General features: G+C 70.4%; 115 protein-coding genes and 1 tRNA gene (1 of these 116 cut by a window edge). 79 read left to right on the top strand and 37 right to left on the bottom strand.

All coding sequences use genetic code 11. From position 1 onward, the window contains the following. Positions 1–1,219, bottom strand: the 5' portion of a protein-coding gene (cycA, locus tag DW296_RS11415; protein ID WP_446724142.1) for a D-serine/D-alanine/glycine transporter. The gene continues 251 nt to the left of window position 1, outside the view; only the first 1,219 of its 1,470 coding nucleotides appear in the window; the start codon lies at positions 1,217–1,219; the stop codon falls past the left edge of the window. 170 nt (positions 1,220–1,389) lie between these two features. Here cycA and DW296_RS11410 point away from each other — a divergent pair, with 170 nt between their 5' ends. Then, positions 1,390–2,862, top strand: coding sequence for an MATE family efflux transporter (locus tag DW296_RS11410; protein ID WP_136052321.1), 1,473 nt, complete (start codon positions 1,390–1,392; stop codon positions 2,860–2,862). A 113-nt stretch (positions 2,863–2,975) separates the two neighbouring features. Continuing rightward, a complete protein-coding gene (locus DW296_RS11405) occupies positions 2,976–3,377 on the top strand; it encodes a hypothetical protein (RefSeq protein ID WP_136052320.1) in 402 nt (133 codons plus the stop codon). 3 nt (positions 3,378–3,380) lie between these two features. Here the strand turns inward: DW296_RS11405 and DW296_RS11400 are convergent, their stop codons facing one another. Both DW296_RS11400 and DW296_RS11395 read right to left on the bottom strand, forming a co-directional pair. Beyond that, entirely contained in the window at positions 3,381–5,090 is a 1,710-nt protein-coding gene (locus DW296_RS11400) for an AMP-binding protein (RefSeq protein ID WP_136052319.1), read from the bottom strand. Positions 5,091–5,132: 42 nt separating this feature from the next. Then, positions 5,133–5,600: an Lrp/AsnC family transcriptional regulator gene (locus DW296_RS11395; RefSeq protein ID WP_025102769.1), complete on the bottom strand. Its 468-nt coding sequence runs from the start codon at positions 5,598–5,600 to the stop codon at positions 5,133–5,135. Positions 5,601–5,712: 112 nt separating this feature from the next. On the opposite strand from DW296_RS11395, the gene DW296_RS11390 reads away from it, so the two are divergent. Continuing rightward, the gene (locus DW296_RS11390) at positions 5,713–6,951 is read left to right on the top strand and encodes a trans-sulfuration enzyme family protein (RefSeq protein WP_136052318.1); all 1,239 of its coding nucleotides are present in this window, start codon (positions 5,713–5,715) and stop codon (positions 6,949–6,951) included. Between the two features lie 150 nt (positions 6,952–7,101). Then, complete coding sequence (locus DW296_RS11385) at positions 7,102–8,529, top strand: hypothetical protein (protein ID WP_136052317.1); 1,428 nt, start codon at positions 7,102–7,104, stop codon at positions 8,527–8,529. A 94-nt stretch (positions 8,530–8,623) separates the two neighbouring features. Here DW296_RS11385 and DW296_RS11380 read toward each other — a convergent pair whose 3' ends face one another. Then, positions 8,624–9,094 carry an acyl-CoA thioesterase gene (locus DW296_RS11380; RefSeq protein ID WP_081811533.1) on the bottom strand — a complete coding sequence of 157 codons (471 nt, stop codon included), beginning with the start codon at positions 9,092–9,094 and terminating at the stop codon, positions 8,624–8,626. A gap of 136 nt (positions 9,095–9,230) precedes the next feature. Here DW296_RS11380 and DW296_RS11375 point away from each other — a divergent pair, with 136 nt between their 5' ends. Further along, positions 9,231–9,845: a ClpP family protease gene (locus DW296_RS11375; RefSeq protein ID WP_136052316.1), complete on the top strand. Its 615-nt coding sequence runs from the start codon at positions 9,231–9,233 to the stop codon at positions 9,843–9,845. Continuing rightward, positions 9,842–10,444: a ClpP family protease gene (locus DW296_RS11370; protein WP_136052315.1), complete on the top strand. Its 603-nt coding sequence runs from the start codon at positions 9,842–9,844 to the stop codon at positions 10,442–10,444. Before DW296_RS11375 ends, DW296_RS11370 begins: the two co-directional genes overlap by 4 nt. 70 nt (positions 10,445–10,514) lie before the next feature. On the opposite strand, the gene DW296_RS11365 is transcribed toward DW296_RS11370, so the two are convergent. From DW296_RS11365 to DW296_RS11355, 3 genes are all read right to left on the bottom strand, one after another. Next, positions 10,515–10,865, bottom strand: coding sequence for a helix-turn-helix domain-containing protein (locus tag DW296_RS11365; protein ID WP_136052314.1), 351 nt, complete (start codon positions 10,863–10,865; stop codon positions 10,515–10,517). 62 nt (positions 10,866–10,927) lie between these two features. Beyond that, positions 10,928–11,398: a MarR family winged helix-turn-helix transcriptional regulator gene (locus DW296_RS11360; protein ID WP_136052313.1), complete on the bottom strand. Its 471-nt coding sequence runs from the start codon at positions 11,396–11,398 to the stop codon at positions 10,928–10,930. Positions 11,399–11,415: 17 nt separating this feature from the next. Then, a complete protein-coding gene (locus tag DW296_RS11355; RefSeq protein ID WP_136052312.1) occupies positions 11,416–12,066 on the bottom strand; it encodes a GTP cyclohydrolase II in 651 nt (216 codons plus the stop codon). Between the two features lie 106 nt (positions 12,067–12,172). On the opposite strand from DW296_RS11355, the gene DW296_RS11350 reads away from it, so the two are divergent. Beyond that, a complete protein-coding gene (locus DW296_RS11350; RefSeq protein ID WP_136052311.1) occupies positions 12,173–13,012 on the top strand; it encodes a sulfurtransferase in 840 nt (279 codons plus the stop codon). Here DW296_RS11350 and DW296_RS11345 read toward each other — a convergent pair. Beyond that, positions 13,000–13,926, bottom strand: a complete 927-nt coding sequence (locus DW296_RS11345) for a hypothetical protein (protein WP_136052310.1) — start codon at positions 13,924–13,926, stop codon at positions 13,000–13,002. The two genes, DW296_RS11350 and DW296_RS11345, sit on opposite strands and share 13 nt — an antisense overlap. 291 nt (positions 13,927–14,217) lie before the next feature. Here DW296_RS11345 and DW296_RS11340 point away from each other — a divergent pair, with 291 nt between their 5' ends. The 3 genes from DW296_RS11340 to DW296_RS11330 are packed head-to-tail and all read left to right on the top strand — an operon-like array spanning position 14,218 to position 16,707. Continuing rightward, positions 14,218–14,868, top strand: coding sequence for an acyl-CoA synthetase (locus DW296_RS11340; RefSeq protein ID WP_136052309.1), 651 nt, complete (start codon positions 14,218–14,220; stop codon positions 14,866–14,868). Beyond that, a complete protein-coding gene (locus tag DW296_RS11335; RefSeq protein WP_136052308.1) occupies positions 14,865–15,224 on the top strand; it encodes a hypothetical protein in 360 nt (119 codons plus the stop codon). Before DW296_RS11340 ends, DW296_RS11335 begins: the two co-directional genes overlap by 4 nt. A 49-nt stretch (positions 15,225–15,273) precedes the next feature. Next, a complete protein-coding gene (locus tag DW296_RS11330) occupies positions 15,274–16,707 on the top strand; it encodes an MFS transporter (protein WP_136052307.1) in 1,434 nt (477 codons plus the stop codon). Positions 16,708–16,719: 12 nt separating this feature from the next. On the opposite strand, the gene purB is transcribed toward DW296_RS11330, so the two are convergent. Together purB and DW296_RS11320 are read right to left on the bottom strand one after the other, a co-directional pair. Beyond that, on the bottom strand, positions 16,720–18,102 hold the full coding sequence (gene purB, locus DW296_RS11325; protein WP_136052354.1) for an adenylosuccinate lyase: 1,383 nt from the start codon (positions 18,100–18,102) through the stop codon (positions 16,720–16,722). A 14-nt stretch (positions 18,103–18,116) separates the two neighbouring features. After that, the gene (locus DW296_RS11320) at positions 18,117–18,638 is read right to left on the bottom strand and encodes a low molecular weight protein-tyrosine-phosphatase (protein ID WP_205807956.1); all 522 of its coding nucleotides are present in this window, start codon (positions 18,636–18,638) and stop codon (positions 18,117–18,119) included. 163 nt (positions 18,639–18,801) lie between these two features. Here DW296_RS11320 and DW296_RS11315 point away from each other — a divergent pair, with 163 nt between their 5' ends. Continuing rightward, the gene (locus DW296_RS11315) at positions 18,802–19,056 is read left to right on the top strand and encodes a hypothetical protein (protein ID WP_062765730.1); all 255 of its coding nucleotides are present in this window, start codon (positions 18,802–18,804) and stop codon (positions 19,054–19,056) included. Further along, positions 19,053–20,348, top strand: coding sequence for a hypothetical protein (locus DW296_RS11310; RefSeq protein ID WP_062765727.1), 1,296 nt, complete (start codon positions 19,053–19,055; stop codon positions 20,346–20,348). The genes DW296_RS11315 and DW296_RS11310 overlap by 4 nt, the downstream gene beginning before the upstream one ends. A 25-nt stretch (positions 20,349–20,373) precedes the next feature. On the opposite strand, the gene DW296_RS11305 is transcribed toward DW296_RS11310, so the two are convergent. Genes DW296_RS11305 through DW296_RS11295 form a run of 3 tightly spaced genes read right to left on the bottom strand, consistent with a single transcriptional unit; the run spans position 20,374 to position 21,406 of the window. After that, positions 20,374–20,778 carry a phage holin family protein gene (locus DW296_RS11305; RefSeq protein ID WP_025102751.1) on the bottom strand — a complete coding sequence of 135 codons (405 nt, stop codon included), beginning with the start codon at positions 20,776–20,778 and terminating at the stop codon, positions 20,374–20,376. 34 nt (positions 20,779–20,812) lie between these two features. Then, complete coding sequence (locus tag DW296_RS11300; RefSeq protein WP_136052306.1) at positions 20,813–21,196, bottom strand: type II toxin-antitoxin system death-on-curing family toxin; 384 nt, start codon at positions 21,194–21,196, stop codon at positions 20,813–20,815. Positions 21,197–21,199: 3 nt separating this feature from the next. Next, a complete protein-coding gene (locus DW296_RS11295) occupies positions 21,200–21,406 on the bottom strand; it encodes a ribbon-helix-helix protein, CopG family (RefSeq protein ID WP_029989149.1) in 207 nt (68 codons plus the stop codon). A gap of 67 nt (positions 21,407–21,473) precedes the next feature. On the opposite strand from DW296_RS11295, the gene DW296_RS11290 reads away from it, so the two are divergent. The 6 genes from DW296_RS11290 (at position 21,474) to DW296_RS11265 (ending at position 27,603) form a co-directional block, all read left to right on the top strand. Next, entirely contained in the window at positions 21,474–22,541 is a 1,068-nt protein-coding gene (locus DW296_RS11290; RefSeq protein WP_062765724.1) for a histidinol-phosphate transaminase, read from the top strand. A 105-nt stretch (positions 22,542–22,646) separates the two neighbouring features. Then, positions 22,647–23,774: a thiamine pyrophosphate-dependent dehydrogenase E1 component subunit alpha gene (locus DW296_RS11285; protein WP_136052305.1), complete on the top strand. Its 1,128-nt coding sequence runs from the start codon at positions 22,647–22,649 to the stop codon at positions 23,772–23,774. Positions 23,775–23,785: 11 nt separating this feature from the next. Continuing rightward, positions 23,786–24,751 (top strand): alpha-ketoacid dehydrogenase subunit beta, encoded by a 966-nt coding sequence (locus DW296_RS11280; RefSeq protein ID WP_029989147.1) that lies wholly within the window; start codon positions 23,786–23,788, stop codon positions 24,749–24,751. Between the two features lie 122 nt (positions 24,752–24,873). After that, complete coding sequence (locus tag DW296_RS11275; RefSeq protein ID WP_136052304.1) at positions 24,874–26,238, top strand: dihydrolipoamide acetyltransferase family protein; 1,365 nt, start codon at positions 24,874–24,876, stop codon at positions 26,236–26,238. Between the two features lie 52 nt (positions 26,239–26,290). After that, positions 26,291–26,914, top strand: a complete 624-nt coding sequence (locus DW296_RS11270; protein WP_136052303.1) for a flavin reductase family protein — start codon at positions 26,291–26,293, stop codon at positions 26,912–26,914. Positions 26,915–26,931: 17 nt separating this feature from the next. Continuing rightward, on the top strand, positions 26,932–27,603 hold the full coding sequence (locus tag DW296_RS11265; protein WP_205807954.1) for an ArsR/SmtB family transcription factor: 672 nt from the start codon (positions 26,932–26,934) through the stop codon (positions 27,601–27,603). Positions 27,604–27,725: 122 nt separating this feature from the next. Here DW296_RS11265 and DW296_RS11260 read toward each other — a convergent pair whose 3' ends face one another. Beyond that, positions 27,726–28,940: an ROK family protein gene (locus DW296_RS11260; protein WP_136052302.1), complete on the bottom strand. Its 1,215-nt coding sequence runs from the start codon at positions 28,938–28,940 to the stop codon at positions 27,726–27,728. A 93-nt stretch (positions 28,941–29,033) separates the two neighbouring features. Between DW296_RS11260 and DW296_RS11255 the strand changes: the two genes are divergently transcribed. The 17 genes from DW296_RS11255 to DW296_RS11175 all read left to right on the top strand — a co-directional run bounded on the left by DW296_RS11255 (position 29,034) and on the right by DW296_RS11175 (position 45,282). After that, positions 29,034–30,362, top strand: coding sequence for an ABC transporter substrate-binding protein (locus DW296_RS11255; protein WP_205807952.1), 1,329 nt, complete (start codon positions 29,034–29,036; stop codon positions 30,360–30,362). Continuing rightward, on the top strand, positions 30,359–31,303 hold the full coding sequence (locus DW296_RS11250; RefSeq protein WP_205807950.1) for a carbohydrate ABC transporter permease: 945 nt from the start codon (positions 30,359–30,361) through the stop codon (positions 31,301–31,303). Before DW296_RS11255 ends, DW296_RS11250 begins: the two co-directional genes overlap by 4 nt. Continuing rightward, positions 31,303–32,181, top strand: a complete 879-nt coding sequence (locus DW296_RS11245) for a carbohydrate ABC transporter permease (RefSeq protein ID WP_085605188.1) — start codon at positions 31,303–31,305, stop codon at positions 32,179–32,181. Before DW296_RS11250 ends, DW296_RS11245 begins: the two co-directional genes overlap by 1 nt. Before the next feature lie 37 nt (positions 32,182–32,218). Then, positions 32,219–33,910 carry a glycoside hydrolase family 13 protein gene (locus tag DW296_RS11240; RefSeq protein ID WP_136052301.1) on the top strand — a complete coding sequence of 564 codons (1,692 nt, stop codon included), beginning with the start codon at positions 32,219–32,221 and terminating at the stop codon, positions 33,908–33,910. A 65-nt stretch (positions 33,911–33,975) separates the two neighbouring features. Further along, a complete protein-coding gene (locus DW296_RS11235; RefSeq protein WP_136052300.1) occupies positions 33,976–34,983 on the top strand; it encodes a metal ABC transporter substrate-binding protein in 1,008 nt (335 codons plus the stop codon). Then, entirely contained in the window at positions 34,980–35,831 is an 852-nt protein-coding gene (locus DW296_RS11230) for a metal ABC transporter ATP-binding protein (protein WP_446724141.1), read from the top strand. The genes DW296_RS11235 and DW296_RS11230 overlap by 4 nt, the downstream gene beginning before the upstream one ends. After that, a complete protein-coding gene (locus DW296_RS11225) occupies positions 35,828–36,700 on the top strand; it encodes a metal ABC transporter permease (RefSeq protein WP_446724140.1) in 873 nt (290 codons plus the stop codon). The genes DW296_RS11230 and DW296_RS11225 overlap by 4 nt, the downstream gene beginning before the upstream one ends. Positions 36,701–36,819: 119 nt before the next feature. Then, entirely contained in the window at positions 36,820–37,236 is a 417-nt protein-coding gene (locus DW296_RS11220; RefSeq protein WP_025102734.1) for a Fur family transcriptional regulator, read from the top strand. Continuing rightward, complete coding sequence (locus tag DW296_RS11215; protein ID WP_136052299.1) at positions 37,233–38,273, top strand: permease; 1,041 nt, start codon at positions 37,233–37,235, stop codon at positions 38,271–38,273. The genes DW296_RS11220 and DW296_RS11215 overlap by 4 nt, the downstream gene beginning before the upstream one ends. Continuing rightward, positions 38,266–39,078, top strand: coding sequence for a TIGR03943 family putative permease subunit (locus tag DW296_RS11210; RefSeq protein WP_136052298.1), 813 nt, complete (start codon positions 38,266–38,268; stop codon positions 39,076–39,078). The genes DW296_RS11215 and DW296_RS11210 overlap by 8 nt, the downstream gene beginning before the upstream one ends. Beyond that, positions 39,068–40,948, top strand: coding sequence for a hypothetical protein (locus tag DW296_RS11205; RefSeq protein ID WP_136052297.1), 1,881 nt, complete (start codon positions 39,068–39,070; stop codon positions 40,946–40,948). The genes DW296_RS11210 and DW296_RS11205 overlap by 11 nt, the downstream gene beginning before the upstream one ends. A 13-nt stretch (positions 40,949–40,961) precedes the next feature. Further along, a complete protein-coding gene (locus DW296_RS11200; protein ID WP_136052348.1) occupies positions 40,962–41,672 on the top strand; it encodes a DNA-3-methyladenine glycosylase in 711 nt (236 codons plus the stop codon). A gap of 191 nt (positions 41,673–41,863) precedes the next feature. Further along, on the top strand, positions 41,864–42,100 hold the full coding sequence (rpmB, locus tag DW296_RS11195; protein WP_017203559.1) for a 50S ribosomal protein L28: 237 nt from the start codon (positions 41,864–41,866) through the stop codon (positions 42,098–42,100). Then, positions 42,100–42,270 carry a 50S ribosomal protein L33 gene (gene rpmG / locus DW296_RS11190; protein ID WP_017203558.1) on the top strand — a complete coding sequence of 57 codons (171 nt, stop codon included), beginning with the start codon at positions 42,100–42,102 and terminating at the stop codon, positions 42,268–42,270. The genes rpmB and rpmG overlap by 1 nt, the downstream gene beginning before the upstream one ends. A gap of 3 nt (positions 42,271–42,273) precedes the next feature. Then, positions 42,274–42,579: a 30S ribosomal protein S14 gene (rpsN, locus tag DW296_RS11185; RefSeq protein WP_017829734.1), complete on the top strand. Its 306-nt coding sequence runs from the start codon at positions 42,274–42,276 to the stop codon at positions 42,577–42,579. 321 nt (positions 42,580–42,900) lie between these two features. After that, complete coding sequence (locus DW296_RS11180) at positions 42,901–43,188, top strand: HU family DNA-binding protein (protein ID WP_017203554.1); 288 nt, start codon at positions 42,901–42,903, stop codon at positions 43,186–43,188. 81 nt (positions 43,189–43,269) lie between these two features. After that, the gene (locus DW296_RS11175; RefSeq protein WP_136052296.1) at positions 43,270–45,282 is read left to right on the top strand and encodes a cytochrome c oxidase assembly protein; all 2,013 of its coding nucleotides are present in this window, start codon (positions 43,270–43,272) and stop codon (positions 45,280–45,282) included. A gap of 13 nt (positions 45,283–45,295) precedes the next feature. On the opposite strand, the gene DW296_RS11170 is transcribed toward DW296_RS11175, so the two are convergent. Further along, on the bottom strand, positions 45,296–46,366 hold the full coding sequence (locus DW296_RS11170) for a hypothetical protein (RefSeq protein ID WP_136052295.1): 1,071 nt from the start codon (positions 46,364–46,366) through the stop codon (positions 45,296–45,298). Between the two features lie 117 nt (positions 46,367–46,483). On the opposite strand from DW296_RS11170, the gene DW296_RS11165 reads away from it, so the two are divergent. Further along, entirely contained in the window at positions 46,484–47,893 is a 1,410-nt protein-coding gene (locus DW296_RS11165) for an ATP-dependent DNA helicase (protein ID WP_168429024.1), read from the top strand. Between the two features lie 13 nt (positions 47,894–47,906). Here DW296_RS11165 and DW296_RS11160 read toward each other — a convergent pair whose 3' ends face one another. Next, positions 47,907–48,554, bottom strand: a complete 648-nt coding sequence (locus DW296_RS11160) for a biliverdin-producing heme oxygenase (protein WP_136052293.1) — start codon at positions 48,552–48,554, stop codon at positions 47,907–47,909. Between the two features lie 57 nt (positions 48,555–48,611). Next, positions 48,612–48,926, bottom strand: a complete 315-nt coding sequence (locus DW296_RS11155; RefSeq protein WP_136052292.1) for a DUF2470 domain-containing protein — start codon at positions 48,924–48,926, stop codon at positions 48,612–48,614. Between the two features lie 85 nt (positions 48,927–49,011). On the opposite strand from DW296_RS11155, the gene DW296_RS11150 reads away from it, so the two are divergent. The 3 genes from DW296_RS11150 (at position 49,012) to DW296_RS11140 (ending at position 52,727) form a co-directional block, all read left to right on the top strand. Further along, entirely contained in the window at positions 49,012–50,292 is a 1,281-nt protein-coding gene (locus DW296_RS11150; RefSeq protein ID WP_136052291.1) for a serine hydrolase domain-containing protein, read from the top strand. 28 nt (positions 50,293–50,320) lie between these two features. After that, positions 50,321–51,337 carry a magnesium/cobalt transporter CorA gene (corA, locus tag DW296_RS11145; protein ID WP_136052290.1) on the top strand — a complete coding sequence of 339 codons (1,017 nt, stop codon included), beginning with the start codon at positions 50,321–50,323 and terminating at the stop codon, positions 51,335–51,337. A 79-nt stretch (positions 51,338–51,416) separates the two neighbouring features. Continuing rightward, entirely contained in the window at positions 51,417–52,727 is a 1,311-nt protein-coding gene (locus DW296_RS11140) for an FGGY family carbohydrate kinase (RefSeq protein WP_136052289.1), read from the top strand. Between the two features lie 6 nt (positions 52,728–52,733). Here DW296_RS11140 and DW296_RS11135 read toward each other — a convergent pair whose 3' ends face one another. Both DW296_RS11135 and DW296_RS11130 read right to left on the bottom strand, forming a co-directional pair. Next, positions 52,734–53,342, bottom strand: coding sequence for a hypothetical protein (locus tag DW296_RS11135; RefSeq protein WP_136052288.1), 609 nt, complete (start codon positions 53,340–53,342; stop codon positions 52,734–52,736). Next, a complete protein-coding gene (locus DW296_RS11130; protein ID WP_136052287.1) occupies positions 53,339–54,319 on the bottom strand; it encodes a sugar-binding transcriptional regulator in 981 nt (326 codons plus the stop codon). The genes DW296_RS11135 and DW296_RS11130 overlap by 4 nt, the downstream gene beginning before the upstream one ends. A gap of 105 nt (positions 54,320–54,424) precedes the next feature. Between DW296_RS11130 and DW296_RS11125 the strand changes: the two genes are divergently transcribed. The 8 genes from DW296_RS11125 to DW296_RS11090 all read left to right on the top strand — a co-directional run bounded on the left by DW296_RS11125 (position 54,425) and on the right by DW296_RS11090 (position 62,679). Then, on the top strand, positions 54,425–55,078 hold the full coding sequence (locus DW296_RS11125; protein WP_168429023.1) for an SIS domain-containing protein: 654 nt from the start codon (positions 54,425–54,427) through the stop codon (positions 55,076–55,078). Further along, on the top strand, positions 55,075–56,532 hold the full coding sequence (locus DW296_RS11120; RefSeq protein WP_136052285.1) for a xylulokinase: 1,458 nt from the start codon (positions 55,075–55,077) through the stop codon (positions 56,530–56,532). Before DW296_RS11125 ends, DW296_RS11120 begins: the two co-directional genes overlap by 4 nt. Before the next feature lie 40 nt (positions 56,533–56,572). Further along, on the top strand, positions 56,573–57,628 hold the full coding sequence (locus DW296_RS11115; RefSeq protein WP_136052284.1) for an NAD(P)-dependent alcohol dehydrogenase: 1,056 nt from the start codon (positions 56,573–56,575) through the stop codon (positions 57,626–57,628). Then, on the top strand, positions 57,625–59,124 hold the full coding sequence (locus tag DW296_RS11110; RefSeq protein ID WP_136052283.1) for a sugar ABC transporter ATP-binding protein: 1,500 nt from the start codon (positions 57,625–57,627) through the stop codon (positions 59,122–59,124). The genes DW296_RS11115 and DW296_RS11110 overlap by 4 nt, the downstream gene beginning before the upstream one ends. A 2-nt stretch (positions 59,125–59,126) precedes the next feature. After that, positions 59,127–60,170, top strand: a complete 1,044-nt coding sequence (locus DW296_RS11105; protein ID WP_136052282.1) for an ABC transporter permease — start codon at positions 59,127–59,129, stop codon at positions 60,168–60,170. Between the two features lie 49 nt (positions 60,171–60,219). Then, positions 60,220–61,230: a sugar ABC transporter substrate-binding protein gene (locus DW296_RS11100; protein WP_136052281.1), complete on the top strand. Its 1,011-nt coding sequence runs from the start codon at positions 60,220–60,222 to the stop codon at positions 61,228–61,230. Between the two features lie 67 nt (positions 61,231–61,297). Continuing rightward, positions 61,298–61,912 (top strand): nucleoside/nucleotide kinase family protein, encoded by a 615-nt coding sequence (locus tag DW296_RS11095; protein WP_136052280.1) that lies wholly within the window; start codon positions 61,298–61,300, stop codon positions 61,910–61,912. After that, the gene (locus DW296_RS11090) at positions 61,909–62,679 is read left to right on the top strand and encodes an SDR family NAD(P)-dependent oxidoreductase (protein WP_136052279.1); all 771 of its coding nucleotides are present in this window, start codon (positions 61,909–61,911) and stop codon (positions 62,677–62,679) included. Before DW296_RS11095 ends, DW296_RS11090 begins: the two co-directional genes overlap by 4 nt. A 63-nt stretch (positions 62,680–62,742) precedes the next feature. On the opposite strand, the gene DW296_RS11085 is transcribed toward DW296_RS11090, so the two are convergent. Together DW296_RS11085 and DW296_RS11080 are read right to left on the bottom strand one after the other, a co-directional pair. Continuing rightward, positions 62,743–62,952, bottom strand: coding sequence for a hypothetical protein (locus tag DW296_RS11085; protein ID WP_062637928.1), 210 nt, complete (start codon positions 62,950–62,952; stop codon positions 62,743–62,745). Then, entirely contained in the window at positions 62,939–64,294 is a 1,356-nt protein-coding gene (locus tag DW296_RS11080) for an APC family permease (protein WP_136052278.1), read from the bottom strand. Before DW296_RS11080 ends, DW296_RS11085 begins: the two co-directional genes overlap by 14 nt. A gap of 171 nt (positions 64,295–64,465) precedes the next feature. Between DW296_RS11080 and DW296_RS11075 the strand changes: the two genes are divergently transcribed. Beyond that, a complete protein-coding gene (locus DW296_RS11075; protein ID WP_136052277.1) occupies positions 64,466–65,119 on the top strand; it encodes an MIP/aquaporin family protein in 654 nt (217 codons plus the stop codon). A 57-nt stretch (positions 65,120–65,176) separates the two neighbouring features. Here the strand turns inward: DW296_RS11075 and DW296_RS11070 are convergent, their stop codons facing one another. Then, on the bottom strand, positions 65,177–66,205 hold the full coding sequence (locus DW296_RS11070; protein ID WP_136052276.1) for an FUSC family protein: 1,029 nt from the start codon (positions 66,203–66,205) through the stop codon (positions 65,177–65,179). A gap of 50 nt (positions 66,206–66,255) precedes the next feature. Here DW296_RS11070 and DW296_RS11065 point away from each other — a divergent pair, with 50 nt between their 5' ends. From DW296_RS11065 to DW296_RS11050, 4 genes are all read left to right on the top strand, one after another. Next, entirely contained in the window at positions 66,256–67,065 is an 810-nt protein-coding gene (locus DW296_RS11065) for a sugar nucleotide-binding protein (RefSeq protein ID WP_136052275.1), read from the top strand. 86 nt (positions 67,066–67,151) lie between these two features. Then, positions 67,152–67,784, top strand: a complete 633-nt coding sequence (locus DW296_RS11060; protein WP_136052274.1) for a phosphatase PAP2 family protein — start codon at positions 67,152–67,154, stop codon at positions 67,782–67,784. Between the two features lie 40 nt (positions 67,785–67,824). Continuing rightward, a complete protein-coding gene (locus tag DW296_RS11055; protein ID WP_136052273.1) occupies positions 67,825–68,439 on the top strand; it encodes a DUF1684 domain-containing protein in 615 nt (204 codons plus the stop codon). Further along, positions 68,436–68,996 (top strand): dihydrofolate reductase family protein, encoded by a 561-nt coding sequence (locus DW296_RS11050; protein WP_136052272.1) that lies wholly within the window; start codon positions 68,436–68,438, stop codon positions 68,994–68,996. Before DW296_RS11055 ends, DW296_RS11050 begins: the two co-directional genes overlap by 4 nt. A gap of 22 nt (positions 68,997–69,018) precedes the next feature. On the opposite strand, the gene DW296_RS11045 is transcribed toward DW296_RS11050, so the two are convergent. Next, positions 69,019–71,088 (bottom strand): MMPL family transporter, encoded by a 2,070-nt coding sequence (locus DW296_RS11045; RefSeq protein ID WP_205807948.1) that lies wholly within the window; start codon positions 71,086–71,088, stop codon positions 69,019–69,021. Positions 71,089–71,233: 145 nt separating this feature from the next. Further along, positions 71,234–71,605 carry an ArsR/SmtB family transcription factor gene (locus tag DW296_RS11040; RefSeq protein ID WP_205807946.1) on the bottom strand — a complete coding sequence of 124 codons (372 nt, stop codon included), beginning with the start codon at positions 71,603–71,605 and terminating at the stop codon, positions 71,234–71,236. 53 nt (positions 71,606–71,658) lie between these two features. Between DW296_RS11040 and DW296_RS11035 the strand changes: the two genes are divergently transcribed. The 7 genes from DW296_RS11035 (at position 71,659) to DW296_RS11005 (ending at position 77,626) form a co-directional block, all read left to right on the top strand. Continuing rightward, a complete protein-coding gene (locus tag DW296_RS11035; protein WP_136052269.1) occupies positions 71,659–72,963 on the top strand; it encodes an FAD-dependent oxidoreductase in 1,305 nt (434 codons plus the stop codon). A gap of 96 nt (positions 72,964–73,059) precedes the next feature. Beyond that, a complete protein-coding gene (gene cmtR, locus DW296_RS11030; RefSeq protein WP_136052268.1) occupies positions 73,060–73,419 on the top strand; it encodes a Cd(II)/Pb(II)-sensing metalloregulatory transcriptional regulator CmtR in 360 nt (119 codons plus the stop codon). Beyond that, positions 73,416–74,078 carry a cation diffusion facilitator family transporter gene (locus DW296_RS11025; RefSeq protein WP_240743067.1) on the top strand — a complete coding sequence of 221 codons (663 nt, stop codon included), beginning with the start codon at positions 73,416–73,418 and terminating at the stop codon, positions 74,076–74,078. The genes cmtR and DW296_RS11025 overlap by 4 nt, the downstream gene beginning before the upstream one ends. A gap of 46 nt (positions 74,079–74,124) precedes the next feature. Then, positions 74,125–75,108: a thioredoxin-disulfide reductase gene (gene trxB / locus DW296_RS11020; protein WP_136052266.1), complete on the top strand. Its 984-nt coding sequence runs from the start codon at positions 74,125–74,127 to the stop codon at positions 75,106–75,108. Beyond that, complete coding sequence (gene arsB, locus DW296_RS11015) at positions 75,105–76,202, top strand: ACR3 family arsenite efflux transporter (protein WP_136052265.1); 1,098 nt, start codon at positions 75,105–75,107, stop codon at positions 76,200–76,202. Before trxB ends, arsB begins: the two co-directional genes overlap by 4 nt. After that, the gene (locus tag DW296_RS11010; RefSeq protein WP_136052264.1) at positions 76,199–77,188 is read left to right on the top strand and encodes a metalloregulator ArsR/SmtB family transcription factor; all 990 of its coding nucleotides are present in this window, start codon (positions 76,199–76,201) and stop codon (positions 77,186–77,188) included. Before arsB ends, DW296_RS11010 begins: the two co-directional genes overlap by 4 nt. A gap of 24 nt (positions 77,189–77,212) precedes the next feature. Continuing rightward, entirely contained in the window at positions 77,213–77,626 is a 414-nt protein-coding gene (locus DW296_RS11005) for an arsenate reductase ArsC (RefSeq protein WP_136052263.1), read from the top strand. 480 nt (positions 77,627–78,106) lie between these two features. Here the strand turns inward: DW296_RS11005 and DW296_RS11000 are convergent. Continuing rightward, a tRNA-Gly gene (locus tag DW296_RS11000) sits at positions 78,107–78,180 on the bottom strand. Between the two features lie 86 nt (positions 78,181–78,266). Here DW296_RS11000 and dcd point away from each other — a divergent pair. Both dcd and DW296_RS10990 read left to right on the top strand, forming a co-directional pair. Next, a complete protein-coding gene (dcd, locus tag DW296_RS10995; RefSeq protein WP_136052262.1) occupies positions 78,267–78,872 on the top strand; it encodes a dCTP deaminase in 606 nt (201 codons plus the stop codon). A 1-nt stretch (position 78,873) separates the two neighbouring features. Next, positions 78,874–79,347 (top strand): hypothetical protein, encoded by a 474-nt coding sequence (locus tag DW296_RS10990; protein WP_136052261.1) that lies wholly within the window; start codon positions 78,874–78,876, stop codon positions 79,345–79,347. On the opposite strand, the gene DW296_RS10985 is transcribed toward DW296_RS10990, so the two are convergent. Continuing rightward, positions 79,280–80,281, bottom strand: coding sequence for an alpha/beta fold hydrolase (locus tag DW296_RS10985; protein ID WP_136052260.1), 1,002 nt, complete (start codon positions 80,279–80,281; stop codon positions 79,280–79,282). The two genes, DW296_RS10990 and DW296_RS10985, sit on opposite strands and share 68 nt — an antisense overlap. Before the next feature lie 72 nt (positions 80,282–80,353). Between DW296_RS10985 and DW296_RS10980 the strand changes: the two genes are divergently transcribed. Continuing rightward, the gene (locus tag DW296_RS10980; protein WP_136052259.1) at positions 80,354–81,001 is read left to right on the top strand and encodes a TetR/AcrR family transcriptional regulator; all 648 of its coding nucleotides are present in this window, start codon (positions 80,354–80,356) and stop codon (positions 80,999–81,001) included. A gap of 695 nt (positions 81,002–81,696) precedes the next feature. Here the strand turns inward: DW296_RS10980 and DW296_RS10975 are convergent. Then, positions 81,697–82,470, bottom strand: coding sequence for a MarR family winged helix-turn-helix transcriptional regulator (locus tag DW296_RS10975; protein WP_136052258.1), 774 nt, complete (start codon positions 82,468–82,470; stop codon positions 81,697–81,699). A 126-nt stretch (positions 82,471–82,596) separates the two neighbouring features. On the opposite strand from DW296_RS10975, the gene DW296_RS10970 reads away from it, so the two are divergent. Continuing rightward, positions 82,597–83,154, top strand: a complete 558-nt coding sequence (locus DW296_RS10970; protein WP_240743066.1) for a MarR family winged helix-turn-helix transcriptional regulator — start codon at positions 82,597–82,599, stop codon at positions 83,152–83,154. A 6-nt stretch (positions 83,155–83,160) separates the two neighbouring features. Here the strand turns inward: DW296_RS10970 and DW296_RS10965 are convergent, their stop codons facing one another. From DW296_RS10965 to DW296_RS10945, 5 genes are all read right to left on the bottom strand, one after another. Next, on the bottom strand, positions 83,161–84,078 hold the full coding sequence (locus DW296_RS10965; protein WP_071329309.1) for a cation diffusion facilitator family transporter: 918 nt from the start codon (positions 84,076–84,078) through the stop codon (positions 83,161–83,163). 41 nt (positions 84,079–84,119) lie between these two features. Further along, positions 84,120–85,526 carry an MFS transporter gene (locus DW296_RS10960; protein ID WP_025102689.1) on the bottom strand — a complete coding sequence of 469 codons (1,407 nt, stop codon included), beginning with the start codon at positions 85,524–85,526 and terminating at the stop codon, positions 84,120–84,122. Between the two features lie 70 nt (positions 85,527–85,596). Beyond that, positions 85,597–86,085 (bottom strand): DUF3253 domain-containing protein, encoded by a 489-nt coding sequence (locus tag DW296_RS10955; RefSeq protein ID WP_240743065.1) that lies wholly within the window; start codon positions 86,083–86,085, stop codon positions 85,597–85,599. Between the two features lie 63 nt (positions 86,086–86,148). Continuing rightward, a complete protein-coding gene (locus DW296_RS10950; RefSeq protein ID WP_136052256.1) occupies positions 86,149–87,324 on the bottom strand; it encodes an exo-beta-N-acetylmuramidase NamZ family protein in 1,176 nt (391 codons plus the stop codon). 2 nt (positions 87,325–87,326) lie between these two features. Further along, the gene (locus DW296_RS10945) at positions 87,327–88,193 is read right to left on the bottom strand and encodes a MurR/RpiR family transcriptional regulator (protein WP_062765617.1); all 867 of its coding nucleotides are present in this window, start codon (positions 88,191–88,193) and stop codon (positions 87,327–87,329) included. Between the two features lie 137 nt (positions 88,194–88,330). Here DW296_RS10945 and DW296_RS10940 point away from each other — a divergent pair, with 137 nt between their 5' ends. Genes DW296_RS10940 through DW296_RS10925 form a run of 4 tightly spaced genes read left to right on the top strand, consistent with a single transcriptional unit; the run spans position 88,331 to position 92,542 of the window. Next, positions 88,331–89,614, top strand: coding sequence for an ABC transporter substrate-binding protein (locus tag DW296_RS10940; protein ID WP_025102685.1), 1,284 nt, complete (start codon positions 88,331–88,333; stop codon positions 89,612–89,614). Between the two features lie 57 nt (positions 89,615–89,671). Then, entirely contained in the window at positions 89,672–90,628 is a 957-nt protein-coding gene (locus DW296_RS10935; RefSeq protein WP_025102684.1) for a carbohydrate ABC transporter permease, read from the top strand. Next, complete coding sequence (locus DW296_RS10930) at positions 90,628–91,545, top strand: carbohydrate ABC transporter permease (RefSeq protein ID WP_062765614.1); 918 nt, start codon at positions 90,628–90,630, stop codon at positions 91,543–91,545. The genes DW296_RS10935 and DW296_RS10930 overlap by 1 nt, the downstream gene beginning before the upstream one ends. Before the next feature lie 16 nt (positions 91,546–91,561). Beyond that, a complete protein-coding gene (locus DW296_RS10925) occupies positions 91,562–92,542 on the top strand; it encodes a serine hydrolase domain-containing protein (protein ID WP_136052255.1) in 981 nt (326 codons plus the stop codon). 296 nt (positions 92,543–92,838) lie between these two features. Here DW296_RS10925 and DW296_RS10920 read toward each other — a convergent pair whose 3' ends face one another. After that, complete coding sequence (locus tag DW296_RS10920; protein WP_136052254.1) at positions 92,839–93,735, bottom strand: Lrp/AsnC family transcriptional regulator; 897 nt, start codon at positions 93,733–93,735, stop codon at positions 92,839–92,841. A 218-nt stretch (positions 93,736–93,953) separates the two neighbouring features. On the opposite strand from DW296_RS10920, the gene DW296_RS10915 reads away from it, so the two are divergent. Genes DW296_RS10915 through speB form a run of 4 tightly spaced genes read left to right on the top strand, consistent with a single transcriptional unit; the run spans position 93,954 to position 99,614 of the window. Next, on the top strand, positions 93,954–95,297 hold the full coding sequence (locus tag DW296_RS10915) for an MFS transporter (RefSeq protein ID WP_136052253.1): 1,344 nt from the start codon (positions 93,954–93,956) through the stop codon (positions 95,295–95,297). Between the two features lie 42 nt (positions 95,298–95,339). Beyond that, on the top strand, positions 95,340–97,007 hold the full coding sequence (locus tag DW296_RS10910; protein WP_136052252.1) for an amidohydrolase: 1,668 nt from the start codon (positions 95,340–95,342) through the stop codon (positions 97,005–97,007). A 10-nt stretch (positions 97,008–97,017) separates the two neighbouring features. Beyond that, positions 97,018–98,634, top strand: a complete 1,617-nt coding sequence (locus DW296_RS10905; RefSeq protein WP_136052251.1) for a thiamine pyrophosphate-binding protein — start codon at positions 97,018–97,020, stop codon at positions 98,632–98,634. Positions 98,635–98,666: 32 nt separating this feature from the next. After that, positions 98,667–99,614 carry an agmatinase gene (gene speB / locus DW296_RS10900; protein WP_025102677.1) on the top strand — a complete coding sequence of 316 codons (948 nt, stop codon included), beginning with the start codon at positions 98,667–98,669 and terminating at the stop codon, positions 99,612–99,614. Between the two features lie 9 nt (positions 99,615–99,623). Here speB and DW296_RS10895 read toward each other — a convergent pair whose 3' ends face one another. Then, a complete protein-coding gene (locus DW296_RS10895) occupies positions 99,624–100,496 on the bottom strand; it encodes a serine protein kinase RIO (RefSeq protein ID WP_136052250.1) in 873 nt (290 codons plus the stop codon). 249 nt (positions 100,497–100,745) lie between these two features. Between DW296_RS10895 and DW296_RS10890 the strand changes: the two genes are divergently transcribed. Continuing rightward, complete coding sequence (locus tag DW296_RS10890; protein ID WP_136052249.1) at positions 100,746–101,942, top strand: MFS transporter; 1,197 nt, start codon at positions 100,746–100,748, stop codon at positions 101,940–101,942. Between the two features lie 125 nt (positions 101,943–102,067). On the opposite strand, the gene DW296_RS10885 is transcribed toward DW296_RS10890, so the two are convergent. Further along, entirely contained in the window at positions 102,068–103,033 is a 966-nt protein-coding gene (locus DW296_RS10885; RefSeq protein ID WP_240743064.1) for a helix-turn-helix transcriptional regulator, read from the bottom strand. Between the two features lie 84 nt (positions 103,034–103,117). On the opposite strand from DW296_RS10885, the gene DW296_RS10880 reads away from it, so the two are divergent. Continuing rightward, positions 103,118–103,579 carry a DUF3817 domain-containing protein gene (locus DW296_RS10880; protein ID WP_085605135.1) on the top strand — a complete coding sequence of 154 codons (462 nt, stop codon included), beginning with the start codon at positions 103,118–103,120 and terminating at the stop codon, positions 103,577–103,579. Positions 103,580–103,603: 24 nt separating this feature from the next. Here the strand turns inward: DW296_RS10880 and DW296_RS10875 are convergent, their stop codons facing one another. Together DW296_RS10875 and DW296_RS10870 are read right to left on the bottom strand one after the other, a co-directional pair. Next, positions 103,604–104,212, bottom strand: coding sequence for an HAD family hydrolase (locus DW296_RS10875; RefSeq protein WP_136052247.1), 609 nt, complete (start codon positions 104,210–104,212; stop codon positions 103,604–103,606). A 32-nt stretch (positions 104,213–104,244) separates the two neighbouring features. Further along, a complete protein-coding gene (locus DW296_RS10870; protein ID WP_136052246.1) occupies positions 104,245–105,048 on the bottom strand; it encodes a MerR family transcriptional regulator in 804 nt (267 codons plus the stop codon). Between the two features lie 211 nt (positions 105,049–105,259). Between DW296_RS10870 and dnaK the strand changes: the two genes are divergently transcribed. The 6 genes from dnaK to DW296_RS10840 all read left to right on the top strand — a co-directional run. Beyond that, positions 105,260–107,122 (top strand): molecular chaperone DnaK, encoded by a 1,863-nt coding sequence (gene dnaK, locus DW296_RS10865; protein ID WP_136052245.1) that lies wholly within the window; start codon positions 105,260–105,262, stop codon positions 107,120–107,122. 2 nt (positions 107,123–107,124) lie between these two features. Then, complete coding sequence (grpE, locus tag DW296_RS10860; protein ID WP_136052244.1) at positions 107,125–107,769, top strand: nucleotide exchange factor GrpE; 645 nt, start codon at positions 107,125–107,127, stop codon at positions 107,767–107,769. Between the two features lie 7 nt (positions 107,770–107,776). Continuing rightward, complete coding sequence (locus DW296_RS10855) at positions 107,777–108,760, top strand: DnaJ C-terminal domain-containing protein (RefSeq protein WP_071329294.1); 984 nt, start codon at positions 107,777–107,779, stop codon at positions 108,758–108,760. A gap of 94 nt (positions 108,761–108,854) precedes the next feature. Then, a complete protein-coding gene (locus DW296_RS10850; RefSeq protein WP_136052243.1) occupies positions 108,855–109,268 on the top strand; it encodes a heat shock protein transcriptional repressor HspR in 414 nt (137 codons plus the stop codon). A gap of 47 nt (positions 109,269–109,315) precedes the next feature. Then, a complete protein-coding gene (locus DW296_RS10845; protein WP_136052242.1) occupies positions 109,316–109,975 on the top strand; it encodes a GntR family transcriptional regulator in 660 nt (219 codons plus the stop codon). Positions 109,976–110,102: 127 nt separating this feature from the next. Then, positions 110,103–110,515, top strand: a 413-nt coding sequence (locus tag DW296_RS10840; protein ID WP_136052241.1) for a DoxX family protein, incomplete at its 3' end; no start/stop codon positions are given.

Here is a 110,515-nt window from a genome sequence, read left to right as displayed (position 1 = left end):
CCGGACGCCGGCGCCGGTACACGAGGTAGCTGCAGAGGAAGATCGTCCACACGAACATGAAGCACACGGCCGACACCGTGGTGACCATCTCGAACGCCGTGCCGATGTCCTTGCCCGCGTAGAGCAGCACGACGCCGGACAGCAGCAGGATGCAGGACAGGAACAGGGCGTTCTGCGGCACGCGGCGCTTCGAGAGCCGGCCGAAGAACCGGGGGGCGTCGCCATCCTGCGCCAGCCCGAAGACCATGCGCGAGGTGGAGTAGATGCCGGAGTTCGCGCTGGACATCGCCGAGGTGAGCACCACGAGGTTGACGACGGTGGCGGCGATGCCGAGCCCGGCGAGGGCGAACATCGCGATGAAGGGGCTCTCGCCGGCGACGTACTCGGTCCACGGCGTGACGGACATGAGGATGATGAGCGCGCCCACGTAGAACAGCAGGACCCGGATCGGGATGGCGTTGATGGCCTTCGGGAGGTTGCGCTTCGGGTCCTTCGTCTCCGCGGCGGCGGTGCCGACGAGCTCGATGCCGACGAACGCGAACACCGCGATCTGGAAGCCGGCGACGAATCCGAGGAAGCCGTGCGGGAACATGCCGCCGTGCTCCCACAGGTTCGAGAAGCTCGCGGTGCCGGCGTCGTGGGAGAACCCGGTGAGGATCATCACCAGGCCGGTCACGATGAGGGCGACGATCGCGACGATCTTGATGAGCGCGAACCAGAACTCCATCTCGCCGAAGGCGGCGACGGTCGGCAGGTTGAGCGCCAGGAGGATCACGACCACGAGCAGACCGGGGATCCACAGCGGCACGCCGGGGATCAGGGCGTCGGTGTACCCGGCGATCGCGATCACGTCGGCCACGCCCGTGACCACCCAGCAGAACCAGTACGTCCAGCCGGTGAAGAAGCCCGCCCACGGGCCGAGGAGGTCGCTCGCGAAGTCGCTGAACGACTTGTACTTGAGGTTCGACAGCAGCAGCTCGCCCATCGCCCGCATGACGAAGAACAGCATGAACCCGATGATCATGTAGACGAAGATCACGGAGGGGCCGGCGACCGAGATCGTCTTGCCGCTGCCCATGAACAGGCCCGTGCCGATCGCCCCGCCGATCGCGAGGAGCTGGATGTGCCGGTTGCTGAGCGCGCGCCGCAGGTGCTCCTCGCCTCCGGCTCCGTTCTGCCCCTGGCGGATGGCCCCCGTGTCTTGCTTCGTCACGCTCATCTCCTCCGGTCGTCGTCGACTGATGCAGAGTAACCACCGCGGCCCGCTCGTCCGAAATCGACGCCCCGGCGACGGCGATCCGGTCCCGGGTGTTCCGTTCGCCCGAAACGATTCGATAAACTGGGCGCACCCCCGATCCATCCCCTCCTTCCCTGCGAGCCCCTTCCTTCATGGCCACCACCCTCACCACGGGCCGTCCGTGGCGCGTCATCCTCGCCTTCTCGATCCCGCTCCTGCTCGGCAACGTCGTGCAGCAGCTCTATCAGTTCGCCGACGCGATCGTCGTCGGACGCCACCTCGGCGTCCAGTCCCTCGCCGCCGTCGGCGCGACGGGCAGTCTGCTCTTCCTGCTCCTCGGCTTCGCCTGGGGTCTGACGAGCGGCTTCGCCATCCCCATCGCCCAGGCCTTCGGTGCGCGCGACGACGCCGCCGTGCGTCGCTCGGTCGCGACGGGTGTGCTCCTCAGCGGCATCACGAGCGTGGTCCTCACGGTGGTCGCGCCGCTCATCGCCGGGCCGATCCTCGCGCTGCTGCAGACGCCGCCCGAGCTCATGGCCGAGGCGACGGTGTTCACGCAGATCAGCTTCCTCGGCGCGGGCGCGACGATGTTCTTCAACTACCTCTCCGCCATCATCCGCGCCATCGGCGACTCGAAGACCCCGCTGGTGTTCCTCACGATCTCCTGCGCGCTCAACGTCGGGCTCGTCGTGCTCATGGTCGGTCCGCTGGAGTGGGGCGTCGGGGGCGCCGCACTCGCCACCGTGGTCGCGCAGGCCGTCTCGGTGATCCTCTGCCTGGAGTTCGTGCGCCGGCGGCTGCCCATGCTGCACCTGCGTCGTTCGGACTGGCGCATCTCCCGCACGGACATCGCCGACCACCTTCGCCTCGGCCTCCCCATGGGCTTCCAGGCTTCGATCATCGCGATCGGGACCCTCACGGTGCAGGTCGCCCTCAACACGCTCGGCGCCGACGCGGTGGCGGCGTACACGACGGCATCCCGGGTCGACAGCCTGGCCGTCGCCCTGCTCTCCTCGCTCGGGCTCGCCGTGTCGATGTACGCGGCCCAGAACCACGGCGGACGCCGCCCCGACCGCATCCGGCGCGGTGTGATCGAGGCCACCTGGATGGCGGTCGCCGCGGCGATCGTCCTGGGCGGCCTGCTCATCGCGTTCGGCGCGCCGATGGTCCGGCTGTTCGTCGGCGACGGCTCGGACGACGTCGTCGACATGGCGCACCGGATGCTCATCATCAACGGCTGCGGCTACTGGGCGCTCGGCATGCTCTTCGTGCTCCGCGGCGCGCTGCAGGGGCTCGGTCACACGCTGGTGCCGACCGTCACCGGCGTGATCGAGCTCGTGATGCGCGTCGTCGCCGCGGTGGTCCTCGGCGCGATGATCGGGTTCGACGGGGTGGCCCTCAGCAACCCGCTCGCCTGGGTAGGCGCGATCGTGCTGCTCGTGCCGGCCTACGTCAAGGCGCATCGCGCGCTCGCGAGGCAGCCGGTGGCCCCGGCCGAGGCCACCGAGACCTCCGCGATCGCGATCGTCGGCCCCACCGACGGCTCGATGGTGGTCGACGCGGTCGTCACCCGCCCGGTCCGCGTCGTGCGCCCCCGCCGGCTGCGGTGGCCGGTCCGGCGCTGATCCGCGATATCCACCGGAAGGATGACCCGGATCGGACTTGAGACGGATGGCCTTCCGGAGAGACACTTCTAGTGTCGAAGGTGCGGAGGGGTTCCGCCGGACGGGGGGTCGTCATGACGACATTGGGAGTGGCCAGAGATCTGGCCGCCATTCTGGTACCGATCGGATACGTGGGTGCGGCGCTGGCCGCGGTCTGCGGGATCGTGGCCGCGATCGCGATCATCCGCGGAGCCGGGGGGCTCGCGGGCGGCGCGGTCGGACTGTGGATCGTGTGCGCGCTGATGAGCTTCACCGCGAGCTTCGCGAACCAGTGGCTTCCGCTGATCGCGGCGGGCGCGTCGCTGGTGGGCATGCTCGTGATCGGCGGGATCGTGCGCGCGATGCTCACGGCCAGCGGGTTCGAGTCGCGGCGCCGGGCCGCGCGCGTGAAGCCGGCGCCGGCGACCACGACGACGGCCACGCTCAAGACCGGCTCGACCGCGACGCCCACGGCGCCGGTCGCCGTCGTCTCCTAGCGCTCAGCGGTAGTCGCGGTCGCGGTGCTGCCGCGCCTCGTCGCCCGCGGCCACGCGGGCGCTCTCGCGTGCCCGCAGCTCGACGCGGCGGATCTTCCCGGAGATCGTCTTCGGCAGCTCGGGCACGAACTCGATGATCCGCACCCACAGGTGCGAGGAGAGCCGTTCGTGCGCGTAGCCGAACACGGCGCGCGCGGCGGCGGCCTCGTCCGCGCCCGCGTCCGGCGTCAGGCACACGTACGCCTTCGGCACCGCGAGGCGCGTGGGGTCGGGGCTGGGGATGACGGCCGCTTCGACGACGAGGTCGTGCTCCAGCAGCACGGACTCGAGCTCGAACGGCGAGATCTTGTAGTCGGAGGCCTTGAACACGTCGTCGGAGCGCCCGATGTAGGTCAGGTAGCCGTCGGCGTCGCGCACGGCGATGTCCCCGGTGTGGTGAAAGCCACCGGCCCGCGACTCCGCAGTCTTCTCCGGATCGTCGTAGTACCCCGCCATGAGGCCGAGGGGCGGCTGCGCGAGGTCGAGCGCGATCTCGCCCTCGTCCTCCACGACATCGCCCGTCGACGGGTCGAGCAGCACGACCGGGTAGCCGGGCAGCGGACGGCCCATCGACCCTACCTTGACCGTCTGCCCGGGGGAGTTGCCGATGCAGGCGGTCATCTCCGTCTGCCCGAAGCCGTCGCGGATCGTGCCGCCCCACGCCTCGCGCACCCGGTCGATGACCTCGGGGTTCAGCGGCTCGCCGGCGCCGACGAGCTCCCGCGGAGGGTGCGCGAGCCGGGAGAGGTCGGCCTGGATGAGCATGCGCCAGACCGTGGGCGGGGCGCAGAACGTCGAGACGTGGTGGGTGTCCATGACCGCCATCAGCGTGTTCGCGTCGAAGCGGTCGTAGTTGTAGACGAACACCGTCGCCTCGGCCAGGAACGGCGAGTAGAAGCTCGACCAGGCGTGCTTGGCCCACCCGGGGGAGGAGATGTTGAGGTGCACGTCGTCCGGGCGTACGCCGAGCCACCACATCGTGGAGAGGTGGCCGACCGGGTAGGAGACGTGGGTGTGCTGCACGAGCTTCGGGCGGTTCGTCGTGCCGGACGTGAAGTACAGCAGGGCCGTGTCGCCGGCGGGTGTCGGCCCGTCCGGGACGAACTCCTCCGTGGTGGCGGCGGCGTCGGCGAACCGCTTCCACTCCGCAGGCAGTGACGCCCCCACGCCGATGCGCAGGACGTCGGGGCCGATCCCCTCGAGGCGGTCGGCCAGGGCGCCGAGGGTGACGACGGCGCCGGCGCGGCCGTGCTCGATGCGGTAGGCGAGGTCGGAGGCCGACAGCAGGGTCGAGGTCGGGATCGACACCGCGCCCAGCTTCGTGATCGCGAGCATCACCTCCCACAGCTCGATCGTGTTGTTGAGCATGACGATCACGTGGTCGCCGCGGCCGATGCCGAGGCCGCGCAACCAGGCGGCGACCTGGTCGGAGCGGGCGGAGAGCTCGCCGTACGTCCAGGAGCGGAGGCTGAGGTCGGCCTCGACGATCTGCACGGCCGGACGGTCGGGGTTCTCCCCGGCGATGACGTCGAACCACTCGAGCGCGAAGTTGAATTCCGTCAGGTCGGGCCAGGCGAACTCGCGGCGTGCGGCGTCGTAGTCCGTGGCGTGCGTGAAGAGGAGGTCCCTCATCCCGCGGATCGCTTCGGTGGCGGGGGTGGCACGACGGCTCATGGTGCTCCTTTGCAACGGCGTCCCTCCATCCTGCCCCCTCGTTCAGCGGGGGAGGAAACCCGTGCCGTCGCGGAGCTCGAACACGAGCTGGGTCTCGGTGCCGCGGACGACGGGGTGGACGGTGATGTGCTCGAGCACGATGTCGCGTAGAGCGGTCGCGTCCTGGACGGCCACGTGCACGAGGAAGTCGTCGACGCCGGCCACGTGGAACACCTGGAGCACGCGGGGGATCGCGACGAGCGCGTCGAAGAGCGCCGTGACCTTGGGTCCGGTGTGATGCGCGAGGCGGACCTTGATGATCGCCTGCAGGGGGTAGCCGAGCGCGGAGCCGTCGAGGCGGACGCGCGTGTCGCGGATGACTCCCCGCTCTCGCAGGCCGCGGATCCGGTGGGCGCAGGTGGACTCCGCGAGTCCGAGGCGGTGGGCCAGAGCCTTGTTGGTGACGGCAGCGTCGCGGCTCAGGGCCGCGAGCAGCTCCAGGTCGATCTCGTCGAGTTGCGCTTTCGCCAACGTGTCCTCCTTGGTGCGGCCGGATGTTGCAGAGAGTAGCGGGGATCCTCGACTTCATGACGTGTTCTGTCGATGATCTGCGGAAACGTCGCGATTCGGCCAGCGTAGAGGGATGACTGCACCGCTGCATCCCGACACCGTCGCCGTCCACAGCGGCCGCGCCGACCTCGAGGCACTCGGGGTCCACGCCCTGCCGATCGACCTCTCCACGACGAATCCGCTGCCCGACGTCGAGCGCGGCGGCGACTCGTACGAGGCGATGGCGACCGGAGGCCGCCCGCCGCAGGACGGCAGCATGGTCTACGCCCGCCTCTGGAATCCGACGGTCGCGCGCTTCGAGGACGCCCTCGCCGAGCTCGAGCACGCCGAGGCCGCCGTCGCCTTCGGCTCCGGGATGGCGGCCATGACCGCCGTGATCCTCGCGCACACCGGTGCCACGGGGGCGCGGCACGTCGTCGCGGTGCGTCCGCTCTACGGAGGGACCGACCACCTGCTGGGGTCCGGTCTGCTCGGCGTGGAGACGACGTACTGCCGTCCCGACGAGGTCTCCGCCGCACTGCGCGCCGACACCGGACTCGTCGTCGTGGAGACGCCGGCGAACCCGACCCTCGAAATCGCGGACATCGCTGAGGTCGTGCGGCAGGCGGGGAGCGTGCCGGTCGTGGTCGACAACACGTTCGCGACTCCCGTGCTGCAGAATCCGATCGACCACGGTGCGGCGATGTCGCTGCACAGCGCCACCAAGTACCTCGGCGGCCACGGTGATGTCATCGCCGGCGTCGTCGCCTGTGACGAGAGGACCGCGGAGGCGCTGCGTCGCGTGCGTGCGGTGACCGGGGGGCTCCTGCACCCGCTCGGCGCGTACCTGCTGCACCGCGGTCTCACGACGCTGCCGGTCCGCGTGCGGCACCAGCAGGAGAGTGCTCGTCGCATCGTGCAGTGGCTGGTCGATCGACCCGAGATCGCCGAGGTCTTCTATCCCGGGCTCGACGGGGATCCGCGCGGCATCCTGGAACGGCAGCTCCGCGGGCCGGGGGCGATGATCGCCCTGCGGCTGCGCGGCGGCTATGCAGCGGCCGCAGCGGTGGCCGGGGCGACCCGCCTCTTCACGCACGCCGTGTCGCTCGGAGGCGTGGACTCCCTCATCCAGCACCCCGCCGCGCTCACGCACCGTCCGGTCCCCGCCGAGGCGCGTCCCGCCGCCGACGTCCTGCGTCTGTCCATCGGCCTCGAGGACGTCGACGATCTCCTCGCCGACCTCGCGAACGCCTTCGCCACTCTCGCCGACCCACCCCTTTCCGCGCGACCCACCCCCGAAAGTGCGTCACATATGGGGGTGGCTCGCACGTAGGGGGCCGGGTCGGCGATTGTGTGAGGACGACAAGAAACTGAGTCCCGGCCGAGCTGGGACTTGGTACCTGACGGCAAAACCGCGGGGTCGCGGAGAGGGCGGGCCTACAGTCGCGGGTGGCAACGACGCCACTGACCTCGGGAGTCCTCAATGACGAGTGAAAAGACCCACGCGCACGGCCTCGGCATGCGCATCGCCGTGACCGTCCTCAGCCTTCTGCTGGCGGCGATGGTGCTGTTGTTCTTCGCCACGATGAGCAAGGTGTCCGCGGGCGCCTCGGAGCTCGCGGACGGCACGACCACCGCGCAGGGGGGATCCTCGGACCTCGCCGCGGGCGCTGCCGACCTCGCCGCGGGAGCCGACGAGCTGGCCGCGGGCACGCAGGATCTCGCGGCAGGCACCGCGACGGCGCAGCAGGGATCGGTGAAGCTCAGTGACGGGGCGACCGCCGCCGCCGCCGGTGCCACCACGCTCGCCGAGGGCGCGGGCACCCTGGCCGCGGGAGCCGCCACCGCTCTCGACGGTGCGGGACGGGTGAGCGGCGGAGCGCAGACGGCGCTCGCCGGATCGCAGGAGCTCGCGGCGAAGATGGCGGCGGCGGATGCCGGAGCCCGGCAGCTCGTCGACGGCGCGACCACTCTCGCCGCCGGTGTCGACGGCGCGCACCGGTACGCGAACGGCGTGCTCGAAGGCGCGACGACCCTGAGTACCACGCTGCGCACCGGAGTGAGTGCCGATGTGCAGAAGCTCGCCCATCCGGAGACGAAGGCCCTGCTGACGGGCGTCGCCACGAGCGCTCCCGGCAACGCGCGGACGCTCGCCGCCGGTCTGCAGGGTCTCCTCGCTGCACACCCTGATGATGTGCAGCTCCAGCAGCTCGCGGCGCTCGCCGCCGGCGTCGAGAAGCAGGTCGGCGCGCTGGTCGCCCCCGCTGCGGCTGCTCCGGGCCTCGCACAGGGACTCATCGGCGCCGCCGACGGCTCCGCACGCGTCACGGCGGGCGTCGGTGCGCTCATCAACGGCGACCCCTCGAAGGGGTGGCCGGGGACCGTGGCGCTGGTCTCCCCGAAGGGCGCGCCCGCCCTTGTGGTCGGAGCGCAGACGCTGCAGGACGGCACGTCCCGGCTCGCGGCGGGCGCGGCGGATCTCTCGTCCGGGCTGCAGACCCTCTCGACCGGAGCATCGTCGCTGTACTCCGGAACCGCGGAGCTGAGCGCCGGCGCGGCGCGGCTCGACGAGGGCGCCGGGTCTCTGGCCACGGGCGTCGGCGCGCTGCAGTCGGGTGCCGGCGACCTCCGGTCCGGCATGACCGAACTCCGTACCGGCGCCGACGCGGTCGCCGAGGGCTCCGGCACCCTCGCGACCGGAAGCGCGAAACTCGACGCGGGTGCCGCCGATCTCGCGGCAGGCAACGGGCGCATCGCCGACGGCTCCGGCACGCTCGCGACGGCCACGGCGGGCGCCGCGCCGTCCCTGCTCCCGTGGATACTCGGGATCGGTCTCGTCGGCCTGATCGCGGTCGGCTTCTGGATCGGCCACCGCGTCACCCACCGTCGCGCGGTCCTCGCCCTCGCCTGACCGTCGACCCACCCCCTTCGGTGCGACCCACCCCCGTAAGTGACGCACTTTCGGGGGTGGGTCGCCCGCAAGGGGGTGGGTCGGCGAGTGAAGGTCAGCGCTTCGGGAGGGGGATCGTGCCGGTGGCGATGCGCTCGGTGGGCATGCGGTCCCGGTCGTAGGTGATCTCGTCGTAGCCGTGCGGGGTGGGCAGGCCGTCCTCGCCGATGCTGACGAACACGATCTCGTCGATGGTGAGGATGCGCTTGCGGGTGATCATGTTGCGCGCGACGGCCCGCATGGTGAGCGACGTGGTGCCGAATCGGGTGGCCTGCAGCCCGATCTCGATGAGGTCGCCCTGCACCGCCGACGCCTCGAACGTGATCGCGGAGATGTGCCGCGTGACGACGCGGTAGTTGCCGAGCTGCACGATCGCGTAGATCGCGGCCTCCTCGTCGATCCACTTCAGCAGGCTTCCGCCGAACAGCGTGCCGTTCGCGTTGAGGTCTTCCGGGCGCACCCACTTGCGGGTGCGGAAGTTCAGGCCGTCCTCGGACTGCCATGCGGGTGCTTTCTGTTTCGCCATGCCCCGAGGCTAGGCGGGTCGTGCGTCGGCGGTGTTACGTCGCGTTTTCCGGCGGGTGCACATGCCGCCGCCCAGAGCGGATCTGCTCCGGGCGGATTCGCTTCCGCGGCCGCAGCCGGAGCCGGAGGCTGGGGACATGAGCGAAGACAAACCTCTCCCGCAGTTCGGCCCCGAGGCCCGGCGCGCCCTGTTCCACGAGCGGGTGCTCGTCCTCGACGGCGCCCTCGACGACGACAACGGCACCCTCCTGATGACGCAGCTCGTCGCCCTCTCCGCCGAGGATCCGGCGGCCGACATCGCCCTCTGGATCCACTCGCCCGGCGGGTCCGTGCCGTCGATGCTGGCGATCCGTGACCTCATGCACCTCATCCCGAACGACGTCTCCACCCTCGCCCTCGGTCTCGCCTGCAGCGCCGGGCAGTTCCTGCTCTCCGCGGGGACGAAGGGCAAGCGGCGCGCTCTCCCGCACGCGCGGATCCTCATGCACCAGGGCTCGGCGGGGATCGGCGGATCGGCGGTGGAGATCGAGGCACAGGCCGATGACCTCCGGCACATGCGCGACACCGTCCTCGGCCTCATCGCCGACGACACCGGTCAGCCCCTCGCGCGGATCTTCGAGGACTCCCTCCACGACCGCTGGTACACCGCCGACGAGGCGCAGGACTACGGGTTCATCGACGAGATCGTGCAGTCGACGGCGGAGATCCTGCCGCGTCGTCGTGCGCGGGTGGGACTGGGGGCGCACGCATGAGCAGCTACACGATCCCGAACGTCATCGCCCAGCATCCGCGGGGTGAGCGGGTCATGGACGTGTACTCGCATCTGCTCGCCGAGCGGGTCATCTACCTCGGCACCGGCATCGACGCGGGGGTGGCCAACGCCCTCATCGCGCAGCTCCTGCACCTCGACGCGGTCAGCCCGGAGACCGGCGTCCAGTTCTACATCAACAGCGAGGGCGGGGATCCCGGTGCCGCGCTGGCGATCTACGACACCATGCAGCACATCCGTCCGCGGATCGCGACGACGTGCGTCGGGCAGGCTATCGGTCCTGCGGCCCTGCTCGTCGCGGCGGGAGCGCCGGGGGAGCGGGCGGCCCTCGCCCACGCGCGCATCGTGCTGCATCAGCCGGCCGGTCAGTCGCGCGGAGCCATCCCGGACCTCATCCTCGCGGCCGACGAGGTCGTGCGGGTGCGCGCGGACATGGAGACGATCCTGGGTCGGCACACCGGCCGCTCCCTCGCGGAGCTCCGCGCCGACACCGACCGGGACCGGGTCTTCACCGCCGCCGCCGCCCTCGACTACGGCCTCATCGACACCGTGCTCGGTCCCCGTGATCCGGAGGCACGATGAGGTGACGGGTGCACGACGGATTCCCGGGTTCCGTCGTGCACCCGGACTCCGGTCGTGCAGGTGAGACGGGTCAGGCGGCCAAGGCGAAGGCCCCACGGGAGGCCGACACCGCAGCCGCGGCGGGGGTGGCCTGACGGAGCTCCTCGGCGACCGCGCTCGTGAGCTCCACGAGAGTGGCGTCCAGGGCCCCGGCGATCGCGGCGATCATCTCGCTGGACGGCTCCTTCCGACCGCGCTCGACCTCGGAGAGGTACTGCGGCGAGACCCCGGCCTTCTCCGCGGTCTCGCTGAGCGTCTCCCCGCGGTCATGACGCCGCCGCCGCAGCTGATCCCCGAGCAGGTCGCGCCACAGCGGCTCGGGGCCGTTCGACGGCGGACGGACGGGATGCGGGGCACGGGGGAACGGGACGATGTCGGCCATGCCTCACGATAAGCCGCCGTCTGTGCGGCGATCGAGACGTTCTGCTCAGAGCAGAACGCGGCTCACAGCGCCGCCGTGACCCCGGGCAGCAGCACCCCCAGGATGTCCTGCAGCCGCTGTCGATCCTCCGCGGACAGCGGGTCGAGGATGAGCTCGCGGATCTGGGCGACGTGGACGGGCGCGGCTGCCCGAAGCATCTCCCGGCCCGCCGGAGTCAGCGTCGCGGAGAGCGTGCGCTTGTCCGTGGAGCACGACGTCCGCTCCACCCAGCCGCGCGCCTCGAGGGAGTCCAGGGCGTGGCTCAGCCGCGACCGGCTGAGTCCGGCGATGCGCGCGAGCTCGGTCATGGTGATGGCGTCCTCCCCCTGACCGGCCAGCGTGACGAGGATCGCGTAGCGGGCGTGGTTCAGGCCCACCTCGTCCTTCAGCGCCCGGTCGAGGACCTGGGGCAGCAGCTGGACGAACCGGATGATCGGCAGCCACGTCGCGAGCTCGTCGTCGTCGAGTCGCCGCGGGTGCCGCGTCTCGCTCATGTCGTGCTCCTCGGAGGTCACGCCGCGGTCAGGTCGATCGTGTGCGCCGTGTGGTCGCGCTTCGCCTGGAGGTAGCGCGAGTTCGCCTCGGACAGGTGCACCTCGGTGCGCACCCGCTCGGTGACATGGATGCCGAGGCCGTCGAGCTGCGCGGCCTTGTCGGGGTTGTTGCTGAGCAGACGGATGCGGTCCACTCCCAGCGCGCGCAGCATCTGCGCCGCGACGGTGTAGTCCCGCTCGTCCTCGCCGCGCCCGAGGGCCACGTTCGCCTCGTAGGTGTCCAGGCCCGCGTCCTGCAGGGCGTACGCGTCGAGCTTGGCGTAGAGCCCGATGCCGCGGCCCTCCTGCCGGAGATAGAGGAGGAAGCCGCCCTCGGCGGCGATCCGCTCGACGGCCTCCCGCAGCTGCGGCCCGCAGTCGCAGCGCTCGGAGCCGAACACGTCTCCCGTGAGGCACTCGCTGTGCGGGCGGACGAGCGGGGCGTCCCCGCCGTCGGCGGAGCGGGCGAGAGCCGCCTGCCAGTCGCCCAGCCCGAGCAGGAGGTGCTCACGTCCGTCCACGAGGCCGTCGAAGGTCACCACGTCGGCCGTCGTGGTGAAGCCGTCCCCGAAGCGCAGGGGCACCCGCACGCGTGTACGCTCCGCGGCGACCGTTGAAGTTTCAATCATGTGAGGGGAAACGCCGCGGGCGCGTGGCTATTCCCGGGCCGCGAGGATCGTGTCCGTCCGTGACGGCGACGGACGCGCCGCGCCGCGCACTCGGTAGCCTCGCACCATGAGTCACTTCGTCTCCGCGACCGAACTCCACGACCTCCTCGAGAACGGCGCCCCGATCCGGGTCGTCGACGTGCGCTGGCGCCTCGACCGCCCCGAGGCGGGCCCGGGCGACTACCGCTCGGGTCACATCCCCGGTGCGGTGTTCGCGTCGTTGGATCAGGAGCTCTCCACACCCGGAGCGCCCACCGAGGGGCGGCATCCGCTCCCGTCGACGGAGACCCTGCAGGCGGCGGCCCGGCGTTGGGGCGTGCGGCAGGGCGACGCCGTCGTGGCCTACGACGACACCAAGGGCCTCGCGGCGGCCCGGGCGTGGTGGCTGCTGCGGCAGGCCGGGGTCGACGTCCGGGTGCTCGACGGCGGGCTGCGCGCCTGGACCGCGGCCGGATACGAGCTGGCGACCGATGACGTCGTGCCGGAGATCGGCGACGTCGTCCTCGCAGATCCCGGCCAGGACGCCCTCTCGATCGACGAGGCGGCGGCGTTCCCGGAGACCGGGGTCCTGCTCGACGTCCGCGCCCCCGAGCGCTACCGCGGCGAGACCGAACCGCTCGACCCGATCGCCGGACACATCCCCGGTGCCCGCAACCTCCCCACCACGCGGCACCTCGACGAGAGCGGGCGGATCCGTGACCGCGACACGGTGCGGGCGACGCTCGCAGAGGTCGGCATCACGGCGGAGACGCCGGTCGCGGCATACTGCGGATCGGGCATCACGGCGGCGCACACAGCTCTGGTCCTGCACGAGGTGGGCATCCCGGCGAAGGTCTTTCCCGGCTCCTGGAGCCAGTGGTCGAACACGCCGGGACGGCCGGTCGCGACGGGCGATCAGCCGGGCTGATCCCCCTCGCGAGGGCCGTAGCCCCAGCGCAGGCCGAGGGCGCCAGGCCCGAACGCCCGACGCACCTGATGCACCGACGTGCCCCGAGGCTGGGGGAGCGCGGTGACGACGGTGCCCCCGGCGGTCTCGACGAGTTCATCGCACCAGTCCGGCACGGCATCGGGGTGGAAGCGCGTCCACACGAGCAGCTCCCGAGCCTGCCGGGAGAGGGCATGCCCGGTCTCCCGATCCGAGGGATGGCCGGGCTCGTACTGCACCGACCACTCGACCACCGCGGTGTCCGGGGCCGCGAGGGGCTCGTCGAGCTCGATCAGGGCACCGTGCGCCTCGCCGTTCGGGTGGGAGTAGCGGGCCGTGACCCGTCCGCCCGCCACGGCCGTCAGGAGCGGCGGAGGTCCGGGGACCCCGGGGGTGAGGTCGAGGACGGGGATGGCCGTGATGACCCCGGTGGTGGACTGCACGATGCTGCGGGTGAGACAGGAGGACACCTCGCCATCGGCGTCCACGTCGGTGACCGAGTGGACGGTGAGCTCCCGCGACGTGTCCGGATAGGTGGCGCCGAGGGCGGCGTAGACCTCACGGACCGCCCGCTCCATGTCGACCTGCTCCAGTGGGAACCCCTGCGGGCCCAGCGGACCTGTGCGGTGCGGGCGCAGGAGCCGGCTCAACGCCCCGGTGTCGAGGCCCAGCAGATCCTCGATGTCGGCGAGAGCGACGAGCGACTGCGGTCCTTCCGGGCGGCGGGCCCCGGACCGCCAGTAGCTCAGTGTGGCCATGGAGACGCGGTTGCCCCGGTCGCGGAGCTGCCGCTGCAACCACGACAGCGTCACGGGTCTCGCGTTGATCGCGTCGCGCAGTGCCGCGGCGAACGCGTCCGGCGTCGCCCCTTTTTTCTCGCCGTCCCCAAAACCCATCACAGCCCCCACCCGGTATGTGAAGAACACATCTCTAGAGTGAGCATACGACCGCACGCGCACACCTCAGGGGACCAGGTGAGCAAGTGGGTCACGGGGCTGCGATGTCGCGGGGAGGGTGCCCGACCCTGCGGCAGTGGCCCGACGCAGTGATGCCCCCCTTGCTGCGTATGTCGTGAAGCCCGGCAATCGATCTGGGGAGATCCGCCGGGCTTCACGAGCATCCCCCGGGCGCTTCCGGCTCCTGGCCCCGCGTAGACTGGTGGGGAAACCCCGGAGGATCTGGCCGTCATGTCTGCCCCTGCTCGCGCGTTCACCATGCGCCACGTGCAATTGCTGCGCGCGCTGTTCGCCGCCGTCGCCGCCCTGATGATCACCTTCTCCTCGGATCACTCCGCGGCGGTCGGTCTCGCCGTCTTCAGCGGTTTCGCGCTGGTGACCGCCCTCGTGCACATCCTCGCCGCGTGGCTCGTCCTCCCGGCGGGGTCGCGCTGGTCGGCGATCCTCCTCGCGGTCGTGAGCGCGATCGCCGGCATGGCCGGCGGCGTGCCGGCCTGGCGCACGGACGACATGTTCTTCATCGTGCTCATCGCCTGGGGCGTGCTCAGCGGCGGCCTCGAGCTGCTCGCCGGGATCCGTGCCCGCCGCGCCGGGGGTGCGCTCGCCACCGACGCGATCACCGTCGGAGTACTGGGTCTGCTCCTCGCGGTCGTCCTGCTGCTGATCCCCTCGGGCTTCGTCCAGGAGTACACGATCGAGAAGGCGGGCACCTTCGAGCTGTCCGGCATCATCCTCGGCGTGGGGATGTTCGGAGGGTATGCGGCCATCGTCGCCGTCTTCCTCGGCATCGCCGGCCTCACCCCGAAGCGCGCGGACGCCGACGACGTCGCTGCCGCCCCCGAGAACGATGCGGCTCCTGTGGAGCACGGAGGAGAGCGATGAGCGACGACAAGCCCACCCGGCGGGACATCCTGCGGCCGCTCCACCTGCTCGGCATCGCGCTCGGCTGCGGCGTGTTCGCCATGGTGGTCACACTCGTCTCCACCGGCGCCTTCACCCTCCGCGTGAACACCGCCATCGCGAACGGCACCTATGAGGGCCTCACCCCCGTGGCGCTGAGCCTCGTCGTGGGCGGCGGCGCCTTCATCGCGACCCTCCTGATCCTCGCGATGCTCATGCTCGCCGTCGATCCCGCCGACGTCACCAAGACCGTCGATCGCCCCGTGCTGTACGACGCGGAGGACGAGGGCGCGGGCGACGGCACCCCCGACGAGCCGGGACGCCCCGCCTCGTCATGACACGGACACCAGGCGGAATATCGGTGGGGTCGTTCCGCTTGTCCCTGGAGTGACTGCCTCCGTCGACCGCGCCTCCATCGGACTCCGGTCGGAGCGGGGACCCATCCTCGGCGCGCTGATGCTCGCCACCGGCCTCATCGCCATCGACGCGACGATCCTCGCCACCGCGGTGCCGAGCATCGTGCGCGACCTCGGCAGCTACCAGCAGTTCCCATGGCTGTTCTCGGTGTATCTCCTGGCGCAGGCCGTCAGCGTGCCGATCTACTCGCGGTTCGCCGACACCGTGGGTCGCAAGCCGATCATCCTGCTCGGCATCGCCCTGTTCCTGCTGGGGTCCATCCTCTGCGGCTTCGCCTGGAGCATGCCGGCACTGATCGTGTTCCGCATCATCCAGGGCATCGGCGCCGGGGCTGTCGCGCCGATGTCGATGACCATCGTCGGCGACATCTACACGGTCGCCGAGCGCGCCAAGGTGCAGGGATACGTCGCGAGCGTCTGGGCCATCTCGTCGGTGGTCGGCCCGGCGCTCGGCGGCATCTTCGCGCAGCTCGACGCCTGGCGGTGGATCTTCTGGATCAACGTGCCCCTGTGTGTGATCGCCGGATGGATGCTGCTGCGCACCTACAAGGAGCAGAAGCAGACCCGGCGCCACAGCATCGACTACGGCGGAGCGGTCCTGCTCACCATCGGGCTGACGGCGCTCATCCTCGGCATGCTGGAGGGTGGGAACGCGTGGGCGTGGCTGTCCGTGCCGAGCGCACTCTGCTTCGGGATCGGGGTGGTCGCGCTGGTGGCCTTCGGGTTCGTCGAGCGCCGGGTGGCGGAGCCGATCGTCGATCTGCGCCTCGTGACGCGTCGGCTCATCCTCACGACCACGATCGTCTCGCTCGGCATCGGTGCGCTCATGCTCGGCGTGACGAGTTTCGCCCCCGCTTACCTCGAGGGTTCCATCGGCATCGCCCCGCTGCTGTCTGGTCTCGCGGTGGCCGCCCTGACCCTCGGCTGGCCGCTCGCCGCCGCCAATGCCGGACGGCTGTACCTGCGCATCGGGTTCCGTCGCACCACGCTCATCGGCATGAGCATCACGACCGTCGCCGCCATCGCGCTCGCCGCCGTCGCCTCCTGGCCGAACCCGTTCGTCGTCGCGGGCATCGCGTTCCTCCTCGGGTTCGGGCTCGGGTGGAGTGCCGCCCCGACCCTGATCGCCGCGCAGGCCTCGGTGGGCTGGGGGGAGCGCGGAGCGGTGACCGGGATGAACGCCTTCGCACGGTCAGCGGGAAGCGCCGTGGGCGTGGCCGTGTTCGGGGCGATCTCGAACGCGGTCATCGCGCAGGGTGCGGGACCCGACGACCCCGACACGATCATCCACGCCTCGGTGTGGGTGTTCGTCGCGGTCGCCGTGACCGCCGTGCTCACCCTCCTGGCGGCGTCGTTCATGCCGAAGGACCGGGTGGAGGAGCACTCCGGGGAGTCGGGCTCCTAGCTCCTGCCGGATTCAGCGGGCGAGGCGCTCCGCGATGCCGGTGTAGGTCGCGGGGGTCAGCGCGAGGAGGCGCTGCTTGGCCGCGTCCCCGATCTCCAGGCCCTCCACGAAGGCGGCGAGGTCGGCGGCGCCGACGCGGTGCCCGCGGGTGAGCTCCTTGAGGAGCGCGTACGGGTCCTGGATGCTCGACCGGCCGGCGACGACCTCGGCGCGGATCACCGTCTGGATCGCCTCGGCCAGCACCTCCCAGTTCACGTCGAGGTCGGCGAGCAGCACGTCGCGTGAGAGCGAGATCGCGTTCAGTCCGCGGCGCAGGTTGTCCAGCGCGAGCAGCGAGTGCCCGAACGCGACGCCGATGTTGCGCTGCGTCGTGGAGTCGGTGAGGTCGCGCTGCAGGCGGCTCGTGACGAGCGTCTGGCCGAGAGAGGCGAGCAGGGCGCCCGAGATCTCGAGGTTGGCCTCGGCGTTCTCGAAGCGGATCGGGTTGATCTTGTGCGGCATCGTCGAGGAGCCGGTGGCTCCGGCGACCGGGATCTGTGCGAAGTAGCCGAGCGAGATGTAGGTCCAGATGTCGGTGGCCAGGTTATGCAGGATGCCGCCGGCGTGACGCACGCGGTCGTAGAGCTCGACCTGCCAGTCGTGCGACTCGATCTGCGTCGTCAGGGGGTTGAACCCGAGACCCAGACCCTCGATGTACTCGCGGGCGATGGTCGGCCAGTCCGCATCGGGGTCGGCTGCGAGGTGGGCGGACCAGGTGCCGGTCGCCCCGGAGAACTTCGCGAGGTACTCGGAGCCGGCGATCTGGCTGCGCACGCGCTCGAGGCGCCAGGCGAAGACCGCGAGCTCCTTGCCCATCGTCGAGGGGGTGGCGGGCTGCCCGTGCGTGCGGGAGAGCATCGCGGCGTCGGCGTGCTCGACCGCGAGCTCACGCAGCTTCGCGATCACGGTGTCGAGGGCCGGGAGCCAGACCTCCTCGACCGCGCGCTTGACGGTGAGCGCGTAGGACGCGGAGTTGATGTCCTCGCTCGTGCAGGCGAAGTGCGTGAGCTCGGCGATGTGGTCGAGGCCGAGCGTGGAGAGCCGGTCGCGCACGAGGTACTCGATCGCCTTCACGTCGTGCTGCGTGACGGCCTCCTTCTCGGCGAGCCAGTCGATCTCGGCCTGCCCGAAGTCGCGGTACAGCGCGCGCAGGCGCTCCTTGTCGCCGTCCGACAGCGGGCCCGTCTCGAACAGCGAGCGGTCGGTGAGGGCGATCAGCCACTCGACCTCCACCTCGACCCTGGCGCGGTTGAGCCCGGCCTCGGAGAGGAAATCGGCGAGCCCGGTGACGGCGGCGCGGTAACGGCCGTCGAGGGGGCTGAGGGGCTGAGGCGGGAGCGAAGGCTGGAAAGTCAGGGGAGTCCTCCTGATCAGGCCCCGAAGGCTCGGGGCGTGCGGGGCAGGCGCAGGGCGGGTTCGAGTTGCCGGAACAAGCCGCGAGTCGCCGTCTCGATCATACCGAGCACCGAATCGAACATCTCCGGGCCGGCGTAGTACGGGTCGGGGACGTCGTGCGTCGAGGCGTCGGGATCGAAAGCGAGGAGGAGGGTCACCTTGCCGTCCTCGTCCTCGTCCCCGGCCCATTCGCGGAGGATGCGCTCGTGCGTGCGGTCCAGGGCCACCACGAGGTCGTTCTCGGCGAAGGAGGCGGCGGTGAACTGGCGGGCGCGGTGCAGCGAGCCGTCATAGCCACGGCGGGCGAGGGCGTCGATGGTGCGGTGGTCGGCGCGCTCTCCGAGGTGCCAGTCCCCGGTGCCCGCGCTGCGCGAGACGATCTGGGAGCCGAGGCCCTGCCGCTCCGCGAGGTCCCGGAACACGACCTCCGCCATGGGGGAGCGGCAGATGTTGCCGGTGCAGACGAAGATCACGCGGAAGGGATCTCGGGCTGTCACGGATCCATTCTGCCGGTCGATGCCGTTCCTGCACAGCGGGCATCGGATCGCGGGGCGGCTCGACCCTCCTGCACGGTCCTGGGGGAGAACCGGCTCTCCACTGGTCGTGGCCGCACGAGGGGCCCTGGCCGCAACGGACGCGGCCCGGCGGAAGGCTGGGTCCATGTCGTCCTTCGCCCTCACCGCGCTCTCTCCCGGCGTCGATCCTGCGCTGCGGGCCGGAGTGCTGTCCGAGCTGGACGCCGCCATCGCGGGGCTCGACGATCTCGCTTCCACGCTGACGGCGCTGCGTGACGCGTGTGCCTGGGAGTCCGACGGCGTCGAGGCGCTGCGGTGGGCCCTCTGGCGGCTGTCGGACGACACGGCGACGGTGCACCGGACGTTGCAGGCGTGCCGCGGGGAGGTCGAGGGTGCATGAGCGGGCTCGACATCGACCACGGCGGCGCGATCGCGGTGGACACGGCGCAGCTCCGCGAGGTCGCGGTGCGCGTGCGGGCCGCCGAGCCGGTGTGCGCGGAGGTGCAGGACGCGGTGGGGCGTGTCGAGGCGCTGCTCGGCTCCGCCGCATGGACTGCGCTCGCCTCGGCGGCGTGGTCCCTGCGGTCCGCAGTGACGGCGCTGGAGGCGCTCGCGGCGCGTGTCCAGCAGACGGCCGCCGATCTCGACCTCATGGCCGAGGTCTACGAGGTGGTCGAGCTGCGGGCGCAGGCGGAGGCGCTGGCGCGGACGGATACGGTTGCGGCCGCTGCGGTGGAGGGGCGCCTGCGGCTGCTCCTCGCCGGCGACGAGCGTCTGGCCGCGCTGGCCGACGCGCGGGAGCGGATGGCGGACGACCGACGCTTCCGTGGCTTGGGCGACCAGTTCGACGCCGGGGGACTGCTTCCGCCGGTGTTCCTGGGCGGCGCTGTCGTCGGCGTGACGTCGGGGCTGGGACGGGTGCGACCAGGGATGGCACTCGGCGCGACGGCGGATCCGGTGCGGGTATCGGTCACCTCGCGCTCCCGTCCGGCCGGGGCTCCGAACGGACTGGCCAGCGCCTTCGGGCGCCTGCCCTCCGCTTCCGGGGCGCAGGTGGCGATCGAGAAGTACACGGTTCCGAGCGAGTCCCCGCGCTACGTCGCCTACGTCTCGGGCAGCCGCTCGATGTCCCTCCGGGAGGGCGGGGGTGTCGAGGCCTGGGACATGAAGTCGAACATCGAGCTCTACACCGGGGGCCGGTCCGCGTCGTATCAGGCGACCCTCGACGCGCTGGCCGCGGCGGGCGCGAGACCCGGGGATCGGGTGGACGTCGTCGCCCACTCGCAGGGTGGCATGATCGCGGCGCACCTGTCGATGGAGAGCGCGTTCACGGTGACGACCCAGATCACCGCCGGGAGCCCGGTCGAGCCGACGCTGCCCGCCGACCAGACGCTCGTGCAGCTCCGGCACACCGACGACGCGGTGTCCGCGCTCGCCGCAGGAGGGGCGAGGGAGGGCACGGGGTCCGCCGACAGCTTCACCGCGAGCCGGGTGGGCGATCCGGATGCCGGTCGCCAGGACCTCGCGCTCGAGACCCACTCCCTGGAGAACTACATCGATACCGCGGCGATGGTGGACGCCTCCGCCGACCCGCGGGCGGTGGCTCTCGACGCCTACTGGGCCGACCTCGACCGCGCCGTCACCGTCGAACGCACCGAGTACCGCGCGGAGCGGGTGCTCCCCGATCCGTGAGCCGTACGCGCCCTGCGCAGACGGGTCAGTCGCGGCGGGAGCGCTTGTTCTGCGGACGCAGGATGAAGCCGAAGATGCCGTTGATGATCGAGATGATCAGCGCGGCGAGCACGCCCCACCAGAACGACTCGACCGACAGACCCCACCCGAAGCTGCTGGTGATCCACGCGGTCAGCCAGAGCAGGAAGCCGTTGATGAGGAAGCCGATGAGGCCGAACGTGAGGATGTACAGCGGGAAGGCGACGATCTTCACGATCGTGCCGATGATGGTGTTCACCAGCGCGAAGAGGGCGCCGACCGCGAGGAGCGTCAGGACGAGCTGCAGCGTCTCGCCCGGCGGGAAGGCGCGCACCGTGACCTGGAGCACGGGGATGAGCGTGACGACCCAGATGGCGAACGCGTTGACGACGACCCGGATGATGAAGCGCATGATGCGTTCAGTCTCCCACGCGGGGCCCGCGGTGTCAGCCGCGGTCGTCCACGGGACGGATGTGGGCGGCGAGAACCTTGGCGATCTCCCCGAGATCCATCCGGCTCTGCGCGACATCGATGACGAACTCGAAGGCTTCGTCGTTCGTGAAGGTGATGTCGTAGCCGTTCAGCCGGATGAAGATGAAGGTGAGATAGAGCGCTGTGCGCTTGTTCCCGTCGAACAGTGCGTGATTCTGGGCGACGGAGCTCATCAGGGCCGCCGCCTTCTCCGCGAACGCCGCATACGCATCGACGCCGAACATGCCGGCGGCGGGTCGCGCCAGAGCGGAGAAGAGCAGCCCCTCGTCGCGCACATGCAGGCCGAGCTTCGCGATCAGCGCGAGGGCCTGCTCGGGCTCGATGTACTCGGTGGCCATCGATCAGGCGTCTTCGAGGCGCGTGATGGCGTCGCCGTAGCGTTCGGTCACCTCGTCCGCGAGCGCCAGAACTCGATCCGTCTTGGACTCGCTGTTCGCGAACCGGGTGGCCGCCTCGATGATCACGGCGTGCTTGGAGACGTGCCGGGCTCGTGCGATGTCTTCGAGCCGCGCGTCGAGTTCCTCAGGGAGTCGCACCGTCATAGCCATACCAGAATGGTATCACCGCACCTTCGGCCTCGAAAGGGTGGCCGGCCGCACGTCCTAGACTCGACGCGTGACCGAGCCGACCCTGCCCCGCATCCGTCCCGCCATCGCCTCCCTCGCGCCGTATCGACAGGGCAAGCAGGCCGGTCCCGAGGCCTTCAAGCTCTCCAGCAACGAGAACCCGTTCGATCCGCTGCCCTCGGTCCTCGACGCGCTGCAGCACACGACGCCGATGAACCGGTATCCCGATGCCACCGCCGGCCGCCTGCGTGCGCGGCTCGGGGCCCGCTACGGGGTCGAGCCCGAGCAGGTCCATGTCGCCTCCGGCAGTGTCGCGATCCTGCATCAGCTCGTCCTCGCCACTGCCTCGGTCGGCGACGAGGTCGTCTACGCCTGGCGGTCGTTCGAGGCGTACCCGAGCCTGCCGCTGGTCGCGGGCGCGACCGGGGTGCAGGTGCCGCTGACGGCCGACTCCCGCCACGACCTCGACGCGATGGCCGACGCCGTGACCGACCGCACACGCGCGATCATCGTCTGCACGCCGAACAACCCGACCGGACCCATCGTCACGTCTGCCGAGTTCGCGGCGTTCGTGGACCGCGTGCCGTCCGACGTGCTCATCATCCTCGACGAGGCCTACGCCGAGTTCGTCACCGCCCCCGATGCCGTCGACGGCCTGGCCGAGCGCGTCTTCGAGGCGCACCCGAACGTGGTCGTCCTCCGCACGTTCTCCAAGGCCTACGGTCTGGCCGGGCTCCGGGTCGGCTATGCGGTCGGCCACGAGAAGGTGCTCGACGCGGCACGGACGACCGGCATCCCGCTGTCTGTCACGTCCGCCGCCGAGAACGCCGCCATCGCGAGCCTCGACGCCGAAGCCGAGCTCCTGGAGCGCGTCGCCGTGATCGTCGAACGCCGCGCCCGTCTCGTCGAGGGGCTCCGCGCGCAGGGCTGGGAGGTGCCGGACGCCCAGGGCAACTTCGTCTGGCTGCCGACCGGCGCGCGCACCGACGAGGTCGCAGCGGCGTTCATCGACGCCGACCTGATCGTGCGTCCGTTCTCCGGCGACGGCATCCGGATCTCCGTCGGCGAGGAGGCGGCCGTCGCCCGCGTGCTCGAGGTCGCGGCGACCCTCCGCTGAGCGCGGCACCGCCCTGCGAACCGCGGAATCTCGGGGTTCCGGGGAGATACGAGGGCGTCCTAGGTATGCGTGACCCGGCATGCCGACGCGGGTAGCGTGGGGGCCGTGAGCACCTCTGAGACCCCCCTCGTGCGCGTTCTGGACGAGACCGGAAAGGTCGCCCCGACGCCGGCCGCGGAGCAGTACCTGCCGCTCATCGAGGCCATCCCCGACGACGAGCTCGCGCAGTTCTACCGCGACATGGTGGGCATCCGCGCGATCGACACCCAGGCCACCAACCTGCAGCGCCAGGGCCAGCTCGCCCTGTGGCCGCCGAGCCGCGGACAGGAGGCGGCGCAGGTCGGCTCCGGTCGGGCGGCGCGCGTGCAGGACACGATCTTCCCCTCGTACCGCGAGCACGCGGTCACCCGGATCCGCGGCGTGGATCCGTTGGACATCATCAAGCTCATGCGCGGCGTCTCCCACGGCGGCTGGGATCCGACCGACCCGAAGAACGGCAACACCCGGCTCTACACGCTCGTCCTCGGCTCCCAGGTGCTGCACGCCGCCGGCTATGCGATGGGCCTCACGTTCGACGGCCGCACCGGCACCGGCGACCCCGAGCGCGACGAGGCGGTCGTCGTCTACTACGGCGACGGCGCCTCCAGCCAGGGCGACGTGCACGAGGCCATGGTGTTCGCGGCCAGCTACCAGGCCCCGACGCTCTTCTTCCTGCAGAACAACCACTGGGCGATCTCGGTCCCCGTCACCACGCAGTCCCGGGTGCCGCTCGTGCAGCGCAGCGCAGGGTACGGCATCCCGAGCGTCCGCGTGGACGGCAACGACGTACTCGCCAGCTACGCGGTGTCCCGCGTGGCCCTCGACGAGGCGCGCGCCGGCAGCGGACCCCGTGCCATCGAGGCCGTGACCTACCGGCTCGGCGCGCACACGACCAGCGACGATCCCACGAAGTACCGCGGCGACGACGAGGAGCTCGCGTGGGCCGGGCGTGACCCGATCGTCCGCATGCGCGCCTTCCTGGAGAACCGCGGTGCCGAGGAGGGCTTCTTCGCCGAGGTCGACGCCGAGGCCGCCGATGCCGCGGAAGACCTCCGCGCCCGCACCGTGCAGCTCGGCCCGCCCCGCGCCGACCTCATGTTCGACCACGTGTACAGCGAGCCGCATCCGCTGATCGAGGAGCAGAAAGCGTGGCGCGCCCGCTACGAGGCGTCGTTCGAAGGAGAGGGCCAGTGACCCGGGAGACCATGCCGCTGGGCAAGGCGCTGAACGCCGGAATGCGCAAGGCGATGGAGGACGACCCCAAGGTGCTCCTCATGGGCGAGGACATCGGCAAGCTCGGCGGCGTCTTCCGCATCACCGAGCACCTCCAGCGCGACTTCGGGGAGCAGCGCGTGCTGGACACCCCGCTCGCGGAGTCGGCCCTCGTGGGAACCGCGATCGGCCTCGCGATGGCCGGGTTCCGTCCCGTCGTCGAGATCCAGTTCGACGGCTTCGTCTTCCCCGCGTTCGACCAGATCACCACCCAGCTCGCCAAGCTCACCAACCGGCACGAGGGGTCGCTGCGGCTGCCCGTCGTGATCCGCATCCCGTACGGCGGGCACATCGGCGCGGTCGAGCACCACCAGGAGAGCCCGGAGGCGTACTTCACGCACACCCCCGGTCTGCGCGTGGTGTCGCCGTCCACCGCGAACGACGCCTACTGGATGATCCAGGAGGCCATCGCGTCGGACGACCCGGTGATCTTCCTGGAGCCGAAGAGCCGGTACTGGCCGAAGGGCGAGGTCGAGCTCGACGCGCCCGCCGTCCCGCTGCACTCCTCGCGGGTGGTGCGGACCGGGACCGACGTGACGCTCGTCGGACACGGCGCCATGGTCACGACGCTGCTGCAGGCCGCTGCGCTCGCCGAAGCCGAGGGCACGAGCTGCGAGGTCGTCGACGTGCGGTCGCTGTCCCCGGTGGACTACGAGCCGATCCTCGGGTCGGTGCGCAAGACCGGACGCATGGTCTACGCGCAGGAGGCTCCGGGATTCACGAGCCTCGGCAGCGAGATCGCCGCGACCGTGATGGAGCGGGCGTTCTATGCCCTCGAGGCTCCCGTGCTGCGGGTCTCGGGTTACGACACCCCGTTCCCGCCCGCGAAGCTCGAGGGCGCCTACCTGCCGGATGCCGACCGCATCCTCGAAGCCGTCGACCGCTCCCTGGCCTACTGACACCGACGTTCCATGTTCACAACTCAGGACAACCGCCCCCTTCACCCGTCCAGCGCGGGCGCAGGGGCGCGCACCGGTTCGAGTCTCCTGAGTTGTGAACGCGGCCCACGAAAGGACTCCGCATGAGCACGCAGAACTTCCCCCTTCCGGACGTCGGCGAAGGGCTGACCGAGGCCGAGATCGTCGCGTGGAAGGTGGCCCCGGGCGACCGGGTCGCCATCAACGACGTCATCTGCGAGATCGAGACCGCGAAGTCCCTGGTCGAGCTGCCCTCCCCGCACGCGGGCGTGGTCGGCGAGCTGCTCGTCAATGAGGGGGCGACGGTCGAGGTCGGCACGCCGATCATCACCTTCGTGACCGACCCCGCGGCCGGCTCGGGGACCGGTTCGGTCGCACCCGGCACCGTCGCGACGGCGGAGGCGCCCGCGCCCGAGGAGGGCGGCGGGTCGGTCCTCGTCGGCTACGGCTCCGGGAGCGGTGCGACCTCGCGGCGGAAGCGCCCGGCCGAGCGCCCCGTCCGGTCGTCGGTCGGCGTGATCGCGAAGCCGCCGATCCGCAAGCTCGCCCGTGACCTCGGCGTCGACCTCACGAGCGTGACGCCCACGGGCGCCGACGGCGAGGTCACCCGCGACGACGTGATGAAGCACGCGTCCCAGGCCAGCGTCTTCCGCAACATCGAGACCCCGGAGTGGGGGAGCGTGCGGGAGGAGACGGTGCCGGCGCCGCAGGCCCCGTCCGGCCTGGCGCGTGGCCTCGCGCCCGTGCGCCCATCGGCGGCGGGGGACGACCGCACCGAGTCCATCCCCGTGAAGGGCGTGCGCAAGGCGACGTCGTCGGCGATGGTGCAGAGCGCGTACTCCGCCCCGCACGTGACGGTGTGGAAGGAGATCGACGCCACCCGCACGATGGAGCTCGTCAAGCGCCTCAAGGCCTCGCCCGACTACGCCGACATCAAGGTCTCGCCGCTGCTCATCATGGCCCGCGCGGTGATCTGGGCGGTGCGCCGGACGCCGATGGTCAACGCGGCCTGGATCGACACCGAAGCCGGGGCCGAGATCGCCGTGCGCCACTATGTGAACCTCGGCATCGCCGCCGCCACGCCCCGCGGCCTGCTCGTGCCGAACATCAAGGACGCGCAGGACCTCAGCATGAAGGACCTCGCCCGCGCCCTGAACCGGCTCACGCTCACGGCGCGCGAGGGCAAGACCCCGCCGGCCGACCAGCAGAACGGGACGATCACCATCACGAACATCGGCGTGTTCGGGATGGACGCGGGCACGCCGATCATCAACCCGGGCGAGGCCGGCATCGTCGCCATGGGCACGATCAGCCAGAAGCCCTGGGTCGTCGACGGCGAGGTGCGTCCGCGCTGGGTGACCACGGTCGCCGGCTCGTTCGACCACCGCGTGATCGACGGCGACGGCATGAGCCGCTTCATCGCCGATGTGGCCTCCATCCTCGAGGAGCCCGCGCTCCTGGTGGACTGAGGGAGTCCACACTTCGGCGCGGCCCGAACGATCGGGTGGCGAGAATGGACGGATGAGAACCACGCGGAGCGTCGACCTGCCGGTGTTGTACTTCGGGACTCCCGTCGCGCTGATCACCACGGTCAACCCGGACGGGTCTTCGAACATCAGCCCGATCTCGTCCGCATGGGCGCTGGGGACGCGGTACATGCTCGGGCTAGGTGCCGAAGGGCAGGCGGCCGCGAATATCGAACGGGTCAGGGACCTCGTCATCAACCTCCCCTCCGCCGACCTCGTGCACGCCGTGGAGGCGATCGCGCCGACCACCGGCCGCTCGCCGGTTCCCGCCGAGAAGGTTCCCGCTTACCGGCATGAACCGGACAAATGGAGTCTCGGGGGCTTCACCCCCATGCCGTCGGACGTGGTCATCCCGTTCCGGATCGCAGAATGTCCGGTGCAGATCGAAGCGCGCGTGGCGCAGATCATCCCGATCGACGGCGGCGACGCACTGGCGGTCGAAGCGGAGGTCCTGCAGGTCCACGTGCACGAGGACATCCTGAAGGCGCACGGACCGGACCGCATCGACACGGACAAGTGGGACCCTCTCTCCTACGCCTTCCGCCACTACTTCGCCCAGGGGCCTCGGGTCGGCTCCAACTTCCGCGCGCCGCTCCTCGACGACCCCGTCGTGGCGTGATCGTCGATCCCTCGTCCGTGTCCCAGCTGGGACACGCGCTCAGCAGCCCGACGCGGGTGCAGATGTGTCTGGCGCTCCTCGACGGCCGGGCATGGACGTCCGGCGAGCTCGCGCGTGCCGCCGGGGTGTCGAGGTCGACGGCGTCGGAGCACCTGACGACGCTCCTCGACGTCCGGCTCGTCGCACTCCGCCGACAGGGGCGGCACTCCTACGTCACTCTCGCGTCTCCCGACGCCGCGCACATCATCGAGGCCGCGACTGCATACGCCGGGAAGGCGGCTCCCGTCTCGAGCCTTCGTTCAGCGACGGCGCGAGACGGCATGGCCCTGGCCCGCACCTGCTACGACCACCTCGCCGGTCGCCTGGGGGTCGCCCTCTTCGACGCGCTCGTCGAGCGGGGGCACCTCACGCCGGACCTCGCGGTGACCGCGACGGGGCGCGACCTGTTCGAGAGCATCGCGGGGCCGGACGCGTTGGTGCCGTCGTCTCGTCGTCCTCTTGTGCGGAGCTGCCTCGACTGGACCGAACGGCGCTCGCATCTCTCGGGTCACCTCGGTGCCGTCCTCCTCCGCGCCTCACGCGACCGGGGCTGGATCCATGCTCAGCAGACCTCGCGCGCCGTGACGATCTCTCCCGCCGGCTCGGCCGCCTTCCACAGCCTCTTCGGTATTCCGCCGACACTGTCCTGACCGCGACCAGCCCGTCCGGGCGACCGCGACACAGGCGTTCGCGCGGGAACAGGCAGCCAGGGGTGGAGGGGCCTGAACTCGCGCGCTTGCCTGTTCTCGCGAGGGAAGGGAGGGAGAGGGGATCAGGCGGTGAGACGCTGTTCCGCGAGGCGGGGAACGGCACGTTCCCGGGCAGCCTTCCGGGCGGTCGCGATCGCGCCGGCCGACACGACCTCCGCGCCGAGGGTCGAGGCGAGGATCTCGGGTGCGGGCAGGTGCAGCTCGTCCGGGAGGATCCGGCGGGCGGCGGCCAGCACGGGTTCGATGCTCTCCGCCACGGCACCGCAGATGATCACGCGGGCGGGGTCGTACATGCTGCCGAGCACGCCGACGACCCGGGCGAGAGTGGCGCCCACACGCTCGGCGACCCGGAGGGCGTCGACGTCTCCGGAGGCCGCGAGCGTCAGCACCAGCCGGGGATCGATCGGCCCGTCCGCCACGAACCGGCCGAGGGTTCCGTCCGCGGCAGCATCTCCGTCCTCGACGGCGCTCCGGGCCTGCTCCTCCAGCGCATACCGAAGCCCCACCGCCGAGCCGACGCCGATGATGTGATCGAACACCACGCCCTCGCCGACGCCACCGTGGGCGCCGTGCAGCACATGCCCGTCGACGACGACGCCCCCGCCGAAGCGCTCGCTGGCGAGCAGGGCCACGTAGTCGCGGCAGTCGACGGCGACTCCGAGCGTCCCCTCGGCGATCGCGGCGAGCTGGGCGTCGTTCTTGACCTCGACCACCGGGGCCCAGTCGCGCAGAGCCTCCGCGAGGCCGGGGTTCGTGCGCTCCCAGAAGCCGTCGGGGTGCGGGGGCGAGATGCCGTCGCGGTTCACGGGGGCGGCGACGCCGGCGCACACCGCGAGCACGCGCTCCGCTGGCACCCCGGCCTCGTCGCGCGCGGCGGCGAGGTGCTGCAGGATCGTCGCCCGACGGTCGTCGGCGCTCTGCGCGGGGTCGACCTCCACGCGATGATGCACGAGCGTGCGATCGAGCAGATCCGCGACGGTCACCGCGAGGTGCGTGTCGCCGGCGTCGATCCCCATCACCACGCCGAGGTCCGCCGCGAGGGCGAAGCGGCGCGCCGGGCGTCCGGAGCGGTAGTCGCCGATGGCGCGGGCGTTCGGCAGCTCACGCAGCACCTCCGCGGTGACGAGCGTGTCGATCGCGTCGATGGTGGTGGAGCGCGTCAACGAGGTCCCGGCCATGGCCTCGGTCGCGGTGAACTCGCCCGCCGTCCAGGCGAAGTCGAGCACCGCGCTCACGCTCGCGCGGCCGGTGCCGAGTCCCGTCGAGACCTCTGTCACTCCCCTTGACCTTTCTGTCGCCCAGATGAGACAGTACCTCTAGACGGACTAAATTCGCTCACTAGATTTACTCCGCGGATCTACGAAAGGACGATGGTGTCTGCCACACGATCACGGGCGGTGCGCTGGACCGCCGGAGCGCTCGGCCTCGTGCTGACCGGCGCCGCGCTCACCAGCTGCGCCGCGGGCGGGGGAGCGGAGACCATCCGCTTCACGTTCAGCAAGCGCGAGGCGATCCCGTTCATGACGGAGCTCGTCGCGGAGTACAACGCGTCGCAGGACGACGTGCGGGTGGAGATCGACACGTCCGGCGTCGACGTCGTCTCCGCGAGCTTCGTCCGGGGCAATCCGCCCGACATCATGCTCGCCAATTACAACTACGAGGTCGCCCGCTTCGTGCAGCGCTGCGCGCTCACCGACCTCTCCGACACGGAGGCCGCCGGCGGGATCCGCGACGACCTGCAGCCGCTCATGGACCAGTACGGCTCCTGCGCAGGGCGCACCAGCGCGCTGCCGTACTCGGTCATGGCCGCCTCCGTCATCTACAACAAGCAGATCTTCGCGGAGCAGGGCCTGGAGGTGCCGCGGACCTGGGACGAGCTTCTCGCCGTCAGCGACAGCCTCCGTGAGGCCGGGATCGACCCGTTCTACGCCACCTTCAAGGACGACTGGACGGTCGGGCAGGGGTGGTACGACTACGCCGTCGGCGGCTCGCTCGACGTGCTGGCGTTCTTCGACGCGCTCGCCGCCGAGGGCACCGACGTCGGTCAGGACTCCGAGGTCTCGTTCGAGAAGGACTTCGCGGAGCCGATGGACAGGATGATGGTGCTCGCTGACGAGTACACGAACGAGGACGCCGCGAGCCGGGCGTACGGAGACGGGAACCTCGCCTTCGCGAAGGGCGAGGCCGCGATGTACCTGCAGGGGCCGTGGGCGTTCAGCGAGATCGCCAAGACCGACCCCGACCTCGACCTCGGGACCTTCCCTCTGCCCATGACGGACGACCCGGACGACCTCGCGGTCCGCGTGAACATGGACCTCGCGGTCATGATCCCGGAGGAGTCAAAGCACCAGGAGGCGGCGCGCGACTTCCTGGAGTATCTCTACCTCCCCGAGCACATCGAGGAGTACAACGCGTCGCAGCTCGGGTTCACCCCGACGACCGACGCGGCGCCGCCGGACGACCCTCGTATCGAGGGCATGATCGAGTACTACGACGAGGGACGGATCTATCAGGGCCCCTCGGTGCTCGTCCCGAAGACCCTCCCGATCTTCAACTACGCGCAGGCCATGGTCCTCGGCGCCGCCCCGTCGTCCATCCTCCGCACCATGGACGCCGACTGGGCCCGCATCGCCTTCCGCGCCCCCATCCCGAGCTCCGAGGATTCCGCATCGGGCGAGACAGAGGAGTCCGCGCCATGAGCACCACCACGACCACCGGCGCCGACGCCGGGACGAGCACCACGGCGATCCTCACCGGCGGGCCGCGGAAGATCCGCCGCCACACCCGCCGCGTCGAGCCGATCTACTACCTGTTCCTCCTGCCGACCCTCGTGATCTTCACGCTCGCGATCACCGTCCCCGGCGTGATCGGCATCTTCTTCAGCTTCACCGACTCCATCGGCATCGGCGAATGGAGCTTCAACGGGCTGACGAACTACATCGCGCTGTTCAGCGACCCGGCGATCCTGCAGAGCTACCTCTTCACGTTCGGCTTCTCGATCGCGACCGTGATCGTCGTCAACGTCATCGCGTTCCTGCTGGCGGTCGGCCTCACGTCCCGGATCCGGTTCAAGACGGGGCTGCGGACGATCTTCGTGATCCCGATGGTGATCTCGGGCATCATCATCGCCTACGTCTTCAACTTCCTGTTCTCGAACTCGATCCCCTCGGCGGGCGCGGCCACCGGCATCCCGTGGCTGGAGACGAGCCTGCTCGCCAACCCCGATCTCGCCTGGGTCGCGATCGTGATCGTCACCGCCTGGCAGGCGGTCCCCGGCACGCTCCTCATCTACATCGCCGGACTCCTGTCGGTGCCGGGCGAGGTGTACGAGGCGGCGAGCATCGACGGCGCCAGCCGCACGCAGCAGCTCACCCGCATCACCATCCCCCTCGTCGCCGGATACGTCGTCATCAACGTGATCCTCGGTTTCAAGGGCTTCCTCAACGCCTACGACATCATCGTCGGCCTCACCAACGGCGGTCCCGGCACCGCCACCCGCAGCGTCGCGATGACGATCATCGCGGGCTTCAACGGCGGCGACTACGCCTACCAGATGGCCAACGCCACGATCTTCTTCATCGTGGCCGTGCTCATCTCCGTCCTCCAGCTCTCGCTGACCCGCGGAAGGAACACGTTCTGATGTCGACGGAGACCCTCACCACCATCCCCGCGGACGGACGCCGGAAGCGGCAGAAGATGGAGCGCGTCAACTGGTCGGGCACCATCATCCTGATCCTGTGCACGGCGACCATCCTCATCCCGCTGTACGTGACGATCTCGATGGCGTTCAAGACCACCGGGCAGGCAGTCGACGGCAACGCGTTCTCGTTGCCGGCGCCGTTCAGCATCGACGGCTTCGTGCAGGCGTGGACGCTGACGAAGTTCCCCGTGGGGGCCGCGATCTCGCTGCTCGTCACGGCGGGCACGGTCATCGCGACCATCGTCCTCGCGGCCTTCGCGTCGTACGCGATCGTGCGTAATTGGGACCGCCGGCTATTCCGCTACTCGTTCTTCTACCTGCTCGCGGCGATGTTCATCCCGTTCCCCGTCGTGGCGCTTCCGCAGATCCAGCTCACCGGACGCGTCGGCCTCGACAACCCGTTCGGCGTGATCATCCTCGCCACCATGTTCCAGCTCAGCTTCAGCGTGCTGCTGTTCACGGCTTTCCTGCGCTCGATCCCCATCGAGCTTGAGGAGAGCGCGCGGATCGACGGCGCCACGACCTGGCAGACGTTCTGGCGACTCATCTTCCCGCTGCTCGCGCCGATGAGCGCCACGGTCGGCATCTTCGCCTTCCTCTACGCCTGGAACGACTTCATGATGCCGTCGCTGATCATCTCCGACCCCGCGCTGCAGACGCTGCCGGTGCGGCAGAACCTCTTCCAGAACCAGTTCAGCAACAACTACAACGTCGCCTTCGCCTCGTACCTGATGGCCATGGCCCCCGCGATCGTCGCCTATCTCTTCACTCAGCGCTGGGTGATGGAGGGTGTCACGCAGGGTGCCGTCAAGGGCTGACCCGACCCCCGCAAGAAACAAGGAGAGCCTCTTCCTCATGACCGATTCGCTGCTCACCGCGACCCGCGAAGACGACAAGACCGCGACCTGGTGGCGTCAGGCCGCCGTGTACCAGATCTATCCGCGGAGCTTCGCGGACGCCGACGGCGACGGCCTCGGCGACATCCCCGGCATCGTGTCGCGCGCCGACTACCTCGCTGAGCTCGGCATCGACGCGGTGTGGCTGAGCCCGTTCTACCCGTCGGAACTCGCCGACGGCGGGTACGACGTGGCGGACTACCGGAACGTCGACCCGCGTCTCGGCACCCTCGACGACTTCGACGCCATGGTCGAGGCGCTGCACGCGCGGGGCATCCGCGTCGTCGTCGACATCGTCCCCAACCACACCTCCGACCAGCACGCCTGGTTCCAGGAGGCGCTCGCCGCAGGCCGTGGTTCGGCCGCCAGAGAGCGCTACATCTTCCGTGAGGGCACCGGCCCCGACGGCGCAGAGCCGCCCACCGACTGGGTCTCGGTCTTCGGCGGCAGCGCCTGGGAGCGTGTCGCGGACGGCCAGTGGTACCTGCACAACTTCGCCGTCGAGCAGCCCGACCTGAACTGGGACCACCCCGAGGTGCGCGAGGACTTCCTGACGACGCTCCGCTTCTGGTCCGACCGCGGCGTGGACGGGTTCCGCATCGATGTGGCCCACATGCTGACCAAGGACCTCACCGAGCCGCTGCCGTCGCGCGCCGAGCTCGACGCGATGGACCGCACCTCGGGCACGCACCCGATGATCGACCGCGACGACGTGCACGAGATCTACGCGCAGTGGCGCGCGGTCTTCAACGAGTACGACCCGCCGCGCACCGCGGTCGCCGAGGCGTGGGTGGAGACCCCCGAGCGCCGCGCGAAGTACGCCTCCGCGGAGGGGCTCGGACAGGCGTTCAACTTCGACCTGCTCGTCGCCGACTTCGACGCGGCCGACTTCCAGCGCATCATCGCCGACAACCTCGCCCAGGCGCAGGCCGCCGGCTCGTCGACCACCTGGGTGCTCTCGAACCACGATGTGACGCGGCATGCCACCCGCTACGGCCTGCCGCCGCTGCGCGGCCGCGCGGTCAAGCAGGGCACCGAGTGGGTGCGCGCCGGCGGCCCGGAGGAGGGTCTCGACCGCGAGGGCGGCCTGCGCCGGGCGCACGCCGCGACGCTGCTGCTGCTCGGGCTGCCCGGCAGCGCCTACCTCTACCAGGGCGAGGAGCTGGGCCTGCACGAGGTCGCCGACATCGCGCCCGACCAGCGGCAGGACCCCGGGTTCTTCCGTGGTGCGGACTTCGACGGGCTCGGCCGCGACGGCTGCCGCGTGCCGCTGCCGTGGACGGCGTCGGGCAGCTCGTACGGCTTCGGCGCGGCCGGCGCGCACCTGCCGCAGCCCGGCTGGTTCGCGGAGCATGCGGTCGAGGTGGAGGACGCCGACCCCGGCTCGACCCTCAACCTGTACCGCGAGGCCCTGCGGCTGCGGCGAGTGCTGCAGACCGGGGAGACGCTCGAGTGGGTCGACACGGGCCGGGAGGACGTGCTCCGGTTCCGGCGCCCGAACGGCTGGGAGGTCGTGACGAACTTCGGCACCGCGCCGTTCGAGCTCGGCGCTGCGGCCGACGACGCCGTGCTGTCGACCGTGGCCCTCGACGGCTCCGTGCTGCCGGGCGAGGCCACGGCGTGGATCGCCCCGGGGGCGCTGGCGCGCTGACCGGGCAGTCGGGGGCGAGGACGCCGGTTTGATAATGGTTCTCATTAGCGATTAGAGTAGGAATCATGAAGAAGCCCGTCCTCGCCCTCACGCTCGCCTCGGTCGCCGCCCTCACGCTGGCCGGATGCTCGTCGACCTCCGGCGCGGCGGAGGACGACGGCACGGTGGCGGTCGTCGCGAGCACGAACGTCTACGGCGACATCGCCGCGCAGGTCGGCGGCGACCGGGTCGACGTCACCTCGATCATCGACTCGGTCACCCAGGACCCGCACTCCTACGAGGCGAGCGCTCGCGACCGCCTCACGCTGCAGAAGGCCGACCTCGTGGTGGAGAACGGCGGCGGCTACGACGCGTTCATCGACAGCCTCCTGCAGGATGCGCAGGACCCGCACGTCGTCACGGCCGTGGAGTTCTCGCACGACTACCCGGGCAACGAGGGTCACGAGGAGGGCGAGGACCACGATCACGCCGACGACGAGTCCGCGACGGACGAGGCGCACGATCACGAGGCCGAGGGGGAGGACCACGCCGGCCACGATCACATCGAGGGCTTCAACGAGCACGTCTGGTTCGACCCGCACACGATGATCCACGTCGTCGAGGCGATCGCCGACGAGCTCACCGAGATCGACCCCGACGGCGCCGACACGTTCCGCGCGAACGCGGACGAGCTCGTCGCGGAGCTGGAGGGCTTCGAGGGCGACCTCGAGGCGATCAAGGCGGATGCCGGCGGTGCGACAGTGTTCCTGACCGAGCCGCTGCCCGGCTACCTGGCCACCGCCGCCGGGCTCACGGACGTCACCCCGGACGGCTTCGCGGAGTCCGTGGAAGAGGGCAGCGACGTCGCGCCCGCCGTGCTGCTCGAGGCGCTCCAGGTCGTGGGCGCCGGCGATGTGACCGCCGTGCTCACCAACGCTCAGACCGGGGGCGCGGAGACGGAGCGCGTGGAGAAGGCCGCGGAGGACGCGGGCGTGCCCATGGTCGCGTTCACGGAGCTGCTCGAGGACGGATCGTCGTACTCTGAGTGGATGAGTGACGCGATCCAGAGCCTCGCCGCCGCCGTCCAGTCGTGAGCGGAGCCGTTCGGCACGCTCAGGGACCCGCCGAGGTCCGCGGTCCGGTCCTCGAGATCGCGGACGGCGCCCTGCAGCGGGGCGACCGCGAGCTCTGGTCGGGGCTCGACCTCACGGTGCAGCCCGGGGAGTTCATCGCCGTGCTCGGCCCGTCGGGCTCCGGGAAGACGACGCTCCTCCGCAGCATCCTGGGACTCCAGCCCCTCTCGCGCGGCAGCATCCGCGTGGCCGGCGAGCCGGTGCACCGTGGCAACGCCCGCATCGGGTACATCCCGCAGCAGCGCTCGCTCGCCCCGGACACGAGCATGCGAGCCCGTGATCTCGTCGCCCTCGGCGTGCAGGGCAGCCGTTTCGGCTTCCCGGTCCCGCACCGCGGCGACCGGGCGAAGGTCGACGCGCTGCTGGCCGCGGTCGGGGCGACCTCGTACGCGGACCGCCGGGTGGGCCTGCTCTCCGGCGGGGAGCAGCAGCGTCTCCGGGTCGGACAGGCGCTGGCCGACGAGCCCGCACTGCTCCTCTGCGACGAGCCGCTGTCGAACCTCGACCTCGCCAACCAGGTCGCCGTCACCGACATCATCGACCGGCAGCGTCGGGAGCGCGGGGCCGCCGTGCTCTTCGTCACGCACGACGTCAACCCGATCCTGAACCGCGTCGACCGCATCCTCTACATCGCCGGGGGCCGGTTCCTCCTCGGGACCCCGGAGGAGGTTCTGCAGACCCGCGTGCTGACGGACCTCTACGGCACCCCGGTGTTCGTGCTCCGCGCCGGCGACCGGCTCGTCGTCGTCGGCGTCCCCGATGCGGAGCCGCACCACGACCACGACCACGAGCATGGGGGCGCCGCATGATCGCCGCGTCCGCCCTCGTCCCGATGGTCGGCTGGGACGACATCTTCTCGTTCCAGGACTACGGCGAGCTCGTCGCCCTGCTCTCGAACTCGATCATCGCGGGTGCCGTGCTCGGCCTCGTCGGCGGCCTCATCGGGGTCTTCGTCATGCAGCGCGATCTCGCCTTCGCGGTGCACGGGGTGAGCGAGCTCTCCTTCGCGGGGGCGGCGGCGGCGCTGCTGTTCGGCGGCAGCGTGGTGCTCGGCTCCCTCGGCGGAGCCCTCGTGGCGGCGATCCTCATCGGGGTCCTCGGCGCCAAGGCCAGGGACCGCAATTCGATCGTCGGCGTGCTCATGCCGTTCGGGCTCGGTCTCGGCATCCTGTTCCTGTCGCTGTACGACGGCCGGAGTGCCAACCGGTTCAGCCTCCTCACGGGGCAGATCGTGTCGGTCTCGAGCCCCGACCTCGGCTGGCTCATCGGCATCAGCCTCGTGGTGCTGCTCGGCCTGCTCGTGATGTGGAATCCGCTGCGCTTCGACTCGCTCGACCCGGAGTCGGCGGCCGCCCGCGGGGTGCCCACCCGCACCGTGAGCCTGCTGTTCATGGTGCTGCTGGGGCTCATCGTCGCGGTGAGCGTGCACATCATCGGCGCGCTGCTCGTGATGGCGCTGCTGGTGACGCCGGCTGCCGCGGCCATGCGGATCACGGCGGGTCCTGTCGCGGTGCCGGTGCTGGCGGCGTTGTTCGGGTTCGTCTCGGCCGTCGGCGGGATCCTGCTCGCTCTCGCCGGAACCCTCCCGGTGAGCCCCTACATCACGACCCTGTCGTTCACGATCTACGTCGTGTGCTGGATCGTGCAGCGCGTCCGTTCCCGGGTCACCCGCGTCTGACCCCGTTCAAGTCGCTCACTTTGCTCTATTTCGGCCGGAGATGCTGCCAATCGGGCGACGTGAAGCGGGGGTGGGCCGCTCCCAGCCCTCGCCAACCGTCCCGGCCTAGAATCGATGGCATGGCTCAGCGGAACACCTGGCAGCGCGAACGCGTGCGCGAAGCGCTCGCCGACGCGCGCGGTTTCGTGAGCGCGCAGAGCCTCCACGCGACACTCCGGGACGACAACACCGGGATCGGCCTGGCCACGGTCTACCGCGCTCTCGCCGGGCTTGCGGCCGCGGGCGACGCCGACTCGCTGCAGAGTCCTGAGGGGGAGGCGCTCTATCGCGCGTGCACCACTCAGGGCCACCACCACCACCTCATCTGCCGATCCTGCGGCCTCACGGTCGAGATCGAGGCGAAGGACGTGGAGCAGTGGGCTCATCGCACGGCCGCTCTGCACGGCTTCACCGAAGCCGCCCACGTGGTCGACATCTTCGGGCTCTGCACCCCCTGCGCCAACAAGCGCGACGCCGAGAGGGCTGCGACAGCGTGACCGCCCCGGCACGAACGGCCACCCGTCCGGGCCACACGCACCGTCGAGCGCCCTCGCCGCGCTCGACGTGGATCGCTGTCAGCATCGGCGCCGTGATCGTCGCGGCGCTGTTCCTCATCGACGCCTTCCTCCCCACCCTCTTCCCCGCCTCGCTTCCCACCCGAGCGCAGGACGGTCTGACGCTCGCCCTCAGCGTGCTCATCGAGGCGCTGCCGTTCGTCGTGCTCGGCGTGCTGCTGTCGATCGTCGTGCAGGTCTGGCTCCCGGCGGACGTCATCCACCGCTGGCTCCCGCGACGGGCGTGGGCTCGCCGGGCCGTGCTCTCCCTGCTCGGCATGCTCATCCCGGTCTGCGAGTGCGGAAACGTCCCGTTCGCCCGCGGGCTCATGATGCGCGGACTCGCCCCCGCGGAGGCGCTGACCTTCCTCATCGCGGCGCCGATCGTCAACCCGATCGTGATCCTCACGACGCACGCCGCCTTCGGATGGGACGGCGGCATCCTCGTCGCCCGCCTCGTCGGCGGCTACCTCATCGCGAACCTCATCGGGTGGATCTACAGCCGCCACCCCTCGCCGGAGTCGCTGCTCACACAGCGCTTCGTCGACACGTGCGAGCGCGTCACGCACGAACCGGGGACCCCCGTGCGCCGCAGTCTCACGCAGTTCCTCGTGGAGCTGCGGGCCGTGATGCCGGCGCTCGTGATCGGCTCCGCGCTCGCCGGGGCCGTCCAGGTGCTCATCCCGCGCGACGTCCTGCTCACGATCGGCGCCAACCCCGTGCTCTCGATCATCGCGATGATGCTGCTCGCGATCGTCGTGGCGATCTGCTCCAACGTCGACGCCTTCTTCGCGCTGTCGTTCGCGTCCACCTTCTCCTCGGGGGCGCTCGTCGCGTTCCTCCTCGTCGGGCCTCTCGTCGACATCAAGATGCTCGCGCTGATGCGCACGACGTTCACCACCAGGACGCTCGTCGGCATCACCGCCGTCGTGCTGGCATCGGCCTTCGCGATCGGGATCGGGGTGAACGTCCTTGCCTGAGTTCTCCGCCCGCTCCCGCGCCCTTGCCACCCGGTGGCTGGGGATCGGTCTCGCCTCGGTCGTCGCCGTCGTCACCCTCGGCCTCGCGGTGACCGACCGTCTCAGCCTCTACATCAGCCCGGAGTCGGTGTGGTTCGCATCCGCCGCCGCCGTCGTGACGCTCGCCGGGGCCGTCTGGTCGTGCATGCTGCCGTTGGGTGCCGAGGAGGACCACGGGCACGACCATGGCCCCGCGGCCTCGCGCTCCGCCGGGCCCGAGGCGCCCTCGTCCGACGAGACCGCGCACCCCTCCGGGCCGTCGCGCCGGAGTCTCGCGGGTGTCGGTGCGCTGGCCGGCGGCGTGGTCGCGACCGGTGTCGTCGTCTCCGCGCTCGTCCTCCCGCCCGCCTCGCTCTCGGTGGAGCTCGCGATGTCCCGCGCCGGGGAGCAGACCGCGCTGTTCGCCGGCGCCGACACCGTCGCCCTCGGGGTCGCTGACACGTCGACCTTCGGTGTGGGCGACTGGGCGAGCGTCTTCGCCGCCGCGACCAACACCACGGCGTACGACGGAGCCGACGTCACGTTGCAGGGCTTCGTCACGCCGGGCGAGGGGGACGACGTCAACCTCACACGCCTCGTGATCACCCATTGCGTCATCGACGCCCAGACGGCGGCGCTGCCGGTGAGTGTGGATGCCGACGCGTACAAGACGGGCCAGTGGGTCGAGGTCACCGGGACGGTGCGGGCGGACGAAGACGGCTCCCTGCACATCGAGCCGACCGACGTCGTGGCGATCGACGAGCCGAAGGACCCGTATGAGTACTGACGACGAGCGGCCGGAGTCGCCCGACGTCCCACGCACCCGCGCCGAGCTGCGTGCTGCCAGGGAGGCAGCGGAGCGCGCTGCGGAGGAGCAGACCGCGGCGGAGCGCGCGGCAGCCGAACAGGCCGACGCGGAGCTGGTCGCAGAGGAGCGAGCGGCCGTGGAGCGCATGGCGGCGGAGGTCGCCGCCGAGCAGGCAGCCGTCGACCGGGAAGCCGCAGCGGAGCGCGAAGCCGCAGCGGAGCGCGAAGCAGCCGAGCGCGAAGCAGCCGAGCGCGAAGCAGCCGAGCGTGCGGCAGCGGAGCGCGGAGCCGCCACACGTGCTCCGGAGGAGCCGGCTCCCGGCATCCCCGCGATCCCGCAGGCGCCCGAACCGGTGTTCACCCCCGCGGGCCCGACGTCCGCTTCCCGAGCAGACGGCGTCGTCGAAGATGCCTCGGAGCCGGGCTGGACGCCCACCACCGACCTCCCCGCCGATGACGAGGCGCCGCGGAGCGCCCCGTGGTCCCGGCGCCGGTTCCTCGTCACGATCGGCGCCGTCGTCGGGGTGCTCGTGCTCGTCGGCACGGGCCTCGGAATCGTGAGCCTGCTCCAGGGCCCCCGGGTCACCGACGTGCAGGTCGACGCCGCGCAGGCCATCGAGTCGTCAGGGAGCCGCGTCATCCTCACGGCGAATCAGCCGCTCTCCGCGATCGATCCCGAACAGGTCACGGTCGAGCCGTCGGTGCCGTTCACGGTCGATGCCGCCGGCCGCGGGGTGGGCGTGCGTTTCACCGTGCCCCTCGACGACGACACGACCTATACCGTGACCGTCGCCGGGGTGACGGGCGCCGGAGGAGGCCCCGCCGCAGACCTGACGACGTCCTTCGAGACGCCGGCGTCGTCGATCTTCCTCCTGCGCCGCGACCCCGACGGCGACGACATCATCTTCCGCACCGACCTGAGCGGCGAGAACGCGCAGCCGGTGTTCTCCCACCCGCGCATCGACGACTTCCGGGCCACGTCCACGCAGCTCGTGGCCGCTGTCGAGGACGACGACCAGTCGCGGCTGCTCGTGATGGACAGGGACGGCTCCGATCAGCGCGAGCTCCCGCTGCCCGGCGAGGGGTACGTGGGCGCGATCCAGGTGTCCGAGCGCGGCAACCTCGTCGGCTACAGCTACTCCGATCGCGAGCTCAGCGACACGGAGGGGCGCGCGAGCGTGCTCGTCACCCAGTCGCTGAGCGGCGACGACGAACCCCGCATCATCGAGGTCGGCGACAAGGAGGTGAGCGTCTTCGTGTGGCAGTTCGTGCCCGACAGCGCCGCCGTCCTGTTCATCGACTTCGACGGGGCGCTCTCGCTCGTCGATCAGTCCGCCGACACGGGCGTGCAGTCCCTCGGGCTCGCGACGACGATCCAGGGCATCTCGCGCGGCACGTACACCGCGATCGTCGAGCGACTGGACGGATCGGTGGTGGAGCTCGACCTCGCGGACGGATCCGAAGAGCCGCTCGCCGCGTCCGAGCCGGATTACGGCACCGCCACCTCCATCACCCCGTTTCCCGGGGGGACCCTGCGCCACGTCGTCGCCCGGGATGAGGGCGGTCTCCCGGTGGGGCAGGCCGTGATCCGGGTCGACGACTCCGGAGCCGCCACGCCGCTCGTCGAAGTGAGTGCCGCCGATTCGATCCTCCAGGCCTGTGCATCGCCGAGCGGGCAGTACGCCGCTGTGGCGATCGCGCCGGACATGGCGGACAACCCGTACGACGGCATGCTGTTGCCGCTGCCGGAGAAGCTCGAGACCCACCTCATCGACATGAAGACCGGGGACGAGATCGTCGCGCTGACCGGCTTCGATGCGTCCTGGTGCCAGACGGCGCCGCGGTTCTGACGTGACGGAGCCCATGACGCTGCGGCGCGCGAACCGTGATGACGTGATGAGCTCCGCCGTCGAGGTCGCGCCGGCCCTCCTCGGCGCGGAGCTGCGGACCGTCGTCGTCGAGGACGGCCTCCCGGTCGAGGTGCGCGTGCGCATCACCGAGGTCGAGGCGTATCACGGGCAGGGTACGGGTGCGGTGGCCGACCCCGGGTCGCACGCCCGCATGGGGCGCACGGCCCGGAACGCGACCATGTGGGGCGAGCCCGGGCATCTGTACGTGTACCTGAGCCACGGCATCCACTCCTGCGTCAACGTGGCCTGCGGCCCCGAGGGGCAGGGCGACGGCGTGCTGCTGCGTGCCGGGGAGATCGTGTCCGGCGTGGAGGCGGCGGCCCGACGACGACGTGCGGTCCCGCCGCTCGGCCGCACCGCCCTCCGGGACCTCGCGCGCGGACCGGGACGGCTCGGACAGGCCGCGGGGCTGCGGCACTCCCTGCACGATGGCCTGGACGCCATCACGGGCGACGAGCAGAACGGCGCGAGGGCGGAGCTGTGGCTCGGCTCTCCCTTGGTGGACGTCGCCCAAGGTCCGCGGGTGGGGGTGGCGGGCATTGCCGGGACGGATGCCTTCCCCTGGCGTTTCTGGATCCCCGGCGACCCGACAGTCTCGGCCTTCCGGTGGGGGCGGGGCGCCGCCGACGCTTCGAGTCGCGCGAATGGCGGCTTCTCCGGCTGAGATGGGGCCATTCAGGCGATTCGAACGGCGGGCCGAGGCCGTGCTAGACTGACTCTTCGTCTGCGCACGCTCCTGTGCGCAGTTCGTGTGCTCCCCCTTCTTCCGCCGAGAGATCGGCATGCGGGGCGGCGTGCAGACAAGGGATCTTGGGTGAGGCCGTCCGGTCTCACGGTAATGAAGGAGTCATCATCATGGCAGCAGTGTGCCAGGTGACCGGAGCTGTTCCCGGCTTCGGTCACAACGTCTCGCACTCGCACCGCCGGACGAAGCGTCGCTTCGACCCGAACGTGCAGAAGAAGACCTATTTCGTGCCCTCGCTCGGTCGTAAGATCACGCTCAACGTGTCCGCCAAGGGCATCAAGGTGATCGACGTGCGCGGCATCGAGAACGTCGTCAAGGACCTCCAGGCGAAGGGTGTGAAGCTCTAATGGCCAAGAAGGCTCAGGACGTCCGTCCGATCATCAAGCTGCGTTCGACGGCGGGTACGGGTTACACGTACGTGACCAAGAAGAACCGCCGCAACACCCCCGACCGCCTCGTGCTCAAGAAGTACGACCCGGTCATCCGTCAGCACGTCGAATTCCGAGAGGAGCGTTGATCCATGGCTAAGAAGAGCAAGATCGCGCGCAACGAGCAGCGCAAGGTCATCGTCGAGCGCTACGCCGAGCGTCGTGCCGAGCTGAAGAAGACCCTGGTCGACCCGAACGCCACCGACGAGGCCCGCGAGGCCGCCCGCGTCGGCCTGCAGAAGCTGCCGCGCAACGCGTCGCCGGCTCGCGTGCGTTCGCGCGACGTCATCGACGGCCGCCCCCGCGGTGTCCTCACGAAGTTCGGCATCTCACGTGTCCGCTTCCGTGACATGGCGCACCGTGGCGAGCTGCCCGGTGTGACCAAGTCGAGCTGGTAAGCACTAGCGAAAAGGGCGAGGATCTTGGATCCTCGCCCTTTTTGCATGCCCGGCGACGCAGGCGATCGCGCGGGATCAGGCGCGTGAGCGGGGGAACGCCTGATCCCGCGCGGGGGCCTGAACCCGCCAGGGGGCCATCGAAAACCTGTGACACGAGTGACCAATGTGACGCGACACGCCGGGAAATAGGTCGAAACCCGCGAAATGACGCGGAAATCCGGGTGGCCGTTGGTACATTCGAGGCGGTCACACGACCAACGGGGAGCACCCGCTCCTCGCACCCACACACGATGCGACGGTCCTTCGTCGCTGGAGGATGACATGGCTGACAAGTCCATCACCAAGACCGAGCTCGTCGCGAGCATCGCTTCCGCCACCGGCCAGAGCCAGGCCACCGTCTCCGGTGTCCTCGACTCGCTGTTCGCCACGGTCTCCGACGCTGTCGCCAAGGGCAGCAAGGTCTCCATCCCGGGCTGGATCTCGTTCGAGCAGGTCGACACGGCCGCCCGCACGGGCCGCAACCCGCAGACCGGCGCCGAGATCAAGATCCCGGCCGGCAAGCGCGTCAAGGTGACCGCCGGTTCCAAGCTCAAGGCTGCCGTCAAGTAAGACCGCACCTTTCGAAGGCCGCCCCCACTTCGGGGGCGGCCTTCGTGCTTCCTCCCTGCTGCGCGCGCCTAGGCTGGAGGGGTGAGTTCCCGCACCGAGACGCCGCGCTCGACGTCGGCGTACCGTCTCGCCGGCATCGTCATCCTCCTCGCCGCTGCCGGCGTCGCCCTCGTCTGGGCGCTGCTCGCCGGGGGAGGGGCGAACCCGCCGCTGCTGCAGGACCCCGGACCCGTGGTGCTGTGGGGCACGCCGCTGGCGAAGCTCGTGATGAACCTCGCCGGCGCGCTCATGCTCGGATCGCTCGTGCTGGCCTTGTTCGGACTGCGAGCGGGAGAGCGCACGTTCGACACGGCCCTGAACATCGCCTCGGTCGGCGCCGCCGTCTTCACCGTCTCCGCGGGTCTCGCCGGCTTCTTCTCCTTCATGGCCGCCTTCAACCCGCAGCTCAGCATCGAGCGCGAGTTCGGCTCGCAGCTCGGGCGCTTCCTGCTCGAGCTTCCGCTGGGGCAGTCCTGGCTGATCACGACGATCCTAGGCGCGGTCATCACGGTGCTCGCGTTCGCCTGGCGCACGTGGACGCCCACATTGATGACGGCGCTGCTTGCCGCGGTGTCGTTCCTGCCGCTCGCGACGCAGGGGCACGCAGGCGACCTCGACGGACACAACATGGCCGTCAACTCCATCCTGCTGCACACGATAGGCGCGGCCGTCTGGCTGGGCGGACTGCTCCTCCTCGTGCTCCTCCGTGGGCAGCAGGGCCTCGATCTGCCCACGCTCGTCCGCCGGTACTCCTCCCTCGCGATCGCCGCCTTCGCGGTCGTCGCGGTCTCCGGCTTCACCCGGTCAATCGTGGCCGTCGGGAGCTGGGAGGCCGTGTGGACCACCCCCTACGGACTCATCGTCGTCGTCAAGGCCATCCTGCTCGTCGGAATGGGGCTGCTCGGCGCCTGGTACCGCACGCGTCTGATCCCGAAGCTGAGCGGGGACCGCGCGTCCCGGTGGTTCTGGGCGCTCGTCCTCGGCGAGGTGACGCTGATGGGACTCGCCTCCGGTGCCGCGGCCGCGCTCGCGCGCACGCCCCCGCCCACCGGCGAGGTCGCGGCGTTCGCGCAGACCCCGGCGCAGATCCTCACAGGATCGCTGCTGCCGCCCGAGCTCACGCTGGAGCGCTGGTTCACGGCCTGGGACATCGACCTGCTGTGGCTCGTCGCGGCGGGCTTCGGACTCTTCTTCTATCTCGCGGGTGTGCGCCGACTCCGGCTGCGCGGCGACCGCTGGCCGATCCACCGCACGGTGTTCTGGGTGCTCGGCCTGCTGCTGCTGGTGTGGGTGACCGGCGGTCCCATCAACGCGTACCAGGAGTACCTCTTCAGCGTGCACATGCTGGGGCACATGATGCTCTCGATGGCGATCCCGCTGCTGCTCGTCTCCGGGGCGCCGATCACCCTCGCCCTGCGCGCCATCCACAAACGCGACGACGGCACGCGCGGCGGGCGCGAATGGATCATGTGGGCCGTCCACTCGCCGTTCGCGCGGGTCGTCACGCATCCGATCGTGGCGGCGGCGATCTTCATCCTCTCGCTCTGGGCGTTCTACTTCACCGACCTCGTGCGCTGGTCGATGTTCGAGCACCTCGGGCACGAGTGGATGGTCGCCCACTTCCTGATCTCGGGGTACCTGTTCGTGATGAGTCTGATCGGTGCCGACCCGGTGCCCTACCGCCTGCCGTACCCCGGCCGGCTCATCACGCTCATCGCCGTGATGGCCATGCACGCGTTCTTCGGCATGGCGATCATGATGCAGGAGGGGCTCATGGTCGCCGACTGGTTCGGCGCGATGGGCCGCGACTGGGGTGCCGACCCGATGACCGACCAGTACGTGGGCGGTGGCATCGCGTGGTCGATCGGAGAGATCCCGACCCTCATCCTCGCGATCACCGTCGCGATCCAGTGGAGCCGGAGCGACACCAAGCTCCAGCGGCGCCGAGACCGGCACGCCGATCGCACCGGCGATGCCGAGCTGGAGGAGTACAACGCGCGGCTCGCCGACCTCGCCGCCCGGGATCAGCGCGCGGCGGAGCGCCAGCGCCGCTGATCCGCCCCCGGCCTCACTGCACCGGGTCGTCCGGGGAGCCGACCCGGATCGAGGCCGAGCCGTCCGGGAGGATGGCGATGGAGCCGTTGACCCGGAAGGGCACGTCTTCGGAGACCGGCTCCACAGACCCGTCGAAGAGAGACTGGATCTCGACCTCGACATGCGCCACGGCTGCGGTGGGCGGGATCTGCCAGTGGCCGTCGTCGGACGGCGCGACCATGATCTCCGGCTGCTGGGCGATGGACCATTTCGGTGGCGCAGCGATCCTGTTCTCGACACGCAGGCCGAACGGACACGCGGTGGGCTGCAGGACCTCCTGCGTGGTGCACGCGGTGAGGAACTCCTCGACCCGCTCCTGGACCACGTCGACGAACTCCTCCGTCGGCTCGGCCTGTACATCGAGAGGGGTCACGGCGAGCGGCTCGTCGGCGAGCACGCCGTGGCCGGAGGATTCCGCGATCGCGGTGTCGACCGTGACGGAGTAGATCCCCGGGGTGAAGACCAGCAGCGGCAGAGGCTCGAGGGGTTGCGCCGCGGCCCCGGCGGCGGAGATCTGGCGGCGGTCGACCTCGAACCCGTTCACGGCGAACTGGTCGGCGCCGCGCACCGTGAGCTCGACGACGGCGAGGGGGCTGGTCGTGAACCGCCAGTTCGGCGTGATGCCGGCCCAGCCGTCCTGCGCGACGTGGAAGGTGCTCGTGCCGGAGTGGCCGCCGGCGCGGTAGCTGACGGTCACCGCTGTGCCGTCGCCGGAGGGCTCCTCCGATTCGACCTCGACGTCGCTGAGCGGACCGAGGGCCGAGCGCCGCAGCATCGCCTCGGACGCGGCGGGGTCGATGCCCGCCTCATCGAGGGTCTCCCGATCGATCGCGACCCCGGGCACGCGGAGGGCGTCGGCGGCCCGTCCCTCGGCGAGCAGATCGAGATAGCGGACCACGAACGCCGACGGGCCGTAGAACTGCCGGTAGAGGGTCGCACCTCCTGCGCCGATCGCGGCCAACAGGAGGATGCCGATGAGCCCGAGGATCGCCAGATCGGCGCCCAGGCGCGATCGCCGGGGCGCGCGCGTCCCGGCCCGCTCCATGCCGGTCAGTCTAGGAGGGCGTCCTGGGGGGACGCCGAGCGTCGGCGGACCCGGGCCGGACGGGGCACGTAGCATGGGGGAGCATCCCGTGTCCGCCCCACCAGCCCTGTGAGAACCGTGTCCCTTCCCGCCCTGTCCGAGGAGCAGCAGGAGCTGTTCCGGCTCATCGAGGACACCGCGGAGCACGTCTTCATCACCGGACGCGCGGGCACCGGCAAGTCCACGCTGCTGCAGCATTTCGCCTGGAACACGAAGAAGCAGATCGCGATCTGCGCCCCTACCGGCGTGGCAGCGCTGAACGTGGAGGGGCAGACGATCCACTCCCTGTTCCGACTCCCGATCGGGCTCATCGGGGACGGCGACATCGATCAGAACGACGCGACGCGACGCATCCTCAATGCCATCGAGACTCTCGTGATCGACGAGATCTCCATGGTCAACGCCGACCTCATGGACGCCATCGACCGGTCGCTGCGCCAGGCGCGCGGGCGGCGGGGCGAGCCGTTCGGCGGCGTGCAGATCGTCATGTTCGGCGACCCGTACCAGCTCGCTCCGGTCCCGCCGCGCGGGGACGAGGCACGGTACGTCAAGGATCACTACCGGTCGTTCTGGTTCTTCGACGCGAAGGTGTGGGCAGGCCCTTCGACAGACCCTTCGACAGACTCAGGAACCCAGGGGTCCCAGGGGGCGCTGTTCGAGGTGGACACCCGGGCCGAGCTGCACGTGCGGGAACTCGTGCAGATCCACCGCCAGTCGGACGACGGCTTCAAGTCCATGCTCAACGCCGTCCGCTACGGACGGGTGACGGCGGAGATCGCCGGGATCCTCAACGCCCAGGGCGCGCGCACCCCTCCGGACCCCGAGCCGGGCGAGGTGCCGATGATCACCCTCGCCACCCGCAACGACATCGTCAACAGCATCAACAGCCGGCATCTCGCGGCGCTTCCGGGCAAGGAGCAGACGGCACGCGCGGAGGTCAACGGCGACTTCGGCCGTGGGGAGGCGTCTCTTCCGGCCGAGTCCGAGCTGAAGCTCAAGGTGGGTGCGCAGGTGATGTTCCTGCGCAACGACACCGCGATGACCGGAGAGCCGCCGCGGTGGGTGAACGGCACCATCGGCACGGTGACCCGCATCCTCGGCGGGACCGTCCGGGTGGAGATCGACGGCGAGGAGGTCGACGTCGAGCCGGCCGTGTGGGAGCGGTTCCGGTACGCCTACGACCCGAACACGAAGAAGCTCTCCCGCGATGTCGTCGCCGAGTTCACCCAGTTCCCGCTGCGGCTCGCATGGGCTGTGACGATCCACAAGTCGCAGGGCAAGACCTACGACCGGGCCGTGATCGACCTGGGTTCCGGGGCGTTCGCGCCAGGCCAGACCTACGTCGCGTTGAGCCGGCTCACCTCGCTGGACGGGTTGTACCTCTCGCGTCCGCTGCGGCCGAGCGACATCCGCGTGGATGAGGACGTGCGGCGGTTCATGCGCGACGCGTGGCTCGCTGCCTCCACGCCGGAGCTGCCGAGGACCTGACGCCCCTCCCCTGTCAGGCGGCTGCGCGGGCGCGGTCGAGGTCTTCGAAGAGCTCGGTGTTGAAGCGGTACGCGAGGAGCACCTCGTCGATGACGCGCTCGCGCTCGGCCTCGTCCCACGGAGCCGCGTCGAGCTGCTCGCGGTAGACGTCCTTGAAGGCGGAGGGGTCGGCGATGTCGTCGAAGAGGTAGAAGCCGATGCCGTTCGTCTCGAAGCCGAACCGCCGTGCCATCACGCGACCGATGAAGATGCCGCCGGAGAGGTCGCCGAGGTAGCGGGTGTAGTGGTGCGCCACGAAGCCGCCCGCCCAGGTCGCGCCGACCTGACGGATGCGGTCGACGTAGCGCTGTGTGGTGGGCAGCGGGGCGATCCGCTCGCGCCACTCGGGCCCGAGGAGGAAGGCGAGGTCGGCCTCGAGTGCAGGCAGGCGCGTGAGCTTGTCGCTCAGGAACACCGACGCCACCGGGTCCTGGCGCATGCGCTCGCCGGCCCCTTCGAGGGCGTCGTAGATGAAGTAGTGCTGCGCGACGAGCGCGACGTAGTCCTCGCGCGACCCCTCGCCCTTGAGGAGATCGGACATGAAGCCCGCCGTCTCGCTGCGGGAATGCGAACCGGAGGAGCGCTCGCGGAGGGCGGCGGAGAAGGACAGGATCTCGGGCATGGCTTCAGTGTAAGGGCAGCCTAACCTTCGATGGAAGCCCGAACTCCGCGGGGCGACTCAGTCGTGCGGCCGCGGTTCGACGCCCAGGCGCCCGCAGGCCGCGTCGTACAGCGCCACGATCTCGCGGCGCACTTCGCGGCGCTCGGTGATCGGGCCGCCGGGCCAGGGGACACGGAGCTCTGACGTCGTCCCGCCCCGGGAGATCTCCCAGACCCCGAGCTCTCCGTCGAAGCCGGTCATCACGGACGCGTCGATCGCCTCGGCGGACGGTTCGGCGAAGGCGCGGGCGATGAGGAGGTTGTCGTCGGTGTGGTCGCCGTTCATGTGGCGGAGGACGGCGGTGATCACGTCGGCATCGAAATCATGGGGCACAGGGACACCCTACGACGACGCGCGGGGCCGACTTTCAGCATCCGCGTTCTAGACTCAGGAGACACGTCTTCGGGGGTTCCCACACATGCAGCTTCTCTCGTCGCGCCGGTGGCGCGCCGCAGCGGCCACGGCGGCCGTTCTCGGTCTCGTCCTCACCGGATGCTCCTCCGAGGGCTCCTTCAGCTTTACGCCGCCCGCGCAGGTCGACGCCACGCTTCCCGACGACACGGTCGCGGCGCTGCAGGGCGCGGTCGACAATGCTCTCGCGGCCTCCGGTGCCAGCGGGGCGATCGTCGGGGTCTGGGTTCCGTGGAGCGGCACCTGGGTCGCCGCCACGGGCACGCAGGACAAGGCGGAGGGTGGCGAGCTCTCGACCGACATGTCCTTCCGCATCGCGGACATCACGCGACTGATGACCTGCGACGTCCTCTACGCGCTCGCGGATGAGGGCACCGTCGAGCTCGACGCGACGGTACCGGAGTACGTCTCGGGTGTCGCCGACATGTCCGACGTCACCCTCGTCGACCTGTGCAACGGCACCAGCGGCGCCGGCTCCTCCGAGGCGACGGTCAAGAGCGCGTGGCTGAACACCCCGGAGCGGGTCTGGGCGCCCCTCGAGCTCGCGGGCTACGGTCTCGGCCGCGCGCGCATCGCTCCGCAGACCACGTTCCGCGACTCCGACGCCGGTTACCTTCTCCTCGGCCTCGCGCTGGAGCGCGCCTCCGGGATGAGTGCGCGCGAGCTGATCGCCGAGTACGTCACCGAGCCGCTGGAGCTCGCCGACACCTCGCTGCCGTCGCCCGCCGCGGCACCACCGTCGGAGGGGTCGTCGCTCAGCGGGCACTACATGGGAGCGGTCGAGGGCGGCTTCAACTGCGCAGCGCCCATCGACATCACGACGATGTCCTCCAGCACCGGGTTCACCGACTCGGGAGCGGTGTCGACGATCACCGACCTCGGCCGGTACATGCAGGCCGAGGCCAAGCAGGTGCTGCGCACCAAGGACGAGCCGGACCGCTTCGGGGCGCCGCTGCCCGCCTACGACAAGGCGCCGTCGTGGTACCAGGCGACCGGTGGCGCCTACATCGTCGGCTCCATGATCGGTCAGCATGGCTGGACTCCCGGCTATGCGACGGCGGCGTACTCGGACCCGACGACCGGCTTCACCGTGGCCGTCGTGCTGAACGATTCCACCGGCGGGGCACGCTTCGCCCAGCAGCTCTCCTGGGAGCTGGCCGCGATCGCCTCCAAGGCTCCCGCGGCATCCGGTGAGACGGCTCCGGAGTTCGGTCTGCCCTACACGGCCGAGCAGTATCACAAGGCCACCACGGACGCCGCGCTCGTGTGCGTCCCTCCGGCCGGCTGAGCGGAGCCCGGACGAGCAGGAGGGCCGTATGGCGATCGTGGACAACGCCGTCTACGTCGACGGTGTGCGCGCCGAGGATCCCGGCAGCCTGAACGACACGTTCGAGCGGATCCGGGAGCGACAGGGCATGGGGTGGATCGGCCTCTACCGGCCGAGCGCCGAGGAGGTCAGGGCCGTGGCCGACGAGTTCGGCATCCACGAGCTCGTCGTGGAGGACGCGCTCTCCGGGCATCAGCGCGCCAAGCTGGAGCGGTACGGCGACATCCTGTTCATGGTCCTCAGGCCCGCCCGCTACCTCGACGAGCGCGAGGAGGTCGAGTTCGGTGAAGTGCACGTGCTGGTCGGGCCGGACTTCGTCGTGACGATCCGTCATGCGGAGTCGCCGGACCTCGGCCGCGTGCGTCGCCGGCTCGAGGCCGATCCCGCTCTGCTCGCCCACGGCCCCGAGGCGGTGCTCTACGCGATCCTCGACGAGGTGGTCGACGAGTACTCCCCGGTCCTGGCCGGCCTCGAGAACGACATCGACGAGATCGAGAGTCAGCTCTTCGAGGAAGATGCGGATGCCACGCAGCGGATCTACGATCTCGGTCGCGAGGTGATCGACTTCCAGCGGGCGACGCAGCCGCTGGCCGGCATGCTGGAGGCGTTGCTGCGCGGGTCGGAGAAGTACCGCGTGAGCGAGGAGCTCCAGCGGTACCTGCGGGATGTCCTCGACCACACGCTGCGCGTGAGCGACAAGGCGACGACCTTCCGTTCGGTGCTCGACAACGCTCTCACGGTCGAGTCGACCATCGTCGCGCGTCGGCAGAACGACGAGATGCGCCGGATGACGGAACTGAGCATCCGCCAGAACGACGAGGTGAAGAAGATCTCCGGCTGGGCGGCGATCCTGTTCGCCCCGACGCTGGTCGGCACGGTCTACGGCATGAACTTCGACCACATGCCCGAGCTGCACTGGGTGCTCGGGTATCCCATGGCGTTGCTGCTCATGGTGGCGATGGGGGTCGGGCTCTACGCGGCCTTCAAACGCAAGGGCTGGCTGTAGCGCGGGAGGGCTCGCGGGAGACCCGGGGCGCGGTCGGCCGTCGCGACGGCGGTGAGGTCGGGCATGGGATGATCGCACCATGGAACTCGTGGCGGGAATCGACTCCTCGACGCAGTCCTGCAAGGTCGTCATCGTCGATGCGGTCTCCGGCCGGGTCATCCGGGAGGGTCGCGCGCCCCACCCGCCGGGGACCGAGGTCGATCCCGAGGAGTGGTGGCGTGCTCTGCAGGCGGCGATCGCGGCCGCAGGCGGCTTCGACGACGTGCAGGCCTGGGCGATCAGCGGTCAGCAGCACGGCATGGTCGCGCTGGACGCACAGGGCCGGGTTGTCCGGCCCGCTCTGCTGTGGAATGACCTGCGCTCCGCCGACGCCGCCGCCGCGCTCGTCGCCGAGCACGGTGCGGCGGTTCTCGCCGAGCGTACGGGCCTCGTGCCCGTGCCCTCGTTCACGCTCACCAAAGTGCGCTGGCTGCGGGAGCACGAGCCCGCGAACGCGCGCCGGGTGGCCTCGGTGGCTCTCCCGCACGACTGGCTCACGTGGCGCCTGCGCGGCTTCGGACCGCGGAGCGAGCGCGGCGCCGTGCTGGAGGAGCTCGTCACCGATCGCTCGGAGGCGTCGGGGACCGGGTACTGGACCGATGCCGGGTACGATCGCGAGCTGTTCTGCGCGGCGCTCGGACAGGATGCGATCCTGCCGCGGGTGCTCGCGCACGATGCAGCCGTCGATGACGCCCGGGGGCGTCCGGTCGGTCCCGGATCCGGGGACAACGCCGGCGCCGCACTCGGTCTGGGCGCGGGCGTGGGCGACGTGGTGCTCTCGCTCGGCACGAGCGGCACCGTCTTCGCCACGAGTGCGCACCGCACGGTGGACCCCACCGGCACCGTGGCGGGCTTCGCGGATGCGGCCGGCGGCCATCTGCCCCTCGTCGCCACGGTGAACGCCGCCCGGGTGCTCGACGTGGTCGCGGCCCTTCTCGGCGTCGACCACGAGGGGCTCGGCCGACTCGCGCTCGCCGCGGAGCCCGGCGCGGGCGGACTGGTGCTCGAACCGTACTTCGAGGGCGAGCGCACGCCGAACCTCCCGGATGCGACCGGGACGCTCTTCGGCATGACACTCGGATCGACGACGCGGGAGAACCTCGCCCGCGCCGCGTTCGAAGGAGTGCTCGGCGGTCTGCGCTACGGCCTCGATGCCATCCGGGACCTCCGGGTGCCGGCGGAGCGCGGGATCCTCATCGGCGGCGGTGCCCGGTCGGCGGCGGTGCGGGCGATCGCGCCGCTGATCCTCGACATCCCGATCGACGCGCCGCCGCCCGGCGAGTACGTGGCGTGGGGCATGGCCCGGCAGGCGGCGCGGACGCTGGGACGGGATCTGCCTCCGGCCGCCTGACCGCGATCAGGAGAGGACGTCGGCCCAGGCCGTGGTCCCATCGCCGACAAGATCGGTGCCGACGACGACCCAGTCCGCCCCCGCCGCCGCGACGGCTGCGGCGTCGGCCCGGCGCACGCCGCCGTCGACGCCGATGCGACGCGATGGTGAGGATTCCCGCAGGGCGGCGACCTTGGCGAGGACGGCGCGGTCGAAGGCACTGCCGGCCTGACCCGGCACGATCGACATGCAGAGCACCGCCATGTCCGCCGGCACGCTCGTCGCCGGCGTCTGCGGTGACACCGCCAGACCGGGGGTGCCGCCGCGACGCGCGATGCGATCGACGGCGGCCTCCCAGTCGTCGCTCTCGACGTGCACGATCACGAGGTCGCAGAAGTCGGTCCACGGGTCGACCTCCACCGCCGAGCGCCGCGCCATGACGTGTGCCTCCGCCGTCAGTCCGGTCTCGGCGGCGAGGCTCGCCGCCTCCTCGGGGCGAAAGCCGCCTGCCGCGGCGAACCGTCCGTCGGTCGAGTCCCAGTGCAGGCGGCGCAGTCCGGCCGCCCGCAGCCGCTCGGCGGTCGCCCGCCGTTCGGTCGCGGGCACCGACCACAGCGACCCGGCGACCTGGATCACGCGTCCTCCGCGAGCACGGCCTGGGCGAGCGCGTGATCGGTGAACAGCTCGGTGATGAGGCCCACCCGGGAGACCGTGCGGATCGCGTCGGCTTTGGCGGCGCCACCCGCCACCGCGACGACGCGGGGCACCTTCTGCAGCTCGGCGTAGGAGATGTTCACGCAGCGGTCCTGGAACTCCTCGTCGACCGGGGTGCCGTCGCTGCCGATGAGGATCCCTGCGATGTCGGCCACGCATCCCTTCCTCAGGGCATTCGCCAGATCGTCGATGGGGAGCACGTCCCGCACCTGCGACACGGGCGGATCCCAGGCGCCGACCGAGAGCAGGGCTGTCGTGACGGAGGGGAACAGGTCCATCGCGGAGCGGATGTCGGGGTGATTGCGCAGGCTCCCCGCGGTCTCGCGATCTCCGACGATGAGCGGCGAGAAGATGGGGTAGACCGCGCCGCCTGCGCGCCGCGACGTCTGTCGGACGACCTCGATGGGGGAGGAGGCGAGATCGCCGGCGACCACGCCGGTGAGCTGCACGATCGACAGGCGCGGCAGATGGGCGAACTGGCTCGCGGTGGCCGTGAGCGTGCGCCCCCAGGTGACGCCCAGCACCTCGTCCTCGTGGAGGGTGTCGCTGAGGGCTCGAGCCGCGGCGGCGCCGATCTGGCGGCGGACGTCGTCGTCGTCGCCATGGGAACGGACGACGAGGCAGTTCTCGAGGCCGAGTTTGTCCTGCAGGCGCTGGCTGAGCTCGACGTCCGGCAGGCCCCAGTCGTGGATCTCGATCGTGACCACGCCCTCCTCCTTGGCGCGGGCGAGCAGCCGGGCCACCTTGAAGCGGGAGATACCGAGGGCATCGGAGATCTCGACCCGGGATCGGTCCTCCAGATAGTGCGCCCTGGCCACCGCGGCCATCAGTGCGCGCTCGTGTTCCAGGCCCTTCGGCACCTCGCTCGTTTGAGCGCTGAAATCACGAAATTGTGACATATGTGATTCTGCCTTCCTCCGGCTCCGGCCGCTTTTCTATGCTCAAACGTACATCCAAGCATCACAGATGAGCGAAGTGAATCTTCACGCGCGATCAAAGGAGACGTGTTGACGGTCAATGACGACATCCTGGCGGTGGCGCGCGAGCGCTTGCGGGCCGAGGCCGATGCCGTGACGGCGCTCATCGACACGATCGACGACACCCTCGTGACCGCCGCGTCGCTGATCCTCGCTGGTACGGGCAAGCTCTTCGTCGGCGGCTCGGGGACGTCCGGCACCGTGGCCCGTCGCATGGCGCACATCCTGTCCGTCACCGGCACTCCCGCACTGCCGTTCTCCCCGATGGACGGCCTTCACGGCGCGTCCGGAGCGATCACGGCCGACGACATCGTCCTGCTCATCTCGAACGGCGGGGCCTCCGACGAGGTCGTGCAGCTCGCCCGCATTACCCGCGGTCGCGGTGCCCGTGTCATCGCGCTCACCCGGAGCCACACGACCCCGCTCGCACAGCTCGCCGACCACAGCGTGGCCGTCGCGGTATCGCCCTCCGCCGACATCGGCGGCATCGTGGCCACCGGCATCACCATCGCCCAGTCCGCCTGGGGCGACGCGCTCGCGGAGGTGCTCATGCGCGGCCGTGGCTACACGTGGGCGGAGTTCATGACCACGCACCCCGCCGGTGCCGTCGGACGCCTCGAGGATCTGCCGTCGGACCCCGCGCGTATCGTCATCCCCGCTCCCGCCGGAGGTGCGCGATGATCGACGTCGTCGCCGGAGTCGACAGCTCCACGCAGTCCTGCACCGTCGAGCTCAGGGACGCCACGACCGGAGCTCTCATCGGGACCGGCCGGGCGCCGCACCCGGTCACCCACCCGCCCGTGAGCACGCAGGACCCGCAGGCGTGGTGGCAGGCGCTCGTCCTCGCGATGGCCGAGGCGCGGGCCGACCACGACGTGCGCATCGTCGGCGTCGGTGTCGGGGCGCAGTGCCACGGACTCGTCGTCTCCGGCGCCGACGGAGACGTGCTGCGCCCTGCGCGCCTGTGGAACGACACGACCTCCGCCGGTCAGGCGGCCGCGCTGGTCCAGGCCCGCCCCGCGTCGTGGTGGGCCGAGCAGATCGGCGTCGTGCCGTCAGCGGCGCTCACCCTGCCCAAGCTCGTCCAGCTCGCCGAGACGGATGCCGAGACGTGGGACCGCACCCGCCACCTCGCCGTCCCGCACGACTGGCTGACCTTCCGCCTCACCGGCCGCCACGTCACGGACCGCTCCGATGCCTCGGGCACCGGCTACTACGCGGCAGCCGAAGGGCGGTGGCGCACCGACATCCTGGACGAGTTCGTGGGTCCCCGCGACTGGGCGGCCCTGCTGCCCGAGGTGCTCGGACCCGACGAGGCCGCCGGACGGATCCTCCCCGAGGCCGCCGCGGCACTGGGCATCGATCCTGCGGCCGTCGTGAGCGCGGGCGGAGGCGACCAGCACCTCGCGGCGCAGGGCATCGGTCTCGGCGCCGGCGACATCGCCTACAGCCTCGGCACCTCGGGCGTCGTGTTCGCCACCACGCCCGACCCGGTCGTCGACCCCCGCGGAGCCGTCGACGGCGTCGCCAACGTCACCGGCGGGTACCTGCCGCTCGTCTGCACGCTCAACGCCACCAAGGTCACCGACACCATGGCGCGGCTGCTCGCCGTCGACCATGCCACGCTGACGGCCCTCGCCCTCGACGCGCCGCTCGACCCCGATCGTCCCGTGCTCGCCGCCTACCTCGACGGGGAGCGCTCGCCGCGGCTCCCCGCCGCGCGGGGCATGCTCGCCGGACTCACCACCGCGACCAGCCGTGAGCAGCTCGCCCTGGCCGCCTTCGAGGGCGTCGTGCTCGGCCTGGTCCGCGGCGAGCGGGCCCTCGCCGACCTCGGCATCCCGGTGACGGGGAACACCATCGCCATCGGCGGCGGCGCGCGGTCGCTCGCCTACCGGCAGGTGATCGCCGACCTCACGGGTCGCCCGGTGCACACCGTCGACGCGCCCGAGGGCACCGCCCGCGGCGCCGCCGTGCAGGCCGCGGCGGTGTGGCGCGGGACCACGGTCGCCGCCGTGACCGCGGAGTGGCGGCCGGAGGTCACCTCCGTCACCGCCCCCGCCGCCGATCGCACCGACATCGCGGACCGCTACCTCGAGCTCGCCGAGCTCCAGGCCGACGGCCGACGGTTCTAGGCGGACGCATGCCCGCTTCCACAGGAGAGAGAGGACACCCATGACGGAGATCCCCACCACCATGACCGCCAGCGTGCTGCGGGGGGTGAAGGACCTGGCGCTCGAGGAGCGCCCCGTCCCGGTCCCCGCGGCCGATGAGGTGCTGATCGAGGTCGCCAGCGTCGGCGTCTGCGGCTCCGACGTGCACTACTACGAGCACGGCCGCATCGGCCCGTACGTCGTCGACAGCCCGCTCATCCTCGGCCACGAGGTGAGCGGACGCATCGTCGCGGTGGGTGCGGACGTCGACCCGGCGCGGATCGGCCGGCGCGTCGCCATCGAGCCGCAGCGGCCCTGCCGTCGCTGCGACTTCTGCCGGGCGGGCGACTACAACCTCTGCCCGCAGATGGCCTTCTACGCCACCCCGCCCGTGGACGGCGCGTTCTGCGACTATGTGCTCATCCAGGACGACTTCGCCTACGACGTCCCCGATTCGATCAGCGATCACGCCGCCGCCCTCATGGAGCCGCTGTCGGTCGGGATCGCGGCCGCGCAGAAGGGCGGCATCAAGGTCGGCGACACCGTGCTGATCGCCGGAGGCGGTCCCATCGGCATCATCACGGCGCAGGTCGCGAAGGCGTTCGGTGCGGTCGACGTCGTGATCGCCGACATCAACCCCGCCCGCCGCGAGCTCGCCGCGTCGTACGGCGCGCGCACGATCGATCCGGCCGCCGACTCCACGGTGGAGCTGGATGCGAACGTGTTCATCGACGCCTCCGGCGCGACGCCGGCCATCGTCAACGGCATCCGCTCCACCCGGGCCGGCGGCACGGTCGTGCTCGTGGGCAGCGCCGACGAGTTCCCGCTGTCGGTGCCCGAGGTCGCCATGCGCGAGCTCAACGTCACCGGCATCTTCCGGTACACCGGCACGTGGCCCATCGCCCGCGCGCTCCTCGAATCCGGTCAGGTGGAGCTCGACTCGCTCGTGACCCACGTGTACGGCATCGAGCAGGTGGAGGAGGCACTGTCGGGCGAGGGATCGATCGACTCCCTCAAGCGCATCGTCCTGCCCCGCGTCCGGCGCGTCGACGAGCCCGCCGTAAAGGCGGCGTCATGACCGAGGCCCTGCTGTCCGTCGAGGGCGTCTCGAAGTCGTTCCCCGGGGTGAAGGCCCTGGACGACGTCTCGTTCGACGTGCGTCCCGGCACCGTCCACGCCCTGTGCGGAGAGAACGGCGCCGGCAAGTCGACGCTGATGAAGATCATCAACGGCATCTACCAGCCCGACGCCGGGACCATCCGGGTGCGCGGCGAGGAGGTGCGGATCAAGAACCCCATCGACGCCCGCGCTCGCGGCATCGCGATGATCTCGCAGGAGCTCAACTACGTGCCCGGCATGACCATCGCCGAGAGCTTCTTCCTGGGCCGACTGCCGATGAAGTTCGGCAAGGTCGACTGGCGGTTCATCCGCAGCGAGGCCCGGCGCATCCTCGCCGAGGAGGGGCTCGACTTCTCCATCAACCGCCGCCTCGGCACCCTCACCGTGTCGGAGATCCAGACGCTCGAGATCCTCCGCGCCGTGTACCACAGCGCGGACGTGCTGATCATGGACGAGCCGACCTCGGCGATCGCGCACAAGGAGGTCGAGTCGCTGTTCGCGAAGATCCGCGACCTGCGCGCCCAGGGCAAGTCGATCATCTACATCTCGCACAAGATGGACGAGGTCTTCGAGCTGGCCGACGACATCAGCGTGCTGCGGGACGGCACGGTGGTGAGCTCGCAGCCTGCCTCCGAGATCACGTCGAGCCAGGTGATCGCGCAGATGGTGGGCCGTGACCTCGACCACCAGTCCTACCCGAAGGAGCACGTCGAGATCGGCGACACGGTCTTCCGGGCCACCGGGCTGTCCGCCGAGCACATGTTCGAGGACATCGACCTGCACATCCGCGCCGGCGAGATCGTCGGGCTTGCCGGGCTCATCGGCGCCGGGCGCAGCGAGGTCATCCGCGCCGTGTTCGGCCTCGACAAGCTGGACGCGGGCGAGATCGAGGTCGACACGCAGACCGTGAAGATCAAGAACCCGACCCAGGCGATCAAGGCGGGCGTCGCGATGCTGTCCGAGGACCGCCGCCTGGTCGGGATCGTCCCGCAGCTGAGCATCATGAAGAACGCCACCCTCGCCAGCCTCCGCAAGGTGATCCACGGCGGCTTCGCCCGGCGACGGGAGGAGGAGGAGCTCGTCACCGAGTACTTCCGGAAGATGAACGTCAAGGCGCCGAGCCTGCAGACGCGCATCGCCAACCTCAGCGGTGGCAACCAGCAGAAGGTGCTCCTGGCCCGCTGGCTGATCGCCGATCCGAAGGTGCTCCTCCTCGACGAGCCCACGCGCGGCATCGACGTGGGCGCGAAGTTCGAGATCTACAAGATCATGACCGAACTCGCCCGCCAGGGGCGCGGCATCCTCATGATCTCGTCCGAGCTCCCCGAGCTCATCGGCATGTGCGACCGCATCTACGTGATGTCGGCCGGACGCCTCACCGCGGAGCTGACGCCCGATCAGTTCTCGCAGGAAACCATCCTCACCTACGCCATGAATGAAATCGAGGTGGCATGACAATGCTCCAGACACTGAAGAGACTCGAGGTGAACCGCTTCTCGATCTACATCATCCTGCTGGTGGTGATCGTCGCGGCGAGCTTCCTGAGCCCGAACTTCCTGAGTTCGGACAATATCTTCAACGTGCTGCGCCAGGTCGCGGTGATCACGATCCTCGCCTTCGGGGCGATGACGCTGATCATCGGCGGCATGATCGACCTGTCCGCCGGCGCCGTCATGGCGTTCGCGGGTGTCGTGTCGGTGCTGGTCTACAAGTCGACGGGCAACCTGCTGCTCGCGATCCTCGCCGGCATCCTCATCGGCATGCTCTGCAACCTCGTCAACGCCTTCCTCGTCGCGACGTTGAAGACCCCCGCGTTCATCGTGACGCTCGGCATGATGCTGATGGCCCGCGGCGCGGTGCTGGAGCTGACCCAGGGGCAGAACGTCCTCCAGCTGGGCGACTTCATCCTCATCGGCCAGGGCAACCTCGGCTGGCTGCCGATCCCGGTGCTCGTGCTGATCGGCGTGACGATCGTGATCTGGTATCTCATGAACCAGACCAGGTACGGCCGCTCGGTCTATGCGGTGGGCGGCAACGAGGAGGCGGCGCGCGCCGCCGGCATCTCCGTGGAGCGCGTGAAGTACCAGGCGTTCCTCGTGAACGGCGCGCTCGTCGGCATCGCCGGTGTCATCTTCATGTCCCGCGTCAACGCCGGTCTCCCCAATGCGGGCGTCGGCTACGAGCTGCAGGCCATCACCGCCCCGATCATCGGCGGCACGAGCTTCTCCGGCGGCGTCGGCACCGTGATGGGCACCCTCGCCGGTGCGCTCATCGTCGGCATCCTCGGCAACATCATGAACCTCATCGGGATCGGCTCGTACATCCAGCAGATCGTGATGGGCGCGATCATCGTCGTCGCCGTCGCCTACGACGTGTTCAGCAAGCGCGGCAAGGCCAAGACCACGATCCTCAAGTCCGACGCGAAGGGCGATCCCTTCCCCGTCGGAGCCTCCGCATCCTCATCCTCATCCGACCCGGGAGGCGGCAGGACGTCGTCCTGACCGCGCCCACCCGACCGCTTCACCCCACCCAGAGAAACAGGAGAAGACAATGAAGAGTCTTACCCGCAGGATCATCGCGTTCGGCGCCGCTGCCGCCGCGGCGATCAGCCTCGCCGGCTGCGCCGTCACCACCGGGAACCCGACCGGGAACGGCGGAGGCGGTGGCTCCGAGGACAAGGACGAGTACCGCGTCGCGTACATCGCCCGTGCGCAGGCCGACTCGTTCGCCGCCTGGCTCGCGAACGAGATGAAGACGGCCGCCGGCGAGTACGACGACATCACCCTCGAGGTCTTCGACGGCCAGGCCGACGACGAGATCGAGAACAAGATGATCGAGAACGCGATCGCGAACAAGTTCGACGCGATCATCGTCCAGGCGAACAACGCCGACGCGCAGCTGCCGTACATCCAGCAGGCCATCGACGCGGGCATCGTGACCATCACGACCAACCCGCGCGTCGAGGGCCTGACCGGTGGCGACTCGGTCGACGCCGACCCCTACAAGCAGGGCGCGGTCGTCGCCGAGCTCGCGGTGGAGCAGATCCCGGACGGGGCCAACGTCGTGGTGCTGAACGGCCCGGCCGGCAACTTCCACAGCACGGCCCGCCGCGACGCCTGGGAGAAGGAGTTCTTCGCCGAGCGTCCCGATGTGACCATCGTCGCCGAGGACATCGCGAACTGGAACAAGGACGAGGCGATGACCCTCATGGAGGACTGGTCGCTGGCCAACTCCGACATCGACGCGATCATCTCGATGAACGACAACATGGCCTCCGGTGCGCTGGAGGCGGTGAAGGGCAAGGGCGGCTTCGACGGCATCCTCGCCTACGGCGTCGACGGCACCCCCGAGGCCGTGCTGCTGATCGAGGCGGGCACCATGACCGCCACCTCCCTGCAGAACGCCCGCGAGCTGGCGGAGCTCAACCTCAAGGCCGTGCACGATCTCCTGACGGGCGCGGAGGACGAGGTGAACGTCGACATCGGCAACCCGCTCATCACGAAGGACGGCGTCCAGGAGTACATCGACCTGTACAAGGACGCCGGACTGCTCGACCAGTGACACCGACCGGGGGAGCGGGCACCCGCCCGTTCCCCCGATCCGTGCCGACCACCGCCGAGGACCCCTGATGCACGCACTCACCACCGCCGATGCCCTGACCCGGGTGCGGGAACTGTCCCGCGACGGGCGGCCGTTCCTGCTGGGCGTCGTCGGGCCGCCCGGGGCCGGCAAGTCCACCCTCGCCGAGCGGCTCGGGATGCCAGTCCTCCCGATGGACGGGTTCCACCTCGCCAACGACGACCTCGATCGCCGCGGACTCCGCGACCGCAAAGGGGCACCGGAGACGTTCGACGTCGCCGGTTTCGCGGCCCTCCTCGGCCGCCTCCGCGCGGGGGAGGACGTCCGCGCCCCACGGTTCGACCGCGACATCGACGCCGCGGTCGCCGAGGTGCTGCCGCTCTCCGCCCGGGACCGCGTGATCGTGGTGGAGGGCAACTACCTGCTGCACGACGCCGACGGGTGGGAGCACGTGCGCCCCCTGCTCGACGAGACCTGGTACCTCGACGTGCCCGAAGACCTGCGGCTGCGTCGTCTCGTCGCCCGCCACGAGGCGTACGGGAGGTCCCATGCCGACGCCGTCGCCTGGGCGACCGACGTCGACGGCCCCAACGCCGTCCTCATCCGCGCGACCCGGCATCGGGCCGACGCCCTCATCACCCTGAACGAAGGAGACGACGCATGAGCGTCATGGATGCATTCGCCCTCACCGGCAAGACCGCGCTGGTCACCGGCGCCACCCGCGGTCTCGGCCGCGAGTTCGCCCGTGCCCTCGCCGAGGCCGGCGCCGACGTGGTCGTCCACGGTCGGGACGAGGCCGCAGCGCAGGAGACCGCGGCCGAGATCGAGGCCGTCGGGCGGCGGGCCTGGGTCGTGCTCGGCGACCTCACCGAGCGTCCCTCCGTTGACCGCATCGCGGCGGAGGCGATCGAGGCCGTGGGCGGACGTCTCGACATCCTCATCAACAACGCGGGCGCCTGCATCCACCGCCCGGCGCTCGAGGTGACGGACGACGAGTGGGCGCACGTCATCGACACGAACCTCACCGCCTTGTGGCGACTGTCGCAGACGGTCGGTGCGCACATGGTGGCGCGCGGCTCCGGATCGATCGTGAACGTCGGCTCCATCTCGGCCCAGATCGTCAACCGCCCGCAGATGCAGCCCGCCTACAACGCCTCCAAGGCCGCGGTGCACCACCTCACCAAGTCGCTGGCGGCCGAGTGGGCGCCGGCGGGGGTGCGCGTGAACGCCGTGGCGCCCGGCTACATCAAGACCGACATGTCGCCGGTGGACGAGCCGCGCTTCCGACGGTTCTGGATCGAGGACTCCGCGCAGCAGCGCTACGCCACGCCGAGCGAGGTCGGCCCGTCGGTGGTCTTCCTCGCGTCGGATGCCGCGAGCTTCATGTCCGGCACCGTCCTGGTGGTCGACGGCGGCTACACGCTGTTCTGACCGCCCTGCACGTGCGAGCGCCCGCTTCCGGGGAGGAGAGCGGGCGCTCGTGCGTGTACGGGGTCAGTCCTCGCCGTCGGCCTCGGGCATTCCAGGCCCGGGCCCCGGACGCACCTCGGCGTCGTCCCGGATGTCGATGCGGGTGTTGCCGTCGTGCTCCGAGACGTCCACGCGCGGCGCGGCGTCGGCCTCCGTGGCGTCGGGGGCCGAGGTCAGCTGGTCGTGACGGTTCTCCTCGAACGTCTCGTCGGCGGTGTCGTCAGGCGTGCTCATGGCTCTCCTTCGTGTCGGTGGTCTGGGAACGGTTGCGGGTCCATCGGGCGAGAGCATAGAGGACGCCCCCGACGGCGAGGAGGATGGCGCCGAACAGCCACACCTGCGGGCGCTGCTGGGTGAGCAGCAGGATGCAGGACGCGATGCCGAGTACCGGGACGAACGTCCACACGCGGAAGTGGTCGTGCTCGACCTTGTCGCGGCGCAGCACCAGCACCGAGATGTTGACGCTGAGGAAGACGACGAGCAGCAGCAGCACGACGGTCTCGGCGAGGGTCGCGAGGTCTCCGACCAGCGTGAGGCCCATCGCCACGAGCGTCGTGGTGAGGATCGCGACCCAGGGGGTCTTCCGCTTCGGCAGGACGCGCCCGAGCGCGGACGGCAGGAGGTTCTGCTCCGCCATGCCGTAGGTGAGGCGGCTGACCATGATCATCGTCAGCAGGGCCCCGTTGGCGACGGCGATGAGCGCGATGAGGCTGAACAGCCAGGACGGGACGCTGACCCCGGTGGCCTCGACGACCGCGAGCAGCGGACCGCTGGACTCCTGCAGCTCGGAGGCCGGCAGGGCGACGGCGCTGGCGATGCCGACGAGCACGTACACGACACCGGCGGTGAGGAGCGCACCGAACAACGCGCGCGGGTAGGTGCGCCGCGGGTCCTTGACCTCTTCGATCATGTTGGCCGAGGTCTCGAAGCCGACGAACGAGTAGTACGCGATCACCGCGCCGGAGAGGACCGCCAACGCGACGTTCGCCCCCTCGGGCACCTGCGTCGCCCGGGACAGGTCGCCGCCCCCGCCGCCGACGAACACCGCCACGACGACGATCACGATCACGAGGCCGCTGAGCTCGATCGCCGTCATTACGAGGTTCGCGCCCATGGACTCGCGGATGCCGCGGGCGTTGAGCAGGCCCACGATCGCGAGGAAGACGATCGCGACCGGGATGGTCGGCAGGTCGATGAAGGTGCTGAGGTAGTCGCCGGCGAAGGCGATGGCCAGCCCGGCCGCACTCGTCACACCGGCCGCGAGCATGCTGAAGCCGACGAGGAAGGACACCAGCGGGCTGTGGAACGCCCGCTCGGCGAACACCGCGGCGCCGCCGGCGCGCGGGTACTTGGTGACCAGCTCGGCATACGACCCTGCGGTGAGCATGGCGAGGAGGAGCGCGAGGACGAGCGGTGCCCAGAGCAGGCCGCCCACGTCCTCCGAGAGCACGCCCATCAGCGCGTAGATCCCGGCCCCGAGGACGTCGCCGAGGATGAACGCGAACAACAGGGGGCCGGTGATGGCGCGGCGCAGCCGGGTGGGTGTCTCGGCGCGCGGCTCGGTCTGGACGGTCATCCTTGCACGGTAGGGTCCGGAACCCCGGCGGGCGACGGGCTTGACAGTTCCGCCGCCAATGAGCCAGCGGGAGAGCACGGCGCGCTATCCTCGGTGCCGCAAGGCGGGTCGTCGCCCGGGCCGTTCCGGGGAGACGGGGGGCCGCCTGCGATCCCACAGAAGGACACCATCATGATCGGTACGCCTCGCAAGGCGCTCGCGGAAGCGGTCGCCACGTTCCTCTTCGTCCTCGCGATCATCGCCGCGGTGAACAGCGGAAGCCCGCTGACCCCGCTCGCGATCGGATTCACACTGATGGTGCTCGTGTACTCCACGGGCCACATCTCGGGCGCCCACCTCAACCCGGCGGTCTCGCTGGGCGTGTTCCTGCGCGGCGGGCTCAGCGTCGCCGACTTCGTCTCCTACCTCGTCGCGCAGTTCGCCGGCGGGGCGCTCGCGGCCCTGGTAGCCCTCGCCGTCTGGCCGGCCGGCGAGAAGGCGATGGTCATCGAGGTCGGCCCGGCTTTCCTCGTCGAGGCGCTGTTCACGCTGATCCTCGTCTGGGTCGTGCTGAACTCCGCCACCTCGAAGGACACGGCGGGCAACTCGTTCTACGGACTCGCGATCGGTGCGACCGTCTTCGTCGGTGCGGCGACGGTCGGCTCCATCTCGGGCGGCGGATTCAACCCGGCGGTGGCCCTCGGCCTCTCGGTCAGCGGGCACTTCGCGTGGGGCTCGCTCTGGCTGTACATCGTGGCTCCCGCGGTCGGTGCCATCATCGCGGCGCTGCTGTTCCGGGTGCTCAACGCCGACGATGCGCGGAAGATCGCGGCGGACGCCGAGTAGGAGCACACCCTTCGGAGCGCCGCATCCCTCCCGGGGTGCGGCGCTTCGTCGTGTCGGTCATCGGCGGCGTCGGCTCCGTCGGCGCAGTGCCGCGGACGTGACGGCCACGACCGTCCCGACCACGACGCCGATGATCGTCTCCAGCACGCGGTCGGTCAGCAGGTCGGCGACCGGGGTGGGGGCGGCCAGGTGCACCATCAGGAGGGCGAGCGGGGTGACGAACACCATCGCGATGCCGTAGTTGCGGCCGATGAACAGCTCGGCCGTCCCCTGCAGGACCACGACGACGGCGATCACGGCGAGCGGCGGCATGTCGAGGGCGAGGATCCCGGCGGCGACCAGCACGCCGAGCAGCGTGCCGACGAGGCGCTGGATGCCGCGGATCACGCGGGCGTTGAGCTGCGCGCCGCTGACCGCCGCCACCGCCCCGACCGCCGCCCAGTACCAGTGGGTGCCGCCGAGGAGCAGGCCGACCACGCCCGCTCCGACGATCGCGGCGGCGACCGAGGCGGCCATCTCGGCCGCGACCGGCCCGACGGACGGGCGTGCCTTCGGTGCCGCCTCCGCCGTGGTCCGGGTGACGACGGCGACGAGGGCGGTGAGGGCGAGGCCGAAGAGCACGCTCGCCCCGCCGACGAGCAGGACCGCGCCGAAGGAGGCGCCGGTGGCGGGGATGGTCGCGCAGGCCCCGGTCGCGAAGACCGTGAACAGCGGACCGGGCGGGTGCCACTGCAGGACGTAGGCGAGCAGCGTCACGGCCGCGGCGACGAGTGCGACGACGACGATGCTCAGCACGGCGGGTGCAGCGAGGACCGACAGGGCCGTGCCGATCAGCATCGCGCCGAGCAGCACCCCGCCGGCACTGGCCTGCATGCGGATCCGGTCGCGGAAGACGTCGTGCCGGCCGTAGAGCGCGGCGAAGGCACCGAAGCTCGCATAGATGCTGAGGTCGAGTCGGCCGACGGCCCACAGCACGAGGAGCGGGACGGCGACACTGACGGCGGCGCGCAGGGCGACCCGGTGATCCCCGCGGTGCGGACCGACGCGCAGGACCCCCGTCCATACCCGTCCCTGCGATTCCGTCACCGATCAAGCCTACGTCCGTCGCTCGGCGGCAATGTGCGAGGGTGGGAGGGATGATCACTCCGCCTCCGCCGCGCCGCACCCTCCTGGTCGGCTTCGGGAAGCTCGGCACCCGGCTCGCTCCGCTGCTCCTCGCGGACGGTGGTGAGGTCCTGGCCGTCCGCCGCAGTGACGGACCCGTGCCGGACGGTGTCGAAGCGATCTCGGCCGACCTGACCGTTCCGCTCACCGGGCCGCTGCCCGAGGTCGACGCCGCCGTGGTGACGCTGCCACCCGGGCCCGACGTATCGTCGTATCGCACGGCGCTCGCGCACCTCGCGGCGGCGCTGCCGGCCCGGCCGGCGCGGACGGTCTTCGTCTCGTCCACCGGGGTGTTCGACGGCGCCGGGAGCGCCGAGCCTGTGACCGAGCGGGTCGAGCCGGCGCCCACCACCGACCGGGGCCGCGGTCTGCGGGACGGCGAGAAGGCGGCCGTCGAGCTCTTCGACGCGGTGGTCGTGCGCCCCGCGGGCATCTACGGTCCCGGGCGCGAGTTCCTCCTCCGGAAGGTCAGGGAGGGGGCTCCCGTCACGCACCGCCGCCGCACGAACCGCATCCACGAGACCGACCTCGTACGCATTCTCGACCTCCTGCTGCGGATGCCGGAGCCCCCGGCGCTCGTGCACGCCGTCGACCAGACCCCCGCGCCGCTGGGAGACGTCGTGACCTTCCTCTCCGACCGTCTCGGCGTGCCCGTGCCTCCGGACGACGGCGGTGCGGCGAGCGGCTTCGTCTACGACGGCTCGCTGGTGCATGCGGTCCTCGGCAGGCTCGACTACCCGACCTACGAGGACGGCTACGCGGAGATGATCGCGCCGCGGTAGGGCGGCGCGGAATACACCCCGAGGCGGACGGCTCTCCGTCCGGCGGCCGATGTCCCGGCGCAGCGGTCCGGCCTAGCGTCGAGAGCATGCCGTCCACGCCCCTGTCCCGTCGCGCCCTCCTCCCGCTCGTCATCGCCCTCGGGCTCGCCGCCGTGCTGCTCCTGCTCCCGATGCCCGGGAGCCTGAGCGTCGTCGGCACCCGGTGGCTGGCGGGCCTCGGCGCGGGGCTCCCGCGCGTCGAGCTCGTCTCCGAGGTGGCGCTGGTCGCGCTCGCCGCCGCGACGGCGGCCGCCATCCTCTTCGCCTGGTTCCGACGGCCGGACCGTCGTCTCCCGGTCGCGGCCGCAGCGTTCGGCGTCGTGGTCGCCTACGTCGCGAGCGAGGGCGCGAAACTCCTGTTCGCACAGCCGCGTCCCTGCCTGCGGTGGCCGAGCGTCGGGGAATGCCCGCCGGCGGGCGACTGGTCGCTCCCCTCGAACCACGCGACCCTCGCGTTCGGCGCGCTCGTCGTGATCGCCGTCGCGGTGGGCCGGGTGTGGATGGTGTGGGCGGCGCTCGCCCTCGCGGGGCTCGTCGCCGTGGGCCGCGTGATGCAGGGCGTGCACTATGTGCACGACGTCGCGCTGGGTGCGACCTTCGGGGTGGTCATCACGGGCGGCGTCGCGCTCGCCGCGGTGGGCCTTGCCGCACGGCGCCAGCGTCGGGTGTCGGGGGACTGAGGCCGTTCCGAGCGTCCGTCGTCCGGCGTACCGTGGGCGCATGACGAATGCGCAGACGGCCGTCGAGGTCGTCGACTGGCGGCGGCGGGTGTTCGCCCTGTACGAAGCTGTGCGACGGGCCGACTCCCCGGAGGAGGCGCACGAGCTGTGGCGGATCGAGCGCGACGAGCTGCTGCTGCGGCACCCGGCGACGCCTCTCCTCCCACAGGACCGGGCGCTGTTCGAGGGGCTGCCGATCGCCTCGTACGACCCGGCCTGGCGGTTCGAGCTCCCGATCCGCGACACGGAGCCGGCCACGTTCGAGTTCGCGACGGGGACGGACGGCATCGTGCCGTTCGAGCGCGTCGGCGTCGTGGAGATCCCTGACATCGGGTCTCTCGACGTGTGGCGGCTCGCCTCCTACGGTGGCGGCCTATTCGTGCCGGTGCGCGATGCCTCCGCCGGGAAGAGCGGGGGGACGTACGGCGGCGGACGGTATCTCATCGACACGATCAAGGGTGCCGACCTCGGGGCCGACCCGCGCCGCGGCACGCTCGTGCTCGACTTCAACTTCGCGTACAACCCGTCCTGCGCCTACGACCCGGCGTGGGCGTGCCCGCTAGCGCCACCCGGCAACGTGCTGACGGTGCCGGTCCCGGTCGGAGAGCTCCGATGAGGCCGCTGCGGTACGCGATCAACGTGACGCTCGACGGCTGCTGCCATCACGAAGCGGGACTCCCGCCCGACGAGGAGTCGATGCGCTTCTGGACCGCGGAGCTGCAGCGCGCCGACGCTCTGCTCTACGGCCGGGTGACGTACGACATGATGCGGGCCGCGTGGCGGCGTCCGGAATCCGGGGTCTGGCCGGGCTGGATGGAGGAATGGGAGACGCCGTTCGCCGAGACCATCGATCGCCTGCCGAAGCACGTGGTGTCGGCGACGCTCGATGCCGTCGACTGGAACGCGGACCTCGTGCGCGGCGACCTCCCGGAGGCGGTGCGGAGGCTGAAGGATCAGCCGGGGGAGGGCCTGTCGGTCGGCGGAGTGGCTCTGCCCGCTGCGCTCGCGGACCTCGGACTGATCGACGAGTACCTGTTCGTGGTCCACCCGGTCGTCGCGGGGCATGGTCCCCGGCTGCTCGACGGCGTGCACGAGCGTCTTCGGCTCGAGCTCGTGGAGCGGCGGGAGTTCCGCTCCGGCGCCGTCGCGCAGCGGTACCGTCCGGTGGCGTGAGCGACGCAGCGGCCCCGACGAATCAGCCGGCGTCAGCGTTGTGTCCGGAGGCCGGTCGCCCCGGCCACCAGATGCGGTCGCCGACGAGGGCGAACAGCGCAGGGACGATCACGGTCCTGACCACCAGGGTGTCGATGATCACGCCGACCCCGACGATCAGCCCGAGCTGCCCGAGGGTGACCAGTGGCAGGACGCCGAGCGCCGCGAACACGGCGGCGAGGACGATCCCCGCGCTCGTGATGACGCCGCCGGTGTGGGCGACCGCTTCCACCATGCCGTCCCGGGTACCCCGCAGCGCCGCTTCGTTCCGGGCGCGGTGGACGAGGAAGATCGTGTAGTCGATGCCGAGGGCGACCAGGAACAGGAAGGCCAGCAGCGGTACCGGGAGATCGAGCGCATGCTGCCCGAACAGCACGCGACTGAGCCAGGCCCCGGCGCCGATGGCGCCCACGGCACTCGCCACGTTGACGGCGAGCAGTAGCAGCGGCGCGACCAACGACCGCAGCAGGAACGCCAGCACCAGGAAGCTCACCGCCAGCACCAGCGGCACCACGACGCCGAGGTCCGCGAGGTTCCCGGCACGGGCGTCGAGATCCGTCGCCACCGCGCCGCCGACGACAGCCCCCGCCCGGGGCACATCGTGCACGGCGTCCCGGAGATCCGTGATCTGAGCCAGGCTCTCGTCGGTACTGGGCGCATACTCGCTGGTCACCAGGATCTTCGTGAGCTTCTCATCGTCCGTCGTCCCGACCGGAGTGGCGCGGACGATGCCCTCCACGTCGCGCGCCGCGGTGAGGACGGCTTCGGCTTCGCCGCTGTCCGTGACGATCAGGATCGGCTGCGCCTCTCCTGCCGGGAAGTGGTTCGAGAGCACCTCGAGGCCCGTCGCGGACTCGGACGGGACCCGGAACTTGTCGACCTGGTCGAGTCCGACGGTCGTCCCGACGAGGCCGACCGTCATCACGGCCAGCAGGGCCGCACCCCCGAGGAGGCTCACGACCGGCCGGCTCACGACGCGCGTCGCGATCGTCCGCCACACCCCGTCGCGTCGTGCGGCAGCTCCGGGACGAGGGACGAACGGCCAGAACACCTTCCGTCCGCACACCGCCAGCAGCGGAGGCAGCAGGAAGAGGGCGGACGCCAGGGCGACCAACAGCCCGATGGCGGACGAGACGCCGAGTCCGTGCGTGCCGGGGATCACCGCCAGGGCGAGTGTCAGGAGGGCGAGGACGACCGTGAGGTTCGAGGCGAGGATCGCCGGAGCGGTCCGGCGCCAGGCCGTGCTGAGCGCGCGGCGGTGGTTCGTCGTGGTGGTGAGCTCCTCCCGATATCTCGAGATCAGGAGCAGGGCGTAGTTGGTCCCGGCGCCGAAGACGAGGACGCTGATGATCCCGGCATCGAACTGCAGGTCCCACGCGGAACCGGCAGCCGCGGTCAGTCGCCCGGCGAGTCCGTCGGCCAGGCCGACGGCGGCGAGCGGCAGCAGCCACAGCACCGGTGACCGGTACGTGACGATGAGGAGCACGGCGACGATCAGGACGGTCACGAGGAGCAGGGTGAAGTCGGCGCCTTCGAAGGAGGCGGCGATATCGGCGCCGAACGCCGGACCGCCGGTCACGAGTAGCGTCATCCCGTCCGGTGCGTGCTCGTCGATGTCGGCGCGGAGCGCCGCGATCACCGAGGCGGTGTCGGTGCTCGTCTGGCCGACCGCGATCGGCGTCACGAGAACCGCGGCCTTCTCGTCCTCGCTCACGAGAGGCCCGGTCGGATCCGCGTCCGCGTGCGCGTCGAGCACCGGGAGGAGACCTTCGAGGGCGGTGACGTCCTCTGCCGAGAGCGTCGCGCCGTCGTCGCGTGACGCGACCACGATCACGGACTGCCGATCCGCGTTCGGGAACTCGGCCAGCAGGTCGCTCGTGTGCGCCGACTCCGACCCCGCGGGGGCCTGCTCGTTGCCGGCGGGTGCCTTCGCCGACCCGAACAGGCCGAAGAGAGTCATCATGATCAGGAGGACCGCTCCGAGCGTGATCCACGCTCCGCCACGGGAGGTCATCCACTCGGGAAAGCGCCGAAGAGCGCGAGAATCTGCCATACCCGTCACTCCACCAGGAGCGCCGGGCGGCGACATCGTCAAGACGATGGAGGGAAGTCTCCCTCTTTCGATGGATGCCGGTCGGGCGCCCGCCCGCTCGGGCGGGCATCACGAAGAGCTGGCTCCGGCCTGCTCGGTGCGCTGGTCACACCGCGCGGAGCGCACTGGCGGCAGCATCCATCGCCTCGGCGTCCAGAGCGAAGTAGGCCCACTTGCCGCGTTGCTCACGCGTGACCAGTCCCGCTTCCACGAGTAGTTTCATGTGATGGGACACCGTGCCCTGTGAGAGTCCCACGGGTTCGGTCAGGTCGCAGATGCACGCTTCCCCGCCGGCTCCGGCGGCGATGAGAGACAAGAGCCGGACCCGCGTCGGATCGCCGAGCGCCTTGAAGACTTTGGCGACGCGTTCAGCGTCCGCGACGGTCATCGACGGCGCTATGGGCGGAACGCAGCAGCTGGTCGCTTCGATTGTCGTTGGCAAGCTCACGGAGCTATTTTGGCACGTATTGACAATCATCGATAGATGTATGACAGTCTTGATATTGATGTTTGTCAATCTGAGGAGATGTGATGTCCGAGCTTCCTGTCGTCGTCATCGGAGCCGGCCCGCAGGGTCTCGCTGCAGCGGCGCACCTTGTCGAACGCGACGAGAACGTGATCGTCATTGAGCGCGGGCAGGGGCCTGCTGCTGCGGTTGCCGAGTGGGGGCATGTGCGCCTCTTCTCGGCGTGGCCGGAGCTCACTGACGCCGCGGCACGTCGTCTTCTTGAATCGACCGGATGGACCGCACCCGACTCGGGATACCCGACCGGCGCCGAATGGGTGGACAGATACCTCGCGCCCCTGGCGGATGCCTTGGGTGAGCGGGTTCACTACGCGACCACCGTTACGGGAGTCGCTCGTCAAGGTCGTGACAAGGTGGTCGACGGCGGGCGAAAGGGCCAGCCTTTCGTCGTGCACGCGGTCGGCGCTGATGGGCAGGAGTCTCGGGTCCTCGCTCGCGCCGTCATCGACGCGAGTGGTACTTGGACGCTTCCGAATCCAGCGGGCGCGGATGGCTATCCTGCGCTTGGGGAAGCCGCGGCATCCGACCGGATCTCGTACCGCATCCCGGTCGATGTGTCAGGGCTCGCTGGTTCGCACGTGGTCGTCGTGGGTGCGGGGCACTCTGCCGCGCACGCGGTTCTGCGACTGAGCGATTTGGCGCGTCGGGCCCCTGGTACCCGCGTCACCTGGGTGCTCCGTCGAGGGAGCGCGGCGAACGTCTTCGGGGGCGGCGCCGGGGACGAACTTCCCGAGCGTGCCGCGCTCGGCTCGCGCGCACGCAAGCTGGTCGACGAAGGCGTCGTGGATCTGGTGACCGGATTCCGTGTTGCCGAGTTCCGGCAGGCTGCTGACAGTCTCGCGGTGGTCGCTGAGGACGGGCGCGAGGTGACGGGTGTCGGGCGCGTGTTCGCGCTCACGGGCTTCCGGCCGGACACCGGGATCCTGCGCGAACTGCGGATCAACCTCGATCCGGCGCTCGAAGCGGTTGCAGGAATCGCGTCCGAGATCGACCCGAACATCCACTCCTGCGGATCCGTGTCCGCCACGGGTGCTAGTGAGCTCGCGCAACCGGAGCAGGGGTTCTTCATCGTCGGGGCGAAGTCGTACGGCCGGGCGCCGACCTTCCTCGCGTTGACCGGATTCGAGCAGGTGCGGAGTGTCGCCGCGCACCTCGCGGGAGATCATGAAGCCGCTGGGCGCAGCGAACTCGTCCTCCCCGACACCGGCGTGTGCGGGGGTGCCGGCGACTTCGACGCCAACGCGGGCAGCTGCTGTGCGGCGCCATCAACCATCCAGATCGGTGCACGGCCCGTCACCGTCATCTCGTAGCCAATCGAGTCTGAACGTGCTCGGCGCGTAAACCTCTGGCTCGTACCGCTGGGCGGCGGGCCTGGGAATGGTCAGCAAGCGATGTATAGTCATTGCGTGCTGACTATTGCTTCGCGCCTCGATGTGATGAATCGACTCGGCCGCGCCATGGCTGACCCCACACGTTCTCGCATACTGATGTCGTTGCTTGATGCGCCGAGCTACCCCGCAGTGCTCTCTCGGTCGCTGGAACTCTCTCGCTCGAACGTGTCGAATCACCTCACGTGCCTGCGCGACTGCGGGATCGTCGTCGCGGAACCGGAAGGTCGCCAGACGCGCTATGAGATCGCCGACCCGCATCTGGCAGCAGCCCTCAAGAGGCTGCTCGACGTGACGTTGGCTGTTGACGAGAGTGCACCGTGTGAAGATGCCTCTTGTGAAGTGTCGGGATGCTGCGCGCAGAGTGCGGACTCGTGAGCGCTTCGGTAGCGGTCGCCCGGCGGTCAAAGCTCCATCGTCGGGTCCGCTTCATCGTCGCGTTCACGATCTCGTACAACGTCGTTGAAGCGATAGTCGCGATTTGGGCGGGTGCGCTCGCCTCCTCGGCGGCTCTTGTCGGTTTCGGCCTCGACTCGGTGGTCGAAGTCCTATCGGCCGCCGCGATCGCCTGGCAGTTCACGAGGAAGGACCCCGAGCGCTGGGAGAAGGTCACCGTGCGTGCGATAGGCCTGGCGTTTTTCGCTTTGGCGGCTTACGTGACTGTCGATGCAGTGATGAGCTTGGTTGGCCAGGAAGGTCCAGAACGCAGTCCTCTCGGACTGGGCCTCACTGCGCTGAGCCTGCTCATCATGCCGCTCCTCGCATGGTTTGAGGTTCGCACCGGACGGGAGCTTGAGTCGACGAGCGTGATGGCCGACGCAAAGCAACTGATCCTCTGCGTCTACCTTTCAGGAGCGGTGTTCATAGGCCTCATTCTCAATGCTCTGTTCGGCTGGTGGTGGGCCGATTCTGTCGCCGCGCTCATTGTCGCTGTCCTCGCAGTTCGCGAGGGAATCGAAGCGTGGCGTGGAGATGTCGAGTCCCCCTTCGAGGTTCTCGAGGATCTCGAACGCGAGTCGGCAAAAGGGGAAGCGTAGTCACGCAAGGCTTGCCGCTGGAATCGATGAGTGTCAATATAGACGCATGTCGATACAAGAAGCTGAGCTCGTGATCGTCGGATCCGGGCCCGCAGGGTACACGGCGGCCGTCTACGCCGCGCGTGCAGGCCTCGCGCCCGTGGTGCTTGCCGGTTCCGTGACCGCGGGTGGTGCGCTGATGACGACGACCGAGGTCGAGAACTTCCCTGGATTCGTCGACGGCGTCCAGGGGCCCGAGCTGATGGAGTCGATGCGCCTGCAGGCGGAGCGTTTCGGTGCCCGCATCCTCCTCGACGACGCGATCCGGGTCGACCTCGACGGGCGCACCAAGACCATCGAGACCGGCGCGGGGGACACCATCCACGCTCGCTCCGTCATTCTCACAATGGGCTCCGCCTATCGCAAGCTCGGACTGCCAGACGAGGAGCGCCTCACCGGCCGCGGTGTGTCCTGGTGCGCCACGTGCGACGGCTTCTTCTTCCGTGACCAGGAGATCGTCGTCGTCGGCGGCGGGGATTCCGCGATGGAGGAGGCGCTGTTCCTCACCCGCTTCGCATCGAAGGTGACTGTCGTGCACCGCCGCGGCGAGTTCCGCGCATCGAAGATCATGGCCCAGCGTGTCCTCGACCACCCGAAGATCGAGGTCGCCTGGAGCACGGAAGTCGGGGGCCTCGTCGGCGGCGAGAAGGTCGAAGCGGTCACACTCCGCGACACCGTCACCGGTGCGGAGCGGGAACTGCTCGCTACTGGAGTGTTCGTCGCCATCGGCCACGACCCGCGCTCCGAGATCGTCACCGGGCTCGTCGATACCGACGCCGATGGATATGTCCTCGTCGACCACCCCTCCACCCGCACGAACGTGTCGGGAGTCTTCGCTGCTGGCGACCTGGTGGATCACACGTACCGTCAGGCAATCACTGCAGCGGGCACCGGATGCGCCGCGGCTCAGGACGCCCAGCACTACCTCGCCGCGCTTGACGAACCCGCACCCATCGAGGCTGACACCGCCGCAGAGGAGGCCCTCGTATGAGCACCGTAACCGTGCCCACCACCGCCTCGACCACTCGGCGTCTGTCCACCCTTGACCGGTGGCTGCCACTCTGGATCGGCCTCGCCATGGTCGGCGGCATCCTCGTCGGCCGCTTCATCCCCGGCGTCTCCGATCTCCTGGCCGGTCTCGAACTCGGGGGGATCTCCATTCCCATCGCGCTCGGCCTGTTGGTGATGATGTATCCGGTCCTCGCGAAGGTCCGCTACGACAAAGTCGCCGCGGTCACCGGTGACAAGAGACTGCTCATCTCGTCGCTGGTGCTCAACTGGCTCGTCGGGCCCGCGTTGATGTTCGTCCTCGCCTGGGCGTTCCTCCCCGATCTGCCCGAGTACCGCACGGGACTCATCATCGTGGGGCTCGCGCGCTGCATCGCCATGGTCGTGATCTGGAATGACCTCGCCTGCGGTGACCGGGAGGCGGCAGCTGTTCTGGTCGCCATCAACTCGGTCTTCCAGGTCGTCGCATTCTCGCTGCTCGGATGGTTCTACCTGACCGTCCTTCCCGGCTGGCTCGGGCTCGACTCGCAAGGCCTGGAGATCTCGGTCTGGCAGATCGCACTCAACGTCCTGATCTTCCTCGGCATCCCTCTGATCGCCGGCTTCGTTTCTCGCCTCATCGGAGAGCGTGCGAAGGGACGCGACTGGTATGAAGACCGCTTCCTGCCGAAGATCGGCCCCTGGGCCCTCTACGGGCTGCTCTTCACCATCGTGCTGCTCTTCGCTCTCCAGGGGGAACAGGTCACCAGCCGACCGTGGGACGTCGCGCGGATCGCGCTCCCGCTGCTGGCCTACTTCGCGGTCATGTGGTTCATCGGCCTGCTCACCGGGAAAGCACTCGGGCTCGGCTACGCCCGCTCATCGACCTTGGCGTTCACGGCGGCCGGCAACAACTTCGAGCTCGCCATCGCCGTCGCCATCGGCACCTTCGGAGCGACCTCCGGTCAGGCCCTCGCCGGAGTCGTCGGCCCGCTGATCGAAGTCCCGGTTCTCGTCGGGCTCGTGTACGTCTCCCTCTGGGCGGCCCGCCGCTGGTTCCACACCGACCCGTACACCGCTGAGAGGATGCAGTCATGAACGTCACTGCAACGACTGACATCGACACGTGCAGTCCGGTCGCGACGCACGCCATCGGGCTGGAAGCAGCGTCCACAGTCGCCGCCACGCTGAAGGCGCTGTCGGATCCGCTGCGCCTACGGATGCTGTCGGCCATCGCCTCCGACCCGCGAGGAGAATCCTGCGTGTGCGATCTCGCCGAGCTCGCTGACGTGTCCCAGCCCACCGTGTCGCACCACCTGAAGGTGCTCAAGGACGTCGACGTGCTCACATCCGAGCGACGCGGAACCTGGGTCTGGTATCGCATCAACCCGAGCCGGCGCAGCGCCGTGACTGCGCTGCTGGACTCCTTCGCGCCGGCCTCGGTCGCGCCCGGAACCGTCGACGAAGAAAGCCCGCTACGGCCGGACTTCGACGCGCGCGTGACCCGCCTCGCCGAAGAACTCGCGGCAGAAGTGCCCGAGCTCGACCCAGATGTCGTCCTCACGACCGTCCGAGAGTCTTACACCGCGCTCGCGCGGACCGCCCGCGTCACCTCGACGCTCATCCCTCTCACTGAGCGCTTCGCGCGGCAACGGCTCGCGGACTTGACCCGAGACCGCGACTCCGCTCTCCCGCAAGTGCTGTTCGTCTGCGTCGCCAATGCGGGACGGTCGCAGCTCGCCGCCGCACTCCTCAACCAGTTCGCCCCCGGCAAGGTCGTCGCGCGCTCCGCCGGTTCCGCTCCCGCCGACGTCGTGCACCCCCACGTCCGCTCGCTCCTTGCGGAGATCGAAGGTGACCGGGCTGCTGAGCGATTCCCCAAGCCGCTCACCGACGATGCCGTCCGCGCGGCCGACGTCGTCATCACCATGGGGTGCGGCGACGTCTGCCCCATCATTCCCGGCGTCCGCTATGACGACTGGGCGGTCGGCGATCCCGCCCTCGCCTCCCGCGAAGGCGTCGAGGCAATCCGCGACGAGATCGCCCAACGCGTTCGCGCACTCGTCGACGACCTCGTCCACTGACCACGCCTCTCACCAGGAGCACCAATGACTGACACGACCACGAGCACCAAGCCCTCGGTCCTCTTCGTCTGCGTCCACAACGCCGGACGCTCACAGATGGCCGCCGGTTTCCTCCGTGACATCGCCGGCGACCGCATCGAAGTGCGCTCCGCTGGCTCCATGCCAGCCGACCAGATCAACCCGATTGCCGTGGAGGCCATGAGCGAGCTCGGCATCGACATCACTGCCGAGCAACCCAAGGTGCTCACAACCGAAGCCGTGCAGGCATCTGACGTCGTCATCACGATGGGATGCGGCGACGCTTGCCCGTTCTTCCCGGGCAAGCGCTACGAGGACTGGAAGCTCGAGGACCCGGCCGGACAGGAAATCGACGCAGTCCGCCCCATCCGCGACGACATCCGCGCGCGCATTCAGCAGCTGGTGGCCGAACTGCTGTGATCCCTGGGCCGGATGACCACCACGGCGCATTCTTATTCCAGGTGCCGTCGGACATCGGGATGAACTCGGCCTCCGGCCGGCAGTCTGCCTGAGAACGGGTACACCCGGAGCCCCGCCACGGAACGTCGGGGTCGGAACGGCAGGGTCGCGATTCGGCGACGAACCATCCGTCCGGGAGTGGCCCGTACCTTGCGGCACGATGCGGCGTTCTTCGCGGCATCGCTCGTAGCTCGGCGATGTCCCCTACCTCGCCTCGGGCGCGGGACCCTGGATGCCCCCCTGCCGCAAGCTCACTCCTCCGAGAACCCTGACCCATTCCAGGCCACCTTCCAGACCCTGCTGCTCATCGCGACGACCGTCAGCATCATCAGCGTCATCAGGGAGGATCGACGCAACAAGCGGGCAACCGCGGGAGCGCAGGAGGCGAGCTCCGGTCTGGAGTATCTCCGGGATGTCCGGATCAGCTGTGGAAATCACATATGGAGGGGCTGACGGGAATCGAACCCGCGCTGTCTGCTTGGGAAGCAGAAGTTCTACCATTGAACTACAGCCCCGCACCCGCCCGAGAGCAGGTGGAGCAAGCCTACCTGCCGCGGGCCGGATGGCCAAAGCGCGGGTCGCTCATGACTAGGCTTGTGCCGTGCTTCTCAGCGATCGCGACATCAGAGCAGAACTCGCCTCCGGCCGCGTCGGCCTGGAACCGCATGCGCCGGAGATGATCCAGCCGTCGAGCATCGATGTGCGACTGGACCGCTACTTCCGCCTCTTCGACAATCACAAGTACCCGTTCATCGATCCCTCGGCCGACCAGCCAGAGCTCACGCGGCTGATCGAGGTCGACCCGGACGAGCCCTTCATCCTCCACCCCGGCGAGTTCGCGCTGGGGGCCACGTTCGAGCAGGTCACCCTGCCGGACGACATCGCCGCGCGGCTGGAGGGGAAGTCGTCGCTCGGTCGCCTCGGGCTCATCACCCACTCGACCGCCGGCTTCATCGACCCGGGCTTCTCCGGGCATGTGACGCTGGAGCTCGCGAACGTGGCGACGCTGCCGATCAAGCTGTGGCCCGGCATGAAGATCGGGCAGCTCTGCTTCTTCCGGCTCACCTCGCCGGCGGAGAACCCGTACGGCTCCGGCCCCTACGGCAACCGCTACCAGGGTCAGCGGGGTCCGACGGCGTCCCGTTCGTTCCAGAACTTCCACCGCACCGACGTGGGAGTGACCGACATCGGAGCCGTCGGAGGCTGACATGAGCGACGCGAGCGGGACGGGTTCCGACGAGTCTGCGGTGCCCGAGGGGGCGGCGCCGCCGGATGCTTCGGGGCCGGAGATCGCTCCCGCCGACGCGGTGATCCCGCCGGCAGACGCCGTGATCCCGCCTCCACCGCCGGAGACGCCGATCCCGGAGGGGTTGCTGGCCGCACCCGAAGCCGCAGGCGATGCGCTTCCGGCACCGACCCGTCGCTCGGAGCGATCCCGTCCGACGCCCGCGATCCTCCAGGGCGAGCAGCCCGCCGCGGCTGCGGACGACTGGGCGCAGCGATCGATCGCCCCGGAGGTCGCCGATACCGGCAGCTACCGGATGCTCGCGGTCGTCGTCTTCGTCGTGCTCTTCCTCCTGCTCGCGGCGGCCGTGGTGACGCTCGTCGTGCTGATCACCACTGTCGGGCTGCCGTTCGCGGCCGCCGACCCGGGCGCGGGCTTCCTGCCGACCCGGGTGTAGGTCTCCGAAGGGCGGCAGGCGGGTCGGCCGGTGCAGCGTCGGTGGCGGCTCGTCCCGTCGCGGTGCCGAGCGCATCGACGGCGTCGAGCCCGCCGGTCACGAGAGCGACCACCGCGTCGAGGGTCGGATCGGCCGACAGCACTCTCGTATGACCGAGACCCACCGTACGGACGAGACGGGAGCGGCCGGGATGGGCGGCATGCAGCCGGAGGGCGTCGTGGTCGGGCATCCGGCGGTCGCTCCGGTCGTGCACGACGAGCAGTGCGGTGCCGGTGGGAAGTGGATGGGCGGCCGCGTCGTACCGTTCGGTGGCGGTGGCGGGATCAAGCCGGAGGCGGCGGTGGAAGCGGGTGCGGAGTCGGCCTGCGGTGGCGGGGTCGAGCCGGAGGTCACGGACGAACTGGGCGAGGAACGCCTCGGGTGCGGCGGCCCCGGCGACGACGGCGACGGCGGGGACCGAGCCGGACGACCGGGCGACGGTCAGCGCCGCGAGCCCGCCGAAGGAGTGTCCGATGAGAGCGGAGAAGGGGCCGTGGGTGCGGTCCAGCTGCTCCGCGGCATCGACCCAGTCGCGGATATCGGTGTGCCGCCCGCCGGAGGAGCCGTGCGCCGGGGCATCGAAGGCGACGACCCGGAATCCCTCGGCGACGAGTTCCCGCACGAGCGGGGCGAACTGCGAGGCGCGGCCCCGCCAGCCGTGCAGGAGCAGCACGGTGCGCGGACCCGTGCCCCACGTGTAGGTCGTGACGGGGGTGCCGCGCACGAGGAGCGTCCCGCGGCGGGCGTCGTCGTGGGTGGCGACGTCGGCGGCACGCACGGCCATCCGTGGGCGGGTGGAGAAGAACAGTCGGTAGGCGAGATCTCCGGCGAGGCGGGGGGAGAGGCGTCCCACAGCCGGGAGGGTGCGGACGAGAAGAGTGGACGCGGACGGCATGGAGGCTCCTTCACCGAACTATACGAACGATCATCCGTATAGTAGGCGAACGATCGTTCGTATACTAGGGGCATGATGGATGCTGTGATGCTGGACGGTCGGCGGGCGCGCGGCGACGCCTCCCGCCGCATCGTGCTGGAGAGTGCGACCGACCTCGCCTCCGTCGAGGGTCTGGACGGCGTGACGATCGGACGCCTCGCGACCGCCTCGGGGTCGAGCAAGAGCAGCATCGCGACGCTGTTCCAGAGCAAGGAGGGTCTGCAGCTCGCGACGGTCGCCGCCGCTCGGGACATCTTCGTCGAGCGGATCATCGAGCCCGCCCGGGCCCAGCCGAGGGGAGCGCACCGCCTGGCCGCGCTCCTCCACAATGCCTTGGTCTACTCGAAGGACCGCGTCTTCACCGGCGGCTGCTTCTTCGCGGCGACCGCGGCGGACGTCGACTCCAAGCCCGGTCCCGTGAGCGATGCCGTGCGGGCAGCCCTCGTCGACTGGTACGGATACATCGAGGCCCAGCTGCGGTTCGCGGCCGCGGAGGGGGAGGTCGGCGCGGCCGACGTCGAGGTGCTGGCGTTCGAGCTCGTCGCCCTCAATGAGCAGGCCAACGCGCGGTCGCTCCTCCTGCGGAGCGACAAGCCGTATGCGCTTGCGGCGGCCGCGATGCGCTCACGCCTCCGTGACGCGGGCGGCCCCGACACCGCCCTCGCCCTCCTCGACCTGTAGCCCCATCCCGCGTGCGGGGCCCCGCGCCCGGTCCCCCGGCTGCGGGATCACGAATGCACCGCAATCCCGCTTCGAAGGCCCGTTTCTGATCCCGCCCGTCGGTCGGGCCCTGCCCTCCTTGCGTGCGGAATGAGAAAGGGGCCGCGGGGTCCGTCGGAAGGGTCGTTTTCGATCCCGTCCGATGGTCGGACCCTGCCCTCCTTGCGTGCGGGATGAGAATCGGGCCGCGGGGTCCGTCGGAAGGGTCGTTCTTGATCCGCGCACCCGCCTTCGCAGCCGGATCCACCGAGGAGACACCATGACGCCCCGTCGCCTCACTACCTCGGGCCCTTGTGTTTCCACCGGACGCCTCGTTCCTCGCCCTCTGCCTGGATGACCGTGCGGGATTGAAAATGTGCCGCTGAGGCGCTCGGGAGGGGTGAATCTGATCCCGTCCGAAGAGTGGGTGCGCGCGTCGCCGCGAGGGGGGATCGAGAACGTGCCTCGGAACGGCTTAGGAGGCGCGACTCTGATCCCGTCTCGGCTCAGGGCGCTTCGCCTGCGTCCTCGGCTCGGGTCGGGCTGGGGTGCGGGTGGGGGATCGAAGACGTGCCTCGAGTGCGCTCGGGAGGGGCGGAAGTGATCCCGGAGGGGGTGGCGCGGCACGCGGAAGCGCCCCAGCCGGGGTTCCGGTGGGGCGCTTCGAGGAGGTGAGGTCAGGCGGCGTGGCCGTGGCGGAATCCGGCGTCGAAGCCGCGCTCGAATGCGCGCTCGGCCATCCGCTGCGCCCGATGGCCGTGGCCGTGGCCGTGGCCGTGGCCGCGGTGTGCGTGACCGTGGTCGCGGTGGTCGTGACCGTCGTGGTGACCGCGTCCGCGGTACCCGCCTTCCTCGTCGCCGTCGTGCCGGGGGTCGAAGCCGTGCCGGGGCTCGAAGCCGTGCCGGGGCTCGAAGTCCCCGGGGCCGAAGCCGTGCCGGGGCTCGAAGCCCTCCCCGCGACCAAAGCCGTGCCCGTGCACGAAGCCGTGCCGGCGGCCGAAGCCGTGCCGGGGGCCGAACCCGGGGCGCTGCTTCCGGGGGAGAGGCGTCTCCTCGTCCCACCCGAAGGCGCGGGCGATCTTCTCGAGCGCCGCGAGGGTCGTCGCCATCTCCTCGTCGGAGACCGCGCCGGCGACCTTCGCGCGGATGCCGTCGACGGTGGCGCCGAGGCGCTCCTTCGCCGCGCGGCCCTCGTCGGTCAGCGCCCATCCGTCGCCGTCCACCTCGACCCAGCCGCGGTCGACGAGATCGTGCAGCTTGTGCGCGTTCAGCGGGCGGCGCGCGGGGACCGACCCGTCGACGACGTTCAGCAGCCGCCAGTCGCGGCGGGTCGCGCCCTCCGCGGCGAAAGCGGTGGCGAAGTCCTGTGCCATCAGGCGGTCGACGGCCTTGAGCCAGAAACCGAACGGGCGGGAGGTGTTGTCAGAAGTGCTGTCTGCAGTGGTGTTCATGGTGATCCTTCGTGGTCTGTGGTGCACCGATGACGGATGTCATCCGACATATCAATGTCACTGTGCATGTACATGCAGTGTGACATGGAAAGTAAACGCATGTCAAGCTGCATGTAAAATCGGGACATGGCCACCGATCCGATCGACCCCGCGTCCCCCGACGCCGCCGAAGCGATCGCGCAGGCGCTCTCCCGACTGCGCGGACGTCGACCCGGACCCGGCGGCCGCGAGCACGGCGGGCCCCGCGGTGCACACGGGCACGGGCCCCACGGAGACCCGCGTGAGCACTTCGCCCACCACCGCGGTCACCCGGGGATGCCGCCGTGGATGGCCGACGGCGGCCGCCTCGGCGGACCGGCCCGTCTCCGCATGCTCGAAGCCCTCGCCGCCGCGCCGGAACCCCTCAGCGTGAGTGCGCTCGGGCAGGCGATCGGCGTGGATCAGCCGCGGGCATCCCGGCTCGTGCAGCAGGGCGTGCAGGCCGGGTTCGTGCGGCGCGAGGCCGATCCGGACGACGCCCGCCGCACCCGCATCGCGCTGACCGACGAGGGGCGCCGGCTCGCTCGCGGGATGCGGGGCGAACGCCGCGAGCTGCTCGGCCGCGCGCTCGAGTCGTTCACCCCGGAGGAGCGCACGGAGCTCGCGCGGCTGCTCACCAAGCTCGCCGACAACTGGCGCGCCTGACCGGCCTCACGCGCGGGCGAAGTCCAGCGAGGGCTCGTCGTCCACCGAGAGGGACAGCACGACGGTCTCGACCGCGTCGTGCGCCTCGATCCGCCGCTCCACCTCCCGCAGCCGACGGGCCACATCGTGCTCGCGTGCATCGCCCGCGAGGTCGACCTCGGCGACGAGGAACAGCCGGTTCGGCCCCACGTACTCGATGTGCAGGTAGGTGACCCGCTCGATGTCGTCCATGCCGAGGAGGGCCGTGCCCACCCGCGAGCGCAGTGCGGGGGACACCGACGTGCCGACGAGGAACGCGATGTTCCGTCCGATCAGGATCACGGCGACGACGCCCAGCAGGATCCCGACGAGGATCGACCCGATCGCATCCCACGCGGCGACACCGGTGAGCTGATGCAGGAGGATCGATCCGCCCGCCAGCACGAGGCCGATGAGGGCGGCGGAGTCCTCGAAGAACACCGCCCGGAGCGTGGTGTCGCTCGTCTCCAGCACGAAGTCCCACGTGGAGGATCCGCGCTCCTGGGCCAGCCGACGGGAGCGGACCATCGCCTGCGTGAACGACGCCCCCTCAAGGACGAAGGCGATGCCGAGCACGATGTACGCCACGACCGGGCTCTCCACGGGGCCGGTGTCGGACAGCTCCTGGATGCCGTGCATGATCGAGACGATCGAGCCCGCGGTGAAGATGCCGAACGCCGCGATGAGGGACCAGACGAACGCGTTGCGGCCGTAGCCGAGCGGATGCCGGGCGTCCTTGGTCTTCGCGCCGCGCCGGTCGGCGATGAGCAGGAAGATCTCGTTCCCCGCGTCCGCCCAGGAGTGCGCGGCCTCGGCCACCATCGACGCGGACGAGGTGATGACGGCGGCGACCGTCTTCGCGATCGCGACGAGGATGTTGGCGAGGAAGGCGAGGACGACGGTCACCGGGTCAGGCTACTCCCGCCCGACCCGTCCGACGCCCGGGCTCAGCGCGGCGCCTTCACCGGGAGCAGGAGCAGGAACCCGATGATGAGCACGATGACGATGCCGAGGATCCCGTAGGCGGTCTGGCTCGTCGAGACGATCAGCACGGTCCAGGCGGCCGAGGCCATCCAGCTCGCGGCCCTGCCGGTCGTGGCGTAGAGACCGAAGATCTCGCCCTCCCGGCCTGCCGGGGTGACGCGGGCGAGGAAGGAGCGCGCCGCCGCCTGCGCCGGGCCGACGAAGGCGCAGAGCACGAGGCCGCCGATCCAGAACACGAGCGACCCGGCGTCGCGGAGCAGGAACACGGCGAGGCCGGCGACGACCATCGATCCGATCGAGCCGAGGATGATCCGCTTGGGGCCGAGGCGATCGTCGAGGCGCCCCGCGATGATGGTCGAGACGCCGGCGACGAGGTTCGCGGCGATGCCGAAGACGATGATGTCCTGCGTGCCGAACCGGAACACCGCGGTGCCGATGATGGCGCCGAACGCGAAGACCCCGCCGAGGCCGTCGCGGAACACGGCGCTGGCGAGCAGGTACCAGAACGTCGACCGGGTCTGCGGGTCGCGGTAGAGGCCGATCACGTCTTGGACGAGGAGAACGTAGGAGCGGAAGAACCCCACCTTGCGCTCCGGCCGCCCGAGCGACGGCTCCGGCACGTTGAGGAAGATCGGGATGCTGAAGACGATCGCCCAGACCGCGCATCCCACGGCGATGAGCCGGTACGCGAGGCCGTTGTCGGTGGACATGCCGAACCAGTCGAAGGTGTCGAGCAGGACGACGATGACGAGGGCGATGATGCCGCCGAGGTAGCCGAAGCCCCAGCCCAGGCCGGAGATGCGGCCGACGTTCTTCGGGTTCGCAATGCCGATGAGCATGGCGTTGGAGTTCACCGCGGCGATCTCGCCGAACACGGAACCGGCGGAGATCAGCGCGACGCCGAGCCAGAACAGGGCCGGCTGCGGCTCCACGAACCACAGTCCCAGCATGCAGAGGATGAGAGCGCCGGTGCCGATGCCCAGCCAGAGCTTCTGTCGTCCGGCGGCGTCGGCGCGCTGACCGAGGACGGGGGCGAGCAGGAGGATGCCCAGGGCGGCGATCGTCGAACCCAGTCCGAGACCGGAGGCGAGGTCGGCCTCCGCGGCGACGCGGACCGGGTCGCTCGGGTCGAGGGCGGCGATCTCCGGCGGCAGGAACGACGCGCTGACGAGGTACAGCGCGGTGAAGACGAACGTGAGGATGACGGTGTTGAACGGCTGCGTCGCCCAATCCCACAGCGCCCAGGAGTACACCTGCTTCCGAGGCGCGGGGGTGTCTCCGCGCAGATCGAGGCCGACGACGGCCACGGCGCCGCTGTTCGCTGTCGCCACGGGCTCGGGGGCGCCCGCCGCGGGATCGGGTGAGGTCATGGTCGAAGTCTGGCCGCGGACGGTGAACGCCCGGTGACGGCGCGCCGTCGGCGTCGAGCGACCGGGGTGTTCAGAGGGCGGGGCCGCGGCGGATCCGGACGGGACCCCGGGAGTCGGTGATCTGGACCGGCTCGCCCTTCTGCGTGACGACCACGACGTCGCGGGACGCCAGGTCGGCGGCGACGCGGCGCACGTCGGGCATCCGGTCGCGCCACTCCGCGCCGCCGACGGCGCGGGCGACGTCGCTCGGGCAGATCGACGAGTCCGCGCGCTTCCGGGTGAGGGCGCGCATCGTCGCGGCGATCCGCTCCTCGGCCTGCGCCGAGGAGGGCTCCTCCCACCACGGGGCACCCCGCTCGCCGAGGGCGGTCTTCGCATCCTGCACGCGACGGCGGGCGTCGGGCTCCGCCGCCTTCACCGCGCGCCGTGCGGCCATGAGCTCGTCGACGAGCTCCTGCCGCAGGTTCTCGGGGATCGACGGATCGGTGGCGCGCCACCGCCGGCCGTTCACGACGATGTGGTGTCCGTCCGCGGTGGGCGCGGGGCCGTCGTCCGTCATACCGGCCATCCTGCGCGGCGGCCGCGCGCGCCGCCATCCCCTTGACGTCCGCGCGGCTGCCGGTCAGCGGTAGAGGAGGTCGGCGTCGACGAGCCCCGGCCAGTCCGGCACCGCGAGCGACTCCGGCTCGTCCCACTCGCCCGCCGTGATCCGGCGGAAGGCGCCCTCGACCCCGAACAGCTTCTCCAGAGGGGACCAGTCGGACTCCCCGGGCATCGGCACCAGCGCCCGCTCGGCCAGGGCCTCGGGGTAGAGGGTGGCGAGCAGCGACAGCAGGCGGACGCCGGTGTGCACCGGCCGGAAGGCGGCCGGGTCGGTCACGTGCAGGAGGAGCCCCTGGCAGGCCTCGCCGGCGTGATCCCGCACCAGGGGGGTGAAGCCGTAGGGGGAGGCGGTGACGCCGGGAAGGGCGAGCTCGACGAACGCGGTCGTGTACTCCTCGGCGTCGATGAACGGGGCGCCGACGACGCGGAAGGGCACAGCCGTGCTGCGACCCTCGGAGACGTTCACGCCCTCGGCCAGACACGTGCCGGGGTATAGCAGGGCGGTCGCGGCGCTGGGCAGGTTCGGCGAGGGCGGCATCCAGGTCAGCTCCTGCCGGCCGAGGGCGGTCTGATCGCGCGTCCATCCCTGCACCTCGACGACGTGCAGCTCCACGTCGATCCGGCGCGTGCGCACCCAGTGCCGCGCGAGCTCGCCGATCGTCAGACCATGGCGGACGGGCATCGTCCACCGCCCGACGAGCGAGTTCGCCGCCTCGTCGAGCATCGGCCCCTCGGCTTGCTCCAGGCGTCCGCCGAGCGGATTCGGGCGGTCGAGCACCATCACGGCGACGCCCGCGTCGGCGCACGCCTCGAGCACATGGCTCATCGTCCAGATGTAGGTGTAGAAACGCGCGCCCACGTCGGGAAGGTCGACGAGCACGACGTCGAGGTCGGCGAGGTCGGCGGCCGCGGGACGCACGTCCGCGCCGTAGAGGCTGCGCACCGGGAGCCCGGTCAGCGTGTCCCGGAGATCCCCGATCAGCTCTCCCTCCCTGGCCCGGCCGTCGAGGCCGTGCTCGGGGCCGAAGAGGAGCGTGAGCGGGAAGCCGGCGTCCGCGAGACCTGCGCGTCCACGGGCGAGGGTCGAGGTGAGGGCCAGGTCGTTCGTGACCATCCCGAGGCGGGCGCCCCGGAGGCGGTTCCGCTGCGGCTGCGTCAGGTCGTCGTGGAGGAGGCGGTCGATTCCGAGCTGCATGATCAATCGATTCTGTGAGCGGTGACGGCGTCGTGCGTGCGCTGGAGGTTCGCGGAGATCCGGTCGTAGTCGGCCTGAGCGATACGCGTGTAGAGGAAGTCGAGGACGGTGAGCTGGGCGATGCGGCTGGCCATCGCGCCGGAGCGGAAGGTCGACTCCGACACCGCCGTGACGAGGGTGTGCGCGCACGCGCGGGCGAGCGGCGAGCGCGGGTTGTTGGTGATGGCGATGGTGGTGGCGCCGGCGGCGGCGGCCACCTCGGCCGCCTGCACGATCTCCAGGGTGCGGCCGGAGTGCGAGATGGCGATCGCGGCGTCCCGATCGTCCAGGAGCGCGGCGCCGGTGAGGGCGAGGTGGTGGTCGGTCCGCGCCTGGGCGACGAGGCCGGCGCGATGGAGCTTCTGCTCAAGGTCCTGCGCGGCGAGTCCGCTGGAGGCCGCGCCGTAGATGTCGATACGACGCGCGCCGCGGACCACGGCGACGCACCGCTCCAGCTCGGCGATGTCGAGCTGGCGGGCGGTGCGCTCGATGGCCTCGGCCTCCGCGAAGGCGATCTTGCGCACCGTGGTCGCGGCGTCGTCGTGGCGGCTCACATCGCCCGCGGACACCTGGAAGCGCTCGCGCTCGGACGCGCTCCGCGTGAGCTCTCCGGCCAGGGCGATCCGCAGGTCGGGGTACCCGGGGAACCCGAGGCTGCGGGTGAAGCGGGCGACGCTGGCGACCGACACCCCGCACTCCTCGGCGAGGCGGGTGATGGAGTTCTCCAGGACCGCCTGCGGTTCGGCGAGCACGCGTTCGGCGATGCGGCGCTCCGTGGGGGTGAGCGCGGAGAGGCGCTGATGGATGGCTGTCACGACACTGTTCGGCACGAGCCCATGATGGCAGGTCGGGTCCGCACTCGGTAGGAATTTTCAGAAACGCTTGCATTTTTGTAAGAGATTGCCCACAGTGGCAGTGTCGGCATCGTCCCCGTGCCGCGACGAAGACGTCACCCGAGAGGAACACCATGCGAAACCGCCCCGTCCGCCTCGCTCTCACCGGAGGGATCCTGGTCGCCGGACTCGCCGTCGCCGGCTGCGCGCCCGCAGCCTCGAGCGGCGATGGTCAGGATGATGTCACCCTGACCATCTGGTCCTGGCAGGCCTCGTCGTCCCCGAAGTGGGAGGCCGTGTTCGACGCCTACGAAGAGTCCCATCCCGGCGTCACCATCGAGTTCGAGGGCTTCCAGCCTACCGAGTACAACCAGATCCTCGCCACCGGCCTCGAGGGCAGCGACGGTCCGGACATCGCGATGCTGCGCGCCTACGGCGGCGTGCAGTCGGCGATCCAGTCGGAGCAGATCGTGCCGATCGACGACATCGTCGACGGTCTCGACCAGTTCGACCCCACGGTCCTGCGTGCGGCCCAGGGCAAGGACGACGGCAAGACCTACGGCGTCCCCTTCGCGTACCAGACCATGCAGATGTTCTACAACAAGACCATGTTCGACGAGATGGGCCTCGAGGAGCCCACCGACTGGGACGAGTTCATCGAGCTGCAGGAGACCCTTCTCAAGGAGGGCGTCACCCCCATGGCGCTCGGCGCCCGCGAGGACTGGGTCCTGCCGATGTTCCACGACATCGTCGGTTCGGCCCACTACGGCGGTGCGGACTTCGAGGAGAAGGTGCTCGCCGGCGACGTCGACTTCACCGACCCCGCCTACGTGTCCTCTCTGCAGATCGTGCAGGACATGCAGAAGTACCTCGACAAGAACGTCAACGCGATCGCCGTCGCCGACGCCGTCCTGCAGTTCACCTCGGGCCAGGCGGCGCAGTGGCCCGGCGGCTCGTTCGACCTGCCCACGTTCCAGAGCTCCGCGCCCGACACCGAGTGGGGCGTCTACGAGGTCCCGCCGTCCCCCGACAGCGCGCTCGACCACGCGGTCACGCCGGGCTACGCGGACGGCAGCTTCGGCATCAACGCGGCCAGCGAGAACCAGGAGGCGGCCACCGAGCTGCTCAACTGGATGACGACGAAGGAGTTCGGCCAGCTCGTCGCCGACGAGGTCGACCAGTTCTCCGCGCTCCCCGGGGTGGAGTACTCCGACCCGCTCATGCAGGAGATGAACGAGCAGTACACCGCCAACCCGGCTCCGTACCTGCTGCTCGTCGACTTCCGCTACGGCGACCCGACCGGCACCGCGGTGCTCGGCCCGGACATCCAGGCCATGTTCCTCGGTCAGAAGACCCCGGAGCAGCTGGGCGCCGACCTGCAGTCGGGCATCTCCACCTGGTTCACCCCCTCCTCCTGATCCGAGCGTGGTGGGGCGCCGCATCCGGCGCCCCACCACGAGCGAAGGACCCCCCCCATGGCTCTGACCCTCCCCGTGCGCCCGCCGAAGAGCCGGCGCCCCCGCACCGGCATTGCGCTGTCGACGCCGACGGCCGCGCTGTTCGTGCTCCCGGCCGCCGTGCTCTTCGCGGTGCTGATCCTCTACCCGATGCTCGCCGCGCTCAGCTACTCGTTCTTCGACTGGCAGGGCACCAAGCAGGGTGGGTTCGCCGGTATCGGCAACTACCTCACGCTCCTCACCAAGGAGCCCTACGCGTCCGAGCTGTGGAACGCGTTCGGCCACAACCTGCTGCTCTTCGCCGGCGCCCTGGTCTTCCAGAACTCGCTCGGCCTCGGCATCGCCACCCTGCTGCACCGCCGCAAGCGCACCAAGCGGTTCTTCCAGACGATCTTCGCCCTGCCTTACCTCGTGAGCCCGATGGTCATCGGCTACCTGTGGTCGCTGATGTTGTCTCCGCTGTTCGGGCCGGTGAACGCGATCCTCCGCGGGGTCGGCCTGGAGAGCCTCGCGCTGCCGTGGCTCGGCGATCCGCAGCTCGCGATCTGGGTCATCGTGCTGGTCAGCGCCTGGCAGTGGATCGGATTCCCGATCCTGCTGTACGGCGCCGCCCTCGGCGGCATCCCCGAGGAGATCGAGGAGGCGGCGTCGCTCGACGGCGCCACGGCCGCGAAGCGCTTCCGCTACATCACCCTCCCGATGCTCACGCCGACGATCGGCATCATCACCGTGCTCACCTTCATCGGCAGCATGGAGGCGATGGCCATCCCGTTCGCGCTCGCCGGGTCGAACGGCGCTCCCGCCGGCTCCACCGACGTGATGATGCTGTTGTTCTACCGCACCGCGTTCGAGTCCGGGAACCCGAACTCCATCGGGGTCTCCTCGGCCCTCGCGACCGTCCTGTTCATCTTCATCATGGTCATCTCCGTCGTCATCACGACGACGATGCGCCGCGCCGAACGAAAGCTGTTCTGATGAGCACCGCCCTCGACACCCGTCAGGAGCCGACCACCGAGGCGATCGTCTCCGGCCGGCCCTCCGCCCCGCGGCGCCGCTCCCGGCGCACGAACGACACCCCGTTCGTGGGCCGGCTCCTCGCCAACGTGTTCCTGTGGGGATACGCGCTGGTCGCGATCGGTCCGCTGCTGCTCATGGTCAACAACTCTCTGCGCACGCAGCAGCAGATTGCCACCGAGCCGCTCGGACTCCCCGTCCCCCCGACGTTCACGAGCTTCCAGAACGCGTGGATCACCGCCTCGTTCGACACGTACTTCGTCAACTCGATCACCGTCACGGTCGGGTCGGTCATCGTCACGACGGTCGTGTCGGTGCTGGCCGCCTACGCCTTCGCGCGGGCCAGGGCGAAGTTCTTCCGCGGGATCGAGGCCGTGTTCCTCTCGGGCCTCATGCTGCCGGTGCACCTGGCGATCCTGCCGCTGTTCTATCTGCTCGACGCGCTCAAGATGACGAGCAACGTCTTCAGCCTCATCCTCGTATACGGTGCCCTCGGCATCCCGTTCACCACCTTCGTGCTGACGGTGTTCTTCCGGGCGCTGCCGATCGAGCTGGAGGAGGCCGCGCGCATCGACGGCGCCGGACCGCTGCGCACGTTCCTGCAGATCCTGCTGCCGCTCGTGCGCCCGGCGCTCGCGACCGTGATCGTCTTCCGGTTCGTGCCGGTCTGGAACGACTTCTTCTACCCGCTGATCCTGCTGCGCGACCGCGACTCGTACACGCTCCCCGTGGGCCTGACCCGGTTCTTCGGGGAGTACTCGACCGATTGGCCGCAGCTGTTCGCCGGACTCACGATCGCCACCATCCCGCTCGTGGTGCTGTTCCTGCTGGCGACGAAGCAGATCATCAACGGCCTCACCTCCGGCATGAGCAAGTGACGGCCGCAGGCGGATCATGGTGAACGGAGCCCCGGGCTCGGCGTGGGCGTCGGTGCGGGCGGTCGCCGGGGGCGCGGAAGAGCTGCAGCTCCTCGGGTCTCCGGCGCACGACGATCCCGCTCCGCTCACCGCCGCGCACCTGTTCGATCTCGCATCGCTGACGAAGGTCTTCACCGCCATCGCCGCGCTGCGGCTCGTCGACGCGGGCGTGATCGACCTCGATGAGCCCGTCGAGCGCGTCCTCCCGGTGGGCAGCGGCACCGGCGCGGAGCGGATCACCCTCCGGCACCTCCTCACCCATACCTCCGGGCTGCCGGCGGAGGGCCGCGAGTGGCGGGAGGGCCTGCGCGGGGACGAGTTGCGTGCCCGCGTGCGGCGTCGGGCGCTCGGTGCCGAGCCGGGCGCTCGCCATCTGTATTCCGACGTCGGGTACATCGCGGCCGGAGATTGTCTGGAACGGGTCTCCGGGCGGCCGCTCGCGGCGCTCTGGGCGGAGGTGGCCACGGGGATCGGCGCCGCGTCGCTGACCGCGGCTCCGGAGCGGGAGCAGGCGGTCGCCACGGAGACGCAGCCGCACCGCGGGAACGTGCGCGGTGCGGTGCACGACGAGCTCGCCCATGCACTCGGCCGTCCCGCCGGCCACGCGGGACTGTTCGGCACGGTGGGGGACGTCGCCGCTCTCGCCCGTCTCCTCCGCGATGAGGGCGAGGGGACGCACGGGCGAGTGCTGTCACGGGAGTCGTTCCGCGGGATGACGACCCCGTCCGTCCAGGCCGACGCCGGCTACGGCCAGGCGATCGGTCTGCGCGTGCGCGATGCCGCGTGGATGGGTGACCTTGATGCGGTCGGCCACACCGGCTTCACCGGCACGTGCTTCGCGGTCGTCCCCGAGACGGGCGCCTACGGCGTGCTGCTCCTCAACCGCGTGCACCCCACGCGCGAGGACGCCGACGTCGCCGCCGTCCGCCGTGCCTTCCTCGCCCCCCTCGCCCCCTGACCCCCCCGCCCCTTCCCGGTCCCGGTCCCGCCCCGGTCCCGGGATCGATAAGGCCCCTCCCCGAGCCTTCCGACGCCCCATATTCATCCCGCACCGAGAACCCTTCCCGGTGGAAGTGCCGAGGGTGCCGGATCAAGAAGGGTCCTCCACGCGGCTTCCGAAGCCCCGTTTGCATCCCGCGTGGGGAACCCCTCGCGGTGAGTGTGCAGAAACGTGCCGGGGATGGGTGAACGAGGCGCAGTTTTGATCCCGGGCGGGACCGGACGGGGACGGGGCCGGACGGGGACGGGACGGGGTCAGTCGGTGCGGAGGGGGCGGAGGGTGCGGGCGTAGTCCTCCTTGAGTACCGCGAGATGCAGCCACGCCTCGATCCGGGTCACTCCGGGGAGCGCGCGCAGCCGCTCGAGACTCGCATACAGGGCTCCGGCGGAGGGCTCCACGAGGGTCGCGACGGCATCGAACCGCCCGAGGGTCCGGGCCGCGAAGTCGACTCCGCGCCCCCGCCGCAGCTCCTCGATCACGGCCTCGTCGTCGTCTCCGAGCGTCATGCCCACGCCCATCGAGAGCTGCCGGTGCGCGAGCCCTCGGGCCTCCACGGCGCTGATCTTGATGACACCGGCGTCGATGAGCCGCTGCACCCGCGTGGCGACCGCGCTGGGGGAGAGCCGCACCTGCTCGCCGAGGGCACGGAAGCTCATCCGGCCGTCGGACTGCAGGTGCTCTATGAGGGCCTCGTCGATGCCGTCGAGGGTCACGCCGCCGTGGTACTCCGAGACGAAGAACCCCTTGATCACGGTCGAGTAGATGATCGTGTTGATGTCGAGCACCCCGGCGCTCCCGCGGATGCGCGCGAGCAGGTCGTGGAGCTCCGACATCGAGCCCACCCGCACCTCCGTCACGATGTCGTGGGCGCCGCCGACCGCCGACACGAGCACGGTCTCGGACATGTCGCGCAGGTGCTCGGCGACCACCTCGACGGCCCCGTCGGTCCGGATCGACACGTGGGCGAGCACGTGCTGGCCGAGGAACACGGGGTCGACGGCCGCGACCACCCGCACCGTGCGGTCGCTGAGCAGCGTGCGCAGACGGGCCGCCACGACGGCGCGGGACTGGCCGACGCGCTCGGCGAGGGAGAGGATGCTGGCGCGGCCGTCCTCCTGCAGCGCCCGGATGAGTTCCGCGTCGAAGTCCATGTGCTGTCCGATTCCGTCGATTTCCCCGCAGTGCACGCTCGTCCCCGCAGAACCTCAGCGTAGGGGGCTACTCGACCGAGCGGAAAGCCCGGAGTGCGCGGCGCCGTGAACATAAGTCCAGTGAATGGCGCGGATCGCTGGAGTTCTGCCCTTGCCCGCGGCGCTCCGCGTCCGTAGCATCCTTCGCTATCCGACACCATCCGCGAAGGAGCGGGTCCATGACCATCACCCCCACCCCCCGAAGCGGCGTCCACAGCCGCGCACGCCGCGCCGGCATCGCCGCCTTCGTCGGCACCACCATCGAGTGGTACGACTTCTACGTCTACGCCACGGCCGCCGCCCTCGTCTTCGGCCCGCTGTTCTTCCCGAGCGACGACCCCCTGGCCGAGACCGCCGCGGCCTTCGCGACGTTCGCGGTCGCCTTCCTCGTCCGCCCCCTCGGCGGCATCGTCTTCGGGCACATCGGCGACAAGCTCGGCCGACGTGTCTCGCTGGTCATCACGCTGCTGCTGATGGGGGCCGCGACCGTCCTCGTCGGCTGCCTGCCGACCTACGAGAACATCGGCATCCTCGCGCCGATCCTCCTCATCCTGCTCCGCGCCATCCAGGGCCTCGCGGTCGGCGGCGAATGGGGCGGCGCGGTGCTCATGAGCGTGGAGCACGCTCCCGAGAAGTCGAAGACGTTCTACGGCGGCTTCACCCAGCTCGGCAACCCGGCCGGCGCCCTCCTCGCCTCCGGTATCTTCGCGATCATGGCCCGCGGCGGCGACACGTTCATCATCGACGGCGGCTGGCGCATCCCGTTCCTGCTGTCCATCGTGCTGATCGCGGTCGGCCTCTGGGTCCGGTATCGCGTCGAGGAGTCGCCGGTCTTCGAGGAGAAGATCGAGGGCCGCAAGCAGTCCATGCCGCTCGCGTTCGCCCTCCGTGTCAACTGGAAGCCGATCCTCCTCGGCATCGGCATCCTGCCCATCTCCACCGGCGGCTACTACCTCGCCACCACCTTCGCCACCGCCTACGCGACGGGCGAGCCCATCGCGATCAGCGAGCAGGTCATCCTCGATGCGATGACTCTGGCCTCGTTCGTGGAGTTCGTCGTGACGCTGCCGGTCGCTTGGCTCGGTGACAAGTGGGGCCGGAAGAACGTGATGTACATCGGCCTGATCACCTCGGTGCTGACCTTCGCGCCCTTCCTGCTGCTGATGCCCGGTCGCGTGGAGCCGCTGATCTTCCTCTTCGCCTCGCTCGTGCGCATCGCGATGAGCGCGACCTACGCCCCGATCGCGGCGATCCTCGCGCAGATGTTCCGTCCGCAGGCGCGCTACACGTCCATCGCGCTGTCGTACGGCGTCGGCGCCGCCATCTGGGCCGGATTCTCGCCCTGGTTCGCGACGCAGCTCATCGCCTGGACCGGCAGCGTCTGGTCGGTGATCGCGATGTTCGTGGGCATGGCCGTCATCGCCGGGATCTGCACGCGTCTCGCGCCGCAGCACTCCGACGAGGCCCCGGTCACGGCGTCGTTCACCGCCCGGACCGACACCACGGCGAACCGCCTGCCCTGACCGGCACCCTTCCCCCGCACGACACCACCGCGAACAGGCATCATGAGAAAGCTCACCCCCTTCGACCGCTCGGCCCAGGCCGCTCCCGTCCTCGTCACCGCGCGAGCCATCCACACGGCGGACGCGGCGGACACCACCGTCACCGCGATGCTGACCGACCGGGGGCGCATCGTCGCCCTCGGCACGGCGGCGGAGTGCGAGGATGTGGCGGCGCGGGCCGGACTCACCCCGGAACGCGTCGATCTGGGGGAGGCGGTGGTCGTGCCCGGCTTCGTGGACGCGCATGCGCATCCGCTGATGTTCGGGCAGATGATGACCTGGGTGGACTGCGGTCCGGAGAAGGCGGGGAGCATCCCGGAGATCGTGGCGCTGCTGAAGGCCGCCGCGGCGGATCTCCCCGCCGGGCGCCCGGTGCGCGGCTACGGCTACGAGCAGCGGAACCTCGCCGAGAAGCGGCACCCCACCCGCTTCGAGCTCGACGAGGTCGCCGCCGACCGCGAGGTGTACCTCATGAACGCCTCCGGCCACGGCGGGGTGGTGAACTCGTACACGCTGGAGCTCAACGGCGTCGACCGGGACACCCCGAACCCGGACGGCGGCGAGTTCTTCCGCGACGCCGACGGCGAGCTCACCGGCGAACTGTCCGACGCGGCGTGCAACATCCTCACCGGCGTCCACGGGGTGAAGATCGGCCACCACGGTCCGAACTTCCACCTCGCGGACGAGCCGGAGGAGCACCTGCGCCAGCTCGACGCGGCGACGCAGCGGTTCCTCGCGGGCGGGGTCACCTCCATCGGCGACTGTCAGGTCACGCGTCGCGAGTTCGACATGTACCTGCGGCTCGCCGAGGCCGGGCGGCTGGAGCTGCGCGTGTCGATGTACCTGCTGTCGCACCTGCTCGACGAGGCGCTGGAGATGGGGCTCGTCGGGCAGTTCGGCAACGCGCACCTCAGCTTCGCCGGCATCAAGTTCTACGCCGACGGCACGCTGGGCGGCTGGACCGCGTACTTCCCGGACGGCTACGTCGGCGACCCCTGCCGCACCGGCCAGCTCTACCACGAGCCCGCCGACTACGCGGAGCTCATCCGCAAGGCGCACGCGGCTGGACTGCAGACCGCGACCCACGCCCAGTCGCCCACCGCGATCGAGATGGTCGTGTCGGCGATCGAGGCGGCGCTCGCGGAACGTCCGGATGCGGACGCCCGGCACCGCATCGAGCACTGCGGCCTGCCGACCCCCGGGCAGATCGAGCGGATGGCGGCCGCCGGCATCCGTCCCGTGAACCAGACGCAGCACTACTTCAACTGGGGCGAGGGCGTGGAGGAGGCCATCGGCACGCCCGGTGAGCGCTTCAACCCGCTCGGGGAGTTCGAGCGTGCGGGCGTGCCCATGACGATCTCCTCGGACGCCCCGGTCGCCGAGCCCATCCCGCTGGAGGCGATCCAGACCGCGGTCACCCGGGTCACCCGGCGCGGGCACACGCTCGGCCCGGACGACCTGCGCATCTCCGCGACCGCGGCGCTGCGGGCGCACACGATCGAGGGCGCGGTCTCGATCGGCCGGGAGGACGACCTCGGCTCCCTGGAGCCGGGCAAGTACGCCGACTTCGCGGTGCTCTCGGACGACCCGCTCACGGTGCCGGCCGAGGAGATCGCGGCGATCGAGGTCCGTGAGACCTGGGTCGACGGCGTCCGTCGGCACGCGATGTGAGGATGACACGATGAGCACCGACGCCACCGGAGACGACCGGTACGCCGACACCGCAGGCCGTGCGGTCCTGGAGACCATCCGCGGCTACGGGGTGACCGCGGTCTTCGGCATCCCCGGCACGCACAACCTGGAGTTCTATCGGCCCCTCGCCGACCTCGGCATCCGCGCCGTGACCAACCGCCACGAGCAGGGGTCGGGGTACGGTGCCGACGGGTGGGCGCAGCAGACCGGGCTCCCCGGCGTGGTGATCACGACCTCGGGCCCCGGGCTCCAGAACGCGATGAGCGCGATCGGCACGGCCTTCTGCGAGTCGCGACCCCTCATCGTGCTCTCGCCCGGCGTGCCGCTCGGGGCGGAGTTCGCCGACGTGGGCACGCTGCACGAGACCAAGGACGCGACGGCCATGGTCGGCGCGATCGCGGAGTGGTCGCGACGGGTGTCGACCGCGGCGGAGGCGGTGCAGGCCGTGCACGACGCGTTCGACCTCTTCCGCACCGGCCGTCCCCGCCCCGTGCACATCGAGATCCCGCTCGACGTGCTGGAGGCGCCCGCCGCCGTGCCCGCGGAGGACCGGAAGCCGCGCCCGATGCCCGACCGCGTCTCCGGGGATCCGATCGCGCTCGCCGAGGCCGCCCGGCTGCTGTCCGCCGCCCGCCGCCCGGTGATCGTGGCCGGTGGGGGTGCGGTGGACGCCGCGCACCAGATTGCCGCGGTGGCGGAGCGGCTCGGAGCCCCCGTGCTCACAACCCTGAACGGCAAGGCGGTGCTCGACGAACGGCACCCGCTCTCGCTCGGCTCGAACCTGCGCCTCGCCGCCGCACGGGCTGTGGCCGAAGATGCCGACGTGCTGCTCGTGGTCGGCTCGAAGCTGGGCGAGGCGGAGCTCTGGGCTCCGCGGCTCGAGGCACGCGGCGCCGTGATCCGCGTCGACATCTCTCCGGAGCAGCGGGACAAGAACCTCACCGCGACGGTCGGTCTCACGGGGGATGCCGCCGCCGTGACCGACGTGCTGCTGCCGCTGCTGCCGGACCCCGCACGGCCCGCCCGTGACCTCACGGCCGAGCGGGCCGCGATCGAGGCCGAGTCGCGGGAGACCGCGCCGGACACCGTCGCGCTCGCCGAGATCATCGCCGACGCCCTCCCTGCCGACGCGATCGTCGCCGGCGACTCCTCCCAGATCGTCTACATGGCGCTCGGCAGCGTGCTGCGGCAGGAGCAGCCGCACTCCCTCCTCTACACGCCGACCTACGCCACGCTCGGTTATGGCCTCCCCGCCGCGATCGGCGCGGCCGTCGCGCAGACCGAACGCCCGGTCGTCACCGTCATCGGCGACGGCGCTCTGATGTTCTGCGTGAACGAGCTCGTCACCGCCGTCGAGCAGCGCCTCGACGTCACCGTGGTGTGCGTCGACAACGGCGGGTACGCGGAGATCCGCCAGAACGAGCTCGACCGGGGCATGACCCCGATCGGCGTCGACCTCGTGCAGCCGGACTGGGCCGCGCTCGCCACCGCCTTCGGGGCGACCGGGCGACGGGCGGCATCGCGCGCCGACATCGCCCCCAGCATCCGCGCGGCCATCGCCGACGGCGGGGTGCAGCTCGTGCACATCCCGCAGCACGCCCTCTGAGACCCACACCTCCCGACGAACAGGAACGAGAAATGACCGACAACATCGGCCCCGTCGACGCCTCCGTGAACCCGCGGTACTCCGGCATCGCCACCTTCGCCCGCCTGCCGCGCATCGAGGACGTGCCGCGCGCCGACATCGCGGTGGTCGGCATCCCGTTCGACTCCGGCGTGAGCTACCGCCCCGGCACCCGCTTCGGCCCGTCGCACGTGCGGGAGTCGTCCCGGCTGCTGCGGCCCTACAACCCCGCGCAGGACGTGTCGCCGTTCCAGCTCGCCCAGGTGGTGGATGCGGGGGACATCCCGGTGAACCCGTTCGACCTCACCGAGGCGGTGACCGAGGTCGAGCGCGCGGCGCTGGCGCTCGGTGAGCAGGTGCAGCGCCTCGTCACGATCGGCGGCGACCACACCGTGGCCCTTCCCCTGCTGCGGGCGGTGGCCGCGAAGCACGGACCCGTCGCGGTCCTCCACTTCGACGCCCACCTGGACACGTGGGACACCTACTTCGGGGCCCCCATCACGCACGGCACCCCCTTCCGCCGCGCGAGCGAGGAGGGGCTGATCGACCTCACCGCGAGCTGCCACGTCGGCACCCGCGGACCCCTGTACTCGAAGCAGGATCTCGAGGACGACGAGCGCCTCGGCTTCTCCATCGTCTCCAGCGAGTACATCGAGGAGCACGGGGTGGAGGCCGCGATCGACCGCATCCTCACCCGCATCGGCGACAAGCCGCTGTACGTCTCGATCGACATCGACGTGCTCGACCCCGCGCACGCGCCAGGCACCGGGACCCCCGAGGCGGGAGGGCTCACGAGTCGCGAGCTGCTGCGCATCCTCCGGGCGCTGCGCGACCGCGACATCGTCGGCGCCGACGTCGTGGAGGTGTCGCCCGCGTACGATCACGCCCAGATGACCGGGATCGCCGCGAGCCACGTCGTGTACGAGCTGGTGACCCTTCTCGCCGCCCGACTCGCCTCCTGACACCCGGGGTCAGAACAGCGTCCCGAGGAGGTCCGCGAATAGGGCCTCGGCGTCGCACTCCACCCGTCGCCGTGCGAACCAGTCGCACACGTTGACGCAGTCGCGGTGCAGGAGGTCGAGGCCCTGCGGATTCGCGATCACGTCGACGATCTGCGGCAGGTCGATCACCCGCACCCGCCCCTCGTGCACGAGGAGGTTGTAGGCGGAGAGGTCGCCGTGCGCGAAGCCCGCGGCGGCGAAGACCCGCATGAGTTCGACCACCTGCGTGAAGTACTCCTGCATCTCGGCGTTCGACCCGCGCACCTGGGCGAGCCGGGGTGCCGCGATGCCCCGGTCGTCGCCGAGGAACTCCATGAGCACCTCGGTGCCGCTGACCTGCACGGGATAGGGGACCGGGGCACCGCGCTCCCACATCCGGCACAGGGCCTCGAACTCCGCGAGCGACCACTGGGCCGCGGCGACCTCCCGTCCGTGGGCGGTCTTCTTGGCGAGGGCGCGCGTGTCGCGGGTGTTCCGCGTGCTGCGTCCCTCGGTGTAGACGGCGGAGCGCTGGAAGCTCCGGTTCTCGATGCCGCTGTAGCGCTTGGCGGCGAGGAGGGTGCGCTGCGTCGGGTCGTCGGGCACGGCGCGCTCCAGCAGGAACACGTCGGCCTCCTTGCCGGTCTTCAGGATGCCGAGCTCGGTGTCCAGGGCGCCGGCGGAGGTCACCACCCAGGCGGGGCGGGGTTCCGGCCCCCGCTCGGTGGGGGTGGACGACGGCCAGGTCGTCCAGCGCTGGTCCGGGCCGGGCTCGACCTCGGCGAAGGAGAGGGCGGTCTCGAGGGCGTCGAAGGGGGTGGCGTCGAAGGACGCGGCTTCCGAGGAAGCGGGGGATTCGGTCACGGTGTGGCTCCGGGAAGGGAGGCCACGCGGCGATCAGGAGCGGGTGGCCTCGAAGGGAAGGTGGTCGGCGAAAAGCACGACGACGACAGCGTTCATCTCATCGCCTCCTTCGCTCGGGCTTCCCGGGCGGATCCCGGTGCGTCGTCGAGCCTAGGGGGTCCCCCGGGGGTTGTCCAGGGCCGGACGATCGGTCGGATGCGGCGGACGACCGGTCGGGCGCGCGCCCGACCTCGTTGCGAGTCTGGAAACATGACCACGACCGCCCCCGTCCCGACTCTGCCGACCACCCGCGGCGACCGCATCCGCTACGGAGGTCTCATCGCCCTCATGGTGATGGGCTTCCTGCTGGTGACCGCCGAGTTCCTCCCCAACGGAGTGCTCACCGAGATGGCGGACGGCCTCGGGGTGACCCCCGGCCAGGCCGGGCAGACCGTCACCGTCACCGCGCTCGTCGGGCTCTTCGTCGCCCCGACCGTCGGCCTCGTGTTCCCCCGTCTGGACCGTCGGTCGCTGCTGGTGTGGATGGCGCTCGCCGCCGCCGTGTCGAACCTCGTGGTCGCCATCGCGCCGAACCTCGTGGTCGTGCTGCTGGCGCGGTTCCTGCTGGGAGCGGCGATCAGCGCCTACTGGACGATGTCGATCACGGTCGCCGCGCGGCTCGCGGGGCCGGAGCACCTCGGTCGCGGGGTCATGTTCACCTCCGCGGGCGTCTCGCTCGCCACGGTCGCCGGCGTCCCGCTCGGGGTCATGCTGAGCGAGGTCGTCGACTGGCGTGCCGTGTTCGCGATCGCGGGAGTGCTCATGGTCGTGCTGGCCGTGGCCCTGCGGTGGGCGCTGCCGACCGTCCCAGCCGAGCGCGCGTCGAGCCTGCGTCTGCTCGTCGACACGGTGCGGCGTCCGGGCATCGGCCTCGGGATGGTCGGACACGTGCTCGTCGTGCTCGGCCACTTCCTCGCCTACACCTACGTCCGCCTCGCGCTGGAGCGCATCCCGGACGTGGACGCCTCGACGATCGTCGTGCTGCTGGCGCTGTTCGGCGTCGGAGGCCTCCTCGGCAACCTCTCCATCGGCCTCGTGATCGACCGCTCCTTCGCCTTCTTCGCGGTGTTCGCGCCGCTGGTGATCTCGGCCGCCGTGCTGTCGATGGTGCTCTTCTCCGGATCGATCATCGGCATCGGCGCGGTCGTGCTCCTCTGGGGCTTCTTCTTCTCTTCGTGGCTGATCGTCGTGAACACTTGGGTGGGCCACCGCATGCCGGACCGCCTGGAGGCCGGGGGCAGCCTCGTGGTCGTCGGGTTCCAGGGGGCGATCACGCTCGCGGCTGGCGTGGGCGGACTCCTCGTCGACACGCTGAGCGTCGAGCTGGTCTACACGATCGGTGCGGTCTCGCTCCTCGCCGGTGCCGTGCTCTTCGGCCTCTCGAACCGCCGCAGCTCCCGCTCCTGACCCCGGGCCGCCCGGGCACGACTTCGGAGCAGGCCGACGACACGCCGTCCCCTCAGGCCCGGGGCCGGCATGTCGCCCCGGGTCTCCGAAGCCGTGCCCGCCCAGGCAGGGGCGAGGTCGCGGGGTCAGGCCGGGACGAGGGAGTGCGAGGCGCGCCAGGAGGACGGGGTCATGCCCGTCCGGCGGCGGAAGGCGCGGCTGAAGCCCTCGTCCGAGGCGTAGCCGAGCTCGCGCGAGACGCTCGAGACCGACTGCCCGGCCTGGAGCATCCGCTTCGCGGCGTCGATCCGCACCTCGGTGACGTAGTCGGCCGGGGAGCGGCCCACGGTGAGACGGAACCGCTCCGCGAAGGCCGAGCGTGACATGGCCCCGACGGCGGCCAGGCGCTCGACGGTCCAGTCTCGTCCCGGCTGCTCGTGGATGGCGTCCACCACCCGGTCGAGGAAGGGGTCCTTCGACAGCGAGGGCCACCCCGCGGGCGCACAGCCGTTGGCCGCCCAGGCCCGGATGACCGAGAGCAGCACGGTGGTCGCCATCATCCGGCAGATCAACGGGTCTCCCTGGCGCACCGGGCACGCGGGCGCATCGACCACGCCCATGTTCTCGGCGAGGGCGGCGGCGGCCGGCTCCAGCGCGTCGAATCCGGTCACCGCGAGGAAGGGCGGCAGGAGCGCGGGGAGGGGAGAGGCGGTGTCCGCGAGCTCGATGTCGACGACGAGGAGCGTGGTGTCGGCATCGGCCTCCAGTGCGAAGGTGTCGCCGCGGAGCAGGAGGAAGGCGTCGCCGGACACGAGTCGGTCGCGGTGCCCTGGCTCCTCGACCGTGAGCTGCTGAGAGGCACGGTCCACATCGAGGCGGCAGCCCGTGCCCAGAGGCGGATGCCCATGCACGGCGCCGTCGGCGAGGTAGACGAGGGTGATCCGGCCGGGCGGCAGCGGGAGGAGTCCTCCGGGGGTCAGCCGCACGCGGCGGGCGATCCCCACCCGCAGGTCCACCGTGCCGAGCACAGCGGACAGCGCATCCGCGTCCACCGTCACCATGCCTTCGGCAACGTCGGCCGCCGTCCCCCTATTCCCCTCCGAATCGCTCACCTTGCTCCATTTCGGCGGCGGATCGGGCCAAGTGGGCGATTCGAAGCGGGATACGCTGGAGGGGTACCCCACCCGAGGAGTTCCGTGTTCCGCACCCCTGGCCGCCTGTACCGTGTCCTCGCGATCGCGGAGGCGATCACCTGGACCCTCCTCATCGCCGCGATCATCGCCCGCGCCGTCGGTGCCCCGGGAGTCGTGGTGACGGTCGGCGGCGGCATCCACGGTTTCGTGTTCCTCGCCTACGCCGCGACCGCCGTCCTCGTCGCGCTCAACCAGCGCTGGCACCCCGGCGTCGGCGTGCTCGCCGTCCTCAGCGCCGTCGTGCCGTACGCCACCATCCCGATGGAGATCTGGCTGCACCGCACCGGTCGACTCCGGGGCGACTGGCGGCTCGACGCGACCGACGACCCGCGCGACCGTCGCTGGTACGACCGCCTCATGCGCTGGTTCCTCCGTCGCCCCTGGGTGCTCGCGGTGCTGCTGGTCGTGGGCATCGTCGCGCTGTACGTGATCCTGCTGCTGGTCGGCCCGCCCGGGGGCAAGTGACCCGACTCCGAAGGGCGTGATGCCCTAAGGGATCGGCGTCGATGCCGCCGCGCCGGGGACGCCGACGGCGTGGAGGGCAGTCCGCAGCGCGGCGACTCCGGTGAAGTGGTGCGTGGTCATGCCCAGCGCTCGCGCGCCGCTGAGTTTCCCCGGCGAATCGTCGAGGAAGAAGACCTCCTCCGGTGGGAGGTCGAGGGCCGCGGCCACATGGCGGAAAGCCTGGACGTCCGGCTTGGCGTGTCCGATGTCGGCGGAGTTGAACACCCGATCGAAGTACGCGTCGATGCCGCTGTCGCGAAGCTCCTCGGCGATGGTGTCGGTGCCGTTCGTGAGGATGGCGCAGATCGTCCCGTGAGACCGCAGCGCGTCGACGAGCACCAGCACGTCCCGGTCGGCGGCGAACGGTGTGCGTCCCCATTCCTGCGCTGCGGCGGCGGACCCCGCGGCCTCTCCGACGCGGATGATCCACTCCTCGCGGGTGAGGAGTCCCGTGGTCACCTCGTCGATCAGTGGGGCGGAGAAGGCGATGCGGGCGATCGCGCCGTCCGCGAGCCCGTGCCGTGCCTCCAGGGTGGGGTCGTGGTCGAAGTGACGGATGACCCCGTCGAGGTCGAAGAGCACGGCGCGGATCATCTCCCCATCCTGCCTCCCGGGCGAGCGCCGCGTCAGCGCCGCGCGACGGGCTGCTGGAGTTCGGTGACCCAGTCCGACTGGTCGTCCCCGACGGCGCGGACGTAGAGCTCCCGACACGGCCCGGCGTGCACGAGGCCGCGCGCGACCACCTCGGTGTGGATGGCGTGCCAGCTCTCCGCGATCCGCTCCATCGAGCCGAGGTGCACCCCGCAGACGGCGTCCTCCTCGGCGGGGAGCTCGATGATCTCGATCCCGTCGGCGGCGGGGCCGGAGTAGGAGTATCCGGCGACGACCTCCATCCCGTCCGGCAGCGTCCGGTACTGGGCGATCGGGGTGGTGAGGGCGCCGCACTCGTCTCCGATGACCTCGGCCACGGCGTCGAAGGAGGGACCCACGACCTCGGCGACCGCCGGCTGCTCGGCGACGACGGTGCGCACGGCCGCCAGGCGCACGGCGGGGAGGGGCTTCTGGACGATCTCGATCTGCGACATGTGCTTCTCCTTCTCGATGAGGTGGAGGCGCCGCTCCACATCGACGAGTCGCGCGGCGGCGAGCCGGTGCTCCTGCTCCACCTCGGCGCGCCGGATGCGCAGCAGTGCGGCGATCCGGTCGGCGTCGACGCCCTCCGCGAGGATCGACGAGATGGCGTCGAGGCCGAAGCCGAGCTGCCTGAGGGCGACGATCCGGTGCAGCCGCTCGAGTTGCGAGGGGTCATAGGAGCGGTAACCGCTGGACTCGTCCACGTGGGCGGGCACGAGCAGCCCGGCCGTGTCCCAATGCCGGAGCATCCGGTGGGTCACCTGGCCGATCTGCGCGAACGCTCCGATGGACAACATGTCTCTGTTCTCCCGTCTGACACCGTGTGAGAGTCAAGCATGGCGGCTCGCGGGCATGAGACGGCCCGGCAGGAAAACTTGAGCCCGTTCATATCAAGTTCATTTGACAGCGTTCGGGCCTCGGCGTACACTTGAGCCATCGCGACTCAGGTTTCCCTGATCGCCGCAGGTTTTCAGACCACTACAGACTTCCCAACAAAGGAGAGAACACATGGCACGTGCTGTCGGTATCGACCTCGGAACCACCAACTCCGTCGTCAGCGTCCTCGAGGGTGGCGAGCCCAAGGTCATCGCCAACGCCGAGGGCTTCCGCACGACCCCTTCGGTCGTCGCCTTCACCAAGGACGGAGAGGTGCTCGTCGGCGAGACCGCGAAGCGCCAGGCCGTCACCAACGTCGACCGGACGATCGCTTCGGTCAAGCGCCACATGGGCACCGACTGGACCTTCGACGTCGACGGCAAGAAGTGGACGCCGCAGGAGATCTCCGCGCGCATCCTCCAGAAGCTCAAGCGCGACGCCGAGTCGTACCTTGGTGACACCGTGACCGACGCCGTCATCACGGTTCCGGCGTACTTCAACGACGCCGAGCGTCAGGCCACCAAGGAGGCCGGTGAGATCGCGGGCCTCAACGTGCTCCGCATCATCAACGAGCCGACCGCGGCTGCCCTGGCCTACGGCCTCGACAAGGGCAAGGAGGACGAGCTCATCCTCGTCTTCGACCTCGGTGGCGGAACGTTCGACGTCTCCCTCCTCGAGGTGGGCAAGGACGACGACTTCTCCACGATCCAGGTGCGCGCCACCGCCGGTGACAACCGTCTCGGTGGAGACGACTGGGACCAGCGTCTCGTCGACTACCTGATTAAGCAGTTCAAGGAGACCACGGGCGTCGACGTCTCGGGTGACAAGATCGCCCTGCAGCGCCTCAAGGAGGCCGCGGAGCAGGCGAAGAAGGAGCTCTCCAGCTCCACGTCCACGAGCATCAACCTCCCGTACCTGTCGCTGACCGACTCGGGCCCCGTCTCGCTCTCCGAGACCGTGACCCGCGCCAAGTTCGAGGACCTCACGAAGGACCTGCTCGACCGCACCAAGAAGCCCTTCGAGGACGTCATCCGCGAGGCCGGCATCAAGGTGTCCGACATCGACCACATCGTCCTCGTGGGTGGTTCGACCCGTATGCCCGCCGTCGCCGAGCTCGTCAAGCGCGAGACCGGCAAGGAAGCCAACAAGGGTGTGAACCCAGACGAGGTCGTCGCCGTCGGCGCCGCGCTGCAGGCCGGTGTCCTCAAGGGTGAGCGCAAGGACGTCCTGCTCATCGACGTCACCCCGCTCTCCCTCGGCATCGAGACCAAGGGTGGCATGATGACCAAGCTCATCGAGCGCAACACGGCCATCCCGACCAAGCGGAGCGAGACCTTCACCACGGCCGACGACAACCAGCCGTCCGTCGCGATCCAGGTCTTCCAGGGCGAGCGTGACTTCACGCGCGACAACAAGCCGCTCGGCACCTTCGAGCTGACCGGCATCGCGCCGGCTCCCCGTGGCATCCCGCAGATCGAGGTCACCTTCGACATCGACGCCAACGGCATCGTCCACGTGTCCGCGAAGGACAAGGGCACCGGCACCGAGAAGTCGATCGTCATCTCCGGCGGCTCGTCGCTGTCGAAGGAGGACATCGAGCGCATGGTGCGCGAGGCCGAGGAGCACGCCGCCGAGGACAAGGCGCGTCGTGAGGCCGCGGAGACCCGCAACCAGGCCGAGACCCTCGCCTACTCCATCGAGAAGCTCATCTCCGAGAACGAGGACAAGCTCCCCGAGGACGTGAAGACCGAGGTCAAGGCCGACGTCGATGCGCTCAAGACGGCACTGGCCGGCGACGACGACGAGGCCGTGAAGACCGCGTTCGAGAAGCTCAACCAGTCCCAGTCGAAGCTCGGCGAGGCGATCTACGCCTCCTCGCAGGCGGACGCCGCCGGCGCTTCGGCCGAGGGCGAGGCCCCGACCGGTGACGCCCCCTCCTCCGAGGAGGACGTCATCGACGCCGAGGTCGTCGACGACGAGGACGAGAAGAAGTAATCATGACGGACAAGAACTTCGACGAGAACGAGGTTCCGGAGGGGTCGGATGCTCAGGCATCCGGCCCCGTGCCGCAGAACCAGGACTCCCGCGAGGCGAAGGCCACCGAGGGCTCGGACGAGACCCCGGTCGACGCCGCTGCCGAGACGGAGGAAGGGCTGACGGTCGAGGACATCCTCGGCGCCGCGCAGACGGCGGATGCCGCCGCCGGCGACGCCGCGATCGCCGACGCCGAGAACGCCCTGCTGACCGACCTCAAGCGCCTGCAGGCCGAGTACGCGAACTACCGCCGCCGCACCGAGGAGCAGCGCCAGATCGAGATCGAGCGTGCGAAGGGCGAGGCCGCCAAGGGTCTCATCCCTGTGCTCGACGACCTGGCCCGCGCCGAGCAGCACGGCGACCTGGTCGAAGGCAGCCCCTTCGCCGTGATCGCCGAGAAGGTGCGTACGGTCGTGGAGCGGCTTGGCGTGGTCGCCTACGGCGAGAAGGGGGAGGAGTTCGACCCCCAGCGTCACGAGGCGATCTTCCAGCAGCCGACCCCCGGCACCTCCAAGACCACGGTGCTCGAGGTCGTCGAGGTGGGCTACCGCCTCGGCGAGGTCGAGCTGCGTCCTGCGAAGGTCGTCGTCGCCGTCCCTGCGGAGTAGGTGATCGATGGCCAGCCAGGATTGGTTCGACAAGGACTTCTACAAGACCCTCGGGGTCTCGAAGGACGTCAGTGACGCTGACCTGAAGAAGACGTACCGCAAGCTCGCGCGCAAGTATCACCCCGACTCCAATCAGGGCGATGCGAAGGCCGAGGCCAAGTTCAAGGAGATCAGCGAGGCCTACTCGGTGCTCTCCGACGCCGAGCAGCGCAAGGAGTACGACGAGATCCGCGCCATGGGTTCGGGCGCTCGCTTCACGGCGAGCGGCTCGGGCGCCGGCGGGTTCGAAGACGTCTTCAGCCGGTTCGGACAGCAGGGGCGCGGCCAGACCGCCGACTTCGAGGACATCTTCGCGATGTTCAACCAGGGCCAGGGCAGCTCGTTCGGCGGTGGCCGGTTCGGGCAGCCGAGCGGCGGCTTCCGAGGCTTCGGCGGCCCGCAGCGCGGCGCCGACGTCACGGCCCGCACCACGCTGGACTTCAGCACCGCCGTGCAGGGCGAGACCATCACCCTGCAGGGCGAGGACGGCAAGCCGTTCAAGGTGAAGATCCCCGCGGGTGTCGCCGACGGACAGAAGATCCGGTTGCGGGGCCGTGGTCGTCCCTCGCCCGATGGCGGGGAGAACGGAGACATCGTGGTGCAGATCACGGTGCGTCCGCACCCGGTCTTCACACGGGACGGCCTCAACCTCCGCCTCGTGGTCCCGGTCACATTCACCGAGGCGACGCTGGGCGCGACCATCGAGGTCCCGACCCTCGGTGGCGACGTGGTGAAGCTCCGCGTGGCCCCCGGGACCCCGTCCGGTCGCGTGCTCCGCGTCAAGGGTCGTGGTGTCGCGACCGCCAAGGGGACCGGCGATTTGCTCGCCGAGCTCCAGGTCGCGGTGCCGACGCACCTCGACGACGCCGCGCGCGAGGCTCTCGAGCGGTTCCAGGAGCTGGAGCCGCAGGAGAACCCGCGGGCCGAGCTCATGGCGAAAGCCCGCCGTTGACGAGCACAGGCTTTCGCGTCGGGTCAGGCGCTTCCGGAAGGGAGTTGCCTGACCTGGCGCGGCGGCCTGACGTGAAATCAGGAAGGAAGGCGTGATGGACGCGGACACTCCGGTCTTCGCGATCGCCGCAGCCGCCAAGCTCTCCGGCCTGCACCCCCAGACCCTCCGTCAGTACGACCGGATCGGCCTCGTGGTGCCGGGACGGACGCCCGGCGGCTCCCGTCGTTATTCGCACCGCAACATCGAGCAGCTGCGCGAGGTCGCCCAGCTCTCCTCCGAAGGGGTCAGTCTCCCCGCGATCGCCCGGCTCCTCGACCTGGAGGACGAGAACCGGATGCTGCGCGACCGTGTCGTCGCACTGGAGGGCGCCCTCCGCGCCGAGCGGGAGAACCGCCCCGGCGTGCGGGTGTTCGCCGCCGGATCCGCGGGTGTCGTGCCCATGCCGACCGGCCGCCGCATCCGTCGCTCGACGGAACTCGTGCTGTGGAGTCCGCGCTCCGGAGCCTGACCGCGCACCCCGGTGTGTATCCTGTCAACTGTTAACAGGAGGTCACCATGACGCAGACCGTCACCCGCGGGGAGTCGCTGGGAGCGCAGGTCGCGCGCGTGCTGCGCCAGCGCATCGTCCGGGGGGAGCTCGCACCGGGGGCCCGCCTCACCGAAGAGGCCCTCGCCGAGGAGTTCGCCGTCAGCCGCGGTCCCGTGCGCGACGCCCTGACCCAGCTCAGCTTCGAGAAGCTCGTCGAGGTGCAGCGTCCGCGCGGCGTCTACATCGTGGGTCTCACCAGCGACGACGTCGATCAGCTCTACAGTCTGCGGGGCGCGCTGGAGCAGCTCGCCCTCTTGCGGGCGATGCGGGTCGACGACGACGACCGGTGGCAGCCGATGGCCGACGCCGTCCAGCGCATGGCCGAGGCCGCGGACGCGGGTGACCATGCGGCCTTCGTCACGGCCGACCTCGACTTCCACTCCCAGATCTACGCCCTCGCCGATCACCCCCGGCTGGAGGGGGCCTGGAACCAGTACCTCCCCACGTTCACGGCCCTGCTCGAGGTCACGATCAATCACGACGAAGACCTGCACGAGTCGTCGGACGATCACGTGAAGCTGCTCGACGTCATGCGCACGGGAGCCCCGGAGGACGCCGCCGCGGTGCTCTCGGCTCACCTCGACGGCGCCCGGGAGCGGATGCTCCACGAGGTCGGCTCCCGCTGAGGTCGCCCTCGTCCGCGAAGTCGAGGCGTTCAGCGGACGGAAAAGAACGGTTCCTACCGTGGGGGCCAGGGCAAGAGCCCTGGTCCGCGCCCGCGCGGGTGTCCTGCCACGAAGGAAGAACCTCCTCATGACGAACACCACAGCCTCCGCCTCCTCCGCCTCGTCGCTCGGACTCCTCGTCCTGCGCATCGTCGTCGGCGCGATCTTCGCCGCCCACGGCGCTCAGAAGATCTTCGAGTTCACGATCCCCGGCACCATCGGCAGCTTCGCCGGGATGGGGGTCCCGCTCGCCGAGATCGCCGCGCCCGTCGTGGCTTTCCTCGAACTCATCGGCGGGATCCTGCTGATCCTCGGTCTGCTCACGCGCCCGGTCGGCATCCTGCTCGCGGCCGACATGCTGGTCGCCCTCGTGCTCGTGCACCTGCCCGCCGGCCTGTGGGTGACGGCCGGCGGCTACGAGTTCGTCGCGGTGCTCGGCGCCGCGGCCCTCGCGCTCGCCCTCACGGGCGCGGGGCGCTACTCCATCGACGCCGCCGCCCT

The organism is Microbacterium sp. K36, from assembly GCF_004794355.1.
GTDB lineage: Bacteria > Actinomycetota > Actinomycetes > Actinomycetales > Microbacteriaceae > Microbacterium > Microbacterium paraoxydans_D.
Note: the sequence above shows the minus strand (reverse complement) of the source record. Positions and strands in the feature narration are given on the sequence as shown.

Excerpts from the sequence above, each read along its gene's own strand:
- DW296_RS11410 (WP_136052321.1), top strand. The coding sequence starts at position 1,390 with ATGGCCACCACCCTCACCACGGGCCGTCCGTGGCGCGTCATCCTCGCC.
- DW296_RS11405 (WP_136052320.1), top strand. The coding sequence starts at position 2,976 with ATGACGACATTGGGAGTGGCCAGAGATCTGGCCGCCATTCTGGTACCG.
- DW296_RS11400 (WP_136052319.1), bottom strand. The coding sequence starts at position 5,090 with ATGAGCCGTCGTGCCACCCCCGCCACCGAAGCGATCCGCGGGATGAGG.
- DW296_RS11390 (WP_136052318.1), top strand. The coding sequence starts at position 5,713 with ATGACTGCACCGCTGCATCCCGACACCGTCGCCGTCCACAGCGGCCGC.
- DW296_RS11385 (WP_136052317.1), top strand. The coding sequence starts at position 7,102 with ATGACGAGTGAAAAGACCCACGCGCACGGCCTCGGCATGCGCATCGCC.
- DW296_RS11380 (WP_081811533.1), bottom strand. The coding sequence starts at position 9,094 with ATGGCGAAACAGAAAGCACCCGCATGGCAGTCCGAGGACGGCCTGAAC.
- DW296_RS11375 (WP_136052316.1), top strand. The coding sequence starts at position 9,231 with ATGAGCGAAGACAAACCTCTCCCGCAGTTCGGCCCCGAGGCCCGGCGC.
- DW296_RS11370 (WP_136052315.1), top strand. The coding sequence starts at position 9,842 with ATGAGCAGCTACACGATCCCGAACGTCATCGCCCAGCATCCGCGGGGT.
- DW296_RS11365 (WP_136052314.1), bottom strand. The coding sequence starts at position 10,865 with ATGGCCGACATCGTCCCGTTCCCCCGTGCCCCGCATCCCGTCCGTCCG.
- DW296_RS11360 (WP_136052313.1), bottom strand. The coding sequence starts at position 11,398 with ATGAGCGAGACGCGGCACCCGCGGCGACTCGACGACGACGAGCTCGCG.
- DW296_RS11355 (WP_136052312.1), bottom strand. The coding sequence starts at position 12,066 with ATGATTGAAACTTCAACGGTCGCCGCGGAGCGTACACGCGTGCGGGTG.
- DW296_RS11350 (WP_136052311.1), top strand. The coding sequence starts at position 12,173 with ATGAGTCACTTCGTCTCCGCGACCGAACTCCACGACCTCCTCGAGAAC.
- DW296_RS11345 (WP_136052310.1), bottom strand. The coding sequence starts at position 13,926 with ATGGGTTTTGGGGACGGCGAGAAAAAAGGGGCGACGCCGGACGCGTTC.
- DW296_RS11340 (WP_136052309.1), top strand. The coding sequence starts at position 14,218 with ATGTCTGCCCCTGCTCGCGCGTTCACCATGCGCCACGTGCAATTGCTG.
- DW296_RS11335 (WP_136052308.1), top strand. The coding sequence starts at position 14,865 with ATGAGCGACGACAAGCCCACCCGGCGGGACATCCTGCGGCCGCTCCAC.
- DW296_RS11315 (WP_062765730.1), top strand. The coding sequence starts at position 18,802 with ATGTCGTCCTTCGCCCTCACCGCGCTCTCTCCCGGCGTCGATCCTGCG.
- DW296_RS11310 (WP_062765727.1), top strand. The coding sequence starts at position 19,053 with ATGAGCGGGCTCGACATCGACCACGGCGGCGCGATCGCGGTGGACACG.
- DW296_RS11305 (WP_025102751.1), bottom strand. The coding sequence starts at position 20,778 with ATGCGCTTCATCATCCGGGTCGTCGTCAACGCGTTCGCCATCTGGGTC.
- DW296_RS11300 (WP_136052306.1), bottom strand. The coding sequence starts at position 21,196 with ATGGCCACCGAGTACATCGAGCCCGAGCAGGCCCTCGCGCTGATCGCG.
- DW296_RS11295 (WP_029989149.1), bottom strand. The coding sequence starts at position 21,406 with ATGGCTATGACGGTGCGACTCCCTGAGGAACTCGACGCGCGGCTCGAA.
- DW296_RS11280 (WP_029989147.1), top strand. The coding sequence starts at position 23,786 with ATGCCGCTGGGCAAGGCGCTGAACGCCGGAATGCGCAAGGCGATGGAG.
- DW296_RS11275 (WP_136052304.1), top strand. The coding sequence starts at position 24,874 with ATGAGCACGCAGAACTTCCCCCTTCCGGACGTCGGCGAAGGGCTGACC.
- DW296_RS11270 (WP_136052303.1), top strand. The coding sequence starts at position 26,291 with ATGAGAACCACGCGGAGCGTCGACCTGCCGGTGTTGTACTTCGGGACT.
- DW296_RS11255 (WP_205807952.1), top strand. The coding sequence starts at position 29,034 with ATGGTGTCTGCCACACGATCACGGGCGGTGCGCTGGACCGCCGGAGCG.
- DW296_RS11250 (WP_205807950.1), top strand. The coding sequence starts at position 30,359 with ATGAGCACCACCACGACCACCGGCGCCGACGCCGGGACGAGCACCACG.
- DW296_RS11245 (WP_085605188.1), top strand. The coding sequence starts at position 31,303 with ATGTCGACGGAGACCCTCACCACCATCCCCGCGGACGGACGCCGGAAG.
- DW296_RS11240 (WP_136052301.1), top strand. The coding sequence starts at position 32,219 with ATGACCGATTCGCTGCTCACCGCGACCCGCGAAGACGACAAGACCGCG.
- DW296_RS11235 (WP_136052300.1), top strand. The coding sequence starts at position 33,976 with ATGAAGAAGCCCGTCCTCGCCCTCACGCTCGCCTCGGTCGCCGCCCTC.
- DW296_RS11225 (WP_446724140.1), top strand. The coding sequence starts at position 35,828 with ATGATCGCCGCGTCCGCCCTCGTCCCGATGGTCGGCTGGGACGACATC.
- DW296_RS11220 (WP_025102734.1), top strand. The coding sequence starts at position 36,820 with ATGGCTCAGCGGAACACCTGGCAGCGCGAACGCGTGCGCGAAGCGCTC.
- DW296_RS11205 (WP_136052297.1), top strand. The coding sequence starts at position 39,068 with ATGAGTACTGACGACGAGCGGCCGGAGTCGCCCGACGTCCCACGCACC.
- DW296_RS11200 (WP_136052348.1), top strand. The coding sequence starts at position 40,962 with ATGACGCTGCGGCGCGCGAACCGTGATGACGTGATGAGCTCCGCCGTC.
- rpmB (WP_017203559.1), top strand. The coding sequence starts at position 41,864 with ATGGCAGCAGTGTGCCAGGTGACCGGAGCTGTTCCCGGCTTCGGTCAC.
- rpmG (WP_017203558.1), top strand. The coding sequence starts at position 42,100 with ATGGCCAAGAAGGCTCAGGACGTCCGTCCGATCATCAAGCTGCGTTCG.
- rpsN (WP_017829734.1), top strand. The coding sequence starts at position 42,274 with ATGGCTAAGAAGAGCAAGATCGCGCGCAACGAGCAGCGCAAGGTCATC.
- DW296_RS11180 (WP_017203554.1), top strand. The coding sequence starts at position 42,901 with ATGGCTGACAAGTCCATCACCAAGACCGAGCTCGTCGCGAGCATCGCT.
- DW296_RS11170 (WP_136052295.1), bottom strand. The coding sequence starts at position 46,366 with ATGGAGCGGGCCGGGACGCGCGCGCCCCGGCGATCGCGCCTGGGCGCC.
- DW296_RS11160 (WP_136052293.1), bottom strand. The coding sequence starts at position 48,554 with ATGCCCGAGATCCTGTCCTTCTCCGCCGCCCTCCGCGAGCGCTCCTCC.
- DW296_RS11150 (WP_136052291.1), top strand. The coding sequence starts at position 49,012 with ATGCAGCTTCTCTCGTCGCGCCGGTGGCGCGCCGCAGCGGCCACGGCG.
- corA (WP_136052290.1), top strand. The coding sequence starts at position 50,321 with ATGGCGATCGTGGACAACGCCGTCTACGTCGACGGTGTGCGCGCCGAG.
- DW296_RS11140 (WP_136052289.1), top strand. The coding sequence starts at position 51,417 with ATGGAACTCGTGGCGGGAATCGACTCCTCGACGCAGTCCTGCAAGGTC.
- DW296_RS11130 (WP_136052287.1), bottom strand. The coding sequence starts at position 54,319 with ATGTCACAATTTCGTGATTTCAGCGCTCAAACGAGCGAGGTGCCGAAG.
- DW296_RS11120 (WP_136052285.1), top strand. The coding sequence starts at position 55,075 with ATGATCGACGTCGTCGCCGGAGTCGACAGCTCCACGCAGTCCTGCACC.
- DW296_RS11115 (WP_136052284.1), top strand. The coding sequence starts at position 56,573 with ATGACGGAGATCCCCACCACCATGACCGCCAGCGTGCTGCGGGGGGTG.
- DW296_RS11110 (WP_136052283.1), top strand. The coding sequence starts at position 57,625 with ATGACCGAGGCCCTGCTGTCCGTCGAGGGCGTCTCGAAGTCGTTCCCC.
- DW296_RS11105 (WP_136052282.1), top strand. The coding sequence starts at position 59,127 with ATGCTCCAGACACTGAAGAGACTCGAGGTGAACCGCTTCTCGATCTAC.
- DW296_RS11100 (WP_136052281.1), top strand. The coding sequence starts at position 60,220 with ATGAAGAGTCTTACCCGCAGGATCATCGCGTTCGGCGCCGCTGCCGCC.
- DW296_RS11095 (WP_136052280.1), top strand. The coding sequence starts at position 61,298 with ATGCACGCACTCACCACCGCCGATGCCCTGACCCGGGTGCGGGAACTG.
- DW296_RS11090 (WP_136052279.1), top strand. The coding sequence starts at position 61,909 with ATGAGCGTCATGGATGCATTCGCCCTCACCGGCAAGACCGCGCTGGTC.
- DW296_RS11085 (WP_062637928.1), bottom strand. The coding sequence starts at position 62,952 with ATGAGCACGCCTGACGACACCGCCGACGAGACGTTCGAGGAGAACCGT.
- DW296_RS11080 (WP_136052278.1), bottom strand. The coding sequence starts at position 64,294 with ATGACCGTCCAGACCGAGCCGCGCGCCGAGACACCCACCCGGCTGCGC.
- DW296_RS11075 (WP_136052277.1), top strand. The coding sequence starts at position 64,466 with ATGATCGGTACGCCTCGCAAGGCGCTCGCGGAAGCGGTCGCCACGTTC.
- DW296_RS11065 (WP_136052275.1), top strand. The coding sequence starts at position 66,256 with ATGATCACTCCGCCTCCGCCGCGCCGCACCCTCCTGGTCGGCTTCGGG.
- DW296_RS11060 (WP_136052274.1), top strand. The coding sequence starts at position 67,152 with ATGCCGTCCACGCCCCTGTCCCGTCGCGCCCTCCTCCCGCTCGTCATC.
- DW296_RS11055 (WP_136052273.1), top strand. The coding sequence starts at position 67,825 with ATGACGAATGCGCAGACGGCCGTCGAGGTCGTCGACTGGCGGCGGCGG.
- DW296_RS11050 (WP_136052272.1), top strand. The coding sequence starts at position 68,436 with ATGAGGCCGCTGCGGTACGCGATCAACGTGACGCTCGACGGCTGCTGC.
- DW296_RS11045 (WP_205807948.1), bottom strand. The coding sequence starts at position 71,088 with ATGGCAGATTCTCGCGCTCTTCGGCGCTTTCCCGAGTGGATGACCTCC.
- DW296_RS11040 (WP_205807946.1), bottom strand. The coding sequence starts at position 71,605 with ATGATTGTCAATACGTGCCAAAATAGCTCCGTGAGCTTGCCAACGACA.
- DW296_RS11035 (WP_136052269.1), top strand. The coding sequence starts at position 71,659 with ATGTCCGAGCTTCCTGTCGTCGTCATCGGAGCCGGCCCGCAGGGTCTC.
- trxB (WP_136052266.1), top strand. The coding sequence starts at position 74,125 with ATGTCGATACAAGAAGCTGAGCTCGTGATCGTCGGATCCGGGCCCGCA.
- arsB (WP_136052265.1), top strand. The coding sequence starts at position 75,105 with ATGAGCACCGTAACCGTGCCCACCACCGCCTCGACCACTCGGCGTCTG.
- DW296_RS11010 (WP_136052264.1), top strand. The coding sequence starts at position 76,199 with ATGAACGTCACTGCAACGACTGACATCGACACGTGCAGTCCGGTCGCG.
- DW296_RS11005 (WP_136052263.1), top strand. The coding sequence starts at position 77,213 with ATGACTGACACGACCACGAGCACCAAGCCCTCGGTCCTCTTCGTCTGC.
- DW296_RS10990 (WP_136052261.1), top strand. The coding sequence starts at position 78,874 with ATGAGCGACGCGAGCGGGACGGGTTCCGACGAGTCTGCGGTGCCCGAG.
- DW296_RS10985 (WP_136052260.1), bottom strand. The coding sequence starts at position 80,281 with ATGCCGTCCGCGTCCACTCTTCTCGTCCGCACCCTCCCGGCTGTGGGA.
- DW296_RS10980 (WP_136052259.1), top strand. The coding sequence starts at position 80,354 with ATGATGGATGCTGTGATGCTGGACGGTCGGCGGGCGCGCGGCGACGCC.
- DW296_RS10975 (WP_136052258.1), bottom strand. The coding sequence starts at position 82,470 with ATGAACACCACTGCAGACAGCACTTCTGACAACACCTCCCGCCCGTTC.
- DW296_RS10970 (WP_240743066.1), top strand. The coding sequence starts at position 82,597 with ATGGCCACCGATCCGATCGACCCCGCGTCCCCCGACGCCGCCGAAGCG.
- DW296_RS10960 (WP_025102689.1), bottom strand. The coding sequence starts at position 85,526 with ATGACCTCACCCGATCCCGCGGCGGGCGCCCCCGAGCCCGTGGCGACA.
- DW296_RS10955 (WP_240743065.1), bottom strand. The coding sequence starts at position 86,085 with ATGACGGACGACGGCCCCGCGCCCACCGCGGACGGACACCACATCGTC.
- DW296_RS10950 (WP_136052256.1), bottom strand. The coding sequence starts at position 87,324 with ATGCAGCTCGGAATCGACCGCCTCCTCCACGACGACCTGACGCAGCCG.
- DW296_RS10940 (WP_025102685.1), top strand. The coding sequence starts at position 88,331 with ATGCGAAACCGCCCCGTCCGCCTCGCTCTCACCGGAGGGATCCTGGTC.
- DW296_RS10935 (WP_025102684.1), top strand. The coding sequence starts at position 89,672 with ATGGCTCTGACCCTCCCCGTGCGCCCGCCGAAGAGCCGGCGCCCCCGC.
- DW296_RS10930 (WP_062765614.1), top strand. The coding sequence starts at position 90,628 with ATGAGCACCGCCCTCGACACCCGTCAGGAGCCGACCACCGAGGCGATC.
- DW296_RS10925 (WP_136052255.1), top strand. The coding sequence starts at position 91,562 with ATGGTGAACGGAGCCCCGGGCTCGGCGTGGGCGTCGGTGCGGGCGGTC.
- DW296_RS10920 (WP_136052254.1), bottom strand. The coding sequence starts at position 93,735 with ATGGACTTCGACGCGGAACTCATCCGGGCGCTGCAGGAGGACGGCCGC.
- DW296_RS10915 (WP_136052253.1), top strand. The coding sequence starts at position 93,954 with ATGACCATCACCCCCACCCCCCGAAGCGGCGTCCACAGCCGCGCACGC.
- DW296_RS10910 (WP_136052252.1), top strand. The coding sequence starts at position 95,340 with ATGAGAAAGCTCACCCCCTTCGACCGCTCGGCCCAGGCCGCTCCCGTC.
- DW296_RS10905 (WP_136052251.1), top strand. The coding sequence starts at position 97,018 with ATGAGCACCGACGCCACCGGAGACGACCGGTACGCCGACACCGCAGGC.
- speB (WP_025102677.1), top strand. The coding sequence starts at position 98,667 with ATGACCGACAACATCGGCCCCGTCGACGCCTCCGTGAACCCGCGGTAC.
- DW296_RS10890 (WP_136052249.1), top strand. The coding sequence starts at position 100,746 with ATGACCACGACCGCCCCCGTCCCGACTCTGCCGACCACCCGCGGCGAC.
- DW296_RS10875 (WP_136052247.1), bottom strand. The coding sequence starts at position 104,212 with ATGATCCGCGCCGTGCTCTTCGACCTCGACGGGGTCATCCGTCACTTC.
- DW296_RS10870 (WP_136052246.1), bottom strand. The coding sequence starts at position 105,048 with ATGTTGTCCATCGGAGCGTTCGCGCAGATCGGCCAGGTGACCCACCGG.
- dnaK (WP_136052245.1), top strand. The coding sequence starts at position 105,260 with ATGGCACGTGCTGTCGGTATCGACCTCGGAACCACCAACTCCGTCGTC.
- grpE (WP_136052244.1), top strand. The coding sequence starts at position 107,125 with ATGACGGACAAGAACTTCGACGAGAACGAGGTTCCGGAGGGGTCGGAT.
- DW296_RS10855 (WP_071329294.1), top strand. The coding sequence starts at position 107,777 with ATGGCCAGCCAGGATTGGTTCGACAAGGACTTCTACAAGACCCTCGGG.
- DW296_RS10850 (WP_136052243.1), top strand. The coding sequence starts at position 108,855 with ATGGACGCGGACACTCCGGTCTTCGCGATCGCCGCAGCCGCCAAGCTC.
- DW296_RS10845 (WP_136052242.1), top strand. The coding sequence starts at position 109,316 with ATGACGCAGACCGTCACCCGCGGGGAGTCGCTGGGAGCGCAGGTCGCG.